The sequence below is a fragment of the Methanolobus sp. genome (assembly GCF_016278365.1).
GTDB lineage: Archaea > Halobacteriota > Methanosarcinia > Methanosarcinales > Methanosarcinaceae > Methanolobus.
The window spans coordinates 1-89,172 of sequence record NZ_JADQBZ010000018.1 but is presented as its reverse complement, the minus strand read 5'-3'; the positions used below and the strand labels follow the sequence as shown (position 1 = coordinate 89,172).

Annotated in this window: 74 protein-coding genes; 39 read left to right on the top strand and 35 right to left on the bottom strand. The window is 42.4% G+C overall.

The window, feature by feature from the left end:
- The first annotated feature begins 158 nt into the window (after positions 1 to 158).
- Complete coding sequence (locus QZZ22_RS14040) at positions 159 to 980, top strand: hypothetical protein (protein ID WP_292466027.1); 822 nt, start codon at positions 159 to 161, stop codon at positions 978 to 980.
- A 379-nt stretch (positions 981 to 1,359) separates the two neighbouring features.
- Here QZZ22_RS14040 and QZZ22_RS14035 read toward each other — a convergent pair whose 3' ends face one another.
- The gene (locus QZZ22_RS14035; protein ID WP_292466025.1) at positions 1,360 to 1,605 is read right to left on the bottom strand and encodes a hypothetical protein; all 246 of its coding nucleotides are present in this window, start codon (positions 1,603 to 1,605) and stop codon (positions 1,360 to 1,362) included.
- Between the two features lie 111 nt (positions 1,606 to 1,716).
- Here QZZ22_RS14035 and QZZ22_RS14030 point away from each other — a divergent pair, with 111 nt between their 5' ends.
- Together QZZ22_RS14030 and QZZ22_RS14025 are read left to right on the top strand one after the other, a co-directional pair.
- Positions 1,717 to 1,854 carry a hypothetical protein gene (locus QZZ22_RS14030; RefSeq protein WP_292466023.1) on the top strand — a complete coding sequence of 46 codons (138 nt, stop codon included), beginning with the start codon at positions 1,717 to 1,719 and terminating at the stop codon, positions 1,852 to 1,854.
- 91 nt (positions 1,855 to 1,945) lie between these two features.
- On the top strand, positions 1,946 to 3,376 hold the full coding sequence (locus QZZ22_RS14025; RefSeq protein ID WP_292466022.1) for a polysaccharide pyruvyl transferase family protein: 1,431 nt from the start codon (positions 1,946 to 1,948) through the stop codon (positions 3,374 to 3,376).
- Positions 3,377 to 3,478: 102 nt separating this feature from the next.
- Here the strand turns inward: QZZ22_RS14025 and QZZ22_RS14020 are convergent, their stop codons facing one another.
- From QZZ22_RS14020 to QZZ22_RS14000, 5 genes are all read right to left on the bottom strand, one after another.
- The gene (locus QZZ22_RS14020) at positions 3,479 to 4,777 is read right to left on the bottom strand and encodes a Coenzyme F420 hydrogenase/dehydrogenase, beta subunit C-terminal domain (protein WP_292466021.1); all 1,299 of its coding nucleotides are present in this window, start codon (positions 4,775 to 4,777) and stop codon (positions 3,479 to 3,481) included.
- Between the two features lie 5 nt (positions 4,778 to 4,782).
- A complete protein-coding gene (locus tag QZZ22_RS14015) occupies positions 4,783 to 6,066 on the bottom strand; it encodes an oligosaccharide flippase family protein (RefSeq protein ID WP_292466020.1) in 1,284 nt (427 codons plus the stop codon).
- Between the two features lie 64 nt (positions 6,067 to 6,130).
- Entirely contained in the window at positions 6,131 to 8,197 is a 2,067-nt protein-coding gene (locus tag QZZ22_RS14010) for a DUF2206 domain-containing protein (protein WP_292466019.1), read from the bottom strand.
- A 255-nt stretch (positions 8,198 to 8,452) separates the two neighbouring features.
- Positions 8,453 to 9,547, bottom strand: a complete 1,095-nt coding sequence (locus tag QZZ22_RS14005; RefSeq protein ID WP_292466018.1) for a glycosyltransferase family 4 protein — start codon at positions 9,545 to 9,547, stop codon at positions 8,453 to 8,455.
- A 101-nt stretch (positions 9,548 to 9,648) separates the two neighbouring features.
- Positions 9,649 to 10,623 (bottom strand): glycosyltransferase family 2 protein, encoded by a 975-nt coding sequence (locus QZZ22_RS14000; RefSeq protein WP_292466017.1) that lies wholly within the window; start codon positions 10,621 to 10,623, stop codon positions 9,649 to 9,651.
- Between the two features lie 433 nt (positions 10,624 to 11,056).
- On the opposite strand from QZZ22_RS14000, the gene QZZ22_RS13995 reads away from it, so the two are divergent.
- The 6 genes from QZZ22_RS13995 to QZZ22_RS13970 all read left to right on the top strand — a co-directional run bounded on the left by QZZ22_RS13995 (position 11,057) and on the right by QZZ22_RS13970 (position 17,309).
- Positions 11,057 to 13,519, top strand: a complete 2,463-nt coding sequence (locus QZZ22_RS13995; protein ID WP_292466015.1) for a PAS domain S-box protein — start codon at positions 11,057 to 11,059, stop codon at positions 13,517 to 13,519.
- A gap of 160 nt (positions 13,520 to 13,679) precedes the next feature.
- On the top strand, positions 13,680 to 14,219 hold the full coding sequence (locus QZZ22_RS13990; protein WP_292466014.1) for a metal-dependent hydrolase: 540 nt from the start codon (positions 13,680 to 13,682) through the stop codon (positions 14,217 to 14,219).
- 174 nt (positions 14,220 to 14,393) lie between these two features.
- A complete protein-coding gene (locus tag QZZ22_RS13985; protein ID WP_342765116.1) occupies positions 14,394 to 14,549 on the top strand; it encodes a hypothetical protein in 156 nt (51 codons plus the stop codon).
- Positions 14,550 to 14,692: 143 nt separating this feature from the next.
- Entirely contained in the window at positions 14,693 to 15,628 is a 936-nt protein-coding gene (locus QZZ22_RS13980; RefSeq protein WP_342765115.1) for a transposase, read from the top strand.
- 142 nt (positions 15,629 to 15,770) lie between these two features.
- Positions 15,771 to 16,430 carry a nucleoside recognition protein gene (locus QZZ22_RS13975; protein ID WP_342765114.1) on the top strand — a complete coding sequence of 220 codons (660 nt, stop codon included), beginning with the start codon at positions 15,771 to 15,773 and terminating at the stop codon, positions 16,428 to 16,430.
- A gap of 135 nt (positions 16,431 to 16,565) precedes the next feature.
- Complete coding sequence (locus tag QZZ22_RS13970) at positions 16,566 to 17,309, top strand: SIMPL domain-containing protein (protein ID WP_292466013.1); 744 nt, start codon at positions 16,566 to 16,568, stop codon at positions 17,307 to 17,309.
- Positions 17,310 to 17,442: 133 nt separating this feature from the next.
- On the opposite strand, the gene QZZ22_RS13965 is transcribed toward QZZ22_RS13970, so the two are convergent.
- Positions 17,443 to 18,237: a tryptophan-rich sensory protein gene (locus QZZ22_RS13965; RefSeq protein ID WP_292466012.1), complete on the bottom strand. Its 795-nt coding sequence runs from the start codon at positions 18,235 to 18,237 to the stop codon at positions 17,443 to 17,445.
- A gap of 371 nt (positions 18,238 to 18,608) precedes the next feature.
- On the opposite strand from QZZ22_RS13965, the gene QZZ22_RS13960 reads away from it, so the two are divergent.
- The gene (locus tag QZZ22_RS13960) at positions 18,609 to 18,872 is read left to right on the top strand and encodes a hypothetical protein (protein WP_292466011.1); all 264 of its coding nucleotides are present in this window, start codon (positions 18,609 to 18,611) and stop codon (positions 18,870 to 18,872) included.
- A gap of 154 nt (positions 18,873 to 19,026) precedes the next feature.
- Here the strand turns inward: QZZ22_RS13960 and QZZ22_RS13955 are convergent, their stop codons facing one another.
- Positions 19,027 to 19,833 (bottom strand): CPBP family intramembrane glutamic endopeptidase, encoded by an 807-nt coding sequence (locus tag QZZ22_RS13955; protein ID WP_292466010.1) that lies wholly within the window; start codon positions 19,831 to 19,833, stop codon positions 19,027 to 19,029.
- A gap of 304 nt (positions 19,834 to 20,137) precedes the next feature.
- On the opposite strand from QZZ22_RS13955, the gene QZZ22_RS13950 reads away from it, so the two are divergent.
- Positions 20,138 to 20,575, top strand: a complete 438-nt coding sequence (locus tag QZZ22_RS13950) for a pyridoxamine 5'-phosphate oxidase family protein (protein WP_292466009.1) — start codon at positions 20,138 to 20,140, stop codon at positions 20,573 to 20,575.
- A 59-nt stretch (positions 20,576 to 20,634) separates the two neighbouring features.
- On the opposite strand, the gene QZZ22_RS13945 is transcribed toward QZZ22_RS13950, so the two are convergent.
- Positions 20,635 to 20,904 carry a DUF3303 family protein gene (locus QZZ22_RS13945; protein WP_292466008.1) on the bottom strand — a complete coding sequence of 90 codons (270 nt, stop codon included), beginning with the start codon at positions 20,902 to 20,904 and terminating at the stop codon, positions 20,635 to 20,637.
- Positions 20,905 to 21,293: 389 nt separating this feature from the next.
- Here QZZ22_RS13945 and QZZ22_RS13940 point away from each other — a divergent pair, with 389 nt between their 5' ends.
- Positions 21,294 to 21,854 (top strand): fasciclin domain-containing protein, encoded by a 561-nt coding sequence (locus QZZ22_RS13940; protein WP_292466007.1) that lies wholly within the window; start codon positions 21,294 to 21,296, stop codon positions 21,852 to 21,854.
- Positions 21,855 to 22,020: 166 nt separating this feature from the next.
- Here the strand turns inward: QZZ22_RS13940 and QZZ22_RS13935 are convergent, their stop codons facing one another.
- A complete protein-coding gene (locus QZZ22_RS13935) occupies positions 22,021 to 22,707 on the bottom strand; it encodes a DUF169 domain-containing protein (protein ID WP_292466006.1) in 687 nt (228 codons plus the stop codon).
- 95 nt (positions 22,708 to 22,802) lie between these two features.
- Positions 22,803 to 24,953, bottom strand: a complete 2,151-nt coding sequence (locus QZZ22_RS13930) for a hypothetical protein (RefSeq protein ID WP_292466005.1) — start codon at positions 24,951 to 24,953, stop codon at positions 22,803 to 22,805.
- A gap of 330 nt (positions 24,954 to 25,283) precedes the next feature.
- On the opposite strand from QZZ22_RS13930, the gene QZZ22_RS13925 reads away from it, so the two are divergent.
- From QZZ22_RS13925 to QZZ22_RS13915, 3 genes are all read left to right on the top strand, one after another.
- Entirely contained in the window at positions 25,284 to 25,991 is a 708-nt protein-coding gene (locus tag QZZ22_RS13925; RefSeq protein WP_292466004.1) for a queuosine precursor transporter, read from the top strand.
- Positions 25,992 to 26,124: 133 nt separating this feature from the next.
- Positions 26,125 to 26,595 (top strand): hypothetical protein, encoded by a 471-nt coding sequence (locus QZZ22_RS13920; protein WP_292466003.1) that lies wholly within the window; start codon positions 26,125 to 26,127, stop codon positions 26,593 to 26,595.
- 140 nt (positions 26,596 to 26,735) lie between these two features.
- Positions 26,736 to 27,089, top strand: coding sequence for a winged helix-turn-helix domain-containing protein (locus QZZ22_RS13915; RefSeq protein WP_292466002.1), 354 nt, complete (start codon positions 26,736 to 26,738; stop codon positions 27,087 to 27,089).
- An 83-nt stretch (positions 27,090 to 27,172) separates the two neighbouring features.
- Here the strand turns inward: QZZ22_RS13915 and iscB are convergent, their stop codons facing one another.
- Positions 27,173 to 28,429, bottom strand: a complete 1,257-nt coding sequence (gene iscB, locus QZZ22_RS13910) for an RNA-guided endonuclease IscB (protein WP_292466001.1) — start codon at positions 28,427 to 28,429, stop codon at positions 27,173 to 27,175.
- Positions 28,430 to 28,861: 432 nt separating this feature from the next.
- On the opposite strand from iscB, the gene QZZ22_RS13905 reads away from it, so the two are divergent.
- Positions 28,862 to 29,251, top strand: a complete 390-nt coding sequence (locus tag QZZ22_RS13905) for a NifB/NifX family molybdenum-iron cluster-binding protein (protein ID WP_292465999.1) — start codon at positions 28,862 to 28,864, stop codon at positions 29,249 to 29,251.
- A 111-nt stretch (positions 29,252 to 29,362) separates the two neighbouring features.
- Here QZZ22_RS13905 and QZZ22_RS13900 read toward each other — a convergent pair whose 3' ends face one another.
- The gene (locus QZZ22_RS13900; protein WP_292465998.1) at positions 29,363 to 29,656 is read right to left on the bottom strand and encodes a hypothetical protein; all 294 of its coding nucleotides are present in this window, start codon (positions 29,654 to 29,656) and stop codon (positions 29,363 to 29,365) included.
- Between the two features lie 273 nt (positions 29,657 to 29,929).
- On the opposite strand from QZZ22_RS13900, the gene QZZ22_RS13895 reads away from it, so the two are divergent.
- Positions 29,930 to 30,850 (top strand): UbiA family prenyltransferase, encoded by a 921-nt coding sequence (locus QZZ22_RS13895; RefSeq protein WP_292465995.1) that lies wholly within the window; start codon positions 29,930 to 29,932, stop codon positions 30,848 to 30,850.
- Positions 30,851 to 30,925: 75 nt separating this feature from the next.
- Here the strand turns inward: QZZ22_RS13895 and QZZ22_RS13890 are convergent, their stop codons facing one another.
- Together QZZ22_RS13890 and QZZ22_RS13885 are read right to left on the bottom strand one after the other, a co-directional pair.
- A complete protein-coding gene (locus tag QZZ22_RS13890; protein WP_292465993.1) occupies positions 30,926 to 31,273 on the bottom strand; it encodes a DUF5668 domain-containing protein in 348 nt (115 codons plus the stop codon).
- A gap of 4 nt (positions 31,274 to 31,277) precedes the next feature.
- Positions 31,278 to 31,745, bottom strand: a complete 468-nt coding sequence (locus QZZ22_RS13885) for a PspC domain-containing protein (RefSeq protein ID WP_292465991.1) — start codon at positions 31,743 to 31,745, stop codon at positions 31,278 to 31,280.
- Between the two features lie 88 nt (positions 31,746 to 31,833).
- On the opposite strand from QZZ22_RS13885, the gene QZZ22_RS13880 reads away from it, so the two are divergent.
- Positions 31,834 to 32,013, top strand: a complete 180-nt coding sequence (locus tag QZZ22_RS13880) for a hypothetical protein (RefSeq protein WP_292465989.1) — start codon at positions 31,834 to 31,836, stop codon at positions 32,011 to 32,013.
- Here QZZ22_RS13880 and QZZ22_RS13875 read toward each other — a convergent pair.
- The 3 genes from QZZ22_RS13875 to QZZ22_RS13865 all read right to left on the bottom strand — a co-directional run bounded on the left by QZZ22_RS13875 (position 31,988) and on the right by QZZ22_RS13865 (position 35,148).
- Positions 31,988 to 32,617, bottom strand: a complete 630-nt coding sequence (locus QZZ22_RS13875) for a PEF-CTERM sorting domain-containing protein (RefSeq protein WP_292465988.1) — start codon at positions 32,615 to 32,617, stop codon at positions 31,988 to 31,990. The genes QZZ22_RS13880 and QZZ22_RS13875 overlap by 26 nt on opposite strands.
- Positions 32,618 to 32,873: 256 nt before the next feature.
- Positions 32,874 to 34,778, bottom strand: coding sequence for an anaerobic carbon-monoxide dehydrogenase catalytic subunit (gene cooS / locus QZZ22_RS13870; protein ID WP_292465986.1), 1,905 nt, complete (start codon positions 34,776 to 34,778; stop codon positions 32,874 to 32,876).
- A 190-nt stretch (positions 34,779 to 34,968) separates the two neighbouring features.
- A complete protein-coding gene (locus tag QZZ22_RS13865) occupies positions 34,969 to 35,148 on the bottom strand; it encodes a hypothetical protein (protein WP_292465983.1) in 180 nt (59 codons plus the stop codon).
- A 311-nt stretch (positions 35,149 to 35,459) separates the two neighbouring features.
- Between QZZ22_RS13865 and QZZ22_RS13860 the strand changes: the two genes are divergently transcribed.
- The 3 genes from QZZ22_RS13860 (at position 35,460) to QZZ22_RS13850 (ending at position 39,131) form a co-directional block, all read left to right on the top strand.
- Positions 35,460 to 36,386: a 1-phosphofructokinase family hexose kinase gene (locus QZZ22_RS13860; protein ID WP_292465980.1), complete on the top strand. Its 927-nt coding sequence runs from the start codon at positions 35,460 to 35,462 to the stop codon at positions 36,384 to 36,386.
- 40 nt (positions 36,387 to 36,426) lie between these two features.
- A complete protein-coding gene (gene glgP / locus QZZ22_RS13855) occupies positions 36,427 to 38,139 on the top strand; it encodes an alpha-glucan family phosphorylase (RefSeq protein ID WP_292465978.1) in 1,713 nt (570 codons plus the stop codon).
- A gap of 221 nt (positions 38,140 to 38,360) precedes the next feature.
- Entirely contained in the window at positions 38,361 to 39,131 is a 771-nt protein-coding gene (locus tag QZZ22_RS13850; RefSeq protein WP_292465975.1) for a glucose 1-dehydrogenase, read from the top strand.
- 59 nt (positions 39,132 to 39,190) lie between these two features.
- Here QZZ22_RS13850 and QZZ22_RS13845 read toward each other — a convergent pair whose 3' ends face one another.
- The gene (locus QZZ22_RS13845) at positions 39,191 to 39,775 is read right to left on the bottom strand and encodes a metal-dependent hydrolase (RefSeq protein WP_292465973.1); all 585 of its coding nucleotides are present in this window, start codon (positions 39,773 to 39,775) and stop codon (positions 39,191 to 39,193) included.
- A gap of 359 nt (positions 39,776 to 40,134) precedes the next feature.
- Between QZZ22_RS13845 and QZZ22_RS13840 the strand changes: the two genes are divergently transcribed.
- The 3 genes from QZZ22_RS13840 (at position 40,135) to QZZ22_RS13830 (ending at position 48,737) form a co-directional block, all read left to right on the top strand.
- Positions 40,135 to 41,394: an RNA-guided endonuclease TnpB family protein gene (locus QZZ22_RS13840; RefSeq protein ID WP_292465970.1), complete on the top strand. Its 1,260-nt coding sequence runs from the start codon at positions 40,135 to 40,137 to the stop codon at positions 41,392 to 41,394.
- A gap of 50 nt (positions 41,395 to 41,444) precedes the next feature.
- A complete protein-coding gene (locus QZZ22_RS13835; protein WP_292465968.1) occupies positions 41,445 to 47,063 on the top strand; it encodes a PAS domain S-box protein in 5,619 nt (1,872 codons plus the stop codon).
- Between the two features lie 309 nt (positions 47,064 to 47,372).
- On the top strand, positions 47,373 to 48,737 hold the full coding sequence (locus QZZ22_RS13830; protein WP_292465966.1) for a transposase: 1,365 nt from the start codon (positions 47,373 to 47,375) through the stop codon (positions 48,735 to 48,737).
- A 14-nt stretch (positions 48,738 to 48,751) separates the two neighbouring features.
- Here the strand turns inward: QZZ22_RS13830 and QZZ22_RS13825 are convergent, their stop codons facing one another.
- Positions 48,752 to 49,042 carry a hypothetical protein gene (locus tag QZZ22_RS13825; RefSeq protein ID WP_292465964.1) on the bottom strand — a complete coding sequence of 97 codons (291 nt, stop codon included), beginning with the start codon at positions 49,040 to 49,042 and terminating at the stop codon, positions 48,752 to 48,754.
- A 304-nt stretch (positions 49,043 to 49,346) separates the two neighbouring features.
- Between QZZ22_RS13825 and QZZ22_RS13820 the strand changes: the two genes are divergently transcribed.
- Positions 49,347 to 53,465 (top strand): S-layer protein domain-containing protein, encoded by a 4,119-nt coding sequence (locus QZZ22_RS13820; RefSeq protein ID WP_292465962.1) that lies wholly within the window; start codon positions 49,347 to 49,349, stop codon positions 53,463 to 53,465.
- Between the two features lie 121 nt (positions 53,466 to 53,586).
- On the opposite strand, the gene QZZ22_RS13815 is transcribed toward QZZ22_RS13820, so the two are convergent.
- On the bottom strand, positions 53,587 to 54,354 hold the full coding sequence (locus tag QZZ22_RS13815) for a slipin family protein (protein ID WP_292465960.1): 768 nt from the start codon (positions 54,352 to 54,354) through the stop codon (positions 53,587 to 53,589).
- A 323-nt stretch (positions 54,355 to 54,677) separates the two neighbouring features.
- Here QZZ22_RS13815 and QZZ22_RS13810 point away from each other — a divergent pair, with 323 nt between their 5' ends.
- Genes QZZ22_RS13810 through QZZ22_RS13795 form a run of 4 tightly spaced genes read left to right on the top strand, consistent with a single transcriptional unit; the run spans position 54,678 to position 58,915 of the window.
- A complete protein-coding gene (locus QZZ22_RS13810; RefSeq protein ID WP_292465958.1) occupies positions 54,678 to 55,349 on the top strand; it encodes an N-acetyltransferase in 672 nt (223 codons plus the stop codon).
- Between the two features lie 50 nt (positions 55,350 to 55,399).
- Positions 55,400 to 56,482 (top strand): DegT/DnrJ/EryC1/StrS family aminotransferase, encoded by a 1,083-nt coding sequence (locus QZZ22_RS13805; protein WP_292465957.1) that lies wholly within the window; start codon positions 55,400 to 55,402, stop codon positions 56,480 to 56,482.
- On the top strand, positions 56,479 to 57,411 hold the full coding sequence (locus QZZ22_RS13800) for a UDP-N-acetylglucosamine 3-dehydrogenase (RefSeq protein ID WP_292465955.1): 933 nt from the start codon (positions 56,479 to 56,481) through the stop codon (positions 57,409 to 57,411). Before QZZ22_RS13805 ends, QZZ22_RS13800 begins: the two co-directional genes overlap by 4 nt.
- Before the next feature lie 52 nt (positions 57,412 to 57,463).
- A complete protein-coding gene (locus tag QZZ22_RS13795) occupies positions 57,464 to 58,915 on the top strand; it encodes a nucleotide sugar dehydrogenase (protein ID WP_292465953.1) in 1,452 nt (483 codons plus the stop codon).
- Here QZZ22_RS13795 and QZZ22_RS13790 read toward each other — a convergent pair.
- The 3 genes from QZZ22_RS13790 to QZZ22_RS13780 all read right to left on the bottom strand — a co-directional run bounded on the left by QZZ22_RS13790 (position 58,912) and on the right by QZZ22_RS13780 (position 60,852).
- On the bottom strand, positions 58,912 to 59,520 hold the full coding sequence (locus tag QZZ22_RS13790; protein WP_292465952.1) for a VanZ family protein: 609 nt from the start codon (positions 59,518 to 59,520) through the stop codon (positions 58,912 to 58,914). The two genes, QZZ22_RS13795 and QZZ22_RS13790, sit on opposite strands and share 4 nt — an antisense overlap.
- 148 nt (positions 59,521 to 59,668) lie before the next feature.
- The gene (locus QZZ22_RS13785) at positions 59,669 to 60,589 is read right to left on the bottom strand and encodes an NAD-dependent epimerase/dehydratase family protein (RefSeq protein ID WP_292465950.1); all 921 of its coding nucleotides are present in this window, start codon (positions 60,587 to 60,589) and stop codon (positions 59,669 to 59,671) included.
- A 107-nt stretch (positions 60,590 to 60,696) separates the two neighbouring features.
- Positions 60,697 to 60,852, bottom strand: a complete 156-nt coding sequence (locus tag QZZ22_RS13780; RefSeq protein WP_292465948.1) for a hypothetical protein — start codon at positions 60,850 to 60,852, stop codon at positions 60,697 to 60,699.
- A gap of 285 nt (positions 60,853 to 61,137) precedes the next feature.
- Between QZZ22_RS13780 and QZZ22_RS13775 the strand changes: the two genes are divergently transcribed.
- Together QZZ22_RS13775 and QZZ22_RS13770 are read left to right on the top strand one after the other, a co-directional pair.
- Positions 61,138 to 62,118 (top strand): glycosyltransferase 4 family protein, encoded by a 981-nt coding sequence (locus QZZ22_RS13775; protein ID WP_292465946.1) that lies wholly within the window; start codon positions 61,138 to 61,140, stop codon positions 62,116 to 62,118.
- A 489-nt stretch (positions 62,119 to 62,607) separates the two neighbouring features.
- Positions 62,608 to 63,441: an AIM24 family protein gene (locus QZZ22_RS13770; protein ID WP_292465944.1), complete on the top strand. Its 834-nt coding sequence runs from the start codon at positions 62,608 to 62,610 to the stop codon at positions 63,439 to 63,441.
- Positions 63,442 to 63,714: 273 nt separating this feature from the next.
- Here the strand turns inward: QZZ22_RS13770 and QZZ22_RS13765 are convergent, their stop codons facing one another.
- Positions 63,715 to 64,014 carry a ferritin gene (locus QZZ22_RS13765; RefSeq protein WP_292465942.1) on the bottom strand — a complete coding sequence of 100 codons (300 nt, stop codon included), beginning with the start codon at positions 64,012 to 64,014 and terminating at the stop codon, positions 63,715 to 63,717.
- 334 nt (positions 64,015 to 64,348) lie between these two features.
- Here QZZ22_RS13765 and QZZ22_RS13760 point away from each other — a divergent pair, with 334 nt between their 5' ends.
- Together QZZ22_RS13760 and QZZ22_RS13755 are read left to right on the top strand one after the other, a co-directional pair.
- Positions 64,349 to 64,504, top strand: a complete 156-nt coding sequence (locus tag QZZ22_RS13760) for a hypothetical protein (protein WP_292465940.1) — start codon at positions 64,349 to 64,351, stop codon at positions 64,502 to 64,504.
- On the top strand, positions 64,504 to 64,791 hold the full coding sequence (locus QZZ22_RS13755; protein WP_292465938.1) for a hypothetical protein: 288 nt from the start codon (positions 64,504 to 64,506) through the stop codon (positions 64,789 to 64,791). The genes QZZ22_RS13760 and QZZ22_RS13755 overlap by 1 nt, the downstream gene beginning before the upstream one ends.
- 176 nt (positions 64,792 to 64,967) lie before the next feature.
- Here the strand turns inward: QZZ22_RS13755 and QZZ22_RS13750 are convergent, their stop codons facing one another.
- Positions 64,968 to 65,111, bottom strand: a complete 144-nt coding sequence (locus QZZ22_RS13750; protein ID WP_292466029.1) for a PEF-CTERM sorting domain-containing protein — start codon at positions 65,109 to 65,111, stop codon at positions 64,968 to 64,970.
- A 351-nt stretch (positions 65,112 to 65,462) separates the two neighbouring features.
- Here QZZ22_RS13750 and QZZ22_RS13745 point away from each other — a divergent pair, with 351 nt between their 5' ends.
- The 4 genes from QZZ22_RS13745 to QZZ22_RS13730 all read left to right on the top strand — a co-directional run bounded on the left by QZZ22_RS13745 (position 65,463) and on the right by QZZ22_RS13730 (position 71,680).
- The gene (locus QZZ22_RS13745) at positions 65,463 to 65,792 is read left to right on the top strand and encodes a DUF2769 domain-containing protein (protein WP_292465937.1); all 330 of its coding nucleotides are present in this window, start codon (positions 65,463 to 65,465) and stop codon (positions 65,790 to 65,792) included.
- A 267-nt stretch (positions 65,793 to 66,059) separates the two neighbouring features.
- Entirely contained in the window at positions 66,060 to 68,693 is a 2,634-nt protein-coding gene (locus tag QZZ22_RS13740; protein ID WP_292465935.1) for a NosD domain-containing protein, read from the top strand.
- Positions 68,694 to 68,793: 100 nt separating this feature from the next.
- Positions 68,794 to 71,397: a NosD domain-containing protein gene (locus tag QZZ22_RS13735; protein ID WP_292465933.1), complete on the top strand. Its 2,604-nt coding sequence runs from the start codon at positions 68,794 to 68,796 to the stop codon at positions 71,395 to 71,397.
- A complete protein-coding gene (locus tag QZZ22_RS13730) occupies positions 71,384 to 71,680 on the top strand; it encodes a hypothetical protein (protein ID WP_292465932.1) in 297 nt (98 codons plus the stop codon). The genes QZZ22_RS13735 and QZZ22_RS13730 overlap by 14 nt, the downstream gene beginning before the upstream one ends.
- 166 nt (positions 71,681 to 71,846) lie before the next feature.
- On the opposite strand, the gene QZZ22_RS13725 is transcribed toward QZZ22_RS13730, so the two are convergent.
- Positions 71,847 to 74,714, bottom strand: a complete 2,868-nt coding sequence (locus QZZ22_RS13725) for a PAS domain S-box protein (RefSeq protein WP_292465930.1) — start codon at positions 74,712 to 74,714, stop codon at positions 71,847 to 71,849.
- Positions 74,715 to 75,514: 800 nt separating this feature from the next.
- Here QZZ22_RS13725 and QZZ22_RS13720 point away from each other — a divergent pair.
- Positions 75,515 to 78,070, top strand: coding sequence for a NosD domain-containing protein (locus QZZ22_RS13720; protein ID WP_292465928.1), 2,556 nt, complete (start codon positions 75,515 to 75,517; stop codon positions 78,068 to 78,070).
- 415 nt (positions 78,071 to 78,485) lie between these two features.
- Positions 78,486 to 79,679 (top strand): PGF-pre-PGF domain-containing protein, encoded by a 1,194-nt coding sequence (locus QZZ22_RS13715; protein WP_292465926.1) that lies wholly within the window; start codon positions 78,486 to 78,488, stop codon positions 79,677 to 79,679.
- A 302-nt stretch (positions 79,680 to 79,981) separates the two neighbouring features.
- Here QZZ22_RS13715 and QZZ22_RS13710 read toward each other — a convergent pair whose 3' ends face one another.
- The 8 genes from QZZ22_RS13710 to QZZ22_RS13675 form a co-directional block, all read right to left on the bottom strand.
- A complete protein-coding gene (locus QZZ22_RS13710) occupies positions 79,982 to 80,569 on the bottom strand; it encodes a PEF-CTERM sorting domain-containing protein (RefSeq protein ID WP_292465924.1) in 588 nt (195 codons plus the stop codon).
- Between the two features lie 333 nt (positions 80,570 to 80,902).
- Positions 80,903 to 84,064: a PKD domain-containing protein gene (locus QZZ22_RS13705; RefSeq protein WP_292465922.1), complete on the bottom strand. Its 3,162-nt coding sequence runs from the start codon at positions 84,062 to 84,064 to the stop codon at positions 80,903 to 80,905.
- A 483-nt stretch (positions 84,065 to 84,547) separates the two neighbouring features.
- Positions 84,548 to 84,670, bottom strand: a complete 123-nt coding sequence (locus tag QZZ22_RS13700; protein ID WP_292465920.1) for a hypothetical protein — start codon at positions 84,668 to 84,670, stop codon at positions 84,548 to 84,550.
- A 74-nt stretch (positions 84,671 to 84,744) separates the two neighbouring features.
- Positions 84,745 to 85,179 carry a hypothetical protein gene (locus QZZ22_RS13695; RefSeq protein WP_292465918.1) on the bottom strand — a complete coding sequence of 145 codons (435 nt, stop codon included), beginning with the start codon at positions 85,177 to 85,179 and terminating at the stop codon, positions 84,745 to 84,747.
- A complete protein-coding gene (locus tag QZZ22_RS13690; protein WP_292465916.1) occupies positions 85,152 to 85,490 on the bottom strand; it encodes a hypothetical protein in 339 nt (112 codons plus the stop codon). The genes QZZ22_RS13695 and QZZ22_RS13690 overlap by 28 nt, the downstream gene beginning before the upstream one ends.
- Before the next feature lie 139 nt (positions 85,491 to 85,629).
- Positions 85,630 to 85,815: a hypothetical protein gene (locus QZZ22_RS13685; RefSeq protein WP_292465915.1), complete on the bottom strand. Its 186-nt coding sequence runs from the start codon at positions 85,813 to 85,815 to the stop codon at positions 85,630 to 85,632.
- On the bottom strand, positions 85,812 to 86,045 hold the full coding sequence (locus QZZ22_RS13680) for a hypothetical protein (protein ID WP_292465913.1): 234 nt from the start codon (positions 86,043 to 86,045) through the stop codon (positions 85,812 to 85,814). The genes QZZ22_RS13685 and QZZ22_RS13680 overlap by 4 nt, the downstream gene beginning before the upstream one ends.
- A complete protein-coding gene (locus tag QZZ22_RS13675; protein ID WP_292465911.1) occupies positions 86,042 to 88,939 on the bottom strand; it encodes a hypothetical protein in 2,898 nt (965 codons plus the stop codon). The genes QZZ22_RS13680 and QZZ22_RS13675 overlap by 4 nt, the downstream gene beginning before the upstream one ends.
- Positions 88,940 to 89,172: the final 233 nt, after the last annotated feature.

Genomic DNA, 89,172 nt, shown 5'->3' with positions numbered 1-89,172 from the left:
GTGACCTGGTGCAGAAGTTAAAGATCGAGCTGGATATGTACTGTCCGGACAGGCATCATTTGTATTATGTGGAAGCAAGGTCACCTTGAACAATGTTGATATCTTTCATATTTCAAAGGAGAGGAAGTTAACTCCAAAAGACATACGTGAGGAAAATAATGCTGGAAATACCCGAAAGCAATACGATAGCAAAGCAGATCAATGAAACTATCAAAGGTAAGATCATACGCTTTGTTGCTGCTAATCAGACACCACATAAGTTTGCCTGGTACTTCGGTGATCCGGAAGGCTATAATGACCTGCTTGCGGGGAAACAGATCGGTATCTCAAAAGCACTGGGGGGAATGATCGAAACTGCGGTCGGTGATTGCAGAATCTTGATAAGTGACGGTGCAGCTCTAAGTTATTATGAGGACCTGACAAAGGTGCCTAAAAAACACCAACTTTATATTGAGTTTGAGGATGGAACTGCATTGGTTTCCGTCGTACAGATGTATGGTGGTTTAAGCGCATATCGTGAGGGGGAGAATCATAACGAATATTATATTGCTGCAAGGGACAAAATATCGCCACTTTGCGATGCTTTTGATTTTGATTATTTTTGTTCGCTAAAAAGTGAAAATGTTCTGAAGCTATCAGCCAAGGCTTTCCTGGCAACAGAACAACGTATTCCAGGACTTGGAAACGGTGTTCTTCAGGATATCCTGTTTACTGCGGGAATCCATCCAAAAAGAAAAATAACAGATATTTCTGACGATGAATTCAAAAATCTCTATAATGCTGTCAAGACAGTTTTGAAGAAAATGACTGACAACAGTGGAAGAGATACTGAGAAGGATTTGTTTGGCAGATATGGTGGTTATATCACCATGTTCAGCAAAAAATCATTGTTGACGCCATGTCCTGTCTGTGGCAGCGATAAGCAAAAGGGCAGCTACATGGGCGGGACGATCTACTATTGCGAACATTGTCAGAGCTAAGGCTTTGTTGGCATGTTGTTGTCTACGATCCCCGACTGAACAGGCTGTCCGGCACTTCAATTTCATCGTAAAACGGAGAAAAAGAAGGTATATAGAGCCTTTAGATCGGAAACAAAGGAACTTTCATATTACTGGCAATAATTGTAGGACAGCCTGTTCAGTTACATGCATACTTCCTCAATTTATCGTGAAAACTTGAATATAGAACCTTGGTTTAATAAAATTGCACCATTTCCACTTCCCACCCCCTCAATATTCCTTGAGACAATTTCAGAAAACTTAAATATGTTCAGTGAGTCTTAGCGTCCGGTGGAAAATTCTTACAGGCTCTTTCATGATGTCCTGTGATAAGGTAATGGTGCGAAAAACATGCTATTCATTATGTTCCTGAATTATTCTCTTCCCGGAGGTGTCCTCCAGTGAAGCTAGCCATTATCTTGGGCACCCGCCCCGAGATTATCAAGATGAGCCCGGTGATAAGAGAGTGCGAGAGGCGCGGGGTGGATTTTGAGATAGTGCATACGGGCAGCAGAGGGAGCAGATAAGGGAGATGGTTGGGGTTGAGAGAGAATGGAAAAGCAGAAGGCGTAAAAAGATTGTCAAAAGCGAATAAGGATCTGTACAAAATTTTATTGTGTATTGGAAGAACATATTCCTATGGACCAGGAGAAGTAGGGACTCTACAATCCCGGTAAAATTCTCCTCGAGATATTCCGTGGTGCATATTGGTGAACATGTGACAGAGAATGATATTGTTAGGTTTGAAGATGATCATGAGAGAGAAAACAAAAAATGGCGACCAAATTATGCAATGCACCGGCGGCATGTAAGAATCGGTTTACAAGTCGAAACTATTGAAGTTTTTGTAAAATAAACATTTGAGGAAATATCACAATATTTGAAGATGATAATCGAAAATCTATCTTTAAGATATTATCAAGGAACACAAAAATGGAGTAAAAAGTATGGTTAACAATATATTGATAATAAAATCTGCTTGTAGAAACACTAAAACATGCGAATACAATAGAGGTTCATTTGCAGTAGTATCAACAACCATAGATACACTACACAAATTTATACCAGATGCTGAGTTTTCAACATTCATACAGCTTTCTAAAGAAAACCCTCTCCGCGCCAAAATGAAAGTTATTGAGAGTGAAATTTATACTACCAAATATTATTCGCTCATTAATAGCTTAACTTTAACATTTAACCTTTTAAGGTGTATTATTTGGCATTTATTTCTTAAAGTAGGAGTAGATTTTAAATTTCTAATAAACTCTCAATTCTTAAATTATTTTAGAGAATCTGACCTTGTTATTGACCTTAGTTTGGATGCATATAGCGATGACTATGGGTTAAGGTCCATAATAGAGACATCTAAAGAGATTTTGATTCCGGTGTTTCTTGGAAAAACTACAATGATATATGCTCAGTCCTTAGGTCCCTTCAAAAAACCCATTAACCGGTTCTTGGCAAAATATACTCTTAGCAAAGTAAACTTGATAAGTGCACGAGAAGAATTATCTTATAATAACATAATTGAACTTGGAATCAAAAAAGAGAAAATTCATCAAACTGCAGACCAAGCTTTTCTTTTAGAACCTGTTAGTAGAAGTGAAGCATTAAAGTTAGTAGAAACAGAAGACAAAGAGAATCATTTTAACATGAAGCGACCGACTTTTGGTTTTGCTATAAGCATGATGAAAACTGCAAATGAAAAAAGTTCTAAAACGAACAAAATGATTATGGTTTCTTATTCATTTGTTCAGTACATATTGCCCAATAGACTATGTGTGCTGACTCAAGAGAAAGTTAAAAATTCATCCATGTTTAAGAAAGTTCTCAAAAAAAGTCTTGATTTTGTATGGTTTGATGATGTAATTGAATATTTAATTGAAAGGTATAATGCAAATATTATTTTTGTTCCACATATAATTTCTCAACAGCACGAACTTTTTGGCGATGATCGAACTGCCATAAAGAGAATCTATGATAATTTGAGCGATAGAAATAGAGAAAGAGTTGTCCCAATACAAGGAAACTATACCAGCGAAGAAATTAAAGGAATCATAGGCCTTAGTGACATTTTCATTGGTGAAAAAATGCATGCTAACGTAGGGGCTACCTCGCAGTGTGTTCCAACAATAGGACTTGCATATAGCCATAAATTTTATGGAATAATGAAAATGTTAGGACAAGAGAAATATGTTTTGCAAAATATCGATGCAAACAAATTGATAGCAACTATCGATGATGTGTGGAGTAATAAAGAGAATATTCGTGCAACTTTAAAAGATAAGTTGCCAGAAATAAAGATGATGGCAGAAGAAAATGGGAAATTAGCAGCAGGATTAATAAAAAAAATAGATAGTCAATCCAACAATAGATGATGTTAAATTATATGCATAAGCGTCTTCTACCCTTTCAGGCTATATACTCTTTTCTGTTTGAGATTAATTTCCATTCCCTTTATTTTTAGCATTAGGTTTTCTTCAATCACCTTTATTTTTACTATTCATTTTTTCGTAAATAATGGTAAGTAATCCTATCAAGTTACCATATTGCTTTAAAATGAACCAATATTTCTTATGATTAGATATATTGTTACCTATTCGGTATACATACAAAAAGACATAACTATAGAAATTTAGTTTCAGGGAGGGGTTACTGTTAAAAGTAGGTATCTTTTTGTTTAATATTTTCCCTCTTTGAGAAAGGCAACTTTTTCTGAAAAAGATATTCCTTCTGCACCCTTCTATGAATTTTGAAACATCAATTGGCCGAGTTGTTATTTGTGAATCAGCTTTTTTTAAAAGATCTTCACCTATAGAATTTCGTGATATTATTACGGAGGAACCACTTTGATCTGTTTTGCATTCGTCGTCAAAAAAAACATCTCCACATGAAATGTCAGATAACTCGGATGTAAAATCAATGCACAGCCTGCACCTTGTTGGACTAAAAAATTGACCAAAGCATGTATCATAATACTCCCAATAATGATAAAATTTGTGAGTTCCGTCTATAAAAGATAGTGTCATCCCTCCTGGGTAACCTTTCCCTCTATAGGATATCCCTTTAATGTTATCTTTGGATGTTTGTAATTTTCCCAATAAATATTCAGTCGCTAAAAAATTAGGGCATTTTGAGCAGATAATTCCAACAGTAAAAGCAATCTTATTACTCAGTTTTTTATGGATTTGTTCTGCTTTCTTTATGCCATGTATATGACATGGAAGTCCTACAATTGCAAATTTCTGTCCATCTGGAGCATTCAATATTTCCTTCAAACCGATATTGAGAGGAACTGGACAATATTTAGACCCCATTGATTCAATTATTTCTTTTTTTGTCCTAGCAATAAAAGGGAATGGTTCTAGTGGGTGATTGTTATCCATTTTAGTAACCAAGGCACCGTTTATTATCCCTTCTTCTAAAGCATAAATCAATAATTGAGTAATTACACCACCAGATGAAGAAGTGTAACGAATATCTGAATTCTTAGAATGCCCTACATAAATATTGCGATAATTTCCAACTAAATTGTCCTCCATTTCATTTCCAAATATATTATTATTTAAACCTTTAAAATCAACATTGTGACCAGGGCAAACATTTATACACATTTTACAGTCAGTGCATAACGTAGAATCTATTTGTGGGATATAAGTTCCTTTCATGTAATTGATTTCCATAACCACTGCATTTTTTGGGCAAATTGACACACATGTTCCACAATTAGTACATAAATCTGCATTTACTACCTTATTTATAGATGTATAATCATTCATTTTTATCACTCCAAAATACGGCACATTTTTTTGCTGATACTTTTATTTATTAACATGAGCATAATTCCAAGAGAAGCCATCATATTTGCAAAAAGCCAAGAATAAGCAACACCGAATAAACTGTAATTTTCTATTAAAATGTAACTTCCTGTCAAAGTCAAAAAGGCTGATACTCCATACACAAATATTGCTGATGAATATTCACCTTTGCTTCTCATTATTCCCACGTAAATTGTGTTGAATGAAAAAGGAACACTAGCTAAAACTAAAGTGCATAACAAAGGATATGAATTAACTACATATTCATTCCCAAAAAGCATGAGTAAGTATTTCCCAAATAGAAAAGTACCACCTATAAAAATAAGAAGTAAAATAGACATGAACTTGAGAGATTTAATTACCAAATATCTCTTATCATCCTTATTAGAAACAATTTCAGCAAATAAAGAATTAGAAATTGATTTTGAAAAAATAAGCACGAGCATAGATATTTGCCATGCAATGTAAAAATAGGCATTTATTTCAGCACCTAGCTTGTTAATCACAAGAATAGGTAATATAAAAGAAGGAAGTGTTTCCAATACTCGAGATACATAATTGCCCCCTGAAAAATGCAATATTGCCTGTAAAATATTTTTGTCGATTTTAAATTTAGGAACATAGGGGTATATTTTATTTGTGAAATACAAACCTGCAAAAAAAGAAATCAACGGTGTCAATCCATATGGAGCAAGGATTCCAATGCTTCCATAAACCACAAGGAAAGGAACAATTGCCATCCTCAATAAAGTAATGATGGCTTGGTAGAACGAATACTTTGTCTCTCTGAAACCTACGAATATGCCCTGACTCTGTAATAATTGGAGTGGAAGAATTAGTGAGAAACCGACAAATAATGACAATAACTGTAAGTTTTCTCTTAATATTAAAAGATAAGGGCTCCATAAATCAAGACCTGCTATGAATATACTCGTTAATATTAAAGAAACGAGTAGAGTTGTACATAAACAAGTATTGATCAAATTTTCTTTATCTTCTACTTCAGGGATATATTTTATTAAGGAAACGTCAAAGCCCATTAAAGATAAAACACTTATTAGAAAAATAGTAGAAATAAGTGCTGCTGCTAGACCTACCTCATATACAGGGTAAAATCTTGCTACAATCATCCAGAAAAAAAATCCTGAGAATGAAGATGTCAAAGTAGAAATCATTAGAAATATAGAATTTCTAAACAAAGGTTCCCTTATGTTTAATTTCAAAGTTTTTTTATAGAAGTTAGTAATCATTGCTAGTCAACTCTTAGGATAATTAGAGCTTAAATTGAACATATAATACACATGTAATATCACATCAATCGGAGGATGGTAAATAAACAACAGAATTACCACTTGAATATATTTTATTTGATTTCTGGAGTACATCTTGGTATAATATGGTTTCTTCTGTTCTGATGTCTTGATTATCATAAGTCATCTTATCTTTTGAAAAATGCCCTAAGTAAATATAAGCATCATTAATTCTTTGAGTATTGGGACTCATAAACATAAGTTTTTCAGGAGAATAGGTCCCATGCAAAATTAAACCATCACGTGATTTAATTACATTATGCCATTCATTAAAAAATGCAATTTTGTGATTTCCACTGTTCATTTTAATCCATTCAATAGTAGAAATTTCACTATCAAAATAAACATTCCAACTAGCATCTTTAGCTAATGATACTGAATATGGAGGAACATAATCATTAGCCAGTTCAAATATAACTCCTGAGTTAAAGATAAAAAAAATCATGAGGAAAATTGAAAACACATATTTCGAATAATGTGGAATCATTGATATATTTTCTTTTGTTACAACTATATTCTGCTTTATAAGCTTTCTTCCCGCCAATTGAAGCACTTCTAGGAGAGACATTAACCCTAAAAATGAAATTGGCGAAAGGAATATAAGAGATATTTGTAATATTCTGTCAAATCCCATTCCAGAAGACTTTATGACTTGAAGCAAAAGATAAGCATAAAATACAAAAGTAAATATGAAAATATCATTCTCTCTAGAAAAAAGCTTATTTCTCATCATTAGAATAAATAATTGAACCATCCCAATAAAAATTAAAATCTGCAAAGAAATATGTGTCAGCTTAAATATGGCCCACCAGTTACTTGTAGATTCATAGAGAGCATAAGAAATACCGGATCTGGAATCAATTAAAAAAATATCAGATAAGCTTTGAAAAAGAGTATAAATAACCACTATAAAGTTATGAAATATATCTCCTTGTGCAGCGAATTGATACCACGATATACTCAATACTAAAAAAATAAGCACAAAGTTGAGTGAATAAATACTATTTTTTGCATTTGGATGATGATTAGATATTATTATTTTTAAAAAATAAAGTATTATTATAGATATTAAAAAAAGGTAAGAGATTGCATAATGAATTGTAATTAAGGAAAATGTGAATAATAAAAGCATAATACGCTTGTTTTTAAAACTAGTTACCGAAAGAAGAAGTATCAACACCAAAAATAATTCAGCTACGTGTTGTTTATTGGGAAAGTCTTTAAAGAATCCGTAGTAAAAAATAAAGACAAAGGAAGCAAGGAATGTAATTGAAGAATCAAATCTCATGTTAGGCAGGTATGTTTTTTTATAGATTAAATACAAAACAACGGGTACTAGCGAAAAAAGGAAAGGGTTTACTAATTTGAATACCCAAACCATTTCTAGATCACAGAGTAAAGAGTATATCGGTAGTAAAATTGATGAGAAAAGTAAAGGCAGTATCATAGAATCAGTCATGTTCCATAATCCATCAAAAATTGATTTGTTTGCTCCATATAGTAAATAGAAAGAATCATAACCCCATATGTAATTTGAAATTAAATCAACGTTGTATAATATAGAAAAGGATACACTAAAAATAATAAGAGGGTATAATCGTTCATCAATTTTTAGTAAGATTACTAAAAAAGGTATAATAGAAATTATCAAAAAAAGAATAATATTTAGTATGTTGTTGCCATTATAATTCATTAAATATGCACCAAATAAACTAAGAAACGGTAACAACAAAGTAACTAAAAAAAAAGGTGTGAAAGTCACTTCAATAGATTCTGACAAAACACTAGGTTCTTTCTGATAGTAAACAACACTTAGAAGTATACAAATAGATATATTATAGAAAAGAAATATAGGAATTGCTGAAAGTGGTTTATGAATACCAATAATAGCCAAAATTATGTTTCCAATAAAACCAAATGCCATGACAAAGAAAATACTTAATGCAACTGTAAAAATAATATTTTCAGTGATATGTAGATGATATATTCTTAATGCTCGAAGTATAGCAAATCCCGGTATAAATGTAAGAACGACAAGGCCTATTAATTGTAGCAAAAAAGGAATTTTCACATAGTAAAAATTAACTAGAAACAATGAATTATAAGAAATTAAAATAGATAGAACTACAATGAAAAATTTCCGATTTGCCCAATTATTTAACCTAAAAATATCTACAATTTTCGTAAAATTCACCTCGCCAAAGAATAAACAGATGAAATTAGATCCTATGTTCTATTGTTTCTTTTAATCCATCGTTCATTCTTTTCTTCATTAGTTCATATTTTCCCTAATTACAAAACAATTCCAATTAATATGTGGAGATTATCAAATTTCATTCCATTTTCTACTACTACTACTTATAAATCTTGAATACTCTAAAATTGTTTTTTCAGCTATTCCGTCCCAAGACATTTCTCCTTTCATGAACTCATATGCATTAACACCCATTTGTGCTCTTAAATTATTGTCTAATAGAATTTTTAATATCGCAGTTGCTAAACCGTCAGTATCTTTTGGTTGAACTACAAAGCCAGTAACACCGTCTATAACAACATCTGATATACATCCTACATTTGTTACAACTACAGGCTTCTTAAATGAATATGCAATTGGAACTACTCCACTTTGTGAGCCTTCTATATAGGGCAGCACAATCACTGAAGCTTTCTGAAACAACTCCGAAACCTTTTCGTCAGGGATATATTCGTTAATAATCTCAAAATGTGTAAAGTCCTTTATCATCGCATTATACTGCGAAAAATCACCGTTACCAGCAATTATTATTTTAAAAGACGATAATTTCGAAGACAATATCGATTCAGCTTTAATCAAATAGTCGATTCCTTTGTACTTCAGGATTCTTCCAAAAAATAGAATAGTGTTTTTTTCCTCTGGCACTTTTTTATGATTAATGTTACCAAAAAAGGAGTAATCACCATGTGGTATGACCGCAATATTCGAATTTAAGATACCTTTTGTAGTTAATTCCTGCTTCAATTTTTCCCCATGTACAAAAACTAAATCCGAAGATTTTGATATCAATGAGCTAATTAAATTCAGGATAATATTTTTTTGATCAGAATGCAAGGTTACATCATGAATAGTAGACACCAACACAGAATGCTTTTTAAGTTTACGCAGTAGGGGAACGATAAAAGGATGTATAACAGTGATATGAGTAATATCAGGTTTAATCTCAAAAATGTACTTCCAAATTAAATCAATTCTATACCCATGTCTTCCCATAGATGGAATTTTTTTAAACACCACACGACTATCAAAAAGACTGTCATTAATGCCATTTGGAGCAATGAGAAAAACTTTATTGTCAGTGCTATAGCGCGATAAGGAGTTGCAAAGTTGAGACGCATAATGCACCATACCACCATTATTAACTAACTCAATAATACATATTTTCATAAATAACGCCTCAAAGAAACAATGAATAAATTAAAGAGATAAACTATACCTTCCTGCTTCAAAAATTGCTATCTTCTCCATTTTCGCTAAATGTAACAATATTATTTTTTCTCAATGGAATTTACTAGCCGGGTCATTGCATGCAAGTTCAAAGCAGTTGATGTTGCTAAGAATCCTAAGATAAACACTAAAACCATCAATATTGTTGGACCAAATGGCAAAAATCCATCTCTATTATAAGAATTTAAAATATACCATCCGCTCACGAACCCTGTAAATAACAAAAATAATCCAGGCATACCAAGATAGAATAAGGGATGTTTATATTCAATCTCCGTAATAATACTCGTGAGCACTTTGACACCGTGCACCACAGGATTATGCGTGGAGGTATCCTCGATATCATACCTGCAGGTTATCGGGACTTCCCTAATCTTCAGGTTGTGTTCCTTCACCTGCATCAGGATCTCGGATCCGGCGGACATACCGGTTTTGCCAATCCTTATCTTGTTGATAGCTGCGTTAGAATAAGCTCTAAAACCGCTCTGGGTGTCGGTGAACTTGACACCACTGCCCTGATTGGTGGCGATGTCCAGGACCTTCATGCCGACTGTGCGGTAGAGGGGGATCTTGACCTTGTGGCCTTCCATGAAGCGGGAGCCTATGGAAACGTCGGCTTCACCGTCAAGGATGGGTTTTAGGACCTGGGCTATTTCGGAGGGATCGTGCTGGCCGTCGGCATCTATAATGACCATGGCGCGGGCCTGCATCTTACGGGCGGTCTCAAAACATGTGTTTATAGCTGCGCCGTAACCCTGGTTCACATCATGGTAGATGACCGTGGCACCGCAGGCCGTGGCTATCATAGCAGTTGAATCGGCACTGCCGTCGTTGACGACCACAACCTCGTCCACGTAAGGCTTGGAGCCGAGAACGGTCTTTGCAATGAATTTCTCCTCGTTGAAGGCGGGCATGGCGGCGATGACCTTTCCATACTCGCCGTTATCAGGCTCACCAATATCACTAATACTGTAAGCATCCATAGCATTCGAAGGATCTGCGATCTCAGAGGCCATGCTCATATCCTCCCGGAACGGCATGCGAGATAACGCTACCTATGGCTATCTCCTCATTGAATGCAGGAATCACAGCCACTATTGTCATTTTTTCGACCACCATTTTGTAATTTTTATCTGCAGCTGTTGATGCGTGTAAGCTAAAACGCATGGTTTTGCATAATAAGCGCACACAACCTGCAGGTTACCAACCACTGTATAAACAATACTCATGACATATAAAACTTTCCAAGTTACGCTGAAAATTCACAATTGTGTATCTAAATGTTTACCGGGTTGGTGCGGTTTTGGATATTGTGGCAAACCCCGGTGGAGAATAGTAGTTGAGAGCGGTGGTCCTTTTGTTTTCCAATATATATATATCGCCCAGCACATAAATATATCAAGTATACCATCAATAATATAAATCTCATGCTTTTGGTAGAAGGTAACCATGAATGCTGAAATGTTGATCGGCCTTATAAATAACGCAGCTTTGCTTCTTGCCTTAGCTGTCCTGTACGATGTTCTTTTTTTCAATATGGAAATGAACACGCGTTTAAAAAGTGCAGCATCAGGGGTTATTATTGGTCTGATAGGCATTGCCTTGATGCTAAATCCATGGGAGCTTTCTTCTGGAGTGATCTTTGATACACGTTCTATTCTGCTAAGCATTGTTGGTCTTTTCTTTGGATTCATTCCCGCGATCATTGGAGCACTCGTTGTCGCTTCTTATCGCCTGTATCAGGGTGGTGTCGGAGCGGTGACCGGGATCTCTGTTACATTCTGTTCGGTGATACTGGGGCTGCTATGGAGGCATTATCATGGAAGGCTCCAGGTACTTCTTGGCAGGTTCGATCTGTACGTTTTCGGCCTTCTGGTCCATGTTGTTATGCTCCTGTGCATGTTGCTGCTTCCCTGGCCCTATGCCTTTGAAGTTCTAAGAGACATTAGTTTTCCTGTAATGCTGATCTATCCTATCGGAACTGTGCTGCTTGGAAGTGTCCTAAAGAACCAGTTATCCCGTAAAAGGACCCAGGATGCATTAAAGGAGAATGAGGCAAAGCTCCAGAACTTCATTGATAAAGTCCCTGTGGGAATGTTCCGTATAAGCTCCGAAAAAGAAGTGATCCGGACAAATCCCGAGATGGCCCATATTTTAGGCCTGACCACTCCTGAGCAAGCCGCGAGCTACTTCCAGAAGATGGGGGAGCGGCTATATGTCGATCCCAAACGCCGTGAAGAGCTGATAAAGACCCTTAAAGCTCAAGGTCATGTTGAGAATTTTGAGTATGAGATAGTACGTCCGGATGGCAGGAACATCTGGATATTGGTCAACTCGAGAATGACCAGTGATACCGAAGGAGATAGTTTCATAGTAGACGGTTTTGTCCTTGATATCACAGAGCGCAAGAGGAATGAAGAGAAACTAAAGGAAAAAGAAGAGCAGTTCAGGTCCCTTTTTGTAGACTCTTCAGTATCAATTTTTATACATGACCGGGACACCGGCGAGATCATTGATGCAAATCCAAAGGCTTGTGCCACCACTGGTGTCTCCTCGGTCGAGGAGCTAAGATCCAGTGATCTCTGGCTGGATCCGCCATACTCTTTTAATGATGCACTGGCCTGGGTCAGGAAAGCGGCTGTTGAAGGACCACAGGAATTCGAATGGCACAATCTTAAGGCAACAGGAACTCTTTCATGGGAGCAGGTTCACTTGAATTCTGTAACCCTCAATGGTGTACAAAGGATCATGGCGACAACGACAGACATCACCGAACGTAAACAAGCAACCTCTGAACTACTGAATAGCAAAGGACAGCTACGCTCACTGGTGGATACTATCCCTGACCTTGTCTGGCTAAAGGATACAAAGGGAGTTTACCTTTCATGTAATGCCAAGTTCGAACGCTTTTTTGGCTCGAAGGAAGCGGAAATTATCGGGAAGACCGACTATGATTTTGTAGAAAAGGACCTGGCAGACATTTTCACCCAAAATGACAGAAGGGCTATGGAAGCTGGCAAACCCACTGTCAACGAAGAAGAGATCACCTATGCAGACGATGGACATCGGGAATATCTGGAGACAATTAAAAGCCCGATGTACGATTCAAATGGAAAAATGATAGGTATCCTGGGTGTTGGCAGAGATATTACTGAGAGAAAGAGAATTGAAGATGCACTGCTTCAGGCAAAACGAGAGGCTGAATGTGCCAGCAAGGCAAAGTCACAATTCCTTGCAAACATGAGCCATGAGCTAAGAACTCCGCTTAATTCAATAATTGGTTTTTCAGATCTGCTAACCACTCAGATATATGGTGAACTGACAGGGAACCAACTTCGATATGCTTACAATATCAATGAAAGCGGGAATCATCTTCTTGAACTTATAGATAGTGTTCTCGATCTGTCAAAAATAGAAGCCGGAAAAATGAAACTTGAGTGTGAGTATTTCTCGGTTCAGGAAGTTTTCGATGAGATCTTTACAATGATGGCTCCACTTGCATCAAAGAAAAATATCAATATTGAAGTTGAGAATCAGATCCGACCTGATGAAATATTCGCTGACAAACTCAAATTCAAAGAGATCATGTACAATCTGCTCAGCAACGCCATAAAATTCACCCAGGATCATGGTAAAATCGATGTTATTTCAAAAAGAATAGACTCCAGTATCCAGATATCTGTCTCAGACACGGGGATCGGAATTCCCGGACACCTGCTAAAAGACATATTTGACCCATTCACACAGGCCGATGCATCGCATAAGAGAAAGCATGGTGGCACAGGTCTGGGACTGGCGCTGGTTAAGCAGTTTGTTGAAATGCACAAAGGGGATATTCAAGTGATAAGTAAAGAAGGAAAGGGAAGTACTTTTACGTTCACGATCGCAGATCAGAAACCCTGCAAGTCATAAAGACAGTACAGTACAGTACAGTGTTCCAGGTTGTCTGTTCATTTAAAATGTTCTACTGAAGATGATATGCCCAATTAGAATGAGAGAATTTGGGAGCTAGTGAGATAGCCATAGAGATCATCACATCCTTTTTAAGACATCAACAGCATTATTAATGCAAATGCTTCCCTTTGCACACATTGCAATAGCCCTTGTACTATTCTACATTGCAGGCCTGGCCTTTCCGAAGATCCGCCCGCACATCAACTACTGGTATGTGGCTGTGGGGTCCATGCTCCCGGACCTCATCGACAAGCCTGTTGGCATTCTACTCTTTGCGGACATATTTTCCAGTGGACGGATCTTTGCACACTCGTTGCTCTTTGTAGGAGTGCTGGGAGTGGCGGGGTACTATCTATATACAAGGAAGAAAGACGCCAGAGTGCTCATGCTGGCAGGTGGGAGCCTGATACATCAGTTGCTGGACGGCATGTGGAACACTCCTGTAACTTTCCTGTGGCCTTTGCTGGGATGGGAGTTTCAAAGGCGGGCATATGGGTCTTTCTGGCAGTTCCTCACGGGGATCTACGGAAAACTTGGGGACATCAGTACTCTGAGTATACTGTTCCTGTTCATGACCGAACTTTTAGGGCTTGCTGTGATAATGCTCTTTGTGGCCGGTTACCTGAAGAAAAGGGTAAATGATAAAAAGGCGAAATAGAGTCAGTGAGCCCGCGGGCGAAGCTGTCCGTCACCATTACCTTATAAGAGCACAATTAAAATATTCTCATCAGGCATATCAATTGGATCTGAACAACCCTGCACCATCCAGTTTCCCCAAAGCACTTTCTTCAGAAGAGAAATCTTAATTTAGTCCCGCCTTCAACCATAAACTATGTTCGCGGTCCTCATCAGTGCCCTTGACTTTGCAATACCAATCCTGATAGTCATCTTCATAGGACTGTTTGGGACCGGTATCCTTATCGAGTTGGGCCTGATGCAGAAACTATCACGTTTTGCAAGTCCCCTGTTCAGGTTCACGATAAATTGAGTAAGGATGCCTGTAACTTCAGTTTCAGGAGGAATTCCGTTAACTACAACGATCTAGCCTTTCTTTTAAATCTGAAACCGAATACTTTCAGTCTACTTACTGTACTTTAAAATCATATGTGTCCATACCTTTTATGTGATAGCATGCTCCTAACCATTAAAAGTAAATTAGTAACCACTCAGGGACAACATGATCAGTTACTGAGAACAATGGAATCTTTTAATAAAGCATGCGATCACATTTCAGATTTTGCATACAATAACCGGGTTTTCAGTAAATATCAATTGCAAAAAAACCTTTATTACGAGATCAGAGACAAATTCTCCTTATCCTCTCAACTGACTGTCAGAGCATTTGGAAAAGTAGCTGAGAGTTACAAAGTCGATAAAAAGACATTCCATCAATTCAAACCACATGGAGCTGTTGTTTATGATCAGAGGATACTATCCATCAGCAAAGATATTGTTTCCATCCTTACGTTAGATGGTAGAATTAAAACGCAAATAAAATACCGCAAAGATAAAAATATCGATAACAAAAAAGGGCAGACTGATCTGATCTATAAACACAGGAAATTCTATTTGCAAATAGTTATCGACCAGCCGGAAGAAACTCCGGTTAATTCAGAAGAGTTCCTCGGAGTTGACCTTGGGATCGTTAACATTGCAGCAACTTCTGACGGAAAGATGTATTCAGGAGAGAAATGCCAGAAAGTCAGGAAAAAGTATGCAAGGATAAAAGCAAAACTACAATCTATTGGAACTTATTCAGCCAAAAAACATCTCAGAAAAATAAGTAAAAAAGAAAGGAGATTCAAAAAAGATACAAATCATATCATATCCAAAGATATTGTCCAAACTGCTAAAGACACAAACAGATCGATAGCCCTGGAAGAACTTAAAGGGATTCGGGAAAGGACAACGGTAAGAAAAGCAGATAGGGAAAAGCATAGTAAGTGGGCATTCAGCGAACTGAGAAACTTTATTGAATATAAAGGTAAGATCAATGGAATTGCTGTCAGGTTTGTTGATCCTGCATATACATCAAAGCAATGTTCAGTATGCGGTCATATTTCATGAAAGAACAGAAAAGAACAGATACATTCTCCTGTCAGAAATGTGGTCATACCCAAATGCAGACTGGAATGCCAGCAAGAACATTCCATCAAGGGCTGCTATCAACCAGCCTATTGTGCTCTGCTCAGCTAACTGAGAACTTGAAGTGCAAGCCTCCGACTTCAGTCGGGGGTCGTTGACCTACCAGATACCGATAGTACTGCCTGCGCTTGGCCCGGTGGTTGGAGGTTTCTATGTCATGGTGTTCATACTGACAGGTATCGTAAAAATTACCACGATCGTTGTCCTTAGCAAATTGTTCCTGAAGAAGAACCCCTGCAAGTTCGAGGAAACTATCGATGACAAAAAAATAACCCTTAAAGAAGCGGTCAGAAAGTCACTGACCAAGAATAAGAAACTCTTCACAAGGATCGCTGTCATCTATCTTGGCATGACAACACTGGTATTCTACCTGCAGGACAGAGACGCCTTTGAGGTATTCAGTGTCCTGCCAGTGGCAGAGATCTTTGGCATCCCGCCTGAAAGCATAGTGCCTCTTACAAGCTTTGTTGCCAGCCCCGTACTTGGGATCTCCCTGCTTGGACCAATGTTGAGCAGCGATATTATATTACCGCAACAGGCCATGATAATACTCATGCTTGGCAGCATGTTCATGCTCCCCATATTCAGCATCCGAAGCCTGCTGCCCAGATACATCTCCATATTCGGTGCAAGAACGGGCATAGGTATTGTGACCTTCTCGACCAGCATAAATGTACTTGTGCGATTTGTGATACTGCTTGTCCTCCTGTCCATAGCCAACTGAACAGGCAGATGAGCATGTTCTGCACTTCATTTACCGCAAAGATAACTGCGAGCCGGGTTGAAGTTTAGACAATTATTTAATATGTGCAGGTACCTATATGCCATATACAACATCCATTAACAGGAGGAAGAAAATTTGTCACAGGAAAATAACAGTAATATGCCGTTCTATATCATCATCGCACTGACAATCGTTGTGGTGCTGATGGCGACAACGGCTTATGCCAATTCACAGGCAGCATATTCAAAGGAAACAGAAAATACGATCCAGATGACCGGGAAAGCAGAAAGCATGGTCACACCCGATACCGCTCAACTGAGCATTGGTGTTATTATCCAGGCCCAGAACTCCAGTGAAGCATCCCAACAGAATGCAGCCATTATGAGCACCATAGTTGACGAGCTCAAGCAACTTGGACTGGAGGACAGGGAAATACAGACATCATACGTTTCCGTGTACCCGATGTACAACTATGATGGAAAGGCGACCATTGAAGGGTATTCAGCTTCCAACAGTGTCCAGGTGACCACTACAAAGCTCGATATCCTGAGCCAGATCATTGACAGGTCCGCAGCTGCAGGTGCGAACCAGATAGGAGGGATCCAGTTCACAGTATCCGAGGAAAAACAACAGGAGATGCGCGAAGAGTTGATCAATGAAGCCGTTGCCGACGCATCAACCAAGGCCGACATGCTTGCCGACAGTCTGGGCGTCACTATCGCAGGAGTACAGAGCTCATCTATGAGTGACAGTAGTCAGCCCAATGTATACTATGACAGGATGGAAGCAGCAATGGATCAGGCAGCTGGAGCCACCCCCGTAGAACCGGGAGAGTCCAGGGTCTCGTTGTCTGTGTACGTCACCTATATCATCAACTAAGGGAGAGTCCTCCCTTTTCTTTTTTTGCCACCAGCTCCTGCATATATAATACTCCGGTGCATCGATCCCGCCGCAGGCGGCACGTCCCGTCAGTGCAGATTACACCATACTGCAGCGGTTGACCTGAAAATGCTTATATCGCCCCTTTCCTTTTTGAGGTCAGCAGATATGCTTCGGCGAGAAGCAATAAGGCGATGCATATCAACACTGTGGTAATTACAGATGGATACCGGCCTGCGAAACCTTCAGTGGATATGTGCCGCAGCAGAATTCCTGCATATGCCCACACAATGACAAGTCCGTAAGCGACATCCCTGTTCTTTATCATTGTTGCTGCTGCGATGATAAGCCCCACGGCAAGCACCACAACGGTCCAGGTGGTCTCAGCCAGACCGAAACCCTCCCATCCGATGCTCACAAGAAGCACGGTCACATTAGCTATGGTCGCGATCGTTATCCACCCAAAGTATATGCTGAACGGAAGCCTGATGAAGAAATAATCCTTTGTTGTGAACCTTTCCTTGCGTGTTATTTGGTTTATCAGGATCAGGCAAACAAGTATTACAACTATCAGCAAAAGGGATAAGGAGACCATATAATTATGCCATGCGAGAACCCAGGCAGTATTTGCGATCGAAGATACAGAGAACAATATCCCGATCCTATTGAGCAGCCTGGTATTGGGGCTATCCCCGGAGTCCCGGAAAAGACCGATATGATAAAGAGTATATCCTGCAAGCAGCAGGTATATGAGTCCCCATATTGAAAAGGTCAGCCCTGCAGGAGCAAAGAGGTTTGGAAAGGAGTCAGATATCTGTCCTGTTGTGACATTGTTTATCGGCAGGATGTTGGCCAGTGAGTTTGTAACGACCATGGCCAGAAAGGTCACTGCCACGACGATCTTGATCAATGTGGTTCTTTGTTCCATTGGGCTCCCTCATTACTAACACATACTCAAACTCTGGCTTCAAGGCAGATAAAAGTTTTCTTGGGGGCCAGTTTGTGATCAACATAAGAGTTCTTACGAGCAGTTGCAAGGTGGGGAGAAGCATTCGTTATAGAGAACTTATCAATTTCCACAAATCAGGTAATTGTTCCTTGAGCACCTGATCACAGTGGTTGTTTCATCTGATAGCATTCAATATATTATAGTACTCCATAATAGTTTGCTATTCTATAATATTTACTAAGTGAGAAGTTCACGCTGAATATTTTTCCCGGACAGATCAATTTCAATAGATTTAAATAGCATGATATGTTAGAATATTGATAAGAAACATAGGAAAGTAGGACAGAGTTATGCTAACAAGTACAATAACCTCAACGAGTGCAGTATCTTCTGCAGCCGGGGCCATATCAATGACCACAGGCATAGGATTACCAGAATATGGCGTACTGGCAGTGATAGCTCTTATCGCATTGCTCTCAGCAAAGGAGATACTTTCAGCATCTGAAAAGTGGACCAGGGACCTGAGCGATTCCCTTAATATGGGAATTGGACCTTTACTTGTTGCGTTTGTAGCAATAGTCGTGTTCAAGGTCACAGATATCATTTATGCATGAAGGCGAGAATATCTCTCTCCTCAGCGTTGAAAACAAATGCTTTTTTTGAAGGGTGCTGTTCCAATCAAAGGAACGTGCTATCTTTAACCTGTTATATACCTATGTTCTGCTGAACCGCCACTGACCTGGAGACTGGGGTAATACCTTCAGGTTCTCAAAACAAACCAAGTCCGGGTCCAAGGTGGGGAATGATACCGAACAGGAACACGTTTGTCAGACCGTGGATCATCGTTACCAGATAAAGACTTCTGGTCCGGACATATAGGTATCCGATCACAAGACCTGCACTTGCGGTCATGAGAACCTCATATATCGTACCATAGCCGGAGTGCATGACACCGAAAAGTGCACTTGCTATCAATAGTGCCGGCCATATCCCAAATGTTCGTTCCAGTCTTGTTTGCAGAATGTATCTGAATATGACCTCTTCGATAAGTCCTACAAAAAAGATCATAACTATGGATAACTGCAGCAGGCTCATAAATGAAAGATCCGGTATGAGGGAGCCGGCTTTAATAATAGCGTATTCCCCTTCTGCAATTGCAAGTGCTACAATAACTGCTATAAGAGAATATTTGACCCGGTCCTTCTTCATTTCATCACTTAATCGAAATGAGAATTGGAAATCCTGTGCTTTCAGAACAATATATATTGGAATGACAAGCGGGGTATAGATGAATATGAAGATGTACAGGGTCGTTTCAAAGAAAACGGGCATTGATATGTTCAAAAGCCTCAGAGCTGATAAAAGCATCAGGGACTGGAAGGCCATTGTGATCTCCCTGTTATGCAAATAAATGGAAGCAAAGGGCAAACATAGAATAATGCCGACATGCATCCAGATGGAAATATAATCCTGACCCATCAGTAACAAAAGTTCTGCAAGCATGATCAAAAACACAGGCACCAGTATAATTTTTGCATCATGCGTCAAATGCCCTGAGATCTTTGAAATGCTCATGTTTTTGAACCCAACTTTGACTTAAAATTAACAGGATGTTCTTAGTCTTATCGCACTCAACAAAGAAGACAGACATAATTAAGAACTTATGATACTAAGTCCCAATGAGAATATATGCTTTACCATCAAAATTCCCGGTCAGACCTAACAGAAGTGCTTTGAAAAGATAGCAGAACTAGATATAGCAGAATTAGATATAATATTCCGCCAATGCAATTAGGAAAAGAAGGAAGAAATATGGATATACCCGATGGAGTTGCCTGGTTCTTAATAGTTGCAGTGATGTTCACATGAGGTTTCAGAAATGTCAGAGAAGCATTTAATGGAAAGTCTTAAGTCTCTGCTCAAAGAGCAAAAACTTGCAGTACTTGCAAGTCTTCATGAGGATGAGCCTTACACCAACCTTGTGGGATTTGTAGCCACTGACGATCTTAAATACATATTTTTTGTAACCCCTGTAGCTACCAGGAAATATTCTTACCTCATAACTTCCGGGAAAGCGTCCATGATGATCGATAACAGGTCCAATGACGAGAGCGACTTCAAGGATGCTATGGCTGTTAATGCTACCGGGAAAGTCATGGAGGCTGAGAAAACAGATGAACTTAAAGACTTATATCTGGAAAAACACCCATATCTCCAGGATTTCCTGCTCTCTCCCTCATCCGCCCTGATGAGAATGGAGGTCAAAAGCTATATAGTTGCAAGCCGATTCCAGAATGTTGTGAAGATAGATATGTAATGTAATAAGCAGGATGGAAAATTGAGAGAAAGAGCTTAACTTCTATTAAAAAAGGGAGATCAGACTCCCTTTGAGCTCATGAGCTTAATGAAGTCTGTGGATTCCATCACTACACTGGTCTCTATATAGCAAATATCAGACCATGGCAGGTTGAATTCGGCAAATGCTTTGGCATCTTCGGTTTCGTAGAGCATGAAATACCTTCCACCGGAGATATCCACCCATTGGTTCTTGATGCTGACTCCCGCTGGCGGCCTCAGTTTCTTAAAATGTTCAATGATCTTGTCACTGTTCTCGGGTTCCCACGTGCTTGTACTAAAGAATAACATTTTACTCCTCCTGATCCTATTTCCTGCAAGCAGAGCACGAAATTCGCTTTCTGCGCTCTGCCCTGTATATATACAGAACTGAAGACTATATAATATATTGTATGAATGTTGAAGAGCACAACATGATTCAAAATATTAAATGATTATGGAACTAGCCAACTTCTCTTAGAAACAACCTGTTTGTTATTTTGATCACTTATGAGTAGCAGCAAAATATATTGTATAGACTGCTGTAAATTGAATATATATAAATTTTAAACAAATTCTTGAATAAAGATGTCAATATATAGAAATATATATTATAATTATTTGGGGAGTGGATTATATATGTAAATGTACTAACCTAAATTACCTACAAAAATTAAACGAAAATATGTGGAGAGGTAGAAATGAAAATGACAAAAATGTTAATGTTGTTAATTATAACAACAGCTATACTTCTGGCGGGCTGTACAGAACAGCCTCAGGAAACAGATGTCAATGAGACAGATATTGATGAAACAGATGTTGACGAAACAGCTGCTAATGAAACTGAAGAGATGAATATTGTAGAAGTTGCTGCAAGTGCAGGTTCATTCGAAACCCTGGTGCAGGCTGTTCAGGCAGCAGGACTGGCCGAGACCTTAAGCAGTGAAGGACCGTTCACTGTGTTTGCACCAACAGATGAAGCATTTGCCGCATTGCCTGAGGGAACCCTTGATGCACTGCTGGCAGACGAAGAAGCACTTAGAGCTGTACTCACATATCACGTGGTAGCCGGAGAGTATATGGCTAGCGATATCCTTGAGATGGAATCACTGACAACAGTACAGGGAGAAGAAATCACCATCCTTGTAGCTGACGGAAATGTTATGGTGAACAACGCCACTGTGACACAGACAGACATTGAAGCCAGCAATGGTGTAATTCATGTCATAGACCAGGTAATGTTACCACCATCAATGACCTGAGGGATGTCAACACCCAGCCCAGAGAGGGACTGGGATTCCTATTTTAATCCCTTTTGAAGACTTAATATGTCTTCTCTTTTCTGTTTTTACCCTGAAGTTGAATAATCGGATAGCAGATCTAGTTCTGGGAGTGGTCAGGATTTACAGTTGGAAAGGTAAAATGACCTCACACCCTGAACATCTGCCTGGAAGACTCGATCACATCACCCATCTGTGCGAATGGGATACCCATGACCATCTCATCTTTAGCGATCCCGCCCAGGACACGGCTTCCGGTGCAGCCAAGGCTCACATTCACCTTATCCTGCAGGTATGGCTGGGCCACGCTCTCCACGCACACGCTCTGCAAAGCAGCAAAACTCGCATGGAGCCTTCCGCCAAAGCGATAAAGCACCGCCTGGGAAAGTTTCATAATCTTATCAGGCCCTGCCACGATGACAACCACATCCGGAACAAGAGGCGCTTTCTCAAGAGCAGAGTACACGACAGCCTTCACAGACCCGGCAGGCATCAGGGGCATCTCATCGATAGCACTCTTCGCCGCCTCAAGGGAACCAAAGCATCCAAACGAATAATAGAACTCACCCGATGAGATCTCACTACACCTTCCGCCCATCCCCAGTGAGGACGCCCCAATATTACACTCCTGGTCCTCCACAAGAGCATAGAATGCCTCCTTCTCTTTCCTGGCGCGGTCCACCATCCCGCAGTGCCGCAATTCACCCTTGATCCGGGGTATGCCAGCAGGAATGTCCTCATCAGGCCCGATAAAAGTCACTGCAACAGGAGATGTATCCAGCTTCAGGATATCTTTCAGCTGCTCTCCCATCTCACGTATCTCTTCAATATCCATTGATGATCCTTCCTATAGTTTCAGAACAATGCCATAGATAAAAAGAAAAACATGTACTTGAGATTGTCCATAGGATGAACACTGCCAGAAATTCATCAGGCGTATAACTGCACATTCTCCTTGATGCCATATGAGGAAGGTGTTACGAAGTCAGCAATAGTAGCTGCACCTGATTCAGGTGTCATAACAATGTTCACTGTGGTCCTTGGAAGAAGGTTCAGTTGTGAAGACACAAGAGTTCCACCTGTATCCAGGGATCCTATATTAGTATAACTGGCAGATGTCGATGATGTAGTAGCAATATATACTATGATCAAGTCACCCGTATTCATCACAGGGTGAGCCTGTGAGAAAGAGTTATCCTCGTCACGTATCTGGTCTACGGTATAGAACATGGATGGATTTCCGGTGCCTCTAAGTAAGTTCTTCAGATTGTTCTCGGCACTATACGAGTCAAAAGAAGCCATCTTTCCATACCTTCCATCATTACCTGCGTAAACGAGGTTATGTGCCATCGTACCGTCAGTTATTGATATAACTACCTGGTTAACATCAACAGAAGAACTACCTACATTAAGAGCTATCTGGAGTTTGAGCAGGTCAATAGTCTCGGAGAGGTCCGTGCCGGTTTTTGCACGCACTCCTTCGATGTTCTTGATCATCAGGTTGGAGGACACTTCCTGAGTCGACTGCTTACCTTCCCACATATCCAGAGGCAGGAAAGATACACGAGTGATTATCCAGCCTACTTCGGAGTTCTGGAGTTTGAAATAGACAGGGATGGAAAATTGACTTTTCTCCCTCCCGGAAATATCAAAACTGGCGACCAGGCATTCGGTCTTTACAAGCGCAAGGTTATCAGACATCTCTGTTGAAGTAATATTTATCTCCTTGATACCTCCTGCCTGGATGTCTTTGTTCTTGAACAGCATAGTGATAGTTGCAGGTGCAAGGAAATCACTACCCTGATACATGGTAAAAGCCCGGCCCGGATCATCTTCATTGACAGCATTCAAGAAGTTCACGACCACAGCTTCTACTGCTCTCTCCTGTGATGGAAGCGGGCTTACATTATAATGATCAAGGACACCCGCAATACCCAGCTCTGTAACCGGATCATCAGCAATTATCGAAAAGATGATAAAAGCTACTATTAGGACCAGGGCAACCGAGCTAAGCTTCATCCGGTATTTTCCGGAAGGATCAGAGCCTTTCTCAGTCTTTTCAGCTACAGCCCATTCTTTCAGTCTTCTTGTTTCGAGGGTCTTCCTTTGCTCCTCCCTTTTCCTCAAACGCTCCAGTTCTTCCAGTTTGCGCCTCTGGCGCTCTTCTTCCTGTTTCCATACATCGTCTTCATTCTCATCAGCGTGCCAGGCAACATTATCAGCGATATTCACCATAATGGCCGGGGACTCGGCATTGCTCTTCTGCAGGGCACCATTCTGGAAACTCAGTGATGGGGGACCCTGCTCAGCTAATGAGCTGCTTTGTTTCACAGCAGAGTTCATGATACTTACGACATTGTCATCCCTGATGACACCACCTTGCCTTGCTGAGCCTGCAGTACCCACAAAATACTGGAGTTTGGAAACGATCTCATCGAGAAGATCCTGCGTCCCGACAGTACTTGAGGAAACAGCCCTCAACATCACCTGGGTCAGGGCAGCGCTCTTTCTTATCAGGACGGTCAGCAGGTAATAAGCACCCTCACCTGTGGACTCACCTGACAGGTACACTATCCTGCCACCTTCCACAGGACGTTCTCCTACCTTACACATGCAACTGGCGCATGTCTGAAGCAAAAATAGCAGAACCTGGTCAACATATACACCTTCAAAATTCAGACCGGCCTCTGCTACGTTCTTCCCGGAAGAGAGATCAATGAAATCATCCATTGACATTGGTCTTGCGCATAAGAAAGGACATATGCAATGTATATACCCGGGCTCCATAGTGAGAACCTGCTCCTCCCACCTGTGGTTGCGGTAAGTGATAGTAGCCTCAACAAGTTCCTTGTGCATACATTCCAGAGGTTTTAGACGAAATTTGACAACACGTCCAACAGCAGGCGGAATACTGTCAAAGCTTTGGATCCTGTTACCTTGTAGTTTCAACAAGGCTTCGTTATGAGCAAGTATAACCTGTACATCATTAATGACAAAATCGGTATTGTTGGTGATCCGGATAGTGAACAGAATACTGTTATCAGGAAGGATCTCGTATCCCCGACGTACTTCAATTCCCATTAGTCGATCACAAAAGAAGATTTATTTACTAATATAAATATACTTTGAGTTTATCTTTTTCTATTTGATGGATAAGTGGAGATTTTACTCTCCAGAGATCGGTAAGATTTAAGAGCAGGGATCAGGCACATGACAAATTATCCCGGAAACGCATACATGAAACATATACATGGAGCACATACATGGAACACATACTGGAAAAATCCCACCTGATAACAGGTCATGAAGACTACTGCATCCTTGTATGGGAAATTGATATGTGCCATATCTTCTGAAGATTCAGCTCTGCAAACTTATATTATATATTAAGAGCTTACTGGTGTTGATATTATGTCGTTTCCAGTTGTATGGGTATATTGGCTCTTCAGTCTGACCGCTGTTACGTATATATCAGCCTTCATCATCAACAGGTATAGGGAGTATGGTTTTACTGCATTGGTGGCATTCTATACGGTCTATCTTACTGCTTCCCAGATAGTAGCGACCAGGCTAATAGAGTTTGACCTTGGGTTCTATACTTTCTTTGCACCAGCCGCTGTGTTCCTGTATCCTTTCCTCTCACAGGCTCTTGATATGATAAACGAGGTATACGGCGAAAAAAAGGCTCACACTGCCATCATAATAGTTTTCGTTACGCAGGTACTTTTCGTTACATTCATTGTTATGACTAACAGCCTTGCTCCTGCTCCTTTTTTTGCATATGAGGATGCCTGGCAGGGGATATTCGCACAGGGCATAAGAATAATCATTGCATCCTGGCTCTCTTTCCTTGTATTCCAGAATCTCGATGCGTATGTCTTTGCCTGGATGAAAAGGAAATACCCAAAACAGGTATTCCTGAGGAGTGCATCAAGCGACGTATTAAGTCTCACCCTTGACAGCCTGGTATTCGTAGTGTTGGCGTTCTACGGGGTTGCTCCGCTTGTTCCGCTTATCATAGGGCAGATAGTAGCTAAGAATCTGATAGGCTTACTTGACACACCCTGGTTCCTATGGTATAAAAGATATCTTGAAAATAACACGCTTCCAGACAATTAATCTCCGGAAGAACTCAAGCCAAATAAAAGAATTTAAATATATATTAATTACATCTTGTTTACTAACATATATGTTTGTAGGTAGGATCAAAATATAAGGGCATCTCTTTTACCAGATGCTATGGAGGGTTCCTATGAACGATGAAGTGATCGGTATTGTTCCAAATATGAAAAAAAGTAAAATGCTGGGTATGTCTTACGACATGTTCACACTTGTTGCAACCCCTGATACGACCATATTTGCCAAGGTAACAAATGAATTGATGAAGCAGGTTGTCCAGGAGTCCCGTGACCAGGCAAAAGCTGAAGGAAAAGGCTTTTTTGGACAGTGGGGCGCACAGATGAAGGGATCTTTCAACTATGCTGAAAGGTATGCCGGGATGAACGCACAAGAAGTTCTGGCGGAAAGTCCGGCGAATTACTCTGTCCAAAACGCTGGTATTAACTCCATAAAGATAAAAAAGAAGGTCAGCTACGACGACAATGATAGTTCTTCCATTACATGGGAAATCAATATCCTGTCCGGTTCAGATAAGCTGAAATTCAAGACCGACTTTGATCCAAAGGATACTTTGCAGAAGATATACGGCAACCGGGTGAAGTGACGGAACTTATATTCACAGATGGGCGCCTGCTTGTCAATACAATAATGACCTCCAGGCACCTTATCTTTGATTATCCCACAACTTTATAGAACAAAATTGCTATAAAGCGATATAAAGTTAATAAAGCGATATTAAGTAAGATGGAAGGTGACAAAATGACCGGAGAAGACCCTGCTAAGAAAAAACATGAGTGGATGAATAAATTAAAAGAGGAAGGAAAGCTAAAGGCAAACCCTACCGAAGATCATGCAATTGGTCTCAGGACCCTGCAAAATCCGACACGCCGTAAGATCCTGAAAGCTCTGAACGGCAGCTCTCTTAGCATAGAAGAGATCGGTGACAAACTCAACCTTAGCAGATCAGAGTCAAAGTTCCATCTGGACATGCTGGAAAATGCACTGTATATTGACAAAGTAAAGGATTCGGAACCGGCGATGTATCAGCTGTCACCAAGAGGGGAAGGTTTTCTTGCGAATGTAGAGGAGGCAAAGTAAACTCGCAGGAATAAGAGATCCGGCAAAGATTACCATTACAAATAGCACATTTCATAAAGACTAAGCAAGGAAACCCATTCCCTTTAGGGGATGGGAGGAATTGCGTCACTCCATTTTACTTCCATAAGTAGTGTTCGTCTGGCTGTCAATAATATAAGTTCTTTGCATTTAGCTGAACGATGAATGATTTCTCCTGATAGTGTCCTGAGATCAAAGTATCCTGATTTCCTTCTGCCGAATATGAAACATTTGATATTATTGTAGAGTACTTTGTCAAATAATCTGAATCCCTCAACTATATAAGGAGCTTGGTTTAGTTTTCGTATGCCATTTTTTGATGGATTTGTCTTATGGATCTGCCTGTTATGCTTACGCATTTGCTTTTGCAGGAAATAATAAGGAAGTCTTTCTGCCCGAATGTTCCCTGCGATGCAGAATGCATCAGTTCGATGTGATTTCGGCAGGTTGTTCTGTATCCTGGTATTCTTGGTAATGTATCCGAAGGTATTTCTTACATCCTGATACTTTGCTTTGAGTTCCTTAAGCAAATAGTTCCTCATTATACCCATGAATGTCTGATGCTTGAATCCATTGATCTTCTGTAGGTTCAGGGTTATCTTTCCTTTATGGTATTGGTCATGACATGTTTCACATAAGGTTAACAGGTTATCTGGTCTGTTTCCTCCTGTTTTTCTTGATTCAATGTGATGGACATTAAGTATATGATCTTTTGATTTTCCCTTACAATGTTGGCAAGTATGATCATCTCTGAACAGTACATATTCTCTGACATTCCAGAATCCAAGCTGTTCTCCTTCCTGGTATTCGATTCCTGAAATATCCGGGTTCCTGATCTTCTGAATATCAAAAGAAGCAGTCTCAACAACAATGGCTGTTATTGGCAGTATCTTATGAATGTTCTCGATCACTTTTAGATGAGCATCAATCCTGTTCCTTATAGTCGGAGCTATCCACCCTGGTTTCTTTGATTTCGTTCTGTTATTGAATCTGGGCTGTCTGTATCTTGTTTTCCTATTTCTTCGAGTCTTCCTTAATTCTCTTTTTGTTGATATCAGTTCTGTTACATCTGTTCTTAGCTGTACTTCCGATGAGAAAAGTTCTTTGTTCTCAGTCGTTGCAGAAAGACCAATGAATTTGCTTCCAGCATCCACTCCCAGAACAACGGGTTGTGTATATCCACTGCTACCGTAAAGTAGCTGTAGTGTAAAAGGCTCCCGCTTTACAACTTTAGCCTTTCCTGCTTTCAGCAGTTTCCTTGCTTTCCCTGGCGAACAGGACATTAATGGTCTTCCATGTTTGTTAATTATGTAGACTAACATTCTGTCTATCTCCGTTTAGGAGTTGTAATCCTTCGCCAATGTTATCCTGGCTTGTTAAGCATGCAACACTGTTCCTACCCATCAGAACTGTTTAATCACATACAACAGAGCTACAGACTAGGATTTACATCCGTAGGTGTTATGACCGGGATAACGTAGTTCTTGTTCTTTACAAACAATTACTGAGGCTAGTCAACCTGAACTTGTCTTCACAAGCCCATTCCCTTTAGGGGATGGGTAGTTGACTGATGATCACCAGATCTGCCCGAAGGCGGCTTTTTTGTAGCGAGGATTAATTGTTGTGCCAAGTGATATAATGGTTTTGAAATATCTTTTTATATTTCCTCTCACATGAGTAATATGATGGAGATTTGAGAGGACAGATAGATCTTAATATACGCCAATAGAAACATGTAAAATGGAGAATTCTAAATGAAGATATGCGTAACAGCCTTATCGGCCAGTCTGGATTCACCGGTGGATCCCCATTTTGGAAGGTGTTTGTACTTTGTCATTGTAGATGCTGATTCTATGGAATTTGATAGTGTCAGGAATACAACAACTTCTGCTTCCAGTGGCGCAGGCGTCCAGGCAGCTAATCTTATCATAACCAGGGATATAGATGCACTCATTACAGGGAGTGTTGGAGCTAAAGCCTTTTCAATGCTCACAGCAAAGAATATAGATGTTTTACCCTTCATTGAAGGTACTGTTGCAGATGCGATACAGGCTTACAAGGATAACATTCTTAAGAAACTTGAAACTTCAAATTCACCTGGAGCACACAAACCGGGACAACAGAACCGCATACACTGGAAATAACCATTTCCACGAATTGATCGCAGGAGAAGTCAGTTTAGATATGTATATGCGATTCCCTGAGCACTACTTGCTGCAGGAAACACAAATGCGGGTTGGGGTGAACTATCCGAATCACTTCTTATACGTAAGTTTAAGAGCTCCCTGTACAGACGATTCGGACCTCATTATTTTTCCATTGCGGGTATAGAATAATGTGCCTCCACGAGTGCCTATTACAGTATTCTTAGGAATCTCGTCGGTCCCAATGCAGTTCTCATTATACCATTGTGAAGTTTTATCCGTTGGTAAGTGCTGATCCATTATTTCATCAGAAGAGAGAGAAGAGACCAGGCAAATATTACTCAATCGTTTCTCATGCATCCGGTTTTGCTTCTCTGCAACTCTTTTTTCCATTTCTGTGGCCATGTGTATATATATGGTATTTATACTACTTCAATGTGTGCAAGGTTGGAAGGTTCGGGGAAAAAGACTGAACCACCAAGTTTACAGAGAACACAAAGAGTTAACATCGTAAGAAGGAGACACAAGAGATTCTCTGTAAACCCTGTGTGCCCTGTGTGCTCTGTGTGGCTGACCTTGTGAGATATGCATCCCATGAGCATTTCTGCAAACCAACATAGCAAAAATTTAAAATAACTACCGGAACCACATAATCTTCTATTTGCATCAACCAGGAGTGTGCTGTCTGATATGGTGCCCGGAAAGAGTGTCCTAAAAGCATATATTGACCTTACAAGAGCACACTTCTTTTTTGTCTGGCCGCTCTTATTCTGTTCAGGACTGATGCTCGCCTTTGAGGAAATTGGAGGATTTTCATGGCAGCTGACACTCAAAGCTGCACTCATCGGGCTTATGGGATTTGAAGCCGGCCTTGTGCTCAATGATTATGTGGACAGGAAAAAAGACAGGCTTGATGTAGAGTTTGACAGGCTCACAAGGTATTGGAGGCCGTTTGGAAGCAGGCCGATCCCATCCGGACAGATAGACCAGAAAAATGCTCTTCTGCTATTCACCCTGCTGGTCATACTTACAACTTTATTGATACTGACACTTCCATATCCCAATTCTATTTATGTGCTGGTCCTGATGGGATACTCCTACTGTGCAGAATATTTTTATCAGGTAAAGAAAAGGGATCAAAGGTATCCCATTGCTCAGCTGGCAGGCAGGACGGACCTGGCCCTCTTTCCAGTTGCAGGATATCTCTGCTATGGCAGCCCGGACAGCACTGCACTCCTGTATTTCATTTTCCTGTATCCGTGGGCCCTGGCACATCTGGGTGTAAACGATCTTGCAGACATACTGAACGACAAAGCAAGAAAGATGAACTCGGTGACCGTGTTATACGGACTTAAGGGCACAGCATACTGGATACTGGGTTTCACCATCTTCCATATTCTTATAGCAACGCAGTTCATGGAAAGACTTGGAACCATCGCTTTCTATGGGTTCATACTGGCCTTGATGCTGCTCATTGCAGCAAATCTCCTCATTCTTAAAGGAAAAAGTCCTGAAGCCGGACAGAAGGCTCTCCCTCTGTTCCATGCCAGCTTGCTGATATATGCATTGTCTATCACTATTGACTATTTTGTAGGATAACCGGCCTCATAACCGGCCTCATAACCGGCATTCCAGCCCAACGTCAATGATCAGAAGTGGATGAACGCAGGCCCATCAGCTTCCCGGCCATGTGACCCCAAAGCCTTCCGCCAGGTTCTCCAAGACATCTATGAACGGGAAATACTGCAGGAACTCAGGAGCCTGTGCAGAAGGATAAGTCCACGCTATCCATATGACCGCCACCAGGACCAGCACCTCACAAGCGAACAAAAACCAGGCTGCAATGTCTGATTTCATATAGCTCGCCATCACATCCAGGCCTGTCATGATAAATATCACCGGCCACATTTCAAGTATAGCCCACCAGAATCCAGTGGGCAGCATATTGAAATTACCGGCCAGGAGCAGGACGCCGGCTGCGATGAGCACCAGGCCGTCCATGATGCCGTTGCGGTGTTTCATAAGCTCACCTGCGGCGTCGAAGTATTATCCATATGCCGACAAGCACAATAAGTAACGGCCACATGATCCCCCAGTTGAACCACCAGAACAGGCCCAGCCTGGATAGCAGAAAGAAAGTACCCAGCAGAATAAGTCCGATTCCAAGCCAGACTGCCGGATCAACTGTATCTTTTTTCGGTTCCACTTCCCCTGATGACTGCTCACCTATCAAGACCACCCCTTCATCTTCCGGGACCGGTCCATTATCTTCGGGATCTACCCGGAGTACCTTTTTCGTTTTCTCTTCTTCAGGGACGATTATTGCCATGAGTATGTATACCCATATCACGAGCCCGTCAGTTGCAAAAGCAGCAATGACAAAGATTAGCCTTACAAGGGTCGGGTCCGTATCGAAATATTTTCCGATACCTCCCGCCACCCCTGCAAGCATACGGTCATCCCTGCTGCGTGTTAACCTTTGCTTGTTCTCCATAGCATGAACTCCTTATGTTACTCTTATCTTTTGACCTGTTGGCCTCAATTATTAAAATAATAATAGATGATACTATTTAAGAGCAGGGTTGCAGGGATGGGATAAAACCGGCGATGCATCAGCTATCCCGCTGCTTTGCCAGAACCGGGAAAACAAAGAGCTATATCAGCCACTTGCCAGGCGCTCCTCACATCAAAAGAGTAAAAAAGATATGAAGCTCGTTGAGCTTCATGAATTGTCACTTACTCTTGCTTTCTCTGGAATATGAATGCAAGACCAAGGATTGCTGCAACTGGCAATGCAATTGTCGGGAATTCGGGGATCTCAGTGGTTTCAGGACAGTTGTAACCGTATTTATAGATAGTCACATGACCATTGTGACAATTTGCCACATTAATATTCTTTATCTTGATAGTGTGCACAGTATTTTCCAGGTCTGTGATCTTCAATGACCTTATTTTCTGTGCATTGATGTCCTGTGTCAGACCAACATCAGCCCACGTATCACCGCTCCATACTTCGTTCCCGTCCACGTAGACCTTCGCCCATCCATCATTACTGTCACTGGCGAACACGATGCAGAAGCATTCGGTCGGGTTTTGTGTGGTTATCTGCATGTAACCATCCTCATCGAGCACGGCAAGTCTTCCGTCTACATCCGTCCACGTACTGCCTGAGACTAAACTGCTGAAATATGAATCGTACTGGCCTATGACATTGTCATTGCCATATCTCCATATATCAAGACTACACTCAACGTCCTCGATAAGCTCTACATTTGCATATGGTGCAGTTACTGCTGATGCTGTTCCAATTACCATCAATGTTGCAAGCAACACTAAAAATATCTGTTTCAAATATACGTATTTCATACCATACCTCCAACATTACAGATATTTGCTCAGTGTTTTTGAATGTATATAAACTTTATTAACAAATGTAAAAAGTTATAATAATCATCATTATCATTTGGTATTCTAATAATGCTATTGAGGAATTCTCTGTGAACCCAATATTCTATGGCCAAAATAGAGGTTTTGTACAGGCAAAAAAAGAAGGACAGCGGTTTCAGGATCACTGCCCGGGTAAACAAATAAAAACAAGTGAATACTGCCCGGCAAATTATTTTCAAATACCCAATACCCTGCGCTTGTCCTCGATGTGTTCCATCATCATATCAACAGCTTTCACACTGTCAGTTTCTACGTTGAGGAGACCTCCTGTTATGTCTTTGCAATCATGGGTGAGCAACTTTACCAGGTCCGGACCACCTGTGACCGTCGGGACCGGGTTCACATGCGTATGAAGTCCCAGGGCCAGGGCAAAGACAGCATCTATGGTAGCCTTCTGCTCCATATATTCAGGCGCTGTCGCTACCACCGGCAGGTCAGGAATCGCAACCCCGCCAAGACCCTCAGAAACCGCAGCAAGCAGGTCTGCCAGTCTCCCGGTGTCGGTACATGTCCCGTAGCTCAGTACAGGCGGGATTCCCAGAGCCTCGCAGACAGACCGAAGCCCCGGACCTGCAAGATCTTTGGCTTCAGGACTGCAAAGTCCCCCCACCTGCATGGCACCGTTACCGCATCCCATAGAGAGTACAAGTACATCCCGTTTAATGAGTTCCTTTGCAATATCGATGCTATGGTTATCCTGTCCCGTATCCCGCAAAGTGGTACAGGATACAAGACCCGCTACCCCGCGCAGCGTTCCCGCCTTGATGGCGTCCAGAAGCGGATCAAGTTTCCCGCCAAGCGCATCCACTATGCTCTCAGTAGAAAATCCCACGACAGCTTCACTGAAAGGTTGTCCTGTTATCGGCACTACGGTCGACCTTCTCTCCTTGAAATTGTCGATTCCCATCTGAAGCAGCTGTGCCGCCTGCTCACTTGCTTTTTCGGGTACGTATTCAATGCGGTCTGTGACTCCTTCAAATGATATCAGGTCACTTACCGGGATGAGCTTGAACCTGTACTTTTCGGCATAGACAGGATCTATCGGCATGGAACAGTTCATATCCGACACAAAGACATCCACACAACCACTTGCCATAACTGCTTCCTGCATTATCCAGTTCCCGGTGAAACCATACAATACCTCATCCATATCCCACCTCTGGATCATTTCCTGGCCGGTCTCTATATTTGCAATGATCCGGAGACCCTTTGCACCCATGCTCTTTGCCTTTTCCTGCCACTCTGCCTGTCTTGCAAGCTGGACCATAGCAAATCCAAGGAAAGGTTCATGGCCGTTGGGCAGTACGTTTACATAGTCCGGGTCCAGCACCCCCAGGTCCACACGCATATTATGCGGCCTGGGTATCCCGAAGATCATGTCCTGACAGTATTCATTGACGATCTGACTCTGGTATGCCATGGCTATTCCAAGCTTCATTGCCTTTAAGGCCAGGCTGACGTAATTCCCATCCACGTTTGTCAGGCAGGAGCTTGTGGCCCTTAATATCTCGGTGTGGATGCCACCGGGGAAAATGCCAAGCTTCTTCCATAATTGCTGGCGTTCTTGCGGGGCAAGCAGTTCAACTATCCTGCTCGGTTGCCCATATTCCCTGTTAAAGTCCTCTTCCACAAGACCACAAAGCCTTAAAGCAACCTCATTTACCGGACCGGAACTATCAATCCCAAGCCTGCCCGCAAAGCTTCTCAGCTTATCTTCCTCGACTATCTTAAACGGTGTCTCGCCCCTGGCAGTGGCTCTCAAGGTCTTGATGGTCTGAGCAGTATGGTATTGGTAGGTAGAGGCCCCCATAACATTTCGCAGAAGCATCATGCGCATTGCCATGCCATCGGCCGTTATCCCGCACACTCCTCTCTTGTCCTTTACTGCATTGGCACGGCAGGGACCATTGGAACAGAGGTCACAACGCATCCCGCCCTGACAGAAGCTACATCTCCGGTCAGGATCACCGCCCATCCCCTGTGCCTCATACCGGTCCCAGATATTTGTCATGCCGTCATCTTTTATTCTCTTGTAGGCTGTACGCACTGACTCATGATACGATATCCTATTTTCTTCCACAAGCATCCCTCACTGAAAATATGCTCTTTATTTTAAAATAAGGCTTGAGACTTAAATACCCATTGAGATGCTCGCTATTTTAAGAAAAATGATCATTGACACTTTTTCAGAATGAGTCAAAAATAAAATTAGATGGGAAATAAATACTTGAAGTATTTCTTATGACTTCAGTCTGGCTATAACCAAGCACCTACACCAGTACTTCTCTCGCGCTGGGAGGGAAATCACATTTTTCTGAAGCACTACAGCAATTCATGCATTCTGATACCAGTATCCTGTACTTTCCACAGTAGTCCCCTCCTCCTGCAACAGTACATGTGAAAGCCGCACTGCTGGCATATTCACACTCGTGGTAGAATTTACACATCATTATATCCCTCTGAATAATACACAATACCAATAATATATTTCACAGTATTATATTAATAATTATTGCTTTATCCGGAATAGGATACTACCAGGACCGATATCCCTTGATCTGGAGACCAGTTGACAACCGTAACCAGCAAAAGATATTCACTGGCGGTAAAAGACTATTTAGTAAAGGAAAGACATACTCTACTAATACGCTTTTATCTTCCAGTCCCAATGTAAAACCCCTTGATCATGTATCCCCATATAAGATGGGATTGAACACATAATAAAGACTGCGGTTCACAATGAATGTATGGAGAAACGCCTATGAGAACGATCATTACCCTGACAATGAACCCTGCCATCGACAAGAGCACAAGCACTGAACATGTGATACCTGAACACAAGCTTTACTGCAAACCCGCTCAGTATGAGCCTGGCGGAGGTGGTGTCAATGTATCCCGGGCTATCAAGAAATTGGGAGGAGAATCGCTGCTTGTCTACCCGTCGGGAGGGATGGCCGGACAGATGCTTAATACGCTCCTGGAGCAGGAAGGAGTTGAACTGCGTCCCTTGCCCATTAAAGGAATGACCAGGGAGAACCTTATAGTGCTGGAAGGATCTACCGGGCAGCAGTACCGCTTCGGGATGCCTGGTCCGCAGCTGCAGGCAGATGAATGGGAGCGATGCCTGCGGGAGCTGTCCTCTGCCAGCCCGACACCGGATTACCTTATAACCAGCGGGAGTCTTCCAATGGGCGTACCGTCTGACCTCTATGCCCGTGTGGCACGCATCGGGAAAGATATCGGGGCAAAGGTAATTGTTGATGCATCCGGTGAAGCTCTTGAGAAAGCGCTGCAGGAAGGTGTCTATCTCATCAAGCCCAATATACGGGAGTTCCAGAAACTGGCAGGCCAGGATGTTATGGAAGAGCCACAGATACTGGAAGAAGCAAAGAGGATAATAAAGGCTGGCATGTGTGAGGTAATAGTCATCTCTCTGGGCGCTGCCGGTGCCCTGCTGGTCTCAGAAGAAATTGTTGAGCGCATGGTCCCGCCTACAGTACCCATCAGCAGTAAAGTGGGAGCCGGTGACAGCATGGTCGCAGGCATTGCCTTAGGCCTCTCAAGAGGCAAAACACTGCGTCAGGCTGTGCTGTACGGATTGGCCGCAGGTTCTGCAGCTGTAATGACACCGGGAACAGAACTCTGCCGGAAAGAGGACACCGAGCGCCTCTACGCAAAAATGATATAAATGCTCAGCCACTTACAAACAGTACGATCAGGAGACTAATATGCAGGAATTGCTCATTGAAAGACGTTCCATCGCCTATTTCTCAATGGAGATAGGCATCGAGGAAAGGATCCACACCTACAGTGGCGGCCTTGGAGTACTCGCCGGCGACACTATTCGCTCGGCAGCCGACCTCAAAGTGCCCATGATAGCAGTCACTTTACTCTACCGAAAAGGTTACTTCCGCCAGCGTCTGGGAGATGACGGATGGCAGCATGAAGAACCTGCACCATGGAATGTGGAAGAGTTTATGCAGGAAATGCCTTCAAGGGTCCAGGTGACCGTGCATGGGAGAATAGTGCATTTGCGGGCCTGGAAATACGAGGTTAAAGGAGTAACCGGTTTTAATGTGCCTGTGATCTTCCTTGATGCGGACATGCCTGAGAATTCCCAATGGGACCGGACACTGACCCATCATCTCTACGGCGGAGACGATTACTACCGTCTCTGCCAGGAACTCATCCTCGGTGTAGGAGGCATCAGAATGCTCAGGGAACTTGGCTACAGGAGCATCCGGAGTTTCCATATGAATGAAGGGCATGCTGCACTCCTGACACTGGAACTGCTCGACGAAGAAGCACGAATTGCTGGCAGGAAACAGCTTATAGCAGAAGACCGCAATGCTGTGCAGAGGAAATGCGTGTTCACGACCCATACTATAGTACCCGCCGGTCATGATCGTTTTCCCCGGGAAATGGCACAGATGGTCATTGGCCAGCGAGACGACTTTTTTGCACTTGACGGAGTACTGCATAACGGCAATACCCTTAACATGACCCGTCTGGCCCTTAACCTGAGCCGTTATGTCAATGGCGTTGCCAAAATGCACGGAGAAGCTTCCAGACAACTGTTTGCAGGATATACCATAAACTCCATCACCAACGGTGTTCACGCTGCAACCTGGGTGTCTGAACCTTTCAGGCAATTGTTCGACCAGTATATCCCGATGTGGCAACGGGATAATTTCAGCCTTCGCTACGCACTCAACATCCCAAAGGACAAAGTATGGGACGCCCATTTGCAAGCCAAGAAAAAACTGATCGACTTTGTCAACACGCAGACCGGTGCAGAACTTGATGAGAATGTGCTGACAATAGGCTTTGCCAGAAGGGCTGCAACCTACAAGCGCGGAGATCTGCTGTTCCAGGACATTGAACATCTTAAAAATATATCTACCCATACAGGAAATATCCAGATAATCTATGCAGGTAAAGCGCACCCTAAGGATCAGGGAGGCAAGGAGCTCATCCAACGCATTTTCCAGGCAAAGCAGGCACTTGGCAATGAGATTAAGTTGGTATACCTTGAGAACTACAACATGACCCTGGGGGCAATGATGACAGCGGGGGTCGACATCTGGCTTAACACACCCGAGCCTCCTATGGAAGCTTCCGGTACAAGCGGGATGAAAGCTGCCCTTAACGGTGTCCCCAACCTGAGCGTGCCTGATGGATGGTGGATAGAAGGACACATAGAAGGACTGACCGGCTGGTCTATCGGCAATGGGATCCCGGAAAATGCCGAGGACCGCAACCACTCAAAGGATGCAGACTCACTCTATGACAAGCTGGAAAATATAGTCATTCCCCTCTACTACCAGGATCGCGGGCGTTTCATTGACATGATGCGGTATTCCATTGCCATAAACGGCTCATTCTTCAATACCCACAGGATGATGCAGGAGTATGTGCTCAATGCATATTTCTCCTGCTAAGTGGAACTCAGAACGGGAACTTCGCGTAAGAGGCACTACGAATTGATGTGATAGTTGAAGAGGCACTGAAGCTACCATATACAGATATTATATAACTATAAATTCTATTTTAGAATAGGGATTAGTCTGAAAGATCAGCCTTATCCCATTAATTTGTATGATCTTGATCATTAGCAAGAACAAGATTAAAATAAATTATAATGATCGGGGGTAATTGGTGTATGAAAAGTAATCTATTCGATCTTACTGGCAAGGTTGCAATTGTGACCGGTGCCTCTAGCGGATTGGGGATCCAGTTTGCTAAAGCATTAGCTAATGCCGGAGCAAATATTACTATTGCAGCAAGAAGAATCGAGAAATTAGAAGTGCTTAAGGAAGAGCTGGAGAAAATTGGCGCAAAGTGTCTCGCAGTAAAGTGCGATGTTTTGATAGAAAATGATGTCATAAATGTTGTCGAGCGTACAGTTGAGGAATTCGGGAAACTGGACATTCTGGTAAACAATGCAGGAACGTCTTCTTTTGCACCGGCGGAAAATATGACTGGAGAAGAATGGGATAAAGTGCTTGATACAAATCTCAGAGGTGTGTTCTTCTTCGCAAAACACGCTGCCAGAAAGATGAAAGAACGCAATTATGGCAGGATAATCAACATAGCTTCAATGTATGGTGTGATTGGAAATACACAATACCCGGTCTCTTCTTATCATGCGTCAAAAGGAGGAGAGGTCAACCTTACAAGAGCACTGGCAGGCGAGTGGGCACAATACGGAATTACTGTGAATGCTATAGGACCTGGATTCTTTGAGTCTGAAATGACGGAAGATCTCATCTCCGACGATGAATTTCAGAATTTCATTCGATCAAGATGCCCTATGAAACGAATTGGCAGACCGGGTGAGATGGATGGTTTGCTGATATATCTTGCGTCGGACAATTCCAGTTATTTGACGGGCGAGCATATCTGTGTTGATGGTGGATGGGCTGCTGTATGATTTCAAATTAAAGTTTTCCCATCAAGCTAATTTCAGGAACCATCTTTTTTATTCTCTTTTTAATCCATAGGCTCGTACCTGAAGCCAAATCCCAGGTCCTTCAAAGCCAGCAGAGCCATCAGCATTACGCAGAAGATGAAGAACACGGACACAAAGCATGCAAAATTATAGTAGAAGAAATTCACGTCTGACAGGTTCACATTCATGAAGACAAAGATGCTGAGGGGCTCATTATAAATAGGGTAAAGATATGTCAGGCCGCCATCGGCCACATCATCTAGCAGCAGATGGGAAAGGAAAGCCGCCTCTGCAAAGATGCCAATAGATGTTGCCCTGGATATGTTCCTGTAAATAAGATAGCCAAACATTACGGCAAGAGCAAAAGCCACAATTCCAAAAAAAAGCGAGTGCGTAGGTACCGGACCGATCATGGTGTGTTTGAGGTTGCCATGCAGGAAATAGTTCCACACAGCAGGTACATCAGGGAAAAGAGAGCCTATGCCCCCTACAATAAACAGCGTTCCAAGATGCCCGGTGTCCCTGAGACTGATCTCCCTCCTGAAAGATGAAGTGAGAACTGCAAACACACCCACAAGAGATATGCAGAATACAAAGAACATCAGGTGGAATATTGGATAGGGCATGGTATAAATATATAAAGATGACATATATAAATCTGATGTTATCAAGGCGTTAATATTAGTCTTTCCGGAGTTTACGGCACCTGCAGAAGTACAGGGAATATACACTGCAAACTTTCAAAACAAACATATTAGGAACTAGCATTATTATACAATAAAATAATTATTTATATATGAAGTGATTATTTTATCAGCGTGAAGCAAGAAGACCCCCGGTTTTAACCTCCATTAAATCTTCGATTTGATGGGAGTTCCATTTCTATGAAATGGAACAGGTGGATGAATTGCGTCCCAAACAAAAAAAAGCATATATCCCATGCAAACATGTGCATAATTAACTAATTCTCAAGTAAGTAGTTTGAATGAAAAAGGGTAATGTATATCGAATCTATCCAAACAGAGAACAAAGCGCTTTGTTAGAGCAACATTTTGGAGCTGCTCGATTCGTATACAATCGTTCTCTTTCAATCAAGAATCTGATGTATGGAAAGTTCAAAGTAAACGTTACGGAGATAGATCTTAATAACCATCTTATTTCCCTCAAGGAAACGTTTACCTGGTTAAAAGATATTAATTCTCAATCATTGCAACAAGCCAACCGGAATTTGTTGACGGGATTCAAGAACTTCTTTGAAGGAAATGGTTCCTATCCAACCTGGAAAAGTAAGAAAGACAACCATTTCTCATTTCAGATCCCTCAAAACTATCAGATCAACCTGACTTCCTCTCAAATATATTTCCCAAAAATAGGTTGGATAAAGATAATTCTTCATCGGGATTTTCTGAGCAAGGAATTCATTGAGAATAACCTTGTGACAAAGGAAGTTAACGGAGAAATTATCCTTGATCAGAAATTAAACAAGGAATTCAAGGTTCTCAAGACAGTAACAGTTTCCAGGACATCGGCTGGAAGATATCACGTAAGTATTCTGATCGAAGACCACGCACCTTATCCTGAACCTGAATTATTTACGGAGGAAACAACCGTTGGAATTGATGTTGGCATCAAGACCTTTGCTGTTCTCTCAACAGGAGAAGAAATTGAAAATCCTAAGTTCCTGAAAAGGTCACTGAAGAAACTCGTCAAATTACAGAGGAGTGTATCCAGAAAACCGAAAGGTTCAAAGAATAGGAAAAAAGCTGTTGCCAGACTTGCAAAACATCATCAGTTGATAGCTAACCAGAGATACGATTTCCAGCATAAGGTCTCAGCAATGATAATTCGCGAAAGTCAAGCCATTGCGATAGAAGACCTGAATGTAAAAGGAATGGTTAGGAATCATTGTTTAGCTCAAAGCATCAGTGATGTTGGTTGGTCTGGATTTGTGGACAAGTTGATCTACAAGGCAGAATGGTTTGGCAAAACTATCCTGAAGATAGGTCGGTTTGATGCATCCTCTAAATTGTGTAATGTCTGTGGATACAAGTTCAAGGAATTAACTCTTGATATCAGGGAATGGAAATGTCCAGCATGTAAAACATTGCATGACAGAGACATCAATGCATCTATCAACAGCAAGAAAATAGCATTGAGTAACTTAAACACCGCAGGAACTGTGGGAAGAGCCTATGGACTCACTGGCACAAGTCAGGGGAACGAAGTAGGAAGCCACCGGTTTTAACCGGTGGTAGTTCACGTAAACTATTACGCAATTACACAGCTACAAAGCATATGACAGATAAAACGGAAGAGAACAAGAGACTTAAAAAACTGGTTGCATCTTCAGAGGAGCTTTTCCAGAGTTCTGCCGCAGAGATCTATTACCAGAAGGTCATAGATGACCTTGCCGAAATAGCAGGGGCCAGGTATGCAGCCTTCAACCTGTTAAATGAGGATGAAAAATGTTTTACTACCGTAGCTATCTCAGGATCATTTGAGCACATTAAAAAAGCCAGTTCGATACTGGGGATCGAACTTGCCGGGAAAAAGTGGGATATTGACAGTCGTATAGAAAGCCGGATCAAAGACTGTAGTATCACTCGTTTTAAAGCGCTATATGAACTGACCGATGGTATAGTCCCGCACAGGACCATAAGGCTCCTGGAGAAGATATTCGGCATCGGAGAGATCGTTGTAGCAAGGATAATAAAGGATAATATCATAATCGGTTACTTCGTTCTCCTGATGGCTTCCGGGGAAACAATGGCAGATGAGGAACTTGTCGAGATATATACACGTCAGGCAGGACTTCTGATCAGCCGCAAAAGAGCAGAAGAGCAACTGCAATTCCAGCTCAGGTTCCAGGAACTGGTAGCCGGCATATCAGCCGGCTTTGTCAGCGTCCACAATGAAAGGCTCAATGATACTGTTGACAATGCACTAAGGATGTGCGGGAACTTCTTTGATGTCGATCGTTGTTGTATCTATCTCTTTTCAGATGATGGCAAGACAATGAGCATGGCCCATGAATGGTGTGCACCGGGAATAAAGTCCATGATGACCCATATGCAGAACTTTCCGATGGATAGTCTGCCATGGTTAGCAAAACGCATGTTTAACCTTGAACCAATACATATCCCGGCTACAGAAGCTCTTCCGCCAGAGGCAGATGCTGAAAGAGAAGAATTCACAAAATATGCCATAAGATCTGCCCTGGACATTCCCATGGAAAAGGAAGAAAATGCCATTGGCATGATCGGATTTCAGACCGTCCGGAAGAAATATACATGGTCCCATGAGCAAATATCGTTCCTGGGGGTCGTGGCAGGGATAATGGCCAGCGCGTTTGAAAGGAAGAGAGAGGATGAAGAGCTGCGTAAAAGGGAAATGCAGCTGAACAATGCACAGAAGATAGGGCATATGGGCAGCTGGGAGTTTGATCTCAACACAGGCACTGTGCATGCTTCTGAAGAAGCGCTTAAAATATACGGAGTAGAAAAAAACCAATTTACCATTGCTGAAGCACAGAAAGTCTCATTACCGGAATACCGGGAACTTCTTGACAAAGCCCTCAAAGATGCGGTAGGCAAAAAGCGGCCATATGATGTGAAATTCCGGATAGCAAGGCAAAACGACGGAGAGATAAGGGATATTCATTCTGTCGCAGAATACAATTCGCAGAGGAATGCTGTCATTGGTACGCTACAGGACATCACAGAGCGAAAGCTTGTCGATGAGGCTCTTCGGGAAAGCGAGAGAAAATATCGCACTCTTTTTGAATCCATGCTCAGCCCTATCATCATTGCAGATGAACAGGGCAACTATACAGATGCTAACGATGCAGCACTCAAGTTCCTTGAAACTGATCTGGAGGCGCTCAAGAAAAAGAAAGCCGGGGATTATGACCCGCCAAGGCTCCAGGGGAAGCAAATGGCGGAACATGCCCCATTCCTTGAGCCAAAGACGCTTGAGACATTCTATAATGTCAACGGCAAAGAGAAAGTGCTGCTATTGAACGTGGTTCCCATAGAGACGAAAGAAGGAACCAGGATATTTGGTATTGGACAGGACATCACAGAGCGAAAGCTTGCGGAAGAGAAACTTGCCGAGGAAGCTTTATGGCGGCGTCTGCTTATCGAACAATCCAGGGATGGAGCCGTGATAGTTGACATGAACGGTAAAGTCTACGAGGCGAACCGGAAATATGCACAGATGCTTGGTTACTCCTCCGAAGAAGTTCTTAAGCTGCACATATGGGACTGGGATAAGCAATGGACACGCGAGCAATTACTGGATATATTGCAGGATGTCCGTTCCACAGAAGAGCATTTACTGACACGCCACACTCGCAAGGACGGGTCATTGATCGACGTGGAGATCAGCTCCTGTGAAGTTATACGAAATGGGCAAAGACTTGTATTCTGTACATGCAGGGACATTTCCGATCGCGTGCGAACCCAGGAAGCGCTGTTTGAGAGTGAAAAGAACTACCGGGAAATATTCAATTCCACAAGCGAGGCCATTTTCATCCATGACATTACTACCAAGAAGATAATTGATGTTAACGAGGCCATGCTGAAGATGTATGGCTACTCCAGCAAGGAAAGAGTGCTTGCAGGAAACATAGGCGACCTGAGTGCAAATGTACCTCACTATACTGAAGAGGATGTTCTGGGGCATACATTGAGAACTATTGACCAGGGACCTCACATATTCGAATGGCTGGCAAAGAAAGAGAATGGGGAGCATTTCTGGGTGGAGGTATCCCAGAAAAGAACCGAGATAGGTGGCAATGACAGGATACTTGCTGTGGTCCGTGACATCAACGAGCGCAAGCTAGCCCAGGAACAGTTGCAGAAGAGAACCGATACACTTGATATGGCCCTCGAAGCGACTTGCGCCGGGATATGGGATCTGGACCTTGTCACCGGCCATATCAACCTGGAAGGACGGAACAGCTGGGAAAAGATAACCGGATACACCAATGATGACTTCACGGATTTCAGCATGGAGCTCTGGTCCATGCTAATTCATCCTGATGATGTGAAATATGTTACAGGAGAACTGCAAGCAACAATAGCCTCCGGAAAAGAATACTATCTGGCTGAATACCGCATGAAACACAAAGATGGACGATGGGTATGGGTCCAGGCTAACGGAAGGGTTTCCCGGTATGACAGTAATGGAAGGCCTCTACGCATGCATGGGACCCATACAGCCATCAATGAGCGCAAAGAGATAGAAAGCAAGCTCAAGTCCAGCGAGGAGAACTTCCGGACACTTTTTGCGACCCTTGACGATATCATCATGGTAGGAACAGACGAGAGGAAAGTGCTCTATGCAAATCCCGCACTTTTCAACCGGCTTGGTTATACTTTTGAAGAGATATCCGGAGTGGGAATGTTTGGAATGTATTCACACATGCATCTGAGAGAGGCCAGAGAGTCCTTTACCTCAATGTTGAAAGGTGAGAAGGACACATGCATCCTGCCGCTTCAGCACAGGAACGGAACCTTTATTCCTGTCGAGACACGTCGCTGGGCAGGCAAATGGGATGGCGATGACTGTATATTCTCCATCTCAAAAGACCTTTCACAGCAACAGGCAGCCCTAACCAAATTCCAGAAGCTCTTTGACAACAATCCTGCACTGATGGCATTGATAAGTTATCCCGACTTCAAGCTTGTCGATGTGAACAGAGCATTCCTGCAAAAAGTGAAACTATCCAGGCAAGAAGTAGTAGGTAAAACACTTCGTGAACTGGAACTTGCTGACATGGACACAATGTTGCAGATCAAAGGAGAACTGGAAACCACTGGCAGAGTACAGAACAAGGAAATAATCACGGTCATAAATGGAGATGAGATCATTTACGGCCTGTTCTCCGGCGAAGTGATATATGACCTCTCTCAGAAGTTTATCCTGATCGCGATCACTGATATAACCGCTCAAAAGAAGGCCGAGGAAGAGGCTACAGCTGCCAGCAGTGCAAAATCGGAGTTCCTTGCTAATATGAGCCATGAGATGCGGACTCCGCTTAATGGTATCATCGGGTTTTCCGACCTGCTGATGAGAACGGAACTGAGCGGACCCCAAATGCAATACATGCAGGCCGTCTACACATCAGCGACATCACTGCTGGACCTGATAAATGACGTGCTGGACCTGTCCAAAATAGAGGCCGGCAAACTGGAACTAGATCCTGAGAAGGCCGACCTTCTTGAACTATGTGAACAGATAGCGGATATCGTGAAATACAGGGCACATGAGAAAGGACTAGAACTGCTGTTGAACATATCTTCAGACCTGCCTCGCTATATTGTTGCCGATAGGCTAAGACTAAGACAGGTGCTTGTGAACCTTGTAGGCAATGCTGTGAAATTCACTGAAAATGGAGAGATCGAGCTAAAGGTTGAAGCCTCTCCAGTCCCGGACACTAACGATATGAAGTTCATATTTTCGGTAAGGGATACGGGAATAGGTATTGCAAAGGATAAACAGTCCCGGATATTTGGTTCGTTCTCACAGGCGGATGGTTCCATTACCCGAAAATATGGCGGGACCGGGCTTGGGCTGACCATCTCCAACATGCTACTGGAAAAGATGAGCTCGCAGCTTGAACTTGACAGCGAGCCCGGAAAGGGAAGTATATTCCATTTCAATGTCACGTTCCCTGTAGAGAAGGGAGAAGGGATCATTGAAGATAAAATCTTGAATGTCAGTAAGGTCCTGGTTGTTGATGACAACAGCAGCAATCGGTCCATATTGAAGAATATGCTTCTGGAAGCAGGCATTCAGGCCGATACTGTATCCGGCGGCCATGAAGCGCTGGAAATGATAGGCATTCAAAAGAATTATGATCTTATTATCACTGACCATCGCATGCATTCTATGGACGGACTTGAGATGGTCCGCAGAATGCGTGAAGAATTGAATATCCCTCCTGACTGCCATCCGGTCATTCTCCTGCATAATTCATGGGACAGTTCATACGTCGATGAAGAGTGCAAAGCACTTGGTGTGCGATCCAGCATAGGCAAGCCAGTCAGGAGGAGTCAGCTCCTGGGAGCGATCACTATGATCCACTCTGTACAGGAAGAACAAAAGCAACCGGGCAGGACAAGCGAGCAGCATCTGCCAGCAGGACAACTATATCATGATTACACCATTTTGATAGCAGAGGACAATGTAATCAATATGATCCTGGCCTCGACCATTCTCTCAAGGTCTTTACCGCATGCGAATATTATCAAGGCAGGCAACGGAAAAGAAGCGGTCCGGGCATTTGAGGATACAGGACCGAACCTGATATTCATGGATGTACAGATGCCTGAGCTCAGCGGGTATGATGCGGCCAGTGCAATCAGGAAAATAGAGGCCGAAATCGGCGGCCATGTGCCGATCATTGCCCTGACTGCAGGAACAATAAAAGGCGAGAAAGAACGTTGCCTGGATGCAGGCATGGATGACTATACAACCAAGCCTGTTGTAGAAGGCACCATCCAGTCCCTTTTGCATAAGTGGTTGCCTGGGTTCAAATCCTCTGTAAATATCGCAGCCTGTGAAAGAAGAGTAGAAAATGTCCATTTCGACAGGGAAAAATTGCTGGATAATGTGAACGGTGATGAAGACCTGCTGAACAAGCTTACAGCCATGGCATTAAAGTCCTTTTCCCTGCAACTCGAAAAGATAAAAACCTCTTTATTGCAAATGGATATCGAACAAATAAAACTCGATACTCACAAAATAAAGGGATCCGCACTGAATGTTGGTTTCAATATCCTGGCAGAACTTGCAAGGGAAATAGAGGAAGCAATAGAAACCGGTGAGGATGCTATTCCCCAGATACTTGAAGAAGTAGAAAGAGAGATCAGGTTCTTAGAATGTGAGCTGAAAGAGTGCAAATTATAACTTTTTTTGCACTTAATCATACAGATTTAATTAATTTGAATGCCACAACATATATTTTAAATATTGGAACGGGAAGTCCTCTTCCCCGAAGCAAAGCGACAGGTAGAGGATGAAAGTGTTCTATCTGAAGTGTAAACGGTACTGATGCGAACATTTTAATAATTTACGATTAACGGGGTGTAGGGGTAGAGAAAGCCCACTGCTTTAGCTGTGGGATGAATCGTACCCCACCTCTTAAAAAAGCAAACAAAAAAGCAACATTAAAATAATTTGAAAACAATATACTGTTGTTGTTTTTCAGGTGAATGTATGGTACGAAAGAACGGTCAAAATTGTAGAAACCTCAGGTTTCCTATTCATCCAATTCCAGAACAGGAAATAAAGTTGGAAGAAACCATGGAAACCTGCAGAAGACTATGGAACGACCTTCTATCAACAAGAGTTCAACTGTTTGATGTATATGGACTATATCCTGATTCAAGAATGCTTGAAAAGCAGCTCAAATTCTTCGATTATACCAATAATATACATTCTCATGTTAGACTGAATGTGTTCGAAAGGGTACAACAGGCATACTTTAAGTTCCTTGATGATATCAAGAATGGAAGACTTAGAGGACTCAAACCAAGAAAAGGAACTATTGTCAAAAGGGAAGATGTTCCTGCAGGAAACTTTCTTTATTCAGTTTCAGATAATAAAGGTTCAAAGTTCATCAAATATGATGGAATTCTGCCAAAAGGACATCCCAGGTTCAAAGGCAAAGACGATTATCATAGTTTCACGTACAAGCAACATAATAACGGTTGGGTACTGACTGAAGATGGATTGTTCCTGTCAAAGATAACCAACAAAAACAACCTGATAATGATCGATGTTGATCATGATCTGTTAAATGGTCAACTTAAGACGTGCACGATTAAAAAGGAAGGCAACAAATGGTTTGCTTTTATAACGATTGAAATCCCAGAATATCCTGAACCAATTATACCAATAACTATGGTAGGTATCGATCTTGGTCTTGAATCATTAATAGCAACTTCAGATGGTGAACTCATTGAACCACCTGAATTGTTCAGAGAAGCAGAGAATAGGTTGGCGATCGAACAGAAAAAACTTGCAAGAATGAAATATGGCTCCCATAACTACCTTAAACAAAAGAAAAAAGTGAACAGGATTCACAGAAAAGTAGCTAAGGCAAGGAATCATTTTTCACATTGTTTGAGCAAGATGCTTGTTAGTAAGTACGACCTGATAGTATTTGAGGACCTGAAAATTAAAAATCTTGTCCGGAACTCAAGACTAGCCAAGTCTATTCACGATGCAGGATGGTCAAGGATTGTCCAGCATACTGAATACAAGACTGCTGAGAAGGGAAAAACAGTTGAAAAGGTTGATCCTAAGAATACTTCTCAGATATGTTCTGTATGCGGAAAGAAGAAAAAGACCAAACTAACGTTAGCAGATAGGATATTTGATTGTGAGCATTGTAAATCTTCGTTAAACAGAGATATCAACGCTGCGGTCAACATCCTCAGGAAATCTAAAACATACAAGGATACCGTGAGGCTCGCGGGAATTAACGGCTGTGGAGCTGGAACCTCTACAACCAGTTGTATAACTGGAGTGCAAGTTCCGACGATGAATCAGCAATTGCTCAACCTTGTCCAAGGTTGAGACTCCGTAAGGGTTCAGTAGAACCCAACGACTTTAGTCGTTGGAGTAGTCAGCAGCTCGGCCTTGGTCTCTTTTATGGGAGGGGATTTTGTCACTACCCTGAGTGCTTCCAGTGCAACCCTTGGTAATGTCGGACAGGGTCTTGGTCCTGTGAGGCCAATGGAAAGCTTTGACGCCATCCCGACCGGGGTAAGTTGATCCTGACCGCAAACATGTAGATAGGACGGCTTGAGGTCTTCACTGTTGTAGTTTTGCTGATGCCAGCTTTCTGGAAGAAATGAAGAGATGGAAGAATAGTGATTCACCGCCTGTACGGGTGTCTATCCTCTCTGTTACATTATTCCGAGCCCATTATTCACGACGGTTTGAACTACAGATTTTCCTAGAGCCAAAGATATTAACTTTCAAAGACAAATATTATATTCATTCTGCATATAATAATATTATATATAATATGAATATAACTCATTGATTATGAATTCGGACTAAAAGCGAGATTCTGCCTCTCAACTCTGCTTTAATAGTAATGATAATTTAAAAGGTGAAAACTTGAAAAACCAATTTACAGTCTTAAACATATTTGTTATTCCCCTAATTGCTTTTTGCATTTTGAACACGGCAATCTATGCAGTATCTGCAGAAGCACAAATGGCAGCTCTAAATCCGGATTTCATTGAATATATCTCAAATCTGGAAAGTGATCAGAGCAAAATCTCTACTACAGGTTTAAACGAACAATCCTCAATAGAAGTGTATTATCCTCTTGGTGCAATACCTGGCCCCCTTGATCTTAGTCACTTATCCACCCTCCAGAGTTCAACTCCTGGTCTGATTGCTCTTCAGTCCACTTTACCATCAAGTTTTGATCTCAGAGAGCAGAATAACGTTACTTCTGTTAAAGATCAGGGATATGTGGGTGCATGCTGGGCTTTTGCGTCAATAGCTTCCCTTGAATCCAATCAATTAAGATCTACAGGGAGAGAGTGGGACTTTTCTGAGAATCATATGAAGAACTTACTGAATAACTGGGATGGCAGTTCTTACGAAAATCGATTTGATTATGATGATGGCGGAGACGCTGTGATGGTCCTCGCGTATCTAACCAGGGGTGATGGACCTATATTAGAAAGTGAAGACCCTTATATTGATCACTACAACCAGTCTCCCGATGGCCTGGAAAAAGCTATAACGTTTCAAAATGGTTACTATCTTCCTCTTCGAACTGGCCCTCTTGACAACAATATTCTCAAACGGGCCATCTATGATCATGGTGCGGTTTATAGCGGTATGTATTGGTCCTTTAATGCCACTTATTATGGGAGCTCATATACAACATACTACAATCCCGGATCGGGCTTTGATGGTGGCCATGCAATTACTTTGATAGGGTGGGACGACAATTTTCCAAGGTCCAACTTTAACGGATCATCTATTCCCGTGGGGGACGGTGCATTTATCGCCAAGAACAGTTGGAGTTCTGAATGGGGAGTAAATGATGGATACTTCTATATCTCCTACTATGATCAGTATTTTGGGAATATGGAAAATGTTCTTTTCCTGCAGGGGGCTTCTGATACTATCTACAACAATGTCTATCAGTATGATATGCTCGGCCACACCAGGAGTTTCGGCTATGGAGCGCCTTTTGCATGGGCAGCCAATATATTTGAATCTGAATCCGATGAAGTGATAACATCGATCGGATTCTATACAACTGCACCAAATACCGATTATGAGATATCTGTTTACCGGGACCTGGAAAATCCAGCCATATCGCCGTTGAGCAATAAGATCCATTCGAGAACATATGCTGGAACGAAAGAATTCACCGGCTACCATACGATTGAAATTGAGCCCATCATGATACCGGAAAATACAACATTTTCAATCGTTATTAAGTACATACACGACTCATATCTGTTTCCAATACCTCTAGAAAGTGCTATTTCTGGTTTTAGCAGTCGAGCAACCTCAAACGCCGGAGAGAGCTTCGCCAGTGCCGATGGGATAACATGGGAAGACCTAGGAGAGAGTAATGGCAGTATATGCATCAAGGCATTTACCGTAGAACCTACTCTTGATAGAATATGGGAGGAGGGGATGCCCAATCCTTATATTTGGGATTCGACCAGCTTTTCAGGGTTCCATTATGATATCAGAACGGGCACTAACACAGAAAAAATGATAATGACCATTCCCTCTACCGGCAGGATAGTAAACAGTGGAGACATTATTTATCAGACAGTACCTGCGGAGACATACTTCGAATATGATAGCTGGGGCAGGTATGAAGTTATCGGGTTTATGGGTGAAGAATATTTTACAGGCTATACTGAAAACACTTCCAGTTCGATCTCATGGAACGGCCAGGAGGAAATATTCTCATCGGGGATTGTATCAAGAGTACTAATTGATAGGAACGAGTCAGAGCTCATCTATGCTGATTCATCGCTGGTCCTTGGGGATGGGTATGAGCTTACTATCAAACAGATAGATACAGAAGGTAACAAATTGTGGGTTATGTTGTCAAAAGACGGCAATGAAATCGATGATGCGATAATTAATGACAATTCAGACTTCACATATACTGCAGACCTTTGGAGCATAGATGATATTACACTTATCGCGGTCCGTTTTGGCAGCATAAGTAATACAGAAGGTATCCCCGGTGCTTTCATAACAGGTGTATTCCAGATATCCGCAAATGCCCTTGCACTTGAAAACGGTACAAGGTATGGAAAAATGGAAATCACATCTTTAAGTGGAAAACACGTCGAAATGAAAAACTGGGAATTTTTTGAACTTGATCGGGGAGAGACCATCCCAGTTATGGGAACCATCGATTTTGTGGTTGCAGACACCAGTACCCTCATATTTGCGCCAGCGTCCAGTTATCCCGTTTCCGGAAAATACAAGATACGCGGCACTCTTGCTGAGGACGAGAACATGACATGGACTCCCTCAAACTTTGAAGGGTTCTATTATAATGTATATTCAGATAGTATCGACTCTGAGCGGCTGTTAATTCTAGCTGGCCTTACGAAAGAACAGACAATTGTTCCTGCAGGAAGTCTCCTCTATGAGACAAAGATGCAGACATCATATTGTGGAGATGCGATCCAATTCCAAACTCTTGGATTGTTCGGGGAAGAATATGTTCCACTAACAAACATCACTCCCGACAAATTGGCACCACTCCTGATAAATGATGGTAATACCTATATTCTGGAATCAAACCAGTCATTACTATTGGCAAATGGTTATTTTGTCCTTCCATATAAGATCGATACCGAAGAAAGTAAGATATGGCTGAAGCTTTATCAGGATGGAGAGTTCATAGACGATGAAATAATAGACACCAGCGGAACCTGGACATATCGACTGGGTGGCATTCTCGGTGAAGATGATGTAGAGGTACTGAAGATACATGTTGATAGCATCTCATCTGTAACGGACTCTATTAGCATTAAGGGTGTCTGGATGATAGACTGGGAGAATGCATTTGGAATTATGCCAGATGATGAATTTGGGATCCTTGCAGTAGGATCAATTACCAACAACATGATGTTCTTCACTAGTATACAGGATATTGACCTGCGAGATAATACCGGCAGCAAGCAAATTGCAGGCGATCTGCACTTCCAGGTAACAAACGACCCCGGGCAGCTCCGGTATTATCCTTTTGTGATCAGGGATATTGTACCTGATCAAGTCCTGAACAGAACGATCAGTATCCAGGAAATAAGCGGTCTGACACCGCCGATTGCGAGTGCTTTTCCTGTATCCTCGATATGCGAGAACAGCCAATATACCGGCACTGTTACCTGGTCTCCTTCACATTCGCCATTCCAAAGCGAAACCGTTTACACTGCAATCGTTACGCTTACCCAGAAAAAAGGCTTTGTATCAGAAGGAGTGACTGCAGACTTCTTTACAGTTGCCGGTGCAGATGCGGTGAGCAATGCCGTCAATTCCACGATTGTTACTGTAGTATTTCCGGTAACTCTGGTCAATGACCAGACTCCGGTCTCCCCGGGTGGCTCAGGCGGAAGCGGCGAAGGAACAATCAATCAACCCCATGAAAATATAAACGTTGTTGAAGTGAGATCAGAATATGTTATGAGTGGAGCTCCTGTTAAATATCAGCTTGAAAAAGAGGATAACATTCTCAGTGAGATATCCTTCACTGCCCTGCAGAACCTTGCCACATTGAAACTAAAGGTCGAGATCTTGCATGAAAGGTCCCAATTCGTGAATGCAGACCCGGAAGGAAAAGTTTACAAACATATGAACATCTGGTTCGATAGAGCCGGCTTCGCAGAAGGGAAACATTTCAAGGATGCTAAGGTCTCCTTTAAAGTCGAGAAAAAATGGATGGAAGAAAATGACATAGACATGCATTCTATCAGGTTAAACAGATATAACAATGACAAATGGAGCCAGCTGAATACAATAATGGTTGATACGGATATTCTCTACTATTATTTTGTTGCAGATGCTCCCGGATTCTCCCCCTTCTCTATAACAGGAGAAACAACAAAAACCTCTGATAGTAATACAGAAAAGACGATCATCGATGCTTCACTGAAAGGTCCAGACTACATTAAAACAAAGGAAGAGTCTTCCAGCAAAGATAAAAGGATGATGTTATTGTATGGATCTTTTTTTGTGCTTCTAGTAGCCGTAGCAGGCTATGGCCTGTTAGTAAAGAGCAGGAAGAAGAAGTAATCCCTCTTACCTTGCCCGTGGAACGGGCAATGGTGCTTTTTTATAGTCATCACCGGAAAAAGGCAGAGCTGACTTAAAAAGAAGGCTCATAAAAAGCCTTCTACAAAAAATAGATCACCCCTTATCGGGGTTTGTTCTGGAGAGCCTTGGACATGGCCGCGATCTCCCCCATCTCAATGGAGTTGGCTACAACTATCATGTTTCCTTCCCTTGCGATCTCGGCAAGAGTTTGCAGTTCCCTGAGCTTGATGGTTACAGGCACCTCTTCGTACAGGCGGGCAGCTTCCATCATCTTCTGAGCCGCAATGAACTCACCGTCAGCAAGGATGATACGGGCACGCTTCTCACGCTCTGCCTCTGCCTGCTTTGCAATAGCACGCAGCATTGTATCGTCAATGCTGACATCCCTGAGGGTCACGCCTGTTACCTTGATACCCCATGGATCTGTGGAAATGTCAAGTGATTCCTGTATGTTCAGGTTGATCTCATCTCTCTTGGAGAGCACGTCATCCAGGTCGATCTGGCCTATGACATCACGGAGTGTGGTCTGTGAAAGAGTGGAGGTCGCATATTTGTAGTTCTCAACTTCGTTGACAGCCCTTGAAGGGTCGACAACCTTGTAATACACAACTGCATCAACTGCAACTGTAACATTGTCCCTTGTGATAACTGCCTGTTTGGGGACATCTATGGTAACCACACGCAGGTCCACTTTTACCACTGTATCGATGACAGGGATTATGAAGAACAGGCCCGGGCCTTTAATGCCGCTTAACCTTCCCAGACGGAAAATAACAACACGTTCGTATTCATTAACGATCTGTATTGCCTTGGAAATAATAAAGATCGCAGCGATAGCTGCTATAATTACAATTTGGTCTAATGCCATTTTTTGATACTCCCTTGATGAAAATAGAATTATTGATCAGCTCTGTAGAGAGCATATCAAAAACGATATCAAATATCAATATTCAAATGCCACGATTATTCTCAGCATGTGAAATTCCATAATTATCATAAACTATCATAATAGAAGCCGGGGTGATAAATAGACATCGCTGCCGTTCCAACAATATTATTACAAGTGCGTTCATACAAATTTTCCTCTAAAATCCAGAAGAAAAGAGAATTATAAATAAGATGTAACAATATGTCGTAACTGAAATATCTTTATATGGTAAAGGCGATATATACCCAAGAGAGTGTGGGCACATGCACAATAGTAAGAACAGTTATATCCATACATCTGCAAAGATATATGGCTCCACGACCATCGGGGAAAATTGTACGGTCATGGAGAACGTGATCCTGGGATATCCTCAGCAGGACATACTGCTTCAGGTAACTTCACAGGGAAAGCAGATCGAGGACTTTGAGTTCCATGGCTGTGATATCGGTAGCGGCTCTTTCATACGGGCCGGGACGACAATCTTCAGCAATGTAAGGACCGGGAGCAGATTCAGGACAGGCCACAATGCCATGATCCGGGAGAAAACGGTCTTTGGCGATGATGTACTGGTGGGGACCAACGTAATAATCGACGGCAACGTGAGTATCGGGAACAATGTGAGCATCCAGGGGAACGTTTACATTCCAACGCATGTAACCATAGAGGACAACGTCTTCATCGGACCCTGTGCCGTGCTTGCGAACGATAAGTACCCTGTGAGAGGAGAATACCATCCTATAGGCCCTGTTATCAGGAAAGGAGCTTCTATCGGAGCCAACTCGACCCTGGTCCCGGGAATCGAGATCGGAGAGGGAGCAATGGTAGCCGCAGGGGCGCTTGTCACAAAGGATGTGCCTGCATGGAAACTTGCCCTCGGCTGTCCTGCAAAGATAACAGACCTGCCTGAAAGACTGCAAAGCCTGAACAAAATATAACTTAGCGTTAGTTAGTGTTAATTACAAACTTGTAAACCTTTAGTGATACCATGATACTTGTAGCAAAGCCGCAACTTGACGAAGCCGAGATAGAGGCAGTCAGTGACGTACTGCGCTCGGGCATGATAGCCCAGGGACAGCGCGTTGCCGATTTCGAACAGGCCTTCGCAGAATACAACGGTGTCGAACACGCTGTTGCAGTGAACTCGGGGACTGCTGCCCTGCATGCAGCCCTGCTGGCCCATGGCATTGGTAAGGGGGACGAGGTGATCACAAGCCCCTTCAGTTTCATAGCAACTGCAAATGCCGTACTGTTCACCGGTGCAACGCCGGTCTTTGCAGATATCGAACCTGAGACGTTTAACATCGATCCGGACCTCATGGCCGAAAAGATAGGTCCCAGGACAAAGGCCATAATGCCCGTCCACCTGTACGGCCATCCCGCTGAGATGGATGCTATCCGGGAAATAGCGGAAGACAGGCATCTATTGCTCATTGAGGATGCATGTCAGTCCCACGGAGCCACTTTCGGGGGAAAGAAGGTCGGTTCCTTTGGCACAGGAGCTTTCAGCTTTTATCCTACCAAGAACATGACCACCAGCGAAGGCGGCATGCTCACGACCAACAGCAAAGATGTCGCTGAAAAAGCCCGTATGATCCGTGCCCATGGTTCCGCACAGCGCTACCTGCACGAGATGCTTGGATATAACCTGCGCATGACAGATATCTGTGCAGCTATCGGCCTGGTGCAGCTGCAGAAACTGGACAGGTATACAGTACAGCGACAGCAGAATGCAGAAAGCCTGACAAAAGGGTTGCAGGATGTAGAGAACATTACATGCCCGACGGTAAGGAACGGGTGCGGCCATGTCTTCCACCAGTACACTGTGCGTACGACAAGAAGGGACGATCTTGCAGCTTACCTTAACGATAAAGGCATAGGTACAGGCATACACTATCCCATACCCATACACAGGCAGCCCTACTATCAGGACCTGGGTTATACAGACAGCATGCCCATATCTGAAAAGGCCAGCCGGGAAGTCCTCTCACTGCCGGTACATCCGCAGCTTGCAGAGGAGGATATCAATCATATTATAAGCAGTATAAAGGAATGGAGTGGTAAAAGGTGATCAGAGCCGGAGTCATTGGCGCAGGAGCAATGGGAAAGAACCATATCAGGATATACAGCGAGATGCCGGGTGTGGAGCTTGTAGGTATCTCTGACATTGATCAGAACCTTGTGGGCGGGCTTGCAAAAGAGTACTCTACCGAAGCGTTCACGGATTACAAACAGCTGCTGGCAAAAGGACTGGATGCCGTAAGCATCGTTGTGCCAACCCGGATGCATCGTCAGGTAGCTATTGATGCTATTGAGGCAGGTGCGCATGTGCTGGTGGAGAAACCTATCGCAGACAGCGTAGAGAACGCAGAGGCCATCGTCAGCGCCGCAAAGGAACACAAGCGTTTTGTCATGGTCGGCCATATCGAGCGCTTCAATCCGGCAGTCATCAGGCTCAAGGAAATAGTCGATTCAGGGTTGCTGGGAAAGATAGTGTCCATTTCCACAACCAGAGTTGGTCCATATAATCCCAGGATAAGGGATGTGGGAGTCATCCTCGATATAGGGGTGCATGACATTGATGTGATATCCTATCTCTATAACAGGCACGCTAACCAGGTATATGCAGTGGCAGGAGCCGACATCCACTCAATGGAAGACCATGCAACGATACACATGCGTTTTGATAATGAGTTCTCAGGGCTTGTGGAGGTTAACTGGCTCACCCCGCACAAAGTAAGGAAACTTACGGCCGTAGGTGTCAAGGGAGTCGCCTACCTGGACTATGTTGACCAGACCGTGGAGCTCCATGACAGCGGCTGGGTGAGAAGAGCCAAAATAGAACAGAGAGAGCCACTCAGGAACGAGCTTGAACATTTCATGGATTGCATAAAGAATCAGACGCAACCATATCCTGCAGGCGAGGATGGTATGCATGCTCTCCAGGTCGGGCTGTCTGCGATCAGGTCCTATAAAGAGAAGCAACTTATACAGATCTGAAAGCAGGTCTGATGATCATATTATTAATTTAACTGAAAGTACACGTGATACTATGAGCAGTAAACTTGAAAATATTTTAAAGGAAAGAGGCCCTATAAAGAAGATCGGGGTTATAGGTATGGGATATGTGGGTATTCCGGCAGCAGCATTGTTTGCCGATTCGGACATGTTCGACCATGTCCTGGGATTCCAGAGAGCTTCTTCTTCGTCGGGTTATAAAATAGATATGCTAAACCGTGGGGAGAGCCCGCTTAAGGGAGAGGAGCCGGGACTTGAAGATCTTCTGGCAAAGGTTGTCAGGGCAGGCAAATTCGAGTGCACCTCGGATTTCTCAAGGATAGCAGAGCTGGATGCAGTTACGCTTGCGATCCAGACACCATTCGCAGACTCAAAGGCCCTTGAGCCGGACTTCGGAGCCCTGAAGGACGGCATACGCAATGTAGGGAAATACCTGAGACCAGGCATGCTTGTGGTGCTTGAGTCAACCATCACACCGGGAACAACTGACGGCATGGGCCGTGAGATACTGGAGGAAGAATCCGGTCTTGTGGCAGGCGAGGACTTCGCACTTGCCCACGCTCCCGAAAGAGTAATGGTCGGCAGGCTGCTACGCAATATCCAGGAACACGACCGCATTGTAGGCGGTATCGATGCTCCCAGCACACAGAGATCGGTCGAGCTGTATTCCCCGGTCCTGACAAAGGGAAAGGTGATCCCTATGTCCGCAACTGCTGCTGAGGTCACAAAGACTGCAGAGAACACTTTCAGGGATCTCCAGATCGCAGCTGCCAACCAGCTTGCACTTTACTGCGAGGCTATGGGGATCAATGTATACGATGTCAGGGCAGGTATTGACAGCCTCAAGGGTGAGGGCATCACCAGGGCCATACTCTATCCAGGTGCCGGTGTGGGTGGACACTGCCTGACCAAGGATACCTATCACCTTGAGCGCGGTGTAAAGCTTGGCCAGGAGCCGCTTGACTATCCTGCTGATGCTGAGTCTATCTATGTGCTTGCAAGAAGGGTGAATGACTTCATGCCGGTGCACATGTACAACCTTACGGAAGCAGCCCTGGGAAGAGTTAACAGAAAAGTGAAAGGCTCAAAGATAGCGATGCTTGGATGGGCATTCATAAACGACTCGGATGATGCACGCAACCCGCCTTCAGAGCCTTACAGGGACATGGCCGTTGATGCGGGGGCACAGGTCGTCGTACATGACCCTCACGTACTCCAGTATCCCGATGTGGAGATACACAAGGATATAGAGGAAGTTTTAAAGGGAGCGGATGCCGTTGTGGTACTTACCGGCCATAAGGAATACTTCGGTCTTGATCCGGAGAGACTGAAAGCTCTGACAGGCAAGAGCAACCCGGTGATAATAGACGGCAGGAATGTCATCAACCCGGACAGGTTCATTGATGCCGGCTTTGTCTACAAGGGCATAGGCCGCGGTGACAAGAACCAGCATGCAGTAAAAAAAGCAGTTGAGCTAAGCACCTAATCGGTGCTTTCTTTTTTGTGCTTTCTTTTTCTTCTTTCCTGCAGACCCCAGAGTATAAGCGACAGGAGAATTATCTGGGCCAGTAAGAGACCAAGGCCGTTCGCAAACAGGTCGTGTATATTGCCTGTACGCCCCGGCACATATGTCTGGTGGATCTCGTCGCTTATCCCATAAAGGATTCCCACAATAAAGGAAAAAGGAGCAGCATACTTTCTCATGACCGGATTATCCGAGTTCCTGAAGGTCATATGCAGAAAAACACCAAGGCCAAAGTAGAGGAACATGTGGGCAACCTTGTCCTTATGGAGATAGGCGTATTCCACAAGATCTGTGACAAAATAGATACCTGAACCCTCAAGGAAATCCTGGATGGCATACATCAGAGGTATCTTGAATATGTGCGTAGGCACCTGAATGTCAGACCTTGATGACAGGTAGAATATCATTGCAGCATAGGCAATGGTAATTGACAGGAAGATGTACTTCTTGTTGTTCCGGTAGTCAAACCTCAATACCTTGTCAACGATGTTAAGGAAACCCCTTACCAGGAGAAGCACCCAAAGCACTATCCGGGCGACCAGTTTATTCTCTAATAGGCTTGGCATAGGATACTAGATAAACAGGCTTAATGTTGAAATAATTATCCCGCATTTTGCCCTTATTTTCCCCATATTTTATCCTCATTCTACTATTTTTTTGCCCACATCTTTCCGTACTTTACAGGGTCTTATCACCGATATTGCCCGTACTGGCCTATACCTGACCCGGCTTTTGCGCTTCTATAATCTCGAGAAGTCCACTGCGCAGATTCACTTTCGGGGAGTAACCTACTTGTTTCGCCCGGGAGATATCGGAATAGCTGTCTTTGATATCGCCTTGCACCGGGTCCCTGAACTCTATGCCGGTATCTGAGCCAAAGGCATCCACTACCATCCCGGCAAGTTCATCGATTCGTGTACTTATGCCTGTGCCAATGTTGAACACTTTACCTTCGGAACGTTCATCGCCCATGAGCAGGGAGATCATATTGACAACGTCATGGGCAGACACAAAATCCCTTGTCTGTGAGCCGTCTCCAAAGATTATGGGAGGGAGATTCTGGCTTACCCTGCTGATGAATTTGGAGATTACACCGGAATAAGGGTTAGATGGGTCCTGACGCGGGCTGTAGATGTTAAAAGGTCTTATGCAGACAGCCGGAAGACCATAGGCGCGATGGTACATGGTGCAGTACTTTTCACCGCATAACTTGCTTGCACCGTAAGGAGACATGGGATCCTGGGGATGTTCCTCGTCTATTGGGAGATACCGGGGGTTACCGTACACTGCAGCCGAGCTGATGTAAATGAACTTCCTTACATCCCCAAGCCGTGCGCCTTCAAGCAGGTTGAGAGTGCCAAATACATTGTTCTGAGCGTCGAAAACAGGCTCCTGCATGGAGCGCACGACACTTATCTGGGCTGCGGTGTGTATCACCACATCATGATCAGACGCCAGGTTCCGGGCTATAGGGGAAAGGATATCCTCTTTTACAAGACGTACACCTTCAGGGACAACATAACTGCTGCCGGAAGACATATTATCCAATACTGTCACCTGTGAGTTTAAGTGAAGCATGTCCACCAGGTAACTTCCGATCTGCCCCAGACCACCTGTGATCAGAATTTTTTCCATGTAGGTTAATACAGGAAGAATTATAAAATATTAATGTTGAACTGCAAACTAAAAAAAGAGACTAAAAAGAAAGGCTAAAAGAAGAACAGGTTCAAAGAAAGGCCATCTCAGCCGGCCAATACTTCCAGTCTGTTCCTGCTTACCGATTCAGAGCCTGAGGACATCATACAGTGAAGAGTACAATACATCTTCTCACGAACAAAATCCTCATACACATATATCGGACTACCACACGTTGCACATTTCGTTTCCACTAATTTCACATTGACCACCAATTAACTTCGATCCATACAGCCCCAATAGATGCTGTATACCACCAGTGAATAGACAATAACCCATTGTTCTTATTCAACTTGGAGTATGTTACTACCTTCTATATAAAGATATGCACATTGTAAAAAGTTCATCATTATGATGAGAATCATAAAACCCTTCGGCAGAAAGTGTACCCAGGCAGCATAAAAATTATATATGATACATGTATAGGTTGTTCAAATCATTTAACTGAACAGTTAAAAAATAATTTTTCTGAAAAAGAGTGTTGTGTTATGCTGGACATGAGTTCCCCTTCCGTGATCCTTGGCACTGTATTGGCAAGTAGTTTCCTGGTGCCATTCTTTGCCACTTACATATCTATGCCCTATTTCATCACGAAGCTGACCGAAAAAGGGATTCTCGCAAAGGACTACTACAAACTGAAGCTCACCATGGTCCCTGATAGGGGCGGTATAGCCATACTGCTTGTGGCAATGGTGTGCTTCTCCCTGAACACTCTCTTTTTCAAGTTCTCAACGACCAATTATGTTGCTCTTATCGTGGTGGCACTCTTTGGACTTTTCGGGATACTGGACGATATGATAGATATCGGCAGGGTGACAAAGCTACTGCTTATGTACTATTGTTCCTACCCCCTGATACAGTATGCAACGACCACGGCCTTTGTGTTCCCGGCTATCGGCAACTTTGAGACAGGCATCCTCTACCTGCAGTTCGTGGTGCCCACATTCGTCCTTGTAGCTTCCAACCTGGTGAACATGCACTCCGGTTTCAACGGCCTGGCTTCCGGTCTCTCGACCATTGTCCTGATCTCGCTGATCATCAGGTCTGCGCTTATCGGGGATGTCGAGAATATCTTTGCCATTGTGTGCATAGCAGGAGCAACACTGGGATTCTTCCTCTACGACAGATACCCCTCCCGGATATTCTGGGGCAATGTAGGATCCCTGACCATTGGTGCTGCTATCGGCGTGCTCATAGTTATACAGGGCTTTGTAATAAGCGGGTTCATAATGCTGATACCCCATACCGTCAACTTCCTGATGTACGCCTACTGGAGAGCCATGAAGTTTCCCGTTGCAAAATTTGGCAAGACCCGCGAGGACGGCACACTGGAGGTACCTAACCCCCTGACACTCAAATGGGTGCTGCCATATTATTACAATGTCAGTGAGAAACAGGCAACATGGGCAATGTACGCCGTAACAGGACTCTTCTGCCTGCTGGGGATAATGCTTCCGGGAAGGATGTAAGAGAATTTGTAACATTCTGAGCTCGGAAAGAATCTCTTATATCAATGTTAGCGGAACATGCCGCCTGCCGGCGGGAGAGGTGCACTTTTTTTAATTCAGAGGCGGCAATTTTCTCTTAACATGTGAACCATCTTATCTGAAAGTTAATCAAGTGAACTAATATTTCTTACACTAAAAAAGGATTTTACAGGGAAAACTGCAATGCTGAAAGTTGTCTTGATGTGAAATAAAATTATACTCTGTTGAATTTTTTTAATATGTTGGCACACACATAATGTGACCACTCTTCACTGAATGCATCAGGCTTTTTATGCTTCTGATCCCCATCCAGAACAAGACTGCAAAAAGGACATGCTAAACATTCACTTAAGCAAAAAGGGCTTCACAAGGTAGTGCATTTACAAGTATATTTATATAATATATATGTTAAATATATTCATATACAGTGCTTTTTATGCTTGAGGTGCTGTTTTTTGCGGATGTGAAATTATGACAGAAACAAAATACTATAATAACATGACTGTCCTTGACAGTGTCGATAAGGATAACTTCAAGGTAGAGATCCTTCAATACAACTCTCTAACAGGCAGTGATGATCCCTCCCTTGCAAAGAATCTGTATTATGCGCAGAAAGCAGGCATGTCCCTGAAACAAGTTAAGGTCACTTTGAAAGACAGCGGTGTGATAGTTGAGCCAGGAGCGCTCTATTTCCATAAAGGTGCTATAACATGCGATGCAAATATCGGTGGTGTTGGCGGTCTTGCAAAGAAGATGATAAAGAAAAAGCTCACGAATGAAGCATCTTTCAACCCTCTTTATAGGGGAACGGGTGAGGTATTTCTTGAACCCAGTTTCAGTCACTTCCTCATAGTGAATCTTGATAACGGTTCCATCATTGTTGACAAAGGCATATTCTACTGTTCTCAATCAAGCCTGGAGATCGGCGTAGCATCTCAGAAGAACATCACCGCTGGACTGCTAGGCGGAGAAGGCTGGTTCCAGACGAAGATAAGTGGTACCGGAGTCTGCGTTCTGGAAAGCCCTGTTCCTATGGGCGAGATACTTAAATATAACCTTAACAACGAGAGGCTTCAGGTTGACGGCAATTTTGCACTTTTAAGGTCAGATTCCGTAAAATTCAGTGTTGAAAGTTCATCTAAAGGCATTGCAGGCCGGCTTACCTCAGGGGAAGGGCTCCTCCAGACATTTGAAGGGACCGGAGCTGTATGGCTAGCACCCACTCAGCCAATATATCGCTCAATAGCAGCAAGCAGTCTGTCCACTCTGGCTGCAGCACCTTACAACAGGAATAATCCAACATGAAAGATCTTTAGACTCTTTCTTTTTTACACATTACTTCCTTTTTAATAAGGATTTTAAAAGCAGCACAAAATATTATTTAGAGTGGTATACAACATTTAGGAAGACATCTATGTAAAATCTTTAATTGAGGTGCATGTCGTTGGGAGTGGGGGTTGGGGAGTGGTAGAAAAAGGCATGCACCTCGATAATATCACATTAACAGCGTTACCGTATATAACAGTTGGCGCTGTAAAAAATGCACCACATAAATGAATAAAGTGGGAATCCCCACTCTTAATGTGTGGTTGACTCCTCCTCAAGACCTGCTATATCTTTCTGATCACTGAAGAGGTACTCTTTGAGCTCTTTGGCAAAAGCCTCATCGTTCTGCCTTATCCATTCAAGAATCATAGCTGCATGCTCTTTCTCTTCATTTGCATTATGTATGAGTATCTTCTTGAGGTTCTCATCAGTGCAGGCATCTGCTCTCTGATTATACCAGTCAACTGCTTCTAGTTCCTCTTTGAGAGAATCAATTGCCCTTTTGAGATTTAAGGTCTTTTCTGATATCTTGCTTTTGTCTTCATGAAACATGTTATCACAACAGAAGATTATACATCAAGTGAAATAAGTTTTTTGCTCATGTAGAAGCTCTGTAACAAACGGGTTCTTCCTTATTAGAGAAAGTAGTTTCAACAGGAGCCCATATTAAAAATATAAATCCAATTTCCTCCGATGGTATTATGGAAAAAGGCATTTATATTTTTGGCCAGGGTTCACTCCTTGACGAAAAGAATGCCTTCTCTTCCGACCTAAACCACTCTTTTATTGTTATTATTATTGTTTCCAGTATTTTTTTGACAATGTAACTCAAAAGCATAATTAATTATATATGCAAATGCATACTTTTATGCAAATGGTGATGCTCATGAAAAGGTTTACCATATCTATACCAGAAGACCTCAAAAGAGAAATGGATTCTTTACCGGATATCAACTGGCCCCAAGTTGCGAAAGAAAGTATTCAGAAGAAGATTCAAATGCTCGATGAATTCGAATGCTTTGAAAGGAGTTATGAGAAATAATGCCTACTTTAACAATTCCAATAGATGACGATCTCTATGATAAGGTCCAGATCCACTCATGGGTAAAATGGTCTAAAGTTGCACAGGAGGGGATAAGGAAACGAAAGATACTTGAGATCTATATTCGGAATAAGACTGTTTCAAAGGAAGATGCTGATTTTTGTGAGATGAATGATTGGCATCCTGTTGATGAACTGCCAATGAAACAAGAATTGATCGAGAAAATTCAAAAGATAGATAAAAACTCATATGTAACTGTTAACAAAGTATCTGACATATTCAAGTGATCAAGTCGGTGAATTATTTTGAGTTATTCCCTTTTCATCTCATCTGAATGTCAGAAGGAGATCAAGAAGCTGGCAAGGAAGAACATTCAGCTTCAGACAGTACTTGAAAAGAAAATCAAAGACATCCTTGAAAATCCAACTCGATTTAAGCCATTACGTAACGAACTTTCTGGCCATTATAGATTACATATTATGACTAGTTTTGTGCTTATCTTCACTGTGGACATTGAAGAGAAAAATGCCAGTCCAAGGATGGCTGCGATTGGAAGTGCTATGGTCGGGAACTCAGGGATCTCCTGCGGCTCGCATGATATCTCCATCATCTCATAGTCGCATGCAGGTGTAGACCAGCCCCAGCCTTCAGGAAACTTGCACTGAGCATTATCTTGACATGGCCTGTTATCATGATCATAGCGGTATACCTTAAAAAATGTGAGATCCAATTCATCCACATATCCCTTTTCGAATAAATGGCCTATTTGATAAAAGAGTTAATAGCTTTGTAGAAAAACTATTTCCTACTAAGACACACGTAATAGTTATATACCTAAGATCTCACCTTTATTTGTGGGTGTTTCACAAATAATCTCGAATATTATACCAGCTTCACTTTCAACTGGTTCGTATCTGGGATTTGTGGAAATTACATTAACATTGGGGGGAGTTTTTAAATGGACAATGATGGAAGCTTAAAAGTACCTTATATCAAAGGAAACATTGAAAGATGCATGTGCTCGGAATGCCCTGTTCAGGCGGATAGCAAATGTGCACAGGATAAGCTTGAAAGATCAAAAAAGATAATGGCCAATATGTCTGGAGATGATGTCCCAGATCCTAAAGAGGTTCCAGGAGTGTATTGTTCCACAGGAAAGGCAAGATGTTCTGATCTAAAGCCTGACGAAAAATGCATTTGCAATACCTGTGATGTTTGGAAAGAGTATGATCTCAAAAACTCAACGCCATCCATGTATTTCTGTCAGAATGGCCAGGCAAAAGAGTAGTGTTGATCAAAGATTATTTCTTTTTTCTTTCTTTTTTTCTGCAATATTTAGATTGTTAATAGAATAAGCAGGAATTATCTGTTAATTTAATTGGACCCCAAGTTTGGCAGTTTTCATCCTTTACTGAAAAGGAAGCGATGCATGTCGTCTTTTAGGATGACATGGGTCTCATAAACCTATTTACCAATTTCTAACTGCTACAATTGCATTTTTATAATATCGAATATTATATTCTATGATTAATACACTACAATCCCCGGTGCGATCATGACAACTAAAAAATCATGCTTGATTAAATACGCTGCATTGTTAATGCTTTTTGTCTCTATCATAGGAATGGCATCAGCAGTAACTATCACAGTTGGAAGCGAAACAGGAAATACTACTATCAGTGCTGCACTTGCGAATGCGACTGACGGCGCTACTATCCTTGTGACCGATGGAAATTACACAGAAGATGATCTGATCATTGATATGGAAGTAACAATTATTTCTGAGAATGGATCACAATATACAAGCATAATATCTAATTCATCCAGTGATACTCTGATCAACATAACTGCCAATAATGTAACTATTAATGGTTTTTCCATTATAGGTGATGATTATCTCGAAAATGATGGGATCTACTTGAATTCCGTTTCAAATACTAATATTTCAAACAATGAGATATATGAATTCGACGAAGGATTATACACATTTGAATCAAATAACACTCTAATAGAAAACAACATATTTTCCTCTAATTTCCAGAGTATATTCTTTGACTGCTCAACGAACAATACTATGGTCAATAACACAATGCATTCCTCTCTGGGTTTTGGTGTTGATGGTTTCGAATTAGAACATTTCATTCATACCATCGACAATAACACCATCAATAACACTATCAGTAACACCATTAATACTAAAAAGCTCTATTACTGGATAAATGCCTCAGACGCCGAAATACCCTCTGATGCAGGACAGGTATATGTCATCAATTCCACCAATATAACTGTCAAGGACCTTGAGTTGATCGGTACTTATGATGGTGTTGCATTTATAGATACAGATAATTCAAGAATTGAGAATGTTACGGTGATCCTAAGTAGTTATGGTCTCACTCTCATAGGCTCCAATAACAACACTTTGAATGACAATGCCGTCGGGCTTTGCTTATATGATGGTATTTATTTTGTAGAATCGCACAACAATACCTTGACCGATAACATAGCCACTTATACATGTCTGTCTTCAGAGCAAGAGCAATGTTCAGGTATTTTCCTTGGTGGCTCAAATAATAACAGTTTGATCAACAACATTGCAATCGGCAATGTAGAATCAGGCATTCTTCTATGGAACTCAGACAACAATACCTTAAGAGGAAATGATGCAAGTGAAAACTATTTAAGTGGCCTTTATCTACTGGGATCAACCAACAATACCTTGGCAGATAATCTTGTGAATGGCGCATCTGATAGCTTTTTCTTCTCAATGGATACAGGTATGAACACAGCATCTTTTGAAGACGATACTGACAATGAGAATTCCTTCAGCGATCTCTTCTCCGAAACCGTATCTATGGATATTGAACTCTTTGAGAACGCTCTGCAGACCAAGCACGTTGTCAGTAAAAGGAACCCGGTTGTGGATGGTATCAACATAAACAGCGCTTCAATTAATGCTATAAATATAGGATTACTACATGGCTCTGGTATCTTTTTAGATTCCAGTCCAAATAATGTCCTGACAGGGAACCAGGTTCTCTTCAATGAGTACGATTTTGCTACTGTCAATTCTGAAAATGTAGAAGTGAACAAACTGATGCTGATCGAGGACCAAGCAGAGATGTCTTTCACAACTGATGGGTTTTATCTTTACTTGAAAGGCACTGATTCAAATTCTGTGTCACTACAAGGAAAGACAAATGTCAATGGTTATATTGACTTATTCTATTCTACTGGCTCATTTAACATTAGTGATCAGCCACTAGATGCTGAGATCAATATAGTTACCACAAACATGGACCTAAAGTTCTTGTATGACGATTCTGGAATGAGCAGAGCAGGTGAATCTTCAATAGGACTCTACAAGCTAAACGGTACTGAATGGATAAAGATCCCAAATGCTACTCTTAATGCAGTTGACAACTATGTTTTTGGAACACTGAGCTATACTGAAGATGGTTTTTCAATAAATGGAATAGCGTCTTACGAGGCAACATTAGCTCTCTTCAAAGACCCGGAACCTTCTACCAGTCGTTCTGGTAGTTCTGTCATTGCAAGGGAAATAAGCCAGGGTAGATCCACTGATCTGCCGGTAGGTGGCGATGGGGAAATAACAGGTGATACTGTTGTAAAGTCATCCAATGCAGCTACCACGCTTACTCTTTACAAAGGAACAAAAGCAGTAGATGCTTCAGGAAACCCGGTAAACAGGATAATTGTCACAACACCATCTTCCCTGCCTTCAGATACCCCTGCAGAAGTAGTTGAGTCCGGTCTCTACTTCAGGTTCGGTCCATCAGGCACTACATTCAGCCAGGATGTCATGATAACGATGGAATTCGATCCTGAAGACTTTGAGGGAAGAGCTCCAGTTATCTATACCTACACATCTGAAGATGGATGGATAGCCCTTGAGACAACCGTAGACTGGGAGAACGGCAGAGCAACTGCAATGATCAGCCACTTCTCACTCTATGCACTGTTTGGAACAGACGGTGAACCTGAAAAGGAAATCTTACTCGAGCCGGCTTCAGAATCTACTGAATTTACTCCAGTTGAAGAAGAAACTTCTGTTAAAGAATCTGAAGATGAGAACGGATTTGGATTCCTTCCATGGATAATTGGTATTGCAATAATCCTTGGTCTAGGAATTGTATATGTAAACAAACAAAAAGGTAATGAAGGGCTGTAAAGCCCTTTTACTTTTTCTTTTTAGATTTTACCTTTAACAGTTTAGTTTTTATATTAAAGCAGATTAAAGATATAATTATTATTAAAAATAAGTGATTAAAATGAATTCAAATATATCATATACATATTTAGCACTGTTTTTCGCCTTTTTATTGTGTGCTGGAACGGCATCTGCAAATGAAATTTATGTAGGTGAAGGGTTTGGAAACAGTACTATCAGTGCTGCACTTGCTAATGCAACAAATGGCGACACAATCGTCGTAACAGATGGGACGTATGTAGAAAACATAGATGTTGACAAGGAAGTTACCATCATTTCTGAGAGAGGAGCTACTAATGCAACTGTCCAGGCATCTACATCAAGCGACCATATATTCAATATTACTGTCAACAACGTGACGGTCTCTGGTTTTAATATCACGGGTTCAACTTTCTCTAACAACGCCGGTGTTTACCTAAATAATGTCTTAAACTGCAACATTTCAAATAACATTATAGTTGACAATAATTACGGTATTTTTCTTTCCTCTTCGAATAACAATACCATTAGCAACAACCTGGTCACTGAAAACAGCAATAGTGGCATTTCTATTGTTAGCTCAAACAATAATACTTTGAGAAACAACATTGTTAATAACAATCAGGATAGTGGAATTTATATATATTTATCAAATGCTAATAGCTTAATCAACAATACAGTGGGTAATAATTCTGATATTGGGGTTTCGATCCAGTATTCAGAAAACACCATCATGGACAATAATACAATGTCCTTGAACCTTTATAATTTCAGGCTTATTGGAAACGACCTTGGACAGTACATTCACGCGATCAGTGAAACAAATCTAGTCGATGGGAAACCAATTTATTGCTGGATAAACCGTTCAGATGAACAGGTACCATCGGATGCAGGGCAAGTTTGCGTGATTAATTCTACAAACATAACTGTTAAAGACCTTACCATTTCAAAAGAATATTACGGTATCGTCTTTGCATATACAAATAATTCTACAATAGAAAATATTGTCGCCTCTGAAGGCTATATTGGAATTGATTTCTTTAATTCACATAGCAATGTGCTAAACGGCAATAGTATTTATAATAACGCTGATAATGGCATCGAATTTGCTTATTCCAATAACAACACTGTGAGTGATAACACCGTTAATAGCAATGAAGATGGAATCAAATTGGATGATTCACATGGCAACTCACTAATCAACAACGTTGTTTGTGATAACCAGAGAATTGGAATTGATTTTGATTATTCAGATGATAGTCGAATGATCGGTAACACCGTAAACAATAACGCCCACTATGGAATCTATGGAGAGGACACATATAATAGCATCTTGATCAGTAATACTGCAAACGAAAATGGTGCTTTCGGTATTTATATGGACTACTCCCCAAATACGACTTTACTCAACAACATCGCCAACAATAATATTGGTGGATCAATAGAGCGCAAATCTGTAAACATTGATAGCATCTCTATTAACAAAGAATCAAGAGAAGGCATTTCATGCGGAATCTACCTTTACCGTTGTCCAAACAGTTCATCGGTCACAGATACAACAATAGGTAACTTCTACGGAATAGCTATCGAGAGATCTGAAAATACTACAATTGACAAACTTAAATTCACCGACAGGTCTGCAAAAGTATCCTTTGCAGCAGATGCAAATATTATCGCAATTGGTGAAAACGTTACGCACTCCAAAGATCTTTCCGGGAAAGTAAATGTAAATGGATATATCGATGTCACTCGGCTTCCCCTATATTTAGCCAGTGTTCCTCTAGTAGAAGACAATTTTACCTTCAAGATACATTATGATGATTCAGGCATGAGCAGAGGCGGAGAATCTTCGATTGGCTTGTATGAATTAATTAATACGGAGTGGACAGTGCTTCCAGATGCTTCATTGAATACAAATGGGAACTATGTTACAACAACCATTACTCAGCAGTACATAATTCCTCATTCTGTGGAAATAAATGCAGAGGTAGAATATACACCATTTACCCTGGCACTGTTCAAAGATCCGGAACCTTCTGGTAGTTCTGTCATTGCAAGGGAAATAAGCCAGGGTAGATCCACTGATCTGCCGGTAGGTGGCGATGGGGAAATAACAGGTGATACTGTTGTAAAGTCATCCAATGCAGCTACCACGCTTACTCTTTACAAAGGAACAAAAGCAGTAGATGCTTCAGGAAACCCGGTAAACAGGATAATTGTCACAACACCATCTTCCCTGCCTTCAGATACCCCTGCAGAAGTAGTTGAGTCCGGTCTCTACTTCAGGTTCGGTCCATCAGGCACTACATTCAGCCAGGATGTCATGATAACGATGGAATTCGATCCTGAAGACTTTGAGGGAAGAGCTCCAGTTATCTATACCTACACATCTGAAGATGGCTGGATAGCCCTTGAGACAACAGTAGACTGGGAGAATGGCAGAGCAACTGCAATGATCAGCCACTTCTCACTCTACGCACTGTTTGGAACAGATGGTGAAGAGGCACCAGTGATAGCAGCTGAGACTCAAGGGAAGGATACCGATGTTCATGTTGTCCAGGAAGAAGGAACCCCTGTTGAGACGGAAGAAGGATCAGGCATTCTTTTCTGGGTGGTTGGCCTCGTACTTGTCCTGGGGATAGGAGCTGCTATTTTAATGAATAGGAAGAAACATGGAGAGCTTTAAGCTCTCTACATCTTTTTTTGAATTATCCTACTTCAATTTCTCGGAAGGACCTTTTAAAAGACAAAAGTATTCCCTGCCTTTTCGTTTTCAAAGCATCTCTTTGCAGAGAAGAAGACGAACACATTTACCTCATTCTGAGACAACAGGATTTTCTATTTTTGAAGTTGTAGAGGGCAGCATTTCTATACCACCGAAGGACGCTCCAGTTCTTGTAACGTCTCATGCATCTGTTAAAGAGGAGATACCTGCTGAGGATAAAGACAATTTCGGATTTGTCTACTGATACTCAGTATCATTGTCGTGATAGGTATAGGATATGTGGTAATGAAGAAGCAGAAGGATAAGGGGAGCAATAAGCTCCCCCTCTCCTTTTCAACAATGGTTACTGGACCCGTTGTTTGTACTATTAGAAAGTCGAAATCCTCAAAACCTTCTCTATAACGTTTTTGTCAGCAAATAATGTCTTGATCTGCAATTGTGAAAGTAAACGTGCTCCCCTTCCCTTCTTCGCTCGTCACCCAGATATTTCCGTTGTGCATTTCAACAAATTGTTTGGCAAGGGGAAGTCCTAATCCTGTCCCACCGTACGCCCTTTTGTTCGATTCATCTACCTGCATGAATGGAATAAATATATCATTCAGCTTTTCGTCTGGTATTCCAATCCCTGTATCTGAGACAGATATCTGTATCTTATTATCATTCTTTATTGCAGTAACAGAAACTTTACCATTATCTGGCGTGAACTTAATGGCATTACCGAGCAGGTTGTACATAATCTGTTTGAACTTCAGCTTGTCAGCAATAATTTTGTCTGACTGGATTTTATCATCAACTATAATGCTGATATTTTTTCTTTCTATTATAGGAGTCATCATAGTAACAATGTTGTCGATTACTTCCTTTACATAAAATATCTCGCGTTCAAGTTCTCTTTGTTCTGCTTCTATTTTTGACAGGTCGAGAATAGAATTTATGATCTCAAGTAAATGCTCTCCACTTTTATTTATATGATCAATATATCCCATTTCTTTTTCAGTTAGCTTGTCATGAACATTCATGCTAAGAATATCTGAAAAGCCAATTACGGCAGTAAGTGGAGTCCTTAATTCATGGCTCATGTTTGCAATGAACTGTGACTTTGCCCTATTGGCAGATTCGGCCTCAAGTTTAGCATGCAGCAGTTCTTTTTCTGCTCGTTTGCGTTCGGTGATATCTCTGCATACACAGAATATCAGTTTCTGGTCTCCGAACATGGCTGCGTTTGAACTAATTTCAACATCAAAGAGAGTACCGTCCTTGCGACGATGTATAGTCTCTAAATGATCGCCCATCTCACCAACCTTACGGCGCAGATTCTCCAATTCATCATGTGTAAACTGTGCGTCCCAGTCCCATACATGCAAAGAAAGTACCTCTTCCAGCGAATAACCAAGCATCTCAGCATATTTCGGATTTGCTTCGAAAACTTTTCCATCCTTGTCGAGGATAACGATGCCGTCACTGGATTGTTCTATAAGAACACGTCTTCTGACAGCTTCTTCAGCAATTTTTATCTCAGTTTTTTTGCGTTCAGTAATGTCTGTAAGAGAACCTGCCATCCTATAAGCCAAACCTTCTTCATCTCTTAGGGCTTTACCTCTCGCCTGGACCCAAATGTAGTTTCCATTTCTGTGTTTTAAGCGGAATTCTATGTTGAACTCTGGTGCTTCTAATTCAAGATATTCTTCCAGATCATTTATTACCCTTTGTTTATCGTCAGGATGAATGTAATTTTCAATTATTGAATACACGTTTTGAAGCTCATGATCCTCATAACCAATCATCTCTTTACATCGGGAAGACAAATACAGATTGTTATTATGCACATCCCAATCCCATATGCCATCATGTGAACCATCCACCGCCAACCTGAATTGTTCACGGCTTCTTTCCAGTTCCGTTTCTGCATGTTTACGCGATGTGATATCCTCTAGGATAAGAGTAATGCCAATTATGTCCCCTTCAGCATCTTTTAAGGGGCTATAAGTATTAGAATAATAAAACCTATTAAGCGATGAGTCCCCATATTCTTCGACAATTGTGAAGGCTTCACCTGCAAGCACCCTGTCAAAGTTGACTTTTGCTTTTTCTCGGTCTGCAGGGTCCTTGATGTAAGTGAGCATGCTAATCCCAACCTCGATCTTGGCCCCCCATATCTGCTCCATTGTTATACGATGATTTTCGTTGAAGGCTAGATAACGATATTCTCTGTCAAGAGCAAATATGACAATATCTTTTGGACTTTCCATAACTCCATGCAAAAGGCCGTATGCATCTCGGTATTTTCGTTCAGTTTGCTTCAGCATTTCTTCTGCTTTTTTACGATCAGTGATGTCAAGGACGAAACCGTTAATTACGAATGAATCTGTTTTTGGGTCACTGTTCTTTTTCACATTCATTAAAAGCCATCTGCGATTGCCGTCTGCACGTAAAAACTCATATTCAAAATTCTCAACATGGCCTTGAGTTTTAAGGATCTTTATCAACTCTTCACGGCGTTTGGGATCGACATATATCCGCTCCCCCATCTCCTGGAAGTAACTCGAGGCTTCTTCAGGTGTTTGCAGACCTAAAATGTATGCCATTTCTGGGTTTGTATGAAGCACTTTTCTGTCGGAACTCAGACGGAACATTCCTATAGGGACACTGTTTATGAAACTTCGAAGCATCAACTCGTTTCCCTTCAAAGCATCCTGCGTTTTTATACAGAATGACTGGTTTTTTAGAAGGGCTCCCAGTAGCACAGTTCCAATAGGATAGATCAACATTACTGGTAAACTTATATGTCCTAAAACCTCGAAGGCATATGGCCATGGGAGTAGTAACATACAGATAAGCATGACTACGTGAACCAGAATACCAAAAGCGTACAGCTCGAACATACTAAATAACTTATCCTGTTTTTCAGAATGCTGTCTCCATAGCAGTCCTAATATTACAGAAGATATTGTTACAGCGACACCTGCAGTTGCTCCAATACCTCCTTGATAGAGACGATGAGAAACCACTAAAAGTGCTCCAAGGACTGCAGGAATAAAACCAAAGAAGAGGGCGACGATACTAAGCAAAATAGAACGTGTGTCGTAGAATACTCCCGGGGAAAGTTCCCATGGATTTAGCATCAAGGCGATGCCTACCATACCAATGAAAAAACCTGCAATGATATTTTTAAAGTGTGTGTTCATTTCACATTTAAAAAAAAGAACCTCGTAAAGGAAAGCAATAACTAATAGTAGAGCCACATTATTTACGAGAGCTATTAAGACTTCAGTATTCATACTACACCTTCTATCAAAAAGAATCTATAAATTAAAAAGTACGAGAGTAATTGTGACCAAAAATTATAGCAGGCACACTGGTATATGGGATAATATATAATTATCATAGTCATATAAAAACAAATGGATACAAAATCTTAATACTGTAATTCTACAACATCTTTTTGAATAAGTGAAGAAGAGCTGGCCAAAACAAACCCTAAAGTATTAACCTGCTGCCAAAAAAAACTAATCATCCACTTTGTGTTTTCTGTTGTAGACAATACTTTGAGGGTCTAGTCTTTTAAAAGCAACAAATCATTTTCAGCAGGAAATAGGTTTTCTACAGAGCCCAATCATTGTTAACTCATAAGTGTCCTTAGAGTGAGAAACAAGATAATGCTCTTCTAATACATTCATTTGTGGAGGCAGAGGGCAGTGTAGCGAGTTTGCTATAAATTGCAAGTCAAGTTATTATAAGTATTAGAGAAAATTTATTTTTAGTATTGAATTTTTAACTCTAAAATATCAAGAAACTTGTAATTTTACAGAGCTTGTGTTATACTGTCGTGTTTTCTTTGTAGCCTTCCCATTCGCTTTTGCTGGAGCACTAACTTCTCTGTTTACGATCGATGATCATGATACTGTAGATTCTGAAGTAACAGTCGAAATCTTTGCTCCAAATAAGGAGTCTTTTCTTAAGAAATAATATACCATCCTTCTGCTTTCAGTGATGGCAGAAAAGCATTTTACTTACATACAACGTTTTTTATATTAATAAATTGCATATAAAACCTATTCCCAATCATATAGGTGTTTTTATGAAAATAGACAGAAATATAATATTTAGATACTTAGTACTATTGTTTGTACTGGCTTTATACATCAATACGGCGTCCGGTGCCGAAATCCGAGTCGGTGAAAGTGAAACATACTCGACTATTACTGAAGCATATAATAGTGCAAGTTATTATGATGTTATTATTGTCGGAGATGGGATTTACACTGAAAATATTAGCATCCAGAAACCAATTACGATTCGCTCTGAGAATGGTTCTGCCAGCACAATAATTCAACCTGACTCTGACACATCGGTATTTATTATAGCTGCCAACAATGTAACTATTGACGGATTCCATATTAAAAGTGGTACAAGCTCAGTGATTAGCGTTTTAGCACACTCTGTTTCTAACTGCACTATAATAAACAATGAACTATCTCAATACACGAGTGGTATTGTCATCTTGGATTCAAATAACATGACTTTGAACAATAACTCATTTAGTTCTAATTCCGTTTCTATTATTCTGATAGATTCCATAAATTGTACCCTCAGTAATAATACAATGTCATCCGCCTACTATAATTTTGGTATTTTGTCCTCGGACCCGGACAATCTGGAGTATTATTTACATAATATTGATTCCAGCAATCAAGTTGATGGAAAAACATTATATTATCTAGTCAATGAAGCAAATATAGAAGTGCCTTCCGATGCCGGGCAGGTGTACGCTGTAAATTCCAGCAACATTACTGTTAAGGATATTACAGTATCCCATGCTCTAGAGGGCATAGCATTTATAAATACTAGCAATTCAAAAATCGAGAATGTAGACATATCATTTTGTGATGACGGCATTTTACTACTTAATTCTAACTTCAATACTGTCACCAGCATAACAGTCAATGATAGTTACTACGGAATTCACAATCATAACTCCGATAACAATCGTTTGATCAGCAATACAATAAATAACAATGATGACACAGGAGTTCAGCTCTGTTCTTCAAATAACATTACTATGAGCAGCAATACCGTCAGTGGAAATGGCTATCAGGGAATAGGTGCCTATGACTCAACTGGTATTATTCTGTCCGGTAATACGGCTAATGAAAATTATATTGGCCTTGGTCTTTATGACTCAAACAATAACACCCTAAGTAGCAACACTGCAAATAGAAATGCTCGTGCAGGCATTAGAATCAGTGACTCTCGTGATAATCTGCTTATCGGGAATACTGCTGACGATAGCAACAGTGAGTACTCTATAAATGCAATTCAAACCATGGATAGTGAACCCGTCGAGAACTTCTGGTTGACTACATACGGAATTGAAAGAAATTCAAAACGCGATGCTTTACAGGATTTTGTTCTTCTGGATAACTACGCGTCCATTATGGTAAGTGACCCTGTTTCATATGGCATAGAAGTTTTGTTTTGTTACAACACAACGTTATCCGAAAACCATGCAACCGGCAGTGATTATGCATTACGGGTCAGGGAAACGGAAAACATAACTGTCAATAAACTGGTGGTTACCGGTGGTCTTGCCGGGATTTCTTTTGCTGGAAACTTTTATGATATACACCTAAGCGAAAGATACTCAGCTCCTGCATCTCCGTCAGGAAAAACGAATGTAAATGGTTATGTGGACATTGCCTATTTGAATTATGGTATAGCAAGTATGCCCATGTATGTTCCTATGGGTATGGACATCAAATTCTCATATGATGATTCGGGAATGAGCACTGCCGGAGAATCTTCAGTGGCCCTGTATAATCTCAGTGGCAACGGATGGGTTAAGGTTCCGGGCTCTACACTCAATACCCAGCACAACTATGTATCTGCAAGCATCGATGCACCTGAAATTACCATTGGTGGTGGAACAGTACTCGCACCTGCTCCACGTATAGTTACATTGGCACTTTTCAAGGATTCAGAAAGAACCGGCAGCTCAGTTATCGCAAGGGAAAGAAGCCAGGGAACTATAACCGATCTGCCCCGGGGAAGTGATGGAGGACTGAGCAAAGATACTGTTGTTAAATCCTCGGATTCAACCACCACCCTGACACTGTTCACGGGAACAAAGGCCCTTGATCCATTAGGCAACCCTGTGAACAGTATCATAGTAACTACTCCATCTACCCTGCCTTCAGATACTCCAAGAGAGGTTATTGAGTCCGGTCTCTACTTCAGGTTCGGTCCGTCAGGCACTACATTCAGCCAGGATGTCATGATAACGATGGACTTCAATCCCGAAGACTTTGAAGGAAGAGCTCCAGTTATCTATACCTACACATCTGAAGATGGATGGATATCCCTTGAGACAACAGTTGACTGGGAAAACGGCAGAGCAACTGCAATGATCAGCCACTTCTCACTCTATGCACTGTTTGGAGCAGATGGTGAAGAGACACCATTGATAGCAGCTGAGACTCAAGGGAAGGATACCGATGTTCATGTTGTCCAGGAAGAAGGAACCCCTGTTGAGACGGAAGAAGGATCAGGCATTCTTTTCTGGGTGGTTGGCCTCGTACTTGTCCTGGGGATAGGAGCTGCTATTTTAATGAATAGGAAGAAACATGGAGAGCTTTAAGCTCTCTACATCTTTTTTTGAATTATCCTACTTCAATTTCTCGGAAAGACCTTTTAAAAGACAAAGTATTCCCTGCCATTTTGTTTTCAAGGCATCCCTTTGCCGCAAGATTAAACCAGTATTTAACACCGGTGTATTTTTATATCTCTTTATATATTATATTATATATTACTATATTACTCAGATATATGCCAGTAGGTGGCAAAAGGAAATGATTGAATCAAAAGAGGGTAAATCTGTGCATATTTACAAATTGTTAAAAAGTACTTCTTTTATTAAGAATCGATGCAAAATGAGCTCTAGTTTCTATGGCCTTCCCGGTAAACGGAACAGGTGGTCTCAGAGTAGTGGGAAATATAATATTCAGAGAAGTTCTGTTCTTTGTATTTTTACTATTCTGATCAGTATATTTCTTTTGTCGTCCTGCGCATCAGCCATAGGAAGTTATCCGCCGGTGGCCGCATTCACGGCAAATGTGACTTCAGGCACAGTACCTCTTACTGTCTCTTTCACTGATCAGTCCACCTATAGTCCCACACACTGGGCATGGAACTTCGGTGATGGCGGCACTTCAAATGAGCAGCATCCCACGCATACCTATATTTCAGCTGGCACGTATAATGTAACCCTTTATGCAACAAATTTCGAAGGGACTGATATACAAACAAAAAATGGTTATATCACAGCAATCTATGCTCCTGTTGCGAACTTCACAGCTTCCGCAACTTCAGGGACAGCACCGTTCGCGGTCACTTTCACCGACCTTTCCACGAACAGTCCAACTGCATGGGCATGGGATTTCGGTGATGGTGCAACCTCTTCGGCTCAGAACCCAACTCATACTTACACAAGTGCAGGCAACTATGCAGTCAGCCTGAATGTGTCAAACGTGGGCGGCTATAATTTAAGCACGCAGACCGGTTACATCACTGTTGCCTTGAGCAGTTCAGGCAGTTCCGGTTCAGGCACCCGTGCATCCGTAAGCCCGGGTCAGCCGCCTGAAATAGTCAAATCAACTCACACCTCCGTAAAGCACATCATTGGAGGCACCAGCGTTGAGTACGATCTCTCCGGCACAGGGAGTCCTGTATTCGCTGTAAGCTTTGACGCAAAGGACAACGAGGGACTTGTGGTCATGAAAGTGCAGGTACTTTCCAGTACACCGGAAGGCATTTCCACTCCATCGGGTAACTTCGACCAGCTGATGAGCATTGATGTTGGAAGCCAGGGGACTATCTCAAGCCACAACGCTGACAACATCCTTATCCGTTTCAAGGTAAGCCGGGAGTGGATAAGAGAGAACAACATCGATGTGTCCACCATACGTATGACGCGGTATCATGACGGCCAGTGGAATGACCTGCCGACACAAAACGAGAATGAAGATGATGAGTTCCTGTACTTCGTCGCAGAAACTCCGGGATTCTCCATCTTTAGTGTCGCGGGTGATGAAGTAAAGGCAGTTCAACCGGTATCATATGACTTGGCTGATGAAACACCGGAAGAACCTGTAACTGAAGAAGGAAAGAGCACACCCGGATTCACCGGATTGATGGGACTGGTCTTTGTATCTCTTGCTTTCATTGTAAGCAGAAGGTCCAGACTTTAAGGAAAGGGCAGTCATCTGTCCTTTTCAACTTCTTTTTTCATGAACATTTTCAGGCCATCCTGCAAGTTTCTTCGCTTAAGATTTAAAAGCTCTACATGCCTTCTTTTTTTACTTTTTACTCGGGGATTGGAGTTGTTGGACAGCCTGTGAAGTGGAAGGAGTAGTCACTTGAGTGGTAGTTCACACAAATTGAATAAAAGAATGTACCGGATATCAGATCATACTTATCGTTTTCCCAACAGATAAGTTTGGACCAAACAAAAAAAAGATGATGAGGATCAATAATCCTCTAAGGTTTCAGATCAGTCTTTCCTTCTCTGGATAATAAATGCCAGTCCAAGGATGGCTGCGATTGGAAGTGCTATGGTCGGGAACTCAGGGATCTCCTGGCATTGTCCTGGGACAACATCCTCGTACATATTGGTTGAGGTCCACTTTACCCAGTCTGCAGGGAAATAGTTCTGTGGAGAGTTGGAATTTCCTGGCCAGGAAGCTTCTGTGAACACTGCCCAGCAGAAAGATGCACAAGGACCACCGAGATATTCCTTACTGACCCTTATTTCATAACTGTCCTGGTTTGCAGATCCACTGACAGACATGTGGTTTTCATCAGGTACAACCTTTCCGTTGACAGTATCCCATCCAACCTGGACAATACCTTCATCATCGCAAAGGATAACTTTTGCACCGGTGCTCCAGTGGCCATCGATCCCGTCCATCTCGATTACCCATACAATGTCATCTCCATCTTCGTATGTTGACACCATTGTATCGAAATCGGCCTTTACCCATGTGAACTGGTCATCTTCAAAAGTCTCTCCAACTGCACTTGCTGTGCCTATTGTGACGAGAAGTGCTGCAAGCAGCATAACAAATAGTTTTGTGTTCATATCTTACCACCATACTTAATGCGCTATTACCTAATAGGTAAATCAAGTACGATAAATAGGCATATATACTTATTCCATTAATTTTAAATGATGCGTATCATGATAATGATGAAAGATTAGTATCCCACATCAGTAATTAAGGTCAGCTGTTTTCGGATTTCCATAGAAGAGGTTGTCTGATAAAATGAACACTAATTGCTGAATATAATAGCATCGTTTATTAAATTATACTTAAAGAGCCTATTGTATAGCTCATCTATAGTACAAAAAAGTGCCACCGTCCGCTGCGACGGCCGGTGGTTGTATTTGTTCCGTATTCTTTTTACTGCTTACTTAAGCGGTACTCCTGGGACCGTCATTATTAACGGGATTCACCTGAACTGTAACGGTGTCAGAGGACTTCTGTCCACCAGTATCAGTGACCGTCAGAGTAACAGTATAGGTTTTCGCCGCATCGAACGTAGTGGAAACATACATGCCCAAGGCGTCAGCCTGCATGCCGTTGGAGGAGTCAAAGTCCCATGAATATGATACTAGACCTCTATCATCTGTGGAACGATCCCCGCCAAAATAGACCTTTTGTCCTACCGTAGTGACACGATCATAACCAGCATTAGCGATCGGCTTTTCATCAGGGGTAGAGACTACAGGAGCATTTACTGTGACAATCAGGGTATCGGATGATCTCTGCCCGATAATATCAGTAACTGTCAGGGTCACAGTGAACTTTCCAGCTTTACTGAACACTTTGGAAACAGTCTTGCCAGTAACGTCATCCAGGATATCATTGGATGAATCAAAGTCCCAGGAATAGGAAGAGATGCCTTTATCATCGGTGGATGCCCCGCCATTGAAAGTGACAGAGGAGCCAGCAGTGATGGTGATATCAGGGCCTGCATTAGCAACCGGAATCTTATCAGGAATGGAAGTTGCAGGAGCAGATACGGCGACAAGAACGGTGTCAGAGGACTTCTGACCGATTGTGTCAGTGACCGTCAGTGTAACAGTATAGGTTTTCGCCGTACTGAACGTAGTGGAAACATACATACCCACAGCGTCAGCCTGTATGCCGTTGGAGGCATCAAAGTCCCAGGAATAAGATACCAGGTCCCTATCGTCTGTAGAACGATCCCCGCCAAAGTAGACCTTTTTCCCAACCGTAGTGACACGATCATAACCGGCATTAGCAACAGGTGCTTTATCAGAAATAGGAGTTACAGGGGCACTTACAGTGAGTATAAGGGTGTCTGAAGACCTCTGACCAAATGTATCGGTTACTGTTAAGGTCACAGTGAACTTCCCGGCAGTATTGAACACTCGGGAAACAGTCTTACCGGTAGCATCACTCTGGATACCATTGGATGAATCAAAGTCCCAGGAGTAGGAAGAGATGCCTTTATCGTCAGTAGATGCTCCGCCATTGAAAGTGACAGAAGACCCGGCTGCGATGGTGATATCAGGGCCTGCTTTGGCAACCGGAGACTTGTCAATGGCATTTACCGTGAGGATGAGGGTATCAGAGGATCTTTGCCCACTCGTGTCAGTAACTGTTAGTGTTACAATGAACTTCCCGGCAGTATTGAACACCCGGGAGACGGTCTTGGTGGTAGCATCGTTCTGGATACCGTTGGAAGCATCAAAGTCCCAGGAGTAGGAGGAAATACCCTTGTCGTCGGTGGACGCTCCTCCATTGAAAGTGGCGGAGGAGCCAGCTGTGATGGTGATATCAGCACCAGCATTAGCAACCGGAATCTTATCAGGAATGGAAGTTGCAGGAGCAGATACGGCGACAAGAACGGTGTCAGAGGACTTCTGACCGATTGTGTCAGTGACCGTCAGTGTAACAGTATAGGTTTTCGCCGTACTGAACGTAGTGGAAACATACATACCCACAGCGTCAGCCTGTATGCCGTTGGAGGCATCAAAGTCCCAGGAATAAGATACCAGGTCCCTATCGTCTGTAGAACGATCCCCGCCAAAGTAGACCTTTTTCCCAACCGTAGTGACACGATCATAACCGGCATTAGCAACAGGTGCTTTATCAGAAATAGGAGTTACAGGGGCACTTACAGTGAGTATAAGAGTGTCTGAAGACCTCTGACCAAATGTATCAGTTACTGTTAAGGTCACAGTGAACTTCCCGGCAGTATTGAACACACGGGAGACGGTCTTGCCTGTTGCATCTTTCTGGATGCCGTTGGAGGCGTCAAAGTCCCATGAATAGGAGGAAATACCCTTGTCGTCAGTGGATGCTCCGCCATTGAAAGTGACAGAAGACCCGGCTGTGATGGTGATATCAGCACCGGCATTAGCAATAGGTGGCTTGTCTGTAATAGGAGAGGTAATATACGGAGAAGCGGCAATATCTTTCACAGTATAATATTTATTTGTGCTTGTAAGTATCTGAGGGAAACCGGAATTACCAGACAACGCGACATAATATTGATCCGGGACAAGGTAGTCTTTATTCAATACTTTAAGATAATTGTTGTCAAGCAAATCAAGATTCCGGAATTTGCTGTCAGCCGCCCAAAAGGCGAATGCATAGTTAACATTATCGAAGGTGTTGCCCTTGAAAACAGATTCGAATACACCGAATTCATCATCATAGCCCTGGATACCTGCAAGGAAAATAGCTCTTCCATTGATATTCCTGAAAGTGTTATCGAGCACCTGTACATTATGAGAGTTATATATTTCAAGTGACCTTCCGAAATCGTGGAAGTAATTATTTTTTATTACAATGTTATCTGTATTGCCGTTGTGTAAATATACGCCAACATCCTTGACTCCGGTATAGTCAAGTGTATAAAAGAACTCATTGTTCTCAACCAGGACATCGGTTACATTTGTGTGTATATCCAGCAGGTTGTGAGGAGCATTGGAAATGGCAGAATTCTTCACCGTTATATATTGTGACCTTCCCGGATGATTCTGGTTCCATACGTGTATCCCATGACTACCCGTGTTCTTAACAGTAACCGAATCAATGGCCATATAGTCCACGTCGTTCCAGAGTGTAATCCCATCAAGAGAAGTATCCGAAAACTCACACTTTGTTATTTTAAGGTTATTGGATGAGCTTGCCCAGTAACCATATTGGTAATCTCTTACCTTTATACCTTCGATGTTGATCCAGCTGCTGGAATATATCTTAATACCAATACCGGTCTTATCGACACCATCCAGCGTTGGCGTTCCGCTGTAGGCTTTTACGTTTATAGGAGCTGTAGACGTCCCCTGTTTATTAAAGACCAGATGCTGGTCATACCATATGCCGTTCATAAGATAGATCGTATCCCCTGCTACAGCCTTTGAAGCAGCATAACCGGGATTTTCCCAGGCTGCAGATGTTGAAAGGCCGTTGTTGGCATCATTCCCGGAGGGAGAAACATAATAGGTGGCAGCAAGCGCAGGCTGGGATAAGAACAGAAGGAAGCAGACTGCGATGATCGGTAAAATAATGATGTTACGTATTCTTTTACTTTTATTCAAATAAGCACCTCGTTTTTAAATATTATTCCAGTTGACTACCACATAAGTAAGCCAATAACAGGAATATACGCACAAAAATTATGCAGTTAGCAAAAACGATTAATAATATATAAAGTATTCGATTTATTTATAACAGTAAATAATATTAAGAGAAGAGGCTGATAATTATATAATAGCTCAAGTTTGACAGTTTCCACTCCTTAACGAAAAGAATGTCATCTCTTCTGATCTAAACCACTCTTTTACTATTATTAGTTTTAAGTATTTCATGATAATGAAAAATTAAAAGCATAATTAAGTTGAACAGCCGGTGAAGCAGATGGAGTGTTCACTTGAGTGATGGTTCAAGACGGATGTAGCCTGATGCTTGCAATTTTGCAGGCTGTCCCTTACTGATTTGTAGAATACATTCGGATCGATTGTCTGCAGAGCATATCCCACAGTTGTTCATTTCCCCGATGACCCTGTCTGCAGAGTGTTTTTTTAGTAGGCTGCAATGATCTCCTGTACCCATTTAGTCGGTGGTGCGTGGATGGGTGGTCCCAAGAAATATCTGACCGCAGGGTCCACGCCAACAATGCACAGGAGATTAACAACCTTCGACACCTAGCATCCCCGATCATCTCCTGGCCCAGAACTTCCAGTCGTATTCCAACTCTTGGAGCACTTCATCGCCGATATCACTCAGGATCTTCTGGCGCTCTGATCTTGGCAGCGATGCTATTGATTCTGCTAGTGATCCTCTCTCTTGTTTCATCTGTATTGATCTCGACATTGTTCTGGGTCATATTGATCTCAACTCCCCGCTTACCGAACTCAGCAGGACATGTGCGCTCAAGCCACCATGCTGCAGCCTGCCAGGTATGAGGTGCTGCTTTCTGGATAATGGCAACATTCCTGGCAATGGCCTCTGCCCTGGCCTGTTTTATCTGAAGGTAGAAATCATGATACTGCCCTGTTGTTTCTTGTTCCCCGCGCCTCATCCAGTCGTAGTAGGTGACAGAAGTTATCCCTACAGCATCACATGCATGGATAACAGGGACACCGGATTTGAGAAGCTTGATGAGCGGCTCGGACACTTCGGCCATTATTGTGCTGCCTTTCTTTCTTCCCATGTGTATGTCTCCCAATTTCGTTTCAGTTCGCGGTTGCTGGTCAGATTGACATATATTTGAACTATGACATCGACATAGCGAGTATCAAGTTGATGTAACTCAATCACTGTTGTGCTAAAACCACCAAACAGGCCCGGCTCAGGGGCAGCCGGAAGCCTTGCAGGACCTGCTAATACCATCTTATCGGATATGATAAAGATAGGATTGGTCCAGATGCACTGCTTTGGCATACTAATCTGGTTTCCGGGATGGTTCTTCGGGTTGTCCACGAAAGGTCTCAGTTCCGGAATGTTGATTTGTTGTATTCCCATAATATCCTCTTGTTAAAACTGCCAAAATTCTAGCCAAAAACACCTCAAAAAATGCTTATCCATACTCAAGTACCACCCTTGCCGCGTTCGTTGATTCTAGAGAGATTTTCTTATGCACAGGCGTTGAGTTATTGGAAAATTAATCTGTGTTATTGCCAGCCATAATCTTTGATCTGCGAAGGTTTGGCTGTGGGTCCTTCCCAAACCTGTAAGGATATAGTTCACAATTCTCAGATGTACACAGCTCAACTTCCATCGGCGAACCGCATACACATTCAAGGCAGTGTTTTCTAATCGTTTGCAGAATTACTTTTTTGGTGGTCATCTCATTCCCTCTTTTTTGAATGTTCGAAAATATCCATCTTTTTGGTTTGCGTTCGACTTCCTCTGGCATGTGGTCCTTTCCAACCAGCTATCCTCTGTTTCTACCACAGATATCATGGATAGCCTTACCTTCTCTCCACATTTGTAGCAGGTAACCTCATCAACCGGCCTTGTAATGGAAGTCCCCTCATTGCAGTTGATGCAGAGAAGAGATACTGGATTGAAGGTCATTGTGCCCCCCTGCAGTCGAACCTATCACAGTTCTCGCAGTTCAGGTACCTAGGACATCTTTCAAGCAAGGTCTCCATGGGCCAGACATTGAAATCTCTTTCAATGATCTTGGTGACGTGATACTCTGTTTTTCCATGATCGAAATCGTTTTGGCCCCTGAACAGATCGATGAGCTGTTCCTTATCTGCCATGCCAAAACTGTAGAATTCCCGAACAATAGCCACTCGCATCTTATTGCCTTGGTCACCGGACAGATCTTTTTCAAGAGCAGCCAGGATGCATGGCCTTACTCCTTTAATTTTTACATTAACTGGTCTCAAGGACCTGCTTCTGTTCGTTCTTGCCTTTGGGATCTCGATATTCGAAATATCATAGACAGCAATGTCCATGGTTTCACCTTCCCATCCGTGGATATGCGAAAATACCCTGTGTTTTCTGTGCAATGCAAAAGGCAGCTTCACAAGGTTACCATACTGGTTGTCCTTGTTCCATGTCCTCTGTTTTGGGTTCACCTCACCATCAAAACCCGCTTCCTTAGCAATTGCATTGGCGAAGTAGTAAGCTTTCTCGACTGCGACTTCCTCGATAAGCATCCACACATGATATGAATGAGGAGAACCGGAAGACTCAACCAGGCACTTCAATCCAACATTATCTAGAAAGGAAGTGAGCTTCTTCAGATCATGTTCTGCCTTCAACTCCTTCTCAATAACATCTTCTTCACTGTCTTCTGGCTTTCTGTGGGCATCAACATCGAAGCATATCCACTTACAAGTTCCGTCCCTGCTTGTGGAATAAGCACCGATGGTTATCTTGCCTGCAATATGGTTCTCAATGAGCCTGTCGGTTATTGGAATTGATACTCGGAAATACTTGGTCCCATTAACATTCTGTTCTGCAAATGCATCGAACCTGTTTATCAGATGGGATTTGATGAGCTCAAATTTCGAACATTGTAAAACATACCGAACTTTTGTCAGCAAACCGCTTATAATAGAATATATAAGCGGTTTTTGTTCAATTGTTCTTTTCTCTTTTAACTTTACTAGAAATTTTTTAAATGGTTTGTGTGTTTCCGCCGCTTCCAGCATATGTTCGAAATTTGAACATTTTATAATATGAGGAAATGTTATCACACTCCTGTCAAGCACAACCTTCACCTCCCGCTTTTTCCCATTACCGTTGTTTTTTATCTCCACTTTCCTACCAAATCCCCATGTAACAATACTCTCACACTGCTCCAGGGTACAACCCAATGCAAACACAAGGCTTGGAACCACACCGGCTGGGTCCTTGGCCCTGGACCATGCCTGCCACGTATCACAATGGACCGCTTCCTCCCGCAATACCAGTGACTTCTCCTTTGTTTCGCATATCGCATCGAATGCGTTGCTCGGTTTATCGGCCAAACCTACGGCTATCATCACCCGGGCATCAGATGATATGCCCATCATTTCAGGTGCCTTGTAGTAGGTCACATGGTGTGGATGACCGAATGCTTCCAGTTCTTTCTCCATCTCCATAGCCTCCGCTATGCTCAGTGTGATTATTGTGCAGTCGTCATCCCCGTACAGATCCAGTAAGGTGGTTATCCTCTGCAGGATCTCGTGCTTCTTGTTATATCGTGACCTTCCACCAGTAACATGGTACCGCTTTGAATCCGCCAGGATGAGCATTTTCGAGTTGGTGTCCATGGGATCCCCACCCATCCCGAAGGTAATGTCGTGCGGGCAGGTCCTGTCCATGAAGTACTGGTCATAATCATGGCTGCAGATGGTAGCTGATGTGAGCAGTGTACGTCGAGCTTTGTTCTGAATGCTCATGATAAAGGAGCTAAGCATGCTGGTGAACATCCGGTCCACTGCGACCATCCATATCTTGATAGCTCCCCGGTCACGGGTGCCGTGTATCACGACCTGCTCGCTCATGACAATGTTCATTATCCTGTACAGGTCAAGCACATCGAGCATGGACAGCTTGTATTCTTTCCTGGCAATGGTAAGCTTGATGATATCGCTATACACTGCCATAATGAACTTTGCACTGTCCTCGCCCACGTCGCAATAGCAGTTCTTGAGGGTCTTGCTCAGCTTGTGCCGGTAATAGTTGTCATCTGCAGCATTATTGTACGTCTGCATCACAGCATTCTGAACGTCCGCCTCGCCCATCATCATCCCAAAGGCAACGACCACCTTGCGAATATGATCGAAGTGTTCCATGAGTGGGATATACCGGCTTGTGTCCAACCACTTCGTATCCTTGCGAACATCGTTGTAGATGGCTATGCCTGTGGACCTGCCGTACTGTATCTCGTGAACCTCATCAAAAACAGCATTATGGATGCGGGATATGTTCACCAGCACCTGCTCAGCCGTGGTGTTTGGCCTGCTGCTGGAGGCCATCATCAGTGCCACAAGTTTCTGATACGTGAGTGCAATTCCGTCACAGCTCCTGTGCTCATGGAGTATACGAGTGACAGGACAAGAGTAGTAGTTCTCACACTCCGGACAACTGTCTGCAAGGGGCAGGATCGGTAGCTTGTGAAGGTCAGGATACTTCTCACACAGCTCCTGGTTCTTCAGGCAGGCATGATTAGAGGGTATCCGAATAACATTGGATGTGTTCCTGTCAGAATACTTGACGGAATCCTCTATAACGGTCTTATCGGCAATCTTATTAGTCGGGACGACGACTAGAAAACGTTCCTCCCGGTTCAAGGACTCGGCTACCAGCGCTGTTGTACATCCGGCACGGGTGGTCTTATGGACTATGTACAATCCTTCCAGATATGCGTTCAGTAGATTGTATGCTGTTGCGATGCGTCTGTCCTGATTTGTGCGAGGAACGACAAGAGGGGTCTGGAACGGTGATGCCGGGGTGGTACTTGACATCACGTTCTACCCCCTCGCAATCTTTTGCGTTCTATTTGCATCACCGCCTGGGTCGTGTCATGCCCGCACCACCACACCACTGCTGCTGATACTCATATCCGCAATCTTTGTCCGGTGACCTACTGATCTGCTCCTGAAAGCACTGATGCGGATATTGGTGTATGCTGGCTTGCGGTCCACGATCTCGGTCTTCCAGATCTCTTTTGCGCAAAACTGGCTCTTGTCACCAAATGGTC

Excerpts from the sequence above, each read along its gene's own strand:
- QZZ22_RS14040 (WP_292466027.1), top strand. The coding sequence starts at position 159 with ATGCTGGAAATACCCGAAAGCAATACGATAGCAAAGCAGATCAATGAA.
- QZZ22_RS14025 (WP_292466022.1), top strand. The coding sequence starts at position 1,946 with ATGGTTAACAATATATTGATAATAAAATCTGCTTGTAGAAACACTAAA.
- QZZ22_RS14020 (WP_292466021.1), bottom strand. The coding sequence starts at position 4,777 with ATGAATGATTATACATCTATAAATAAGGTAGTAAATGCAGATTTATGT.
- QZZ22_RS14015 (WP_292466020.1), bottom strand. The coding sequence starts at position 6,066 with ATGATTACTAACTTCTATAAAAAAACTTTGAAATTAAACATAAGGGAA.
- QZZ22_RS14005 (WP_292466018.1), bottom strand. The coding sequence starts at position 9,547 with ATGAAAATATGTATTATTGAGTTAGTTAATAATGGTGGTATGGTGCAT.
- QZZ22_RS14000 (WP_292466017.1), bottom strand. The coding sequence starts at position 10,623 with ATGGCCTCTGAGATCGCAGATCCTTCGAATGCTATGGATGCTTACAGT.
- QZZ22_RS13995 (WP_292466015.1), top strand. The coding sequence starts at position 11,057 with ATGAATGCTGAAATGTTGATCGGCCTTATAAATAACGCAGCTTTGCTT.
- QZZ22_RS13990 (WP_292466014.1), top strand. The coding sequence starts at position 13,680 with ATGCTTCCCTTTGCACACATTGCAATAGCCCTTGTACTATTCTACATT.
- QZZ22_RS13985 (WP_342765116.1), top strand. The coding sequence starts at position 14,394 with ATGTTCGCGGTCCTCATCAGTGCCCTTGACTTTGCAATACCAATCCTG.
- QZZ22_RS13980 (WP_342765115.1), top strand. The coding sequence starts at position 14,693 with ATGCTCCTAACCATTAAAAGTAAATTAGTAACCACTCAGGGACAACAT.
- QZZ22_RS13965 (WP_292466012.1), bottom strand. The coding sequence starts at position 18,237 with ATGGAACAAAGAACCACATTGATCAAGATCGTCGTGGCAGTGACCTTT.
- QZZ22_RS13960 (WP_292466011.1), top strand. The coding sequence starts at position 18,609 with ATGCTAACAAGTACAATAACCTCAACGAGTGCAGTATCTTCTGCAGCC.
- QZZ22_RS13955 (WP_292466010.1), bottom strand. The coding sequence starts at position 19,833 with ATGAGCATTTCAAAGATCTCAGGGCATTTGACGCATGATGCAAAAATT.
- QZZ22_RS13950 (WP_292466009.1), top strand. The coding sequence starts at position 20,138 with ATGTCAGAGAAGCATTTAATGGAAAGTCTTAAGTCTCTGCTCAAAGAG.
- QZZ22_RS13945 (WP_292466008.1), bottom strand. The coding sequence starts at position 20,904 with ATGTTATTCTTTAGTACAAGCACGTGGGAACCCGAGAACAGTGACAAG.
- QZZ22_RS13940 (WP_292466007.1), top strand. The coding sequence starts at position 21,294 with ATGAAAATGACAAAAATGTTAATGTTGTTAATTATAACAACAGCTATA.
- QZZ22_RS13935 (WP_292466006.1), bottom strand. The coding sequence starts at position 22,707 with ATGGATATTGAAGAGATACGTGAGATGGGAGAGCAGCTGAAAGATATC.
- QZZ22_RS13930 (WP_292466005.1), bottom strand. The coding sequence starts at position 24,953 with ATGGGAATTGAAGTACGTCGGGGATACGAGATCCTTCCTGATAACAGT.
- QZZ22_RS13925 (WP_292466004.1), top strand. The coding sequence starts at position 25,284 with ATGTCGTTTCCAGTTGTATGGGTATATTGGCTCTTCAGTCTGACCGCT.
- QZZ22_RS13920 (WP_292466003.1), top strand. The coding sequence starts at position 26,125 with ATGAACGATGAAGTGATCGGTATTGTTCCAAATATGAAAAAAAGTAAA.
- QZZ22_RS13915 (WP_292466002.1), top strand. The coding sequence starts at position 26,736 with ATGGAAGGTGACAAAATGACCGGAGAAGACCCTGCTAAGAAAAAACAT.
- iscB (WP_292466001.1), bottom strand. The coding sequence starts at position 28,429 with ATGTTAGTCTACATAATTAACAAACATGGAAGACCATTAATGTCCTGT.
- QZZ22_RS13905 (WP_292465999.1), top strand. The coding sequence starts at position 28,862 with ATGAAGATATGCGTAACAGCCTTATCGGCCAGTCTGGATTCACCGGTG.
- QZZ22_RS13900 (WP_292465998.1), bottom strand. The coding sequence starts at position 29,656 with ATGGCCACAGAAATGGAAAAAAGAGTTGCAGAGAAGCAAAACCGGATG.
- QZZ22_RS13890 (WP_292465993.1), bottom strand. The coding sequence starts at position 31,273 with ATGAAACACCGCAACGGCATCATGGACGGCCTGGTGCTCATCGCAGCC.
- QZZ22_RS13885 (WP_292465991.1), bottom strand. The coding sequence starts at position 31,745 with ATGGAGAACAAGCAAAGGTTAACACGCAGCAGGGATGACCGTATGCTT.
- QZZ22_RS13875 (WP_292465988.1), bottom strand. The coding sequence starts at position 32,617 with ATGAAATACGTATATTTGAAACAGATATTTTTAGTGTTGCTTGCAACA.
- QZZ22_RS13865 (WP_292465983.1), bottom strand. The coding sequence starts at position 35,148 with ATGATGTGTAAATTCTACCACGAGTGTGAATATGCCAGCAGTGCGGCT.
- QZZ22_RS13860 (WP_292465980.1), top strand. The coding sequence starts at position 35,460 with ATGAGAACGATCATTACCCTGACAATGAACCCTGCCATCGACAAGAGC.
- glgP (WP_292465978.1), top strand. The coding sequence starts at position 36,427 with ATGCAGGAATTGCTCATTGAAAGACGTTCCATCGCCTATTTCTCAATG.
- QZZ22_RS13850 (WP_292465975.1), top strand. The coding sequence starts at position 38,361 with ATGAAAAGTAATCTATTCGATCTTACTGGCAAGGTTGCAATTGTGACC.
- QZZ22_RS13845 (WP_292465973.1), bottom strand. The coding sequence starts at position 39,775 with ATGCCCTATCCAATATTCCACCTGATGTTCTTTGTATTCTGCATATCT.
- QZZ22_RS13840 (WP_292465970.1), top strand. The coding sequence starts at position 40,135 with ATGAAAAAGGGTAATGTATATCGAATCTATCCAAACAGAGAACAAAGC.
- QZZ22_RS13835 (WP_292465968.1), top strand. The coding sequence starts at position 41,445 with ATGACAGATAAAACGGAAGAGAACAAGAGACTTAAAAAACTGGTTGCA.
- QZZ22_RS13830 (WP_292465966.1), top strand. The coding sequence starts at position 47,373 with ATGGTACGAAAGAACGGTCAAAATTGTAGAAACCTCAGGTTTCCTATT.
- QZZ22_RS13815 (WP_292465960.1), bottom strand. The coding sequence starts at position 54,354 with ATGGCATTAGACCAAATTGTAATTATAGCAGCTATCGCTGCGATCTTT.
- QZZ22_RS13810 (WP_292465958.1), top strand. The coding sequence starts at position 54,678 with ATGCACAATAGTAAGAACAGTTATATCCATACATCTGCAAAGATATAT.
- QZZ22_RS13805 (WP_292465957.1), top strand. The coding sequence starts at position 55,400 with ATGATACTTGTAGCAAAGCCGCAACTTGACGAAGCCGAGATAGAGGCA.
- QZZ22_RS13795 (WP_292465953.1), top strand. The coding sequence starts at position 57,464 with ATGAGCAGTAAACTTGAAAATATTTTAAAGGAAAGAGGCCCTATAAAG.
- QZZ22_RS13790 (WP_292465952.1), bottom strand. The coding sequence starts at position 59,520 with ATGCCAAGCCTATTAGAGAATAAACTGGTCGCCCGGATAGTGCTTTGG.
- QZZ22_RS13785 (WP_292465950.1), bottom strand. The coding sequence starts at position 60,589 with ATGGAAAAAATTCTGATCACAGGTGGTCTGGGGCAGATCGGAAGTTAC.
- QZZ22_RS13775 (WP_292465946.1), top strand. The coding sequence starts at position 61,138 with ATGCTGGACATGAGTTCCCCTTCCGTGATCCTTGGCACTGTATTGGCA.
- QZZ22_RS13770 (WP_292465944.1), top strand. The coding sequence starts at position 62,608 with ATGACAGAAACAAAATACTATAATAACATGACTGTCCTTGACAGTGTC.
- QZZ22_RS13765 (WP_292465942.1), bottom strand. The coding sequence starts at position 64,014 with ATGTTTCATGAAGACAAAAGCAAGATATCAGAAAAGACCTTAAATCTC.
- QZZ22_RS13760 (WP_292465940.1), top strand. The coding sequence starts at position 64,349 with ATGAAAAGGTTTACCATATCTATACCAGAAGACCTCAAAAGAGAAATG.
- QZZ22_RS13755 (WP_292465938.1), top strand. The coding sequence starts at position 64,504 with ATGCCTACTTTAACAATTCCAATAGATGACGATCTCTATGATAAGGTC.
- QZZ22_RS13750 (WP_292466029.1), bottom strand. The coding sequence starts at position 65,111 with ATGGAGATATCATGCGAGCCGCAGGAGATCCCTGAGTTCCCGACCATA.
- QZZ22_RS13745 (WP_292465937.1), top strand. The coding sequence starts at position 65,463 with ATGGACAATGATGGAAGCTTAAAAGTACCTTATATCAAAGGAAACATT.
- QZZ22_RS13740 (WP_292465935.1), top strand. The coding sequence starts at position 66,060 with ATGACAACTAAAAAATCATGCTTGATTAAATACGCTGCATTGTTAATG.
- QZZ22_RS13735 (WP_292465933.1), top strand. The coding sequence starts at position 68,794 with ATGAATTCAAATATATCATATACATATTTAGCACTGTTTTTCGCCTTT.
- QZZ22_RS13730 (WP_292465932.1), top strand. The coding sequence starts at position 71,384 with ATGGAGAGCTTTAAGCTCTCTACATCTTTTTTTGAATTATCCTACTTC.
- QZZ22_RS13725 (WP_292465930.1), bottom strand. The coding sequence starts at position 74,714 with ATGAATACTGAAGTCTTAATAGCTCTCGTAAATAATGTGGCTCTACTA.
- QZZ22_RS13720 (WP_292465928.1), top strand. The coding sequence starts at position 75,515 with ATGAAAATAGACAGAAATATAATATTTAGATACTTAGTACTATTGTTT.
- QZZ22_RS13710 (WP_292465924.1), bottom strand. The coding sequence starts at position 80,569 with ATGAACACAAAACTATTTGTTATGCTGCTTGCAGCACTTCTCGTCACA.
- QZZ22_RS13695 (WP_292465918.1), bottom strand. The coding sequence starts at position 85,179 with ATGGGAAGAAAGAAAGGCAGCACAATAATGGCCGAAGTGTCCGAGCCG.
- QZZ22_RS13690 (WP_292465916.1), bottom strand. The coding sequence starts at position 85,490 with ATGGGAATACAACAAATCAACATTCCGGAACTGAGACCTTTCGTGGAC.
- QZZ22_RS13685 (WP_292465915.1), bottom strand. The coding sequence starts at position 85,815 with ATGACCACCAAAAAAGTAATTCTGCAAACGATTAGAAAACACTGCCTT.
- QZZ22_RS13680 (WP_292465913.1), bottom strand. The coding sequence starts at position 86,045 with ATGACCTTCAATCCAGTATCTCTTCTCTGCATCAACTGCAATGAGGGG.